Origin of the sequence: Rhizobium sophorae (genome assembly GCF_013087515.1) — a bacterium.
GTDB classification, from domain to species: Bacteria; Pseudomonadota; Alphaproteobacteria; order Rhizobiales; family Rhizobiaceae; genus Rhizobium; species Rhizobium sophorae.
Map to the genome: position 1 here is coordinate 1 of NZ_JABFCN010000030.1, position 115,343 is coordinate 115,343.

Consider the following 115,343-nt stretch of genomic DNA (forward strand, 5'->3'; position numbering starts at 1 on the left):
CACTTCGGCTGGACAAGCTTCCACTTCGACTGGATCAAGAACAAGGACTTCGTCATCTATACCGTGGTCATCGCCGGCGTCTGGCAGGCATCGGGCTTCGTCATGGCGATGTTCCTGGCGGGTCTGCGCGGCATCGACGGCGAGATCATGAAGGCCGCCCAGATCGACGGCGCCTCGCCATTCCAGCTCTATCGCCGCATCGTCATTCCGCTGCTGCGGCCGATCTTTCTCTCGGCCTTCATCGTGCTCGCCCATATGGCGATCAAGTCCTACGACCTGGTGGTGGCGCTGACCTCGGGCGGCCCCGGCGGCTCGGCCTGGCTGCCGTCCAACTTCATGTATGAATATACCTTCAAGCGCAACGAGATGGCCGTCGGCTCGGCCAGCGCCATCATCATGCTGATGACCATCTCGGCGATCATCGTTCCCTATCTCTATTCCGAACTGAAGGAGAAGGCGCGATGAGCAGCGTGACCTCTTCAACAGTAACCTCGCCAACGCTGCCGCAGGCCCGCGACAACAGGAATGACAGCAAGAACAGCACCAACACCCGCTGGATCGGCCGCACCATCATCTACGGCCTGCTGCTGATCTTTGCCGTCCTCTACCTGATGCCGCTCTTCGTCATGCTGACGACCTCGTTCAAGACCATGGACGAGATCCAGAACGGCAACATGCTGGCGCTGCCGCAATCGCCGACCTTCGATCCCTGGATCAAGGCCTGGGGCGAGACCTGCGTGGGTCTTACCTGCGCCGGCATCAAGGGCTACTTCTGGAACTCGATCAAGATGGTGGTGCCGGCAGTGGCGATCTCCACCATCATGGGGGCGCTGAACGGTTATGTGCTGACCAAATGGCGCTTTCCCGGCCACACGCTGGTGTTCGGGCTGATGCTGTTTGCCTGCTTCATCCCGTTCCAGTCGGTACTGTTGCCGATGGCAACGATCCTCGGCAGCCTCGGCCGCTTCGGCATGACGCTGCAGAATGCCACGGGCTGGAACTTCGGCTTCGGCAATCCGACCGTCAATCTGGTCTTCGTGCATGTCGTCTATGGCTTGGGCTTCACGACGCTGTTCTTCCGCAATTTCTACGAGGCCTTTCCGACCGAACTGGTGCGCGCCGCCCAGGTCGATGGCGCCAGCTTCTTCCAGATCTTCCGGCGCATCATGCTGCCGAACTCGCTGCCGATCATCGTCGTCACGGTGATCTACCAGTTCACCAATATCTGGAACGACTTCCTGTTTGCCTCGGCTTACGCCGGCACCGGTGAATCCATGCCGATGACGGTGGCGCTGAACAATGTCGTCAACACCTCGACCGGCGTCGTCGAATACAATGTCAACATGGCGGCTGCGATGATCGCGGCCGTGCCGACGCTCATCGTCTATATCCTCGCCGGCCGCTACTTCGTGCGCGGTCTGATGGCGGGCGCTGTCAAAGGGTAACCCATGGCCTTCCTCGAAATCTCCGGTCTCAAAAAGCGCTTCGGCGCCGTCGACATTCTCAAGGGGATCGACCTCGAACTCGACAAGGGCGGCTTTCTCGTGCTGGTCGGCCCGTCCGGCTGCGGCAAGTCCACGCTGCTCAACACCATTGCCGGGCTGGAGACGATCACCTCTGGCGATATCAGGATCGACGGGCGCGACATCAGCGGTCTGCACCCCTCCAAGCGCGACATCGCCATGGTGTTCCAGTCCTATGCGCTCTATCCGAACATGACGGTGGCCGGCAACATCGCCTTCGGCATGGAAATCCGCGGCGTTCCGAAGGACGAACGGGAAAAGGCGATCAAACAGGTCTCCGACATGCTGCAGATCGGCCATCTGCTCGACCGCAAGCCGAGCCAGCTGTCGGGCGGCCAGCGCCAGCGTGTCGCCATGGGGAGAGCCTTGGTGCGCAATCCGCAGGTCTTCCTGTTCGACGAGCCGCTCTCCAATCTCGACGCCAAGCTGCGCGTCGACATGCGCACCGAGATCAAGCGGCTGCATCAGCGCATGGGCACCACCTTCGTCTATGTCACCCATGACCAGATCGAGGCGATGACGCTGGCGACCAAGATCGCCGTGCTGAAGGATGGCGTGCTGCAGCAGTTCGGCACGCCGGCCGAGATCTATAACAGCCCCTCCAACATCTTCGTCGCCGACTTCATGGGATCGCCGGCGATGAACCTCTTGAACGCCACCGTCGAGAACGGCGCCGGCGGGCTGGAAGTCTCGCTGGAGCGGCCGAATGCCGCCCCGCTGAGGCTCCCTGTCATATCAGGCAATGACGGTCTGACTGCCTATACCGGCAGGCAGGTGATCTTCGGCATCCGCCCGGAGGCGCTGACCGATCCCGACGGCGCCGACCGCAAGGCGCGCTCGCTGACCGAGGGCGATTGCCTGATCGAGGTGGTCGAACCGGCCGGCTCCGACACCTTCGCCGTCACCAAGCTCGGCGGCAAATCCGTCGTCGCCCGCCTGCGCGCCGATACCGGCATCGCTCCAGGACAAAACACCCGCCTTGCCTTCAATCTCGATAAGGCCGTCTTCTTCGATCCCAATAGCCAGGCCAGGATCTGGTGACAGCCTTTAGAGCGCCGCGTCTATAAGACGCGCTAAGGACGCTCTAACACTTCGAGTTTGCGCATAACCCCGAAAATGGATTTCGATTTTCGGGGTCATGCATTAGACAGCCGTCACAACGAGCGTCACCGGCGCGAAACGCGTGGAAACCGCTTCGACGGTGATCTCGCCAGTGAACCCCGTCGCCTCCAGCCAGAAGCCGGCGGTGCCGCCCTGCAGAGGCACGATGGTCGGGCCGACGATCCTTGCGGGGCCGTGCACCTTCAGCGAAATGCTGTCGTTCATGAAAGGCAGGCGCTGGCCGCGCTGGTCGAGGGCGCGGATGATGACGCGCGTGCTGTCGCGTTCGCGGGCTTTCAACGTGGGGCTATCGGCAACCACTTCCAGGGTCGTCGGCAATGGATCGGCCGCCAGCGTCAGGCTGGCCACCGGCTCGCCGCCGATATAACCGGTGAAGGTGCCGTCGATCCATTCGAGACCCCAGGTGCCGAGCTCATCGGCAGTGAAATGACGATGGTCGAGCACGACGGGCGGATGCGGCAGATGCGGGTAGTTCTCGCGGTCCGGACCGATACGCTTGGAAAGCGAGCCATACTGCAGCTCCACCTCGTCGCAGTTGGTCAGGATGATCAGCGGCAGTACGCCGCCGATATTGCGTTCGCCGCGCGCCCAGAAGGTCACCGGCTTCATGACGATCTCCTCGGAAGGGTCGCACTGGCTGATATAGGCATAGGCCGCGAATTTCGGTTCGCGGAACATGTCCATGACGCCGTGATAGCAGATGCGGTCGCCGGAACCGAAATCCTTGTGGGTGTTGTAATCAAACATGCACCAGCCGATAGCGCCGGAGATATCAGGATCGCCATAGGCGGCATTCAGCACTTCCAGGTGACGGCGCACATGCTCGGCCTGACGCTGCTCCTGATCATAAATCTTCGTCGGGTGCATGTGGCCGTTGAACTCGGTGATGAGGTACGGCACCTTGTGCGATAGTCCGGTATTTTCCTGCTGGGCGCGAAGGGCGGTGCGCGGGCGGTTGGCGCCCGGCAGCTCTTCATTGCCGAGGATGAAGTCGTTCATCGTGTAGACGTCTTCGAGCAGCTCGCTCTCTGTGAGATAACGCACGCCGCCGGTCTGGCGGGTGCTGTCGAGTTCACGGGCGAGGCGATTGGTCTCGGCGTAGAAATCGTGATTATCCTGCGATTCGTTGATGCGCACGCCCCAGATAATGATCGAGGGGTGGTTCCAGTCGCGCTCGATCATGCGGCGAACGTTCTCGATCGATTCCTGCTGCCAGTCGGCATCGCCGATATGCTGCCAGCCGGGGATCTCCTCGAAAACCAGCAGGCCGATCGCGTCGCATCGATCGAGGAACCATTTCGACTGCGGATAATGCGAAGTGCGGACGATATTGCACTTCAGCACCGTCTTCATGATGTCGGCGTCGCGCTCCTGGACGGAGCGGCCGGCGGCATAGCCGACATAGGGAAAGGCCTGGTGACGGTTGAGGCCGCGCAGCTTCAGCGGCTTGCCGTTCAAAAGGAAACCTTCCGGTGTGAATTCGGCGGTGCGGAAGCCGAACCGGGTGGAGAGACGGTCGGAGCCGTGTTCGGTCCGGAGCTCGACGGTGACGTCGTAGAGCGTGGGATCGGTGATGTCCCAGAGGGCGATGCCGGTGAGGCCGCCAAAGGAGAGCGTGGTGCGGCTGCCGATCGTTTCGGTCGCAGCAGTGGCGACCACCGTGCCGTCGGCCTGTTTCAGCGTGGCGGTGACGGTCGCCGAGAAGCTGCGGCCCTCGGGATTGGCGATGTCGACGCGTATGGTCGCCGATTTTTCCGGACGAAGAACGTCAGTGGTTTCGATCTTGAGATTGCGGATCGAGACCGGGTCGGTGACCTTCAGCCAGACGTCGCGGTAGATGCCGGCATAGGTCAGATAATCGATGCGGCCGCCGAAAGGCGGAATGTCGGGGTTCTCGCTGCCGTCGATCTTGACGGTGACGAGATTCTCGCCCTTGACGAGCTTACCGGTGAGGCGGGCCTCGAAGGGGGTGTAGCCGTCCTTATGGGCAATGATTTCTTGGCCGTTCAGATAGACGACGCTGTCGGCCATGGCGGCGTCGAAGACGAGCGAGACCTCGCGGCCCTCGAATTCCGGCAGCCAGCGCAGCACCTTCTGATAGGTAAAGGCGCGCTGATAGCTGGTCTCGTCGAAATAGCTGAAGGGCAGTTCGACGGCGGTATGCGGCAGGCTGACCGACTTGGTCGCATCGAAAGCTTCGAGCAAACGCTGGCCGAAGCCTTCATGGAAACTCCAGCCTTCGTTGAAGGAAACGACGGAACGCATTCAAACTCTCCCGGTTACAGCATCAGGGACGGTCCGGCGCCTTTCGGCGCGTGAAAATTGAGTCATACTATTCCTCCTTGATGCAACGGGTATGCGAGCTGTCAGGCGGTCGAGCCCCAGCGGGCGGTGCAGGTGAGCGTGATGCTGTGCGGGCCTTCGATCTCGGCGTCATGGCGTTCGATCAATTCGACGACGGCGTCGATGAAGGCGACGTGGTCGAGGCTCAGCGTGGTGAGGTCGTTACAATCCCAGGCGGCCATGGCGATGCCGTCCTGGCCGACGATGGCGATATCGTCGGGCGTGTTCTTGCGGAGCACCCGGCGGGCTGCATCGCGCGCACCGATCGCCATGACATCATTGCCACAGATAATGGCGTCGACCTTGTCACGGTGCAGCAGGAGCACGGCTTCCTTGAAGCCGGAATCATAGGAGTAGTCACCGAAGGCCTGTGCTTCGAAGGAAAGGCCGCGCTTGGCCAGCGCATCGGCGAACCATTTTCGCCTGAGCTTGTCGATCCAGCTTGAATTAGTGCCGGAGAGGTAGGCGAAACGCTTCTTACCGTCGCGGACGATCTTGTCGATGATCTCGTCGGCGGCCTCAGAGCCGTCGATGCGGATGCTGGAGACGTCTTCGTTTTCGAGCGGCTCGAAGGAGACGATGATCGGCTTGGTCGTGTGGAAGATATCGACGGCATCCTGCATCGACACCATGTCGGAGAAGACGACGACGTGATCGACCTGATAGGTGGAGGCAAGGCGCATCAGCTGCAGCCGGTCGGAATGATCGGCGCAGCAAAGGATGATCGGCAGCAATTGTCTCGCCTGCAGGCGGTGGACGAGAAGCTGCTGCTCCTCGGCCTCGCAAGGGTTGCCTATGGCATTGACGACGAGGGCGACGAGGCGCGAACGCTGGTTGTTCAGCGAGCGGGCGATCGCGTTCGGTTGGTAGCCATGTTCACGCGCGACGGCGAGGATGCGGTCGCGCGTGGCGCTGCCGATGCGCGAATCCGGCGAGAAGGCGCGGGAAATGGTGGCGGAGGAGACGCCGGCGAGTTTCGCCAGTTCCTTCGAGGTGATCCGCCGTCTGTTCATTCCGCTCATGTTCAGCGCCTGTTAGGCGACGATCCTGACGGAAGCGCCGTCGGCCGCTGCCGATTCCTTGATTGCATCCCATAGCCTAGCGAATCTGAGGCCCATTTCAACGGAGCCGGAGTTTTCCATCTTTCCCTCGCGAATGGCGAGGAAATTCTTCATCGGGTTGCCGAGAATCTCGGCTTCCTCGCGCGGCTCGGCGGTACGCCCGATATTTATCTCGCGCCAGCCGCCCCAGGCGTCGATGCGGACGATCGCCTTCGAATAGAAGAAGGTGATGTAGGAGGCGCAGCCCGGAGGGCCTTCGCCGGCGGCCGCCAGCGTTACCAGCGCGCCGTTCTGCAGCCGGGCGGAGACGGCGGTGGCGATATCGACCTGTCTGCCGTGATTGTTCATGTAGGCTGAGACGCTGTCGAAATCGGAATTGGCGAGCAGGCAGACCGTGTTCATCATATGGGCGCCGGTGTCGAACATGAAGCCGCCGCCGGAGATATCAGGCTGCTGCTTCCAATGGCCGTCATAATTGGACGACCAGCTTTCCCAGATCATGCCCGATATGGCGATCAGCTCGCCGAATTCGCCGGTGAGAGCCCGCCGGCGCGTGTCGAGCACCAGCGGCGACAGGCCGCCCTGGAAGGCGGTGACGATGGTGACGCCGCTCTTTTTCTGCGCGGCGATCAGCCTCTCGGCTTCAGTGACCGTCGTTACCATCGGCTTTTCCAGGAAGAGGTCGAGGCCGGCCTCGGCGACGGCGGTTGCCTGCTCGGCATGGAAGGCATGCGGGGTGGAGACGTAGACGATGTCGAGTTCGCCGCGGCATTCGGCGAGCATCTGGCGATAATCCTCGAAGCCCTTCGGTTCGGGGGCGCCGGCGGCGAGGCAGACGTCGATGAGGCGCTGGCGCGAAGCCGCCGTGGTGTCGGCGAGTGCAGCAAATTCGATCTCCGGCATCTTGACCCAGCTCTCGGCATATTCCGCCGCCTTCAAGCCGGCGCCGATGACGCCGAGGCGTAATTTCCTAGTCATGAAAATTCCTCCCTGAATGCATTGTGCACACGATTACACAAACGGTATAGTGATGGCAATATCTAAATAGATAAGTAATATCAGCATATTAAAACTCTCATTCGAATCTTTTCAAAAACCATCTTGTCAGTATTTGGAATGCGTGTACATTTTCGCAACCGGTGCTGGAGGGCGCCGTGTCTCTAAAAAAGGGAGGACTTCCGTTGAAGAAGATGGTTCTTGGCGGCCTGTGCGCCGTTCTGCTGAGCGCGGTTTCGACGCTGGCGCAGGCTGAAACAATCCGCATTGCAAATCACGGTCAGGCCGGCATCGACGCGATGAAGTCGACGGTCGAGCGGATCGAAAAGAAATATGGCGTCACCGTCGAGGTCATCGAATATCCGGCGCCCGACAAGGACTACCTGACCAAACTCCTGACGGAGCTCGGCGCCGGCAACGCCCCCGACCTGTTCTCCATCCCGACCACGGCTGCCGTCGCCGACATGGTGGAAGCCGGCTACCTCGCGCCTGTTACCAAGGAATTCAAGGCTTGGGATGGCTACGCCAACCTCTATGACGTCGCCAAGGACCTTGCAGTCAGCCCGGATGGTGAAACCTATGTGATGCCGTTCATGCTCGGCATCCAGGAAATCTATTACCGCAAGGACGTTCTCGAAAAGGCCGGCATCTCGATCGAGCAGCCGAAGACCTGGCAGGAGCTTCTCGACCGCGCGGCCGAAATCAAGCAGAAGACCGGCGCCTACGGCCTGCTCTTCCCGGCCGGCGTCTCCTGGGGAAGCGGTGCCTTCGACGAGGGCTTCCAGCACCTGCTCGTCGGTTCCAAGACGCCGCAGCTCGTCGATGCCGACGGCAAGCTCGATCTCAATGGCGAAGGCATCAAGGATGTCTTCGGCGTCTACAAGGAACTGATCGACAAGGAACTGATGCCGACGCAGCCGCTGCTCGGACCCGAGCCCTGGGTCGTGCCGAAATACCAGATGTTCCCAGCCGGCAAGCTCGCCGCGACCACCTGCGGCTCCTGGTGCTATATTTTCGACTGGGGGCGCGAAAGCAAGAACCCGATCCCTGACGTGACGAAGGTGGTCGGCACCTGGACGGTTCCCGGCCAGAGCAGCGGCCAGTATGTGCTTGCCAATCTCGCTGCGCCGTGGGCCGTCAATTCCAAGTCGGCCAATACGGAACTGGCAATCAAGGCGCTGATGGAGATCGGCTCGATCGAGACGCAGGTTTCCTACGCCGCCCGTATCGGCAATATCCCGGCCAGCAAGGGTGCGGCTGACAATGCCGAGTTCCAGAAGCTGACGGAACTGGTTCCGATCCACGCGGCGGCCGGAAACGGCGTGTTCCTGAAACAGGCCTCCGGTTTCGGTACGGTCTCGGAAGGTGTGGCGCGCGCCACCGAAGCGCTGCTGCGCAAGGAAACCGATGCCGCCGGCGCCCAGAAGATCCTTGTCGACTACGTCAAGGAAACGCTCGGCGACGACATGGTCAAGTAAGCTCCGGCACCCTCTCTTCCGCCACGACGGGGACGCGGCGCCAACGCCCGCGTCTTCCCGCTTTCATTCGATAAGCCGGTTCCATCGATAAGGTTTGTGAGCTTCCATGGCCCGAAACTCTCATGAAAAGCGCGCCGAGCGGCAATGGCTGCTGATCCTGTTGCCCTCGCTGGTGCTGCTTCTGGCCTTCGTTATCTATCCGGCCCTCTACTCGATCTATCTGAGCTTTACCAATGAAGCGCTGACCGGGGCCGCGGCCCTTCGGCCCCGCTTCGTCGGTCTCAGGAATTACACACGGCTTTTCAACGACGCGAAGTTCTGGAATTCGCTGTTCGTCACCTTCGTCTTCGTCATCGGTTCGGCGGTGATCGGCCAGTTCGTGCTCGGCCTGATCTCGGCAATTGCGTTGCGCCGGCCGATCCGCTTTGGGCGGGTGTTCTCGTCGATCATCCTGTTGCCGAATGCAGCCCCTGAAGTCGTCGCCGGTTTCATGTGGATCTCGATGCTGGCGGGTGGTGACAATGCCACACTCAGCCGCATCGTCAGCTTCTTCGGCATCACGCCGGCCGACTGGCTGCAGGTCTTCCCGCTGTCGATGATCATCGTCGTCAACACCTGGCGCGGCATTGCCACGGCGATGATCCTGTTAACGGCCGGCCTCAGCACCATTCCAGCGGAGATCTACGAGGCGGCGCGCATGGACGGCGCCACTCCGTCGCAGATGTTCCGCCGCATCACCCTGCCGCTGATGATGCCGACGATCTTGCTCTATATGCTGATCTCGGCCGTCTCCACCATCGCCGTCTTTGGCCTGGTCTATGCGCTGACGCGCGGCGGACCGGGCGGGGCGACCGAGGTGGTCAGCATCTATATCTACAACCAGTCCTTTACGTCGTTCCAGCTGGGTTATGGTGCCGCGGTCGCCGTCGTCGCGCTCGCCATCTCGCTGATATTAGGTATCGCTTATGTCCGGGCCATGAAGGTGGAGGTCTGACATGGCCGTCGTTTCCCCAAGCGAAACTGCAAACAAGGGTCGCTCCGACCTCATCGCCTATGCGACGCTGTCGCTGATCTCGATCTTCTGCGCGGTGCCCTTCTTCTGGGTGCTGCTTGCCTCGCTCGACGGCAATGCCCAGCTCTTCCTGCACTGGCCGGAGCAGTGGACCTTCGCCAACTACATCCGCGTCTTCACTAAGGAGGACGGGGCGAAGTGGCTGTTCAACTCGCTTTTCGTGGTCGCTAGCGCGACGCTGCTCGTCATGGTGCTTTCGGGGCTCGGCGGTTATGCGCTGTCGCGCACCCGGGCCTGGTGGAAGCTGCCCTTCCTCTACGCGATCCTGCTCATCCGGGTGCTGCCGCCGACGGCGCTCGTCGTGCCGCTCTACAAATTCCTGCTGACGCTGAACAATGCAGAAGCGGCGGTGCTCAGGCCGATCTTCGGCAGCTATGCCCGCGATATCATGCGCTGGACCGGCTTCATCGACGGTTATCTCGGGCTGATCCTGGTGCTTGCGACGATGCAATTGCCGCTGGCGCTCTGGATCATGAAGACCTACTTCGACGGGCTGCCGAGGGATTACGAGGAGGCGGCCCTGATGGATGGAGCAACACTCATACAGCGCATTCGCCGGGTGCTGATTCCGCTGGCGCTGCCCGGGCTTGCCGCCGCCGGGCTCTTCGCCTTCATGTCGGCCTGGGGCGATTTCCTGCTGCCGCTGATCTTCCTGTCGTCACCGGAGTTGCAGACGCTGCCGCTCGGTCTCTTCCGCGCCTTCCTGCGCATCAACGAGATCGATTACGGCCTGCTGACCGCACTTGCATTCATCTATCTGCTGCCTGCCGTCGTCGCCTTCGGTTTTGCGCGGCGCTTCCTCGTCCAGACATTTTCGGGCGGCGTGAAGGGCTGAGATCAAGAAAGAGAAACAGATGATCAATCTCAGAAACGTTCGCAAATTCTACGGCGCGCTCGAGGTCATCAAGGGCGTCGACATTACCGTGGAAGACGGCGAATTCGCGGTTTTCGTTGGTCCGTCCGGCTGCGGCAAGTCTACGCTGCTGCGGATGATCGCCGGCCTCGAAGGCATCGACGAGGGTGACCTCATCCTTAACGGCAAACGTATCAACGACGTGCCGCCCGACAAGCGCGGCATCGCCATGGTGTTCCAGTCCTATGCGCTCTATCCGCATATGAGTGTTGCCGAGAATATTGGCTTCTCGCTCAGCCTGAAGAAAGTGCCGGAAGCAGAGGTCCGCCGGCAGGTGGAGGGCGTCGCCGAGATTCTGCAGCTCACCGATTACCTCGACCGGCGACCTGCGGCACTTTCCGGCGGCCAGCGCCAGCGCGTGGCGATCGGCCGCGCCATCATCAAGAAACCGGCGCTGATCCTGTTTGACGAGCCGTTGTCGAACCTCGATTCGGCGCTGCGGGTGCAGATGCGCGCCGAGTTGCAGCGCCTGCACCGCGAGCTGAAGGCGACCGTCGTCTACGTCACCCATGACCAGGTGGAGGCGATGACGATGGCCGACCGCATCGTTGTGCTGAACAAAGGGGTGGTGGCGCAGGAGGGTGCTCCGATGGCGCTCTACCATGAGCCGGATAATGAATTCGTAGCCACCTTTATCGGCTCACCCAAGATGAACATCATTCCCGTCACCGCAACGCGGCCTGCGGGCGGGAAGGTGCATCTCGACAGCCCGATCGGACTTTCACTCGATCTGGCTGATGCGAACGGAGCTGTGCCGCAGGGTGAGGCCAAGCTCGGCATCCGGCCGGAGCATCTGAAGATCGCAGCCGAGGGCCAGGGCAATTTCAGCGCCGAGGTCGTCATCGTCGAGCGGCTCGGCGTCGAGACCTACATGACCGTCGGCTCGCAGCAGCAGCCGATCGTGGTGCGCGCCGAAGGCGATATCGCCGTGCGGTCGGGCGACCGCGTGGCGCTGACGGCCGATCCCGCCGCCTGCCATCTGTTCGACTCCGCTGGCAAAGTTATACGTCCGGTAACAGCCTGACAATTTCGCCCGACACATCAAGACCTAAACATCAAAGCCTAGACATCGAGGAATGCCATGACAATCAAGGTCACCATCTGGAACGAGGGACGCCACGAACAACTCCACAGGCAAGTTCAGGAGATCTACCCTGATCGTATCGACGGAGCGATCGCGTCAGGCATTGCCCATCCGGATTTTGAAATCCGCCGCGGCACGCTCGATGATCCTGATGAAGGCCTGCCGGACAGCGTGCTCGACGACACCGACGTGCTGCTCTGGTGGGGCCATATGGCGCATGAGGAGGTCAGTGATGGGCTGATCGACCGCGTGCAGCAGCGCGTGCTGAAGGGCATGGGCCTGCTGGTCCTGCATTCCGGCCATCATTCCAAGCTCTTCCGCCGGCTGATGGGAACCAATGCCAACCTTTCCTGGCGCGAGACGCCGGAAGGCGATTTGGAGCGCGTCTGGGTGGTCAATCCCTCGCATCCGATCGCCGAGGGGCTGCCGCCCTATTTCGAGGTCAATGCTTCGGAAATGTACGGCGAGCCCTTCGACATTCCGCAGCCGGACGAGCTGGTGTTCATTTCCTGGTATTCCGGAGGCGAAGTGTTCCGCAGCGGCTGCACCTTCCAGCGCGGGCGCGGGCGCATCTTCTTCTTCAGCCCCGGCCACGAGACCTACCCGATCTATCACGACAAGACCGTGCATAAGGTGATCGCGAACGGCATCCGCTGGGCGCGGCAGAAACACACCGATGGCCGCATCCTGGAAAACTGGCATCGGGCCGAGCCGCTACACGGCCGCCCGGATACGGCGAAGGCCTGATCTATGGGTATTGTGCGCCGGTCGTCTTGATATAGATCGAATAGACCGAACGCGTTGCAGTGATGAAGAGCCGGTTTTTCTTGGGGCCGCCGAAGGTGAGGTTGGACACCGTCTGCGGCACCCTGATCTTGCCGAGCAGCGTTCCCTCGGGCGAAAAGCAGTGCACGCCGTCGGCGGCACTCGTCCAGAGGTTGCCGGCGACATCGAAACGGAAACCGTCGGGATGTCCGACATCGAGGCTGCAGAAATAGCGGCTGTTGGCAAGCGCCTTGCCGTTGATGACGTCGAAAACGCGGATATGGCGCGGCACGTCATGTTTTGCGGAGCCGGAATCGGCAATATAAAGCTTCGTCTCATCGGGCGAGAAGGCAAGACCGTTCGGCTGGATGAAATCTTCGACGACGGCGTCGATCGCGCCGCTTACCGGATCGATCCGGTAGACGTTGCGCGTGGGCTGCTCGGGCTCGGCCTTGTGGCCCTCGTAATCCGACAGGATGCCGTAAGTCGGATCGGTGAACCAGACCCCGCCGTCGGAGTGCACGACGACGTCGTTCGGCGAGTTCAGCCGCTTGCCCTTATAGCTGTCGGCGAGAACGGTGATGGTGCCGTCCGTCTCGGTGCGGGTGACGCGGCGGCCGCCATGTTCGCAGGAGACCAGCCGGCCTTGCCGGTCGCGGGTGTTGCCGTTGACGTAGTTGGACGGTGAACGGAAGACGGAGACCGTCCCATCCGGTGTCCAGCGCATCATGCGTTCATTCGGGATATCGCTCCAGAGAAGGCAGTTCAGATCGGAAAACCAGACCGGGCCTTCCGTCCAGCGGCAGCCGGAATAAAGCTCCTCGAGGCCGGCGCTGCCGATGACCATTGCACCGAAGCGTTCGTCGCGAATCTCATAAATCGGATTGTCGCCCATGCCAGTTACCTCCCTGAATACTGCCGCCTCTTCCTAGCGATAATTCCCGAGAGGTGCCAGAGCCCGGCGATGGAAATGCCGGGCTCCCGTTTCGTCAGAGGGCGGCGTCCGGATGCGGCGAGCCGTCGTAAGCGCCCCAGATCGACTGGTCGAAGCAGATGACCGAGCCGGTCATCAGGCCGGATTCGGAAGACGACAGGTAGGCGCAGGCGCGCGCCACCTCGTGCGGATCGACGAGGCGGCCGAAGGGCTGGCTTGCCGCCGCCTTCTCCAGCCAGTCGGCGGGGGCATCGTGATATTCGCGCTGGATCCGGTCCTCGCCCTCGGAGGCCATCCAGCCGATGTTCAGACCATTGACGCGAATGCGGTTGCGAAGGAGCGCGTAGGCGGTGTTCTTCGTCAGCGTTTCCAGCGCGCCTTTGGAGGCGCAATAGGCGGCGATGAAGGGCTGGCCGGCTTTGGCCGACATTGAGCCGATATTGACGACCGTACCCTCGATCTTTTCGCGGCGCATGACCTTCACCGCCTCCTGCATCAGGAAAAACGGCGCGCGAACATTGACGGCGAACATGGCGTCGAAGAGCTCCGGACTGGTGTCGAGAATGGTGCCGCGATCGGTGATGGCGGCGGCATTGACCAGCGCGTCGACGCGGCCGAAGGTCTCGTCACAGACGCGCACGACATTCTGTGCGTCCTCGACCTTGCCGAGGTCGGCCTTGATGTAGACGATCCTGGCGCCGGTCGCAGCCGAAATCTCCGCCGCCTTCGCCTTGCCCTTGGCTTCGTTGCGGCCGCAGATGACGATGCCTTCGGCGCCGCGTTCGGCGAAAAGGCGGGCGATGGTCGCGCCCAATCCTTGCGTGCCGCCGGTGACGATGGCGATCTTGCCGTCGAGGCGGCCGTGGTCTGTGCTCATGTAGTTCCTCCATTGTGATGATGTGCGAATAGCCTCCCGCGGGGGCGAGAGGCTTTTATCTCAGTGTGGATGCAAGAGGCTCGAGCTCCAAATCAGCTCAACTTCTTCTGCGCCTGCTCGGCAAGTGCTGCCCTAAAGACGACATCGCTCCAGCCTTCCTTCAGCGCCTCATGCATCAGCTGCGCCTGTGTCTTCGGCGCCAGTCCGCCGAGTGGCGGGTCGCGGTCGAGGTTGGTCGGGAAGGAGTAGCCCTCGGCGCAGGCGGCGACGGCGTTGGCGATTTCGTCAGGGGAGAGTCTGCCCAGCAAGGCCTTCAAAGCAGGGAACAGCCTGGCGCTCATCTTCTCGCGGTTGACGGTTTCCATTGCCCGGCCGAAGGCGGAAGAGACCTGCAGCAGGTTGGCGACGCGCTTGATGTCGGTCGAGCGGTTGGTTCCGGCGGCATGGAAGAGTGCGGGATTGAAGAAGACGACGTCGCCTTTTGCGAGCGGCAACTGGACATGGTTGGTCTCGAAAAAATCCCGGAACTCCTGCCGCTTTAGCGCGAGATAGCCCGGCACATAGGTCTGGCTGTGCGGCAGGAAGAGCGTCGGGCCGCTTTCGAGCGGCATATCGCAATGGGCGACCGCACCCTGCAATGTCAGCACCGGCGAGAGCCGATGCACATGTGCCGGGAACTGCTCGATGACCTTTTCGGACTGAAAGCCGAGATGGTAGTCGCGATGCGCCGACTGCGCCGAACCGCCCGGATTGACGCGGTTGACCTGCGCCGTCATCTGGTAGCTCGGGCCGAGCCAGGCTTCGCTTGCCAGGGCGATGATGGCGTTGCCGTAATATTCGGCGAAATTTACCGGATCGGCGAGGCAATGTTTTTCCAGCGAATTCCAGATACGGTCGTTGGCACCGGGTTTGGCGAAGTGGTCGCCACCGCCGGTCGAGGTGCGGTGCTGTTCCTCGATGATCGCATCGAAGATCACACTGGCGCGGTCGACGATGCCGGTGTCTTCGTAAGCGCGTTTGAACACGACGACACCAGGACCTTCGCCGAACGCCTCGCAGATTTCCGCCAGCACGGCGCGTCGGCCTTCTGGCGTTGCGGCCGCTGCCATCACCTTGCGGCTGTCGTAGATCAGGACGTTTTTTTCGACCGCGGACGCCGAGGGGTAATCGGCAAGCACGGTGGTCTTTTCCGCAAGGCCGCGAAACTCATCGAGATCGCAGGCGTCTTCGCTCAGCCAGACGCGGTCGGCGCGTAGTTTCTGCTGGTTGTCGGTTTTCATGGCGGGCTCCTCCCTCTTTCCAATGGGGGCACTATACGCCGCGATGCCGGGTGATATAGATCAGAAATCCATCAAAAAACCATCAGGCCGATCGCATGGCACACCTCTTTCTCGTCAAGGACATCGCCTTCCAGGCTGGGCTTAGCACCGCCACCGTCGACCGGGTGCTAAACGGCAGACCCGGCGTGCGCCGGCAGACCGAGATGCGGGTGAAGGCGGCGATCGCGGAGCTGGAGAAGCAGCAGGCCGGCACGATGGGCAATGGCCGCATGCTGGCGATCGATATCGTCATGGAGACGCCGCAGCGTTTCAGCGATGCGGTGCGGGCCGCCTTCGAGGCGGAGGTGGCGACCTTCCTGCCGGGCGGTTTCCGCTGCCGCTTCCATTTTGCCGAGGTGATGAAGCCGGCTGAGCTGGTGCAGCTTCTCGATCGCATCCGGCTGCGTGGCACGCACGGCATCGTGCTCAAGGCGCCTGACGTCCCCGAGGTGGCTGCCGCTGTCGCGCGGGCGGATGCGGCCGGCATCCCCGTCGTGACGCTGGTGACCGACCTGCCGAATTCGGCCCGCATCGCCTATGCCGGCGCCGACAACCGGGCGGCGGGAGAGACCGCCGCCTACCTGATCGGCGAACTCCTCGGGAGTGATGGTGGCAAGGTGCTGGTAACGCTGTCGAGCGGACGGTTCCGCGGCGAGGAGGAGCGCGAAATCGGCTTTCGCCGCAGCATTCGCGCTGATTATCCCAACATCGGCATTACCGAAATCAGCGAGGGGCACGGCACCGATGCCGAGACGGGAACGCTTACGGCGGCAGCGCTTAGGGCCGATCCGGCCATCAACGCCGTCTATTCGATCGGCGGCGGCAACCGGGCGGTGCTTGCGGCCTTCGACGCGGCCAAACGCCCCATCCGCGTTTTCGTCGCCCATGATCTCGACGCGGATAATCGCGCCCTGCTTGCGGCGCGCCGGATCGGCTTCGTGCTGCATCATGATCTTAGAACCGATGCGCGTTCGACCTTCAGGGCGATCATGAGCTCGGCACAAGCATCGGGGCGGGCGGTTCCGGCCTCGCTTTCTTCAGTCGAAATCGTCACGCCCTACAATATGCCCGCGGGCGATTGAGCCAATGGACTTTCCTTCCGTGCCGTATTCGGGCTACTGCTCAGACTAAGCACGAGTGAAGGTGAGCGCCATGGATTACAGCGACGTCAGCACGATTGCAGCCTGGGTGACCGAGCAGGGACTGAAGGGTGTTTCCGAAGCCGAGCTGATGACCGGTTTCTGTGCGGCCTGCCGTAATGCCGGCCTGCCGCTCGACCGCGGTCTGGCGCTGATGGATACGTTGCATCCGGTGCATGAGGGCCGCGCCTTCCGCTGGGACAGCGTCGAGGAGGTTCAGACCGAATTCGAATATGGTCCGACGATCTCGGGGGAGGCGGCGTCCAACTGGCAGCGTTCGGCCTTTTATCATCTTTGGTCTCGCAACGAACGGGAGATACGCCGGCGTCTCGGCTTCGGCGATCCGATCGATTTCTCCTTGCTCGATACGATCGCTGAAGCCGGTCACACGGATTTCGTGGCGATGATGCATCGTTTTTCCGCGGCCGGCACGATCGGCGAGATGGATTGCTTCTTCTCGCATTTCGCGACGAAACATCCCGAGGGCTTTTCCGATCACGACCTCGCCATCCTGCGCAAGCTGGTGCCGGTGTTGGGGCTGGCGATCAAATGTATCGCGCTCGGGCGTATCGCCCGCACCATCGCCGAAGTCTACCTCGGCGAGGACGCCGCGCGCCAGGTGATGGAAGGCAAGATCAGCCGCGGTAAATCGGAACGGATTTCCGCCGCACTCTGGTTTTCCGACCTGCTGAACTACACCAAGATCTCCGACAGCGTGCCGCCGGAGGAGATCATCCCACTGCTCAACGACTATAGCGAGGCGGTTATCACGGCGATCCACGAGTCCGGCGGCAACGTGCTGAAGCTGATCGGCGACGGGGTGCTCGCCATCTTTAAGGGCGAGGTTCCGGCGGAGACGTGTCGTGCGGCGCTGAGTGCCGAATCGCTGCTGCGGGAAAAGCTGACAACGCTGAATGCCGCGCGTGCGGCCGACGGCCGGGCCACGACCGACGTCTATATCGGCCTGCATATCGGCGACGTCTTCTACGGCAATATCGGCAGCCAGGACCGGTTGGACTTCACCGTCATCGGACCTGCCGTCAATGAGGTCAGCCGGATCGCCTCGATGTGTCGTTCCGTCGATCTCAACCTGCTGATTTCCTCCGATTTCGCCGCGGCGATACCGGAGCAGCAGCGCAGCGCACTTGCCTGCGTTGGACGCTATGCGTTGCGCGGCGTCCAGCGCGCGCAGGAACTGTATACCCTCGACACCGCCCGGCTGAACGGCTGAGTTCCTGACTGCAAGGCTATCGCAACAGGCCCTGACCGCCGTCGATCCAGATTGGCGTACCGGTGATGTGTCGGGCGCGCTCGGATGCGAGGAAAAGGATTGTTTCGGCGACATCCTCGCTCTTGCCTGCCTTGCCGCCGGCAATCGGGATATCCCCCTGCGGCCAGATGACGGGAACCTCCGTTTCCTCGCGATGGCGGCTGTCGGTGTTGGCGCCGATATTGGTCTCGATCTCGCCGGGGCAGACGGCATTCACGCGGATGCCATACCGGCCGAGTTCGAGGGCGAGCTGCTGGACCATGGCGACCTGGGCCGCCTTGGTTGCGGTGTAGGCGGTGGCGCCCGGCGTGGTGAAGGTACGGGTGCCGTTGATCGAAGAGACGACGATGATCGAACCGCCGTGGCGCTTCAGATGTGGAACCGTTAGATGCAGGGTCAGATAGGTGCCGCGCAGATTGACGGCGATGGTCTTGTCCCATTCATCCGGTTTCAGATCGTCGATCGGCGCCCACACACCGTTGATACCGGCATTGGCGACAACGATGTCGAGGCCGTCGAAGGTGTCGGTCAGTTGCGCGACCGCGCTCCGCATTTGAGCTTCGTCGCTGGTATCTGCGGTCAACGCGATCGACTCGCCGCCGGCGGCCTTGATTTCGGCGCAGGTCTTTTCGACCTCGTCGGCGGTGCGGCTCAATGCTGCGACCTTTGCACCTTCGGCAGCGAGCCGCAACGCGGCCGCTTTGCCGATGCCGGAACCGGCGCCTGTTACCAGTGCGATCTTTCCCTTCAGCTCCATGGGTGGGCTCTCCTTGCCGTTTTGCCGACATGCCAACTGTTCGGCGCGGCAGTTGGTTCCGAAAGGAGAGCGGATCGTTAGATCCTCCTGAGCCGGCTGTGTTGCAGTGTCCATTTCTCCGGTCCGTGGACGGCGGCAAAGAGCAGACCGGCGAGGAACGTGAAGTGATCGATGAAGAAGCCGAACTCGGCCTGGTTCTGCTGCCAATGGGATGGGCCGTGGAAAGCGAAAGCGAGGAAGATCACATAAATGGCTGCGAGCAGGCTGGCCTCGGTGAAGAAGGCCCCTGATAGGAAAGCGAGCGCCAGCGCGATCTCGAAGAAGCGGCGATCCAGGTAAGAAATGTCGCCATCGGAAAGCCGGCAGCGGTGATATAGCCCGCTGTTGCGCCGATATCTGCGAACTTGAAGCCGGCGGCCATGAAGAAGACGAAGCTGAAGATGATGCGGGCGACGATGATTGCGATTGCTCTGGCCATCCTGAAATCTCTTCTTTGAGTTTCCACTATGACGGACGAGACCCCCGATATCCTACACGGTGAATGAAAAAGGGCCGCTTGCGCGACCCTCTACTTTCACCACTCGGCGAAGCTGCCGTCGGCATGCCGCCAGATCGGGTTGCGCCAGCGGTGACCTTCCTTGGCGCGCTCGATGACATAGGCTTCGTCGACCTCGATGCCGAGACCCGGACCCTGCGGGATCGACACGAAACCATCGGCATACTGGAACACCTCCTTGTTGGAGATATAGTCGAGAATGTCGTTGCCCTTGTTGTAGTGGATGCCAAGGCTCTGTTCCTGGATGAAGGCATTGTAGCAGACGGCATCGACCTGCAGGCAGGCGGCAAGCGCGATCGGACCCAGCGGGCAATGCGGCGCCAGCGCCACGTCGTAGGCTTCGGCCATCGCCGCGATCTTGCGGCATTCGGTGATGCCGCCGGCATGGGAGAGATCCGGCTGGATGATGTCGACATAGCCGTCCGAAAGGACCTGCTTGAAGTCCCAGCGCGAAAAGAGGCGTTCACCGAGCGCGATCGGCGTCGAGGTGTGGTTGACGATATCGCGTAACGCTTCCTTGTTTTCGGAAAGCACTGGCTCTTCGATGAACATCAGCTTGTAGGGGTCGAGCTCCTTGGCGAGAACCTTCGCCATCGGTTTGTGCACACGCCCGTGGAAATCGACGCCGATGCCGATATGCGGGCCGATCGCCTCGCGGATGATGGCGATGGTCTCGACCGCCTTTTCCACCTTCTCATTGGTGTCGACGATCTGCATTTCCTCGCAGCCATTGAGCTTGATCGCCTTGAAACCGCGGGCAACCACCTCCTTGGCATTGTTGGCGACATCCGAGGGACGGTCGCCGCCGATCCAGGAATAGACCTTGATGCGATCACGGAGCTGGCCGCCGAGCAGGGAATGGATCGGTACCCCAAGCGCCTTGCCTTTGATGTCCCACAGCGCCTGGTCGATGCCCGAGATCGCGCTCATGTGGACGGCGCCGCCGCGATAGAAGCCGCCGCGATACATCACGGTCCAGTGGTCCTCGATCAGGAAAGGATCCTTGCCGATCAGGTAATCTTCCAGCTCATGGACGGCGGCCTGAACGGTGAGTGCGCGACCTTCGACGACCGGTTCGCCCCAGCCGATGATGCCCTCGTCGGTCTCGACCTTCAAAAACAGCCAGCGCGGGGGAACGATATAGGTGGTGAGTTTGGTGATCTTCATCGCTGTTCTTTCAGTCTCTTCCCGGGTTTGCGATCGGCGGCGCGTCCGCAGATTTGTCGTGATCGATTATTTCGTTCTGCCGATCGCTTTTTCGGCGGCGGCAAGATCGCGCACCGCAAGATCGAGCATGCGGTTGGCGCATTCGCGGGCGCCTGTTTTGTCGCGCATGCGCAGCGCCTCGACCAGCTGGCCGTGAACGAGCACCGCATCCTCGCGATTCTCGACACCGATATTGGAGGCATGCAGCGCATATTTCAGCGCCGCGTGAATGGCGCTCGACAGGCGGCGGAAGACCTGATTGTGGCTGGCGGTGAGCAGCACCGTGTGGAACATGACGTCGGCATCGGTGAAGCTTTCCGGGTCGCGGGCGCTGTCGCGCATCTGCCGCCAGGCATTGTCGAGATCGGCGATCTCCTGAGCGCTGGCGCGCTCGGCGGCATATTCGGCGGCTGCCGGCTCGATGGTGCGGCGGGCCTCGAGAATGCAGCCGAGCAGGTCGAAATCCTTGATATAGGGACCCATCCATTCAAGCACGTCGGCGTCCAGGATATTCCAGTCGTCCTTGTCGCAAACGGTGGTTCCGATGCGTGGCTTACCGCGGACGAGACCCTTGGATTCCAGCACTTTCAGCGATTCGCGAATGACGGTGCGGCTGACGCCGTAGAGCTCGCAGAGATCGTTTTCGCGGGGCAGCGGTGAGCCCGCGGGATAGCGGTCCGCGCAGATATCCTGAGCGATCGCCGCCGTAACGTTGCGGCGTACGCGCGGGCGGCGCTCGATGCGGCGGCTTTCGGCCCCGCTCTGTCGCTCGATTGTTTCCAACTCACCTCTCCGCTCTGTCTCGCGTGCGAAGCAATCGAACCTGATTATCCGAATTCGATCCGCTTTGCGACGCTTCCTCCCGGCATCTCGTCAATAATCCTATTATTCCAATCATCATACATTGGCAATTGACTGGTATGATGATTTATCATAATTCATTGGACGTTGCCTGGGAGGCAGCTGCTCGGTTTTTGAGAGTTTAGGGAGAGAGACATGCGCTTGTTCAAAGCAGCCATTCTGGCTGGCACTTTCGCCATTCTGGCAGCCGGCTCGGCATTTTCCGCGGACGTCAAGATAGGGTTCATCGTCAAGCAGCCTGAGGAACCGTGGTTCCAGGACGAATGGAAGTTCGCCGACCAGGCCGCCAAGGAAAAAGGCTTCACCGTCGTCAAAATCGGCGCCGAAGACGGCGAAAAGGTCCAGTCGGCGATCGACAATCTCGGCGCCCAGGGTGCGCAGGGCTTCATCATCTGCACGCCGGACGTCAAGCTCGGCCCGGGCATCGTTGCCAAGGCCGAAGCCAACCAGCTGAAGCTGATGACAGTCGACGACCGCCTCGTCAGCGCCGACGGCAAGCCGTTGGAAAACGTGCCGCATATGGGCATTTCGGCCACCAAGATCGGCGAGACCGTCGGCCAGGCGATCGTCGACGAAATCAAAAAGCGCGGTTGGGACATGAAGAATGTCGGCGCCGTGCGGGTCTCCTATGACCAGCTGCCGACGGCCGTCGACCGCGTCGAAGGGGCGATCTCGGTGCTGAAGTCCGCCGGATTCCCGGCCGAAAACATCTATGATGCGCCACAGGCGAAGACGGATACGGAAGCGGCGCTCAACGCGGCAACCACCGTTCTCAACAAGCATGCCGACGTGAAATACTGGGTCGCCTTCGGCCTCAACGACGAAGCCGTCCTCGGCGCCGTCCGTGCTTCCGAATCGGTCGGCATTCCGGCGGCCAACGTCATCGGTGTCGGCATCGGCGGTGCGGAATCGGCGATCAACGAGTTCAAGAAGCCGGCGGCGACTGGCTTCTTCGGCACCGTTATCATCTCGCCGAAGCGTCACGGCTACGAGACGGCGCTCAACATGTATGACTGGATCGCCAACGACAAGGAGCCGGAAAAACTGACGCTGACTTCCGGTTCGCTGGCACTGCGCGACGATTATGAAAAGGTCCGCAAGGATCTTGGCATCGAGTGATCGTCCTTCCAAGATGATATCGTCCGGCGGCCGCCAGCGTGCCGCCGGGTCCTTCTCGGCGGAGCGATGATGGCTTTCCTCGAATTCAACAATATCTCCAAGGGTTATCCCGGCGTGCAGGCGCTGGCGAATGTTTCCTTCACTGTCGAGAAGGGCGCCGTCCACGGCCTGATGGGCGAGAACGGTGCCGGTAAATCGACGTTGATCCGGGTACTGTCAGGCGATCAGGCCGCCGATGGCGGCAACATCCTCATCGACGGCGAGGTGCAGAGATACGGGTCCGTCCGCGACGCCTTACATGCCGGTGTCATCGTCATCCATCAGGAGTTGCAACTCGTTCCTGAGTTGACGGTCGCTGAAAATCTCTGGCTCGGACGCTTTCCGGCCAAGGGCGGCGTCATCCATTCGAAGGCGCTGATCGAGACGGTGCGCTCGAAGCTCCAGGAGATCGGCATCGATATCGATCCGTCGGCCAAGGTCGCCTCGCTTTCGATTGGAGCGCGGCAGATGGTCGAGATCGCCAAGGCCGTCATGCTTGATGCACGGGTGATTGCGCTCGACGAGCCGACCTCCTCGCTTTCCTCGCGCGAAAGCGAAATCCTGTTTTCACTCATCGACAGGCTGAAGGCGAAGGGAACGGTCATTCTCTACGTCTCGCATCGTCTCGATGAGATCTTCCGTCTTTGTGACAGCCTGACGGTGCTGCGCGACGGCAAACTTGCCGCCCACCATCCTGACATCGCCGAAACCACGCGCGAGCAGATCATCTCGGAAATGGTCGGGCGCGAGATCAGCAATGTCTGGGGATGGCGCGAACGTCCGCTCGGCGGCATTCGGCTGGAGGTCAAGGCCCTTTCGGGACCGAGGCTGCGCCATCCGATCAACTTTTCCGTCCGTGCGGGCGAAATTCTCGGCTTCTTCGGCTTGATCGGCGCCGGCCGCAGCGAGATGGCGCGGCTGCTTTACGGCGCCGATGCCAGGCATCAGGGCCAGGTCACGATCGACGGCGTTGCCGTTTCGCCGAACAATCCAAAAGCGGCGATCAATGCCGGCATGGTGCTTTGCCCGGAGGATCGCAAGTTCGACGGTATCGTCCAAGGGCGATCGATCGAAGAAAATATCGCGATCTCATCGCGCCGGCATTTTTCGCCCTTCGGCATTCTGAGCCCGAGACAAGAGGCGGCGCTGGCAGACCGGTTCATCGCCAAGCTTCGGGTGCGGACGCCGTCGCGCAAACAAGACATCATCAACCTCTCCGGCGGCAACCAGCAGAAGGTCATTCTCGGCCGCTGGCTGTCCGAGCAGGGGATCAAGGTCCTCGTCATCGACGAGCCGACGCGCGGCATCGATGTCGGGGCGAAATCGGAAATCTATGAAATCCTCTACGAGCTTGCGGCCGGCGGCATGGCGATCGTGGTGATCTCCAGCGAGTTGCCCGAAGTCATGGGCATCTCCGATCGCATCATGGTGATGTGCCAGGGCAGGGTTGCGGCCAATGTCGCCCGCCAGGATTTCGACGAGCGCAACATCCTGACGGCAGCACTTCCCGACAAGAACGCCGCAGGCACCATTTAGAGCGGTTCAGCTTTCCATGGAAACGCAGAACCGCTCTAACTTTTTGTTTTTACGCAATTCCGGACGGAAAACCGCTTCGCACTTTTCCTGGAATTGCTCTAGGACCAGGAATATACGGACGATGAATTCGTTGAAAAAAATTCTTCTTGGCGAGCAGGGGCTGGTGGTGATCTTCGCTGCCGCCTTCGTGATCGTTTCGCTCTTCGTTCCGAACTTCCTGACCGAGCGAAACATGCTGGGGCTGCTGCAGTCGGTCGTCACGATCGGCATCGTCGCGTGCACGATGATGTTCTGCCTGGCGTCGCGCGATTTCGACCTTTCGGTCGGATCGATCGTCGCCTTCTCCGGCATGATCGCGGTGATGGTGTCGAACGCGACAGGCTCCATTCCCGTCGGGCTGCTCGCCGCCCTGCTTTGCGGCGCCGTCGTCGGTTTCGTCAATGGTATCGTCATTGCGCGGTTTCGCATCAATGCGCTGATCACCACGCTTGCGACCATGCAGATCGTGCGCGGGCTGGCGCTGATCGCGTCCGATGGTCGCGCCGTCGGCATCAACGATCCCGCCTTCTACCAGCTTGCCCTGTCGCGATTTCTCACCGTGCCGACGCCGATCTGGATCATGCTGATCCTTTTCATCCTCTTCGGTTTCGTGCTCAATCGCACCGTCTTCGGCAAGAACACCCTGGCGATCGGCGGCAATCCAGAGGCCTCGCGGCTTGCCGGCGTCAATGTCGTCAACATGCGGGTCTGGATCTTTGCGCTGCAGGGGCTTGTCTGCGGCATTGCCGGCATTCTGCTTGCCTCTCGCATCACCTCCGGCCAGCCGAATGCGGCGACAGGGCTTGAGCTTTCGGTGATTTCGGCCTGCGTTCTCGGCGGCGTTTCGCTGGCCGGCGGCCGGGCGGCGATGAGCGGCGTCATCGTCGGCGTGCTGATCATGGGCATTGCCGAAAACGTCATGAACCTCTTGAATATCCAGGCGTTCTATCAGTATGTGGTCCGCGGGCTGATCCTGCTGATCGCAGTGTTGCTCGACAATTTGAGGTCTTCGGCTGCGGGACGGCGCGGATGAACCAGGGACAAGCCGGCGATGACATCGAACTGAGGCACGGTGATCTCGCTGTCCGGGTCAGCCGTCGGGGTGCGGCCGTCACCGCCGCGACGTATCGAGGCATGCCCTTTCTCGTGGCGGCCGGCGGCCCTGAAGGAATGATGGCGAATTTCGCGATGGTGCCGTTCGGCAATCGCGTTGAAGGCAACGCCATGTCCTTTGCCGGACAAGACTATGCCTTCCAAGCGAATGCTTCCGATCCGCTCTATCTCCACGGCGACGGCTGGCTCAGCCTCTGGCAGCTTGAAGATGCTAGTGCGGAGCATGCGCAGTTCTCCTTTTCCCGTAGCTCCGACAAGGTTTCACCCTATGCCTACCTTACCCGGCAGGAGATCCGTCTCGCCGGCGACGCGCTGGTGCTGACACTTTCCGTGGAAAACCGCGGCGAAACCGCTCTTCCCTTCGGGCTCGGTCAACATCCCTTCTTTGCGCGGACGCCAAAGACGAGGCTGACGATCGCGGCCGATCGTTACTGGAACGAGCGGCCCGACCATCTTCCCGAGATGCCTGGCCCTGTGCCGGACTATTTCGATTTCAGATCCGAAAAGCTTTTGCCGCAGAGATGGATGAACAATGCCTTCGAGGGGTGGAATGGGCGGGCGGCAATCGCCTGGCCGGAACTTGCGATTCAGGCGGCGCTGGAAGCCGACGGTGCGCTCAATCGCTTCATGCTGTATATGCCGGTCAACCGGAGCGATTTCTTCTGCCTCGAGCCGATGAGCCATCTGCCGAACGGCCATCACCTTCCTGATTTCGGTGGGCTCACCCCGCTTGCGCCGGGGGAGGCTCTTGCCGGCACGGTGACGATCCTGATGTCGGCGCTGCCGGCTCAACCGAAGGAGGGATAGATGGGCAGCCGTCTGCAGGGCAAGAACATCCTGATAACAGGTGCTGCGCAGGGTATCGGCCTTGCGATCGCAAAGGCTTTCATGCGGGAGGATGCCGCCGTCTTCCTCGTCGATCGCGATGCGGCGCTGCTGGCGCAGGCGGCGAAAGAGCTCCAGCGCAGCGGCGGCCGGCTTGGTTATCTGCCGGCCGATATTACCGATGCCGGAACGATCACGACGTTGGTCGCTCAGGCGAATGAAGAGATCGGACAGCTGAACGCGCTCGTCAACAATGCCGGGGTGAATGTCTTCGCCGAACCGCTCCAGACGACGGACGAGGAATGGAACCGCTGCTTTGACATCAATCTCAAGGGCGCATGGAACTGCTGCAAGGCGGTGCTGCCGGGCCTGATCGAACAGGGCGGCGGCGTTATCCTCAACATCGCCTCGACGCACGCTTTCACCATCATCCCGCATACATTTCCCTATCCGCTGGCAAAACACGCCCTGCTCGGAATGACGAAATCCTTAGGGCTGGAATATGCCGCCCGCAATATCCGCGTGAACGCGCTGGCGCCGGGCTATGTCTCGACGCAGAAGGTGATCGATTACTGGAACGGCTTCCCTGATCCGGAGGCGGCAAAGGCCGAAACGATGAGACTGCATCCCGGCGGGCGCATCGCGACGCCGGAAGAGATTGCCATGGCGGCCGTGTTCATGATTTCCGACGAGTGCCCGTTCATCAATGCCACCTGCCTGACAATTGACGGCGGCCTCAGCGTCCTGCAGCATCCCGCCTGAAGGCTTCGATCCCGCTATTTTTACAAGCCTGTCGTCTTCTCGGGATAGAGCATTATATTGCCCATCGGGAAGGCTATCTGATCTCCCGCAGGCATGGAGCGGCCCTGCCGCTTTCTGAAAACACAATTGAAAACAGGAGGACGGCATGCAGATCAATCGCACGGCTTCGGCTCATTGGACCGGTGGTCTCAAGGACGGCAAAGGCCTGATCTCAACGCAGAGCGGCGCTCTGAAGGACTATCCCTACGGCTTCGCAAGCCGCTTCGAAGGCATCCCCGGCACCAACCCGGAAGAGCTGATAGGTGCCGCCCATGCCGGCTGCTTCACCATGGCGCTGTCGTTGATCCTCGGTGAAGCCGGCTTTACCGCCGAGCATATGGAAACCTCCGCCAAGGTGACGCTCGAAAGCGTCGAGGGCGGCTTTGCCATCACCGCCATCCATCTCTCGCTCTCCGGCCGTATTCCCGGTGCCGATGAAGCGACCTTCACCGAACTTGCCAACAAGGCGAAAGCCGGCTGCCCGGTTTCCAAGGCGCTTGCGTCGGTTCCGATCACACTCGACGTCAAGGTCGTCTGACCCGTCACTCCATGGACGAAGTGCCGCGCGCTTGTCGCCGCGGCGCTTTCCATTTGTGCGCCCGCATTCCAGGGTCCCACCTATTCCGATGCCGTCGGTCGCCGGGAGGACGTATCGCCTCCGCCGGATACATTCGTCCCGCGACACCTTGTGCTGCGCTATCGCATGTTGACAAGTGACGCCTGATATTTTACGACTGACGAAATTCGAAAATCGTCAGTCGTAATTCAGGTCCGAAACTTATGAACGACATCGCGGAAAATACGCTCGACATCGCGCGGCAGGAGAATGTCACGCGCATTCTCGATGCAGCCGAGCGGCTGTTTCGGCACTATGGCTACAGCAAGACGACGGTGGCCGACATTGCCCGCGATCTCGGCATGTCGCCGGCCAATATCTATCGTTTCTTCGCCTCCAAGGTGGAAATCCACCAAGCACTCTGCGGGCGCATGCTCGCGACTGCCTATCAAATCGCCTACGACATCCGCCACCAGCCGATCAGCGCCAGCGAGCGGCTGCGCCGCTATGTCGAGACCCAGCATCAATTGACGCTGGATCTGATGCTGGACGAGATGAAGGTGCACGAGATGATCGTGGTCGCCATCGAGCGCGACTGGCATGTCATCGAAAAACACATCGATCGTGTTCATGACCTGATCGCCGAAATCATCGCCGAAGGCATTGCAGCCGGGGAATTTGCCGAGCAGGACCCGGTCGTTGCCTCACGCTGCTTTGGTGCTGCGACGAACACACTCTGCCATCCGCAGATGGTGGCGCAATGTCTTGCCAAAACCAACCGCGCAAGCGTCGACGAGCTGATCAATTACGTGATCAGGGCGCTGAAGAAATAATGGGCGGCAGCCGCCGTCGAATCCCGAAACAATCCAGGAGTGCGGAAGATGTTTTCGCTCAAGACCCTCAGCCATCGCATGCCGTCCGTCGCCAGTCTCATACTCGTCGGCGCCATCGGCATCGGCGTTTCCGCCTGCTCAGAAGAGAAGGCTGAGGTCAAGCAAGTCATCCGGCCGGTGAAGGTCGTCGAGATCGCCAAGGCCGGCGACACCCGCAAGCTCGACTATTCAGGCTCGGTCAAGGCACGCACGGAGATGAACCTCGGCTTTCGCGTCGCCGGCAAGATCACCGAACGCCTCGTCGATATTGGCGACAAGGTGAAGCCGGGCGACGTGCTTGCTCGGATGGACTCAACCGATTACCAGCTGGCGGTCAAAACGGCGGAAGCCAATCTTGCAGCCGCTGAAAAAGGCGTCGAAACCGCCGATCTCGTGAACAAGCGCAATCAGCAGCTCTTCGACAAGAATGTTTCTCCGAAATCCCAGCTCGAGCAAGCGTCGCTCAGTTACGATCAGGCCGTTTCAAGCCGCGATGCCGCCGTCTCGGCGCTCGATCAGGCGAAGAACCAGGTGAGTTATGCGGAGCTAAAGGCCGACCACAACGGGATTGTCACGACGATCAATGCCGATGTCGGCCAGGTCGTCGCGTCTGGCACTCCCGTCGTCGCCGTTGCCGTCGACGGCGAAAAGGAAGTGCAGATTGCGGTCCCGGAAAACGACATTGCCGAATTCAAGCCGGGCAAGGCAGTCAAGGCCAGCTTCTGGGCTGACGACAGGCTGGTGCTCGACGGCAAGGTGCGCGAGGTTTCCGGCAGCGCCGACCAGCAGTCGCGCACCTTTGCGGTTCGGGTGAGCCTGCCGAACGATCCGCGCGTCCTGCTCGGCATGACGGCGACGATCGAGGCCGACGTCAGCAACGGCAACAGCTATGTCTCGATCCCGCTCAGCGCCCTGGCTGAAAAGGACGGCAAGCAGATGGTCTGGACCGTCGACCGCGACACGGCGACCGTGCATGGCCGCAACATCAAGGTCGCCGATTTCACCGGCGACGGCGTGCATGTGACCGAGGGCCTCGATGCCGGCGATCTCGTCGTTTCGGCTGGCACGCAGTTCATGAGCGAAGACCTGAAGGTGAAGGTGCCGGACCAGCAGTCGGCCCTGGCCGCCACGGACCAGGCCGTCCGCTGATCGCGCCATAGGATAGGGAACAAGACCATGGACGCCACCACTGAAAAGCGGCCCTTCAATCTGTCGCGCTGGGCGATCGGCCATCCGAGCATCGCCCGCTTCCTCTTCGGGCTGATCATCATTACCGGCGTGCTCGGCCTGATGCGCATGGGCCAGCGCGAGGACCCCGAATTCACCTTCCGCGTCATGGTCGTTCAGGCGATCTGGCCAGGTGCCTCCATCCAGGAAATGGAAGATCAGGTCGTCAACAAGATCGAGCGCAAGCTGCAGGAAACGCCGCATATCGACTGGGTCAAGTCCTATACGCGGGCAGGCAGCGCGATCATCACCCTGCAGGTCAAGGGCGACACGAATTCGCAAGAAGTGGCGGATGCCTTCTACCAGGTGCGCAAGAAGGTCGGCGACATCTCCAGCGAGCTACCGCAGGGCCTGCTCGGCCCCTATTTCAACGACGAGTTCGGCGATACATTCATCACGCTGCATTCGATCAGCGGCGACGGCTATTCCTATCCGGAACTGAAGAAATTCGCGATCCAGGCGCGCGACATGCTGCTGACGACGCCGGGCGTCGAGAAGGCGGTCATCATCGGCGACCAGCCTGAGAAGATCTATGTCGACGTCTCGTCCAAGGCGCTCGCCGAGCGCGGCCTGACGATCCTCGATCTGCAGAACGCCATCAAGGGCCAGAACAACGTCGATCCGGCCGGTTCCGTCGATACCGGCCTGCGCTCGGTGCGCATCTCTGTCGAAGGCGACGTAAAGAAGGCGGCCGATATCCGCGAACTGCGCCTTCGCGCCGGCGGCCAGGTGACGCGCCTCGGCGATATCGCCACCGTCAGTTCCGGGCTCGAAGATCCCTACCAACGCAAGTACCGCTTCAACGGTCACGACAGCGTTCAGGTCGGCGTCGTCATGGCCAAAGGCTTCAACGTCACAGATGTCGGCAAGGGCGTGGAGGCGACCTATCAGCGCTTCGAGGAGGCGCTGCCTTACGGCGTCGCCGTCGATCAGATCGCCAACCAGCCCGACGTGGTGACGGATGCGGTCAGCGAATTCATGCATGCGCTCGGCGAAGCTCTCATCATCGTGCTAGTCGTTTCGTTCGTGTCGATCGGCTGGCGATCGGGCCTCGTCATCGCCATCGCCATTCCGCTGGTGCTCGCCGCCACCTTTGCGCTGATGTACGAACTCGGCATCGACCTGCAGCGCATCTCGCTCGGCGCGCTGATCATCGCGCTCGGCCTGCTCGTCGACGATGCGATGATCGTCGTCGAGATGATGGAGCGAAAACTGGAGGAGGGGCTCGTCAAGATCGAGGCGGCAAGTTTCGCCTATTCCTCGACCGCCTTCCCGATGCTGACGGGTACGCTGATCACCACGGCCGGCTTCATTCCCGTCGGCTTCGCCGCCTCGACGGCCGGCGAATATGTGCGGTCGCTGTTCTACGTCGTCGGCATCGCGCTTGTCACCTCGTGGTTCGTCGCGGTCTACTTCACGCCGTGGCTCGGCTATATGATCCTCAAGCAGCGCCATCACGCCGGCGAGCATCACGACGCCTTCGACACAGGCTTCTACCGTCGGCTGCGCGGCACGGTCGGCTGGGCGGTGCGCCACCGCGTCATCGTGCTGCTGCTGACGCTCGGCACCTTCGTCACCAGCCTCTGGGCCTTCCAGTTCATTCCGCAGAATTTCTTCCCGCAATCTTCGCGGCCGGAAATTCTCGTCGATCTCTGGCTGCCCGAGGGCACCAGCATCAAGGAAGTCGAAGTGCAGGCAAAGGCGCTCGAAGCCAAGATGATGGATGATCCCGACAAGCGGTTCATCGCCACCTATATCGGCGAAGGCGCGCCGCGTTTCTTCCTGCCGCTCGACCAGCAGCTGCGCAATCCGAACTTCGCCCAGCTGCTCGTCATGGCCAATGACGAACCGGCACGCGAGCGGCTGATCGGCAAGCTGCGGACGATCCTTGCGGAAGACTTCCCCGACATTCGCGGCAAGGTCGACCGCCTCTTCCTCGGTCCGCCGACCGGCTGGCCGGTGCAAATGCGCGTCATGGGGCCTGACCGCCAGGAAGTCAGGGAGATCGCCGATCAGGTAAAGGCGCGCTTCCAGGCCAATCCGATGCTCGGCGCCATCCATGACGACTGGCTGGAAGAGGTGCCGGGGATGAAGCTGGTGATCGACCAGGACCGCGCCCGGGCACTCGGCGTCACCTCGCAGCGCGTCCGCCAGATGCTGCAGACCGCCATGTCGGGGGCTGCGCTCGACGATTTCCGCGACGGCGAGGAGACGGTCTCGATCGTCGCCCGCGAGCCGGATGCCAGCCGCTCGCTGCTGTCGGCGGTCAACTCGGTCTATGTGCCGACGGATTTCGGCGGCTTCGTGCCGGTCTCGCAGGTTGCCAAGGTCGTGCCTGTCATGGAGCAGGGCATCGAATGGCGGCGCAACCGCCTGCCGACGATCACCGTGCGCGCCACGCTGCCTGACGATGTGCAGGCGAATGACGTGGTGATGAAGATGTATGCCGACATGAAGGACCTGCGCGACAGCCTTCCGGCCGGCTACAATGTCGAGATCCAGGGCGGCGCCGAGGATGCGGCGGAAAGCCAGATGTCGATCGCCGCCAAGGCGCCGATCATGCTCGCCGTCATCATCGTGCTGCTGATGGTGCAGCTGCAGCATTTCGGCAAGGCGATGCTGGTGCTCGCCACCGGACCGCTCGGGATCATCGGTGCGGCCGCCGCATTGCTGATCAGCGGCGCCCCCTTCGGCTTCGTGGCGATCCTCGGCGTCATTGCGCTGCTCGGCATCATCATGCGCAACTCGATCATCCTGGTCGACCAGATCGACCAGGATATCAAGGCGGGCATGCACCGGCAGGAGGCGATCGTCGGCGCGGCCGTGCGGCGTTTCCGACCGATCATGCTGACGGCGCTGACCGCCGTGCTGGCGCTGATCCCGATCTCCCGCGGTGTCTTCTGGGGTCCGCTCGCCTACGCGATGATGGGCGGCATCTTGGTTGCGACCGTGCTTACCATTCTGGTTCTGCCCGCCGGTTACGCCCTTTTCTTCGGCCGGGAGCCGAAGACAAAGGGCGAGCCAGGCCAGCATGCCGACGCCATCCAGGAAGAGGCGGATGACAGACATCCGCCGGCGTTGGCAGCAGAGTGAGGACGGCGCGGCGAAAGCCGCGCCGTTTTCCTTGCAGGTCACAGCTTCCTCATCAAAGCGCGTCGCTGCCCACAGCGCCGCGCAGTCTTTACTGCCTGCTCCGTCTTGGAGCTGCGCGCCGATTCCATTGCCGCCTCGAAAAAGCTAAGCTGCAAAAGCATGCCGGCAGACCAACCGCGATCCCGGCCACCCATTGACGAGGCAGGGCACGACCGTGACCGATTACCATCTGGAAGCAAGCTGGAGCCCGATCGAGGGCAGTTTCGGGTGCCTCACCTTCACGCTTTTCAATCTTTCGACCGAGCCGCTGTCCGGCTTCTCGCTCGCCTGTACGTCAGAGACGCGGGTTGCCGACAAACATGTCTGCGACGGCGGCAGCCTCAAGCGGCAGGTCGCGCATTTCCACGAATTCCTGCCGCCCGAAGACCTGAGCGTGCCGCCCGGCGGGCGCTGGCGGTTCACCGTCGAGGGGCTGACCAGGGCGCCGAAACATAGGACGGCCGGCGTCAAATCGGCCTATCTGACACTTGGCGATGGACGCTACGTTCCTGTTGGTTTCGGCGATCTCATGCTCGAAGGACGGGATGGTGCCGTGGCGCCGCCGCTTCTGCCGCCAGGCCGGGCCGAGGAACCGTATTCGCTGCTGCCATGGCCGCTGGCGCTCGGGCTGAAGGCGGGAGAGCTGCCGGTCGTCCTTTATCCGGCCGAGCGGACGCGGGCCGATGCGGTCAAGGCGCTCTCGCTGGTTCTCGCGCTCTACCAGCGGCTCTATCCGGCCGACAATATGCCGTTTTCCCTCAGCGCCGTCGAAGGCGGGCGGGCCATTCGTTTCGTCACCGAATCGTCGATCGCCGCCTTCGCCTACGAATTGCGTCTTACCGCACATGAGATCGTGCTTTCGAGTGCGGATAGCGCCGGGCGGCATTACGGGCTGATCAGCCTAGCGCAACTGCTGCACGGCGCCCGCGCCGATCCCGAGCGCTTCAAATTCCCCAGTTTCGGCACGATCGCTGACCAGCCGCGTTATGACTGGCGCGGCTGCCATCTCGATGTGTCCAGGCAATTCTATCCGGTGGCGGACGTCGTGCGGCTGATCGATATTCTCGCCTGGAACAAGCTCAACATCTTCCACTGGCATCTGACCGATGACGAAGCGTGGCGGCTGGAGATAAAAGCCTATCCCGCGCTTACGGAGATCGGCGCCCGGCGTGGGCCGGATGAAGTGCTCGTGCCGCAGCTTGGCGACGGGGCGGAACCGCGCTCCGGCCATTACACCCAGGACGACGTCAGGCGGATCGTTGCACATGCAGCCTCGCTGCATATCGAGGTACTGCCGGAAATCGATATTCCGGGCCACAGCATGGCAACGCTATTCTCACTGCCCGACCTCGTTGACGGGCAGGAGGCGCCGGACAGTTACCGCTCGGTGCAGGGTTATCCGAACAACGCTCTCAATCCGGCGGTGGAATTCACCTATGAATTTCTCGGCAAGGTGTTCGACGAGATGGTGACGTTGTTTCCAGGCGAGTACCTTCATATCGGAGGCGACGAAGTGGCGCACGGCTCCTGGCTCTCTTCGCCGCTCTGCAAGGCACTGATGGAGCGGGAGAAACTTGCCGGCACCGCCGAGCTGCAATCCTATTTCATGAAATGTATCAAAGCCATGCTATCTGAGCGCGGCAGGAAGCTCGCTGGCTGGAACGAGGTCTCGCATGGCGGCGGGGTCGATCGCGACGGCACGCTGCTGATGGCCTGGGAAACGCCCGCCGTCGGCATCGAGCTGGCACAGGAAGGCTACGACGTGGTGATGACACCGGGGCAAGCCTATTATCTCGACATGGCGCAGGCTGAAGCCTGGGCCGAGCCTGGCGCGGCCTGGGCGGGGTTCAGCCCGCCGGAACACACCTATGCTTACGAGGCCGAGGGCGAGCTGCCGGAGGCGCTAAAGGAGAAGATGCGCGGCATCCAGGCCTGCATCTGGACCGAGAACTTCCTCTCCCGCGCCTATTTCAACCGGCTGGTTTTTCCGCGCCTTTCGGCCGTTGCCGAGGCTGCCTGGACGCCTTCGGCGCGCAAGGACTGGGATCGCTTCGCAGCGATCGTGCGGATGTGGCCGGTGCTTTAAGGAATCGCAATTCCGGACGGAAAATCGCTTCGCACTTTTCGTGGAACTGCTTCAGGCCGCCTCGGCCTTCAGCCCCAAAAGCGCGGCGCCGATCAGGCCGGGTTCGATGCGGCATTCGCTGCGCACCACCAGCGGGCGGTCGAACTTGCGCAGGATACGGGCGCGCACGGCGTGGTCGAGCTCGGCAAGCAGCGGCTCGACATTGGAAAGCCCGCCGCCGACCGGCACGATGGTCGCGCCGGTGATGTTGATCGTCAGCGCCAAGGGCGAGGCGACGAGATCGACATAGACGTCGATCGTCCGTGTCGCCTTCTCCTCTCCCTGCCGCCACTGAGCGATGATCTCCTCGCTGGCAATGTCTAGATCGTGCAGCGTCTTGTGCAGTCGCTCCAGCCCCCGGGCGCCGCCGACGGTGTCGACGCAGCCCTTCTGGCCGCAGCCGCAGGCATAGGCAGGAATGGCGACGGGCGGATTGCCGGCCGCAGATGCGATGATTGGGCCGTGGCCCCATTCGCCGGCAAAGCCGCCGGCCTCGTTGACGAGGCGTCCGTCGGCAACCAGGCCGCCGCCGACGCCGGTACCGAGGATGGCGCCGAAGATGATGCGGTGACCGCGGCCGGCGCCGAGGCCGGCTTCGGCCATGGCGAAACAGTCGGCGTCGTTGGCAATCAGCACCGGCAGGCCGAGTTCCGCTTCGAGGTCGGCTGCGAGCGTGCGGCCGTGAATGCAGGGAATGTTGGCGCAGATCAGGCGCTGGGTATCGGGATCGACGACGCCGGCGATGGAGAGGGCGATACGGCTCGGTTGTTCGCCGGTTTCGGCGATGATGCCGCGCAGGGTCTCGACGAAAGCGGCGAAATCATCCCTGGGCGTCGGGCGGCGGCCGAGGGGAAGGATGTCTGTCTCGGAGCGGGCGATGCCGCCCTTGATGGCGGAGCCGCCGATGTCGAATGAAATGATCATTGCCACTCTGCCGCTTTTCTGGTCTCCCGCGTCTGCTTGCATTGTTGGCGGGGAATTTCAAGCGCTCATTCGGCGGAGGTGTCACCGGCTTTATGGTCGTGCCGTGTGCCACCCCTCTGTTCTGCCGGACATCTCTCCCACAGGTGGGGAGATCGGATAGGCGGGACAGGTTTCCATCTTCCCTTCCGTCATGGCAAGACGTTGGAGAAATCTGGTGAGCCCAGGCCCATCGGCTCCGATCGCAGCCGCAATTTCTAACCCCGCAAGTCATTCAATTGGCATATTGCATCGCCAAAATCCGGCCCTACACTTTCATCAACTGCCGGACCCACGACCATCGATACGAGAGAAAACAGTACCATCCGAAGAGCACGTCCCAAAGGCCGCCGCCTCTCATCCATTTTGCGGCAGATGGCCGCCGATCACAGCCGCGAAAGGATCTCGATCGGCGATCTATTCGACACGATGGGTGACAGGGCGATCAGCGCGTTGATGCTGATCTTCGCGCTTCCGAACGCCTTTCCCACTCCGCCGGGCACCTCGGCCGTGCTCGGCGCGCCATTGGTCTTCCTGGCAGCGCAGCTGACCTTCGGGCTGAAACCCTGGCTTCCGAAGGTGATTGCCAACCGTTCGATGCGGCGGGAGGATTTCGAGACCATCGTCGGCCGCATCCACCGCTGGCTCGCCTGGGCCGAGCGCATGCTGAAGCCGCGGCTTGCGATCTTCGCCGAGCCGCCGGCGGAATATCTCGCCGGGGCGGCATGCCTGCTGCTGTCGATCGTGCTGCTGCTGCCGGTCCCGCTCGGCAACATCCTGCCGGCGATCACGATCTCGGTCTTTGCGTTCGGCATATTGGGCCGTGACGGGCTCTTCGCGCTCATTGGCTTCGTGATGACGGCCGTGTCGCTCGTCATCGCCGGCGGGGTGATTTACGGTCTCGTGAAGGCGGCGATCTATATCGTCGTGCAATGGTTTGCCTGAGCGGGTTTGCCCCAATGATGACGGTTATTTGGCGAGGCTCCTTGCAACAGGCTCGACATTTGCCGGAATTTTGTTTTGATCTGGCGCGATAGAAACTCGAAATCATGTTCGGCGGCGGCACGCCGGCTCATTTTGCGCGGTAGGCATTGATGGTAAAAAGATCCGAGACCCCCGCACGGCTCGACGATGCAGCGCGTGCCGGCTGGCTTTATTACGTCGCCGGGCGCACGCAGGATGAAATCGCCGCGGCGATGGGCATCTCGCGGCAATCGGCGCAGCGGCTGGTGTCGCTGGCGGTCGCCGAGCGCCTGATCAAGGTGCGGCTCGATCATCCGATCGCCGCCTGCCTGGAGCTCGGCAGTCAGCTGCGGCGGAAGTTCGGGCTGAAACATGTGGAGGTGGTGCCGAGTGATCCCGCGTCGTCGTCGACGACGGTCGGTATCGCCGAGGCGGCCGCGGCGGAGATCGAGCGGTGGCTGAAACGGCCGGAGCCGATCGTCCTCGCCATCGGGACCGGCCGCACGCTGAAGGCGGCCGTCGACCAGCTTCCGGCGATCGAATGTCCCAATCACCGCATCGTTTCGCTGACCGGCAATATCGCCCCGGACGGATCTGCGGCCTATTACAACGTCATCTTCAGCATGGCCGATGCTGTGAAGGCGCGACACTATCCGATGCCGCTGCCGGTGCTCGTCACCTCGGCTGAGGAGCGGGAGCTGCTGCACGGCCAACAGCTGGTGCGCTCGACGCTTAACATGAGTGCGCAAGCCGATGTCACCTTCGTCGGCATCGGCGAGCTCGGCATCGATGGGCCGCTCTGCGTCGACGGTTTTCTGGAGAAGGACGAGATGATGGAGCTGATGCGCGGGGGTGCTGTCGGCGAAATCTGCGGCTGGATCTTCGATGTCGACGGCAGGTTGATCGACAACCCGATCAACGAGCGCGTCGCGTCGGCGCCGATCCCGTCTCGCGACGCATCGATGGTCATTGGGCTGGCCAAGGGCAAACGCAAATTCAAGGCGATCAAGGCTGCCGTTGTCGGTCATCAAATCAATGCTTTGATCACCGATGAAGAGACTGCTGAGTTTTTGCTCAGGAGTTGAGCAAAAAATATCATAGTCAAATCAATTGGATGAGTGATCTCTTCGGCATCGCAGCAACGATTGCCGATTGACATTCTTTATCATTTGTTGAGTAATTGCCCATGAGCGAAGCGAATGCTCACACCCCATCTTCTGGGAGGAAGATTATGACATTGAAAACTTTTCTGCTGGGCGCCTGCTCAGCACTGGCGTTTGCCGGCATGGCTTCGGCCGAGACGCTGACAATCGCAACCGTGAACAACGGCGACATGATCCGGATGCAGAAGCTGACGGATGATTTCAAGGCGAAGAATCCCGGCATCGACCTTGAATGGGTAACCCTCGAAGAGAACGTGCTGCGCCAGAAGGTCACGACCGACATCGCGACCAAGGGCGGCCAGTACGACGTCTTGACGATCGGCACCTATGAAGTTCCGATCTGGGCAAAGCAGGGTTGGCTGGTACCGCTCGACAATCTCGGCGCCAATTACGACGTCGACGACCTGCTGCCGGCGATCCGCAGCGGCCTGACCATGGACGGCAAGCTCTATGCGGCGCCGTTTTACGGCGAAAGCTCGATGGTCATGTACCGCAAGGACCTGTTCGACGCTGCCGGCCTGAAGATGCCGGACGCCCCGACCTGGGACTTCATTGCCGACGCTGCCCGCAAGATCACCGACAAGGACAAGGAAGTCTACGGCATCTGCCTGCGCGGCAAGGCCGGTTGGGGCGAGAACATGGCCTTCCTGACGGCCATGTCCAACTCCTTCGGCGCCCGCTGGTTCGATGAAAACTGGAAGCCGCAGTTCGATCAGCCCGAATGGAAGGACACGCTCGACTTATACGTCAAGCTGATGAAGGATGCCGGCCCTCCGGGCGCATCCTCCAACGGCTTCAACGAGAACCTGGCGCTCTTCCAGACCGGCAAGTGCGGCATGTGGATCGATGCCACCGTTGCCGCATCCTTCGTCAGCAACCCGAAGGAATCGACCGTCGCCGACAAGGTCGGCTTTGCGCTGGCTCCCGACAAGGGTCTCGGCAAGCGCGGCAACTGGCTGTGGGCCTGGAGCCTTGCCATCCCGGCAGGTTCGCAAAAGGCCGAAGCCGCCGAGAAGTTCGTCGCCTGGGCCACGAGCAAGGACTACACCAATCTCGTTGCCGAGAAGGAAGGCTGGCTGAATGCACCTCCGGGCACCCGCAGCTCGCTCTATGCGAATGCCGAGTACCAGAAGGCGGCTCCCTTCGCCAAGACGACGATCGACTCGATCAACGCGGCCGATCCGAGCAAGCCGACCGTCAAGCCGGTCCCCTATGTCGGCGTCCAGTTCGTGGCGATCCCGGAATTCCAGGGCATCGGCACGGCGATCGGTCAGCAGTTCTCGGCAGCCCTTGCCGGCCAGCTTTCGGTCGACCAGGCCCTGAAGAGCGCACAGCAGCTGGCCACCCGCGAAATGACCAAGGCCGGCTACATCAAATAAAGCCTCCCGAGCAAGAGGCGGATCCTTGACAATCCGCCTCTCTGGGCCGCCGATTGCCCGAACTGCATCGGCGGCCGCTTTTTTTCCAGACAAAGCTGCCTTGCGGCCGCTCCCCGCTTCAGTCCAGATCGGTGATTGCCATGGCAACGTTACATACCCGCTCCTCCGCGCGCCTGATGATTGCGCCTTCCGTGCTGCTCCTCTTTGCATGGATGATCGTCCCGCTGGCGATGACGATCTACTTCTCGCTGCTGAACTACAATCTGCTCAGCCCCGGCATGGAAAGCTTCGTCGGTTTTCTGAACTATCAGTACTTCCTGACGGATCCTGCCTTCTTCGCCGCGCTGATCAACACGCTGCTGCTTGTTGCCGGCGTGTTGTTGATCACCGTCATCGGCGGCATCGCCTTTGCGCTGTTGCTCGACCAGCCGATGTACGGCCAGGGCATCGTGCGCATTCTGGTGATTGCGCCGTTCTTCGTCATGCCGACGGTGGCGGCGCTGGTCTGGAAGAACATGTTCATGAACCCGGTCAACGGGTTGTTTGCCCATCTTGCCAAGGCGCTCGGCCTGCAGCCGATCGACTGGCTGGCCAATGCGCCGCTGTTTTCCGTCATTCTGATCGTCGCCTGGCAATGGCTGCCCTTTGCCACCCTCATCATGCTGACCGCGCTGCAGTCGCTCGACGAGGAGCAGAAGGAAGCCTCCGAGATGGACGGCGCCGGGCCGATCTCGAAATTCATCTACATCATCCTGCCGCATATGGCGCGCGCCATCACCGTGGTGATCCTGATCCAGACGATCTTCCTGCTTTCGGTCTTCGCCGAGATCCTCGTCACCACCAATGGCGGACCTGGCACCGACAGCACCAACCTCACCTATCTCGTCTATGCCCAGGCGCTGCTGCAGTTCGATATCGGCGGCGCATCGGCCGGCGGCATCGTGGCTGTTATCCTCGCCAATATCGTCGCGATCTTCCTCGTGCGCCTCGTCGGCAAGAATCTGGAGGCTTGAGATGGCCAGAAAAGTCACAACCAAGCGTAAGCTCATCGTTACCGCGATCGCCTGGACGCTCGGCATCCTGATCTTCTTCCCGATTCTGTGGACGTTTCTGACCAGCTTCAAGTCGGAAGCCGACGCCATCGCCTCGCCGCCGCAGTTCCTGTTCTTCCACTGGACGACGGAGAACTATGCCGAGGTGCAGAGCCGCTCGAACTATCTCGGCCACTTCATGAACTCGGTGATCATCTCCTTCGGCTCGACGCTGATCGGCCTGATCATCGCCATTCCGGCCGCCTGGGCGATGGCGTTTTCGCCGACCAAGCGGACCAAGGACGTGCTGATGTGGATGCTGTCGACCAAGATGATGCCGCCGGTCGGCGCGCTGATCCCGATCTACCTGATGTTCCGCAATTTTGGCCTGCTCGACACGCGTACCGGCCTGGTGATCGTGCTGACGCTGATCAACCTGCCGATCATCGTCTGGATGCTCTACACCTACTTCAAGGAAATCCCCGGCGAGATTCTCGAAGCGGCTCGCATGGACGGGGCGTCGCTGATGAAGGAGATCGTCTACGTGCTGACGCCGATGGCGGTGCCGGGCATAGCCTCGACGCTGCTCTTGAACATCATCCTTGCCTGGAACGAGGCGTTCTGGACGCTCAACCTCACCGCCTCGAAGGCAGCGCCGCTGACGGCCTTCATCGCCTCCTATTCCAGCCCCGAGGGCCTGTTTTACGCCAAGCTCTCGGCGGCATCGACGATGGCGATCGCGCCGATCCTGATCCTTGGCTGGTTCAGCCAGAAACAACTCGTCCGCGGCCTGACCTTCGGCGCTGTGAAATAACATAAAAGGGAGAGAAACATGGGCAGCATTACCCTTCAGAAGGTTTCCAAGGTCTTCGGCGAAGCCAAGGTCATCCCTTCGATCGATCTCGATATCAAGGACGGCGAGTTCGTCGTCTTCGTCGGCCCGTCGGGCTGCGGCAAGTCCACGCTGCTCCGGTTGATCGCCGGGCTCGAGGACGTCTCCGCCGGCAAGATCGTCATCGACGGCAGGGACGCCACCGAAAAGGCGCCGTCTGAGCGCGGGCTTGCCATGGTGTTCCAGTCCTATGCGCTTTATCCGCATATGAGCGTGCGCAACAACATCGCTTTCCCGCTGAAGATGGCCGGCATCGACAAGGCGGAGATCGATCGCAAGGTGAGCGATGCCGCCCGGGTGCTGAACCTCACCGACTATCTCGAACGCAAGCCGCGCCAGCTGTCGGGCGGCCAGCGCCAGCGTGTTGCGATCGGCCGCGCTATCGTCCGTCAGCCTTCGGCCTTCCTGTTCGACGAACCGCTGTCGAACCTCGATGCGGCGCTGCGCGTCAACATGCGCCTCGAAATCAGCGAGTTGCATCAGCAGTTGAAGACGACGATGGTCTACGTCACCCACGACCAGGTGGAAGCCATGACCATGGCCGACAAGATCGTCGTCCTGAACAGGGGCAATATCGAGCAGGTCGGATCGCCGCTCGAGCTCTACAGCCACCCGCGCAACCTCTTCGTCGCCGGCTTCATCGGATCGCCGAAGATGAACTTCATCACCGGCCAAAACGCCGCCGCGCTGAACGCCCATACCATCGGCGTCCGGCCCGAGCATGTGCTGCTGTCGATGGAAAGTGGCGACTGGAAGGGCAGGGTCGTGGTCGCCGAACATCTCGGTTCCGACACCTTCCTGCACATCGATGCCGAGGGCATCGGCATGCTGACGGCGCGCGGCAGCGGCGATTTCGCCGCCAAAGCGGGCGATACCGTCTTCCTGACGCCGGACCGTTCGCGTATTCACAAATTCAACGAGGGCGGCCTTGCCATCTGAGGCAGGCGGCCGGGCTGGGGGCAGGCATGCGAGCCGGGCGATGGCGCCCCGGCCGTCTCGGCAAGACCTTCAAGAGGACTGAAATATGACGTGCAAACTATCGCTGGCAACGCTTTCGGATGTGGCGCGCACTGCTGCCATTCCTGGATATGACAGGGCATCGCTGAAAGCCGGCATCGTGCACTTCGGCGTCGGCAACTTCCACCGTGCCCATCAGGCGATCTATCTCGACGATCTCTTAAACGCGGGAACGGATCACGACTGGGCGATCGTCGGCGCCGGCGTGTTGCCGTCGGATGCCGCAATGCGCGAAAAGCTTGCGGCGCAGGATTTCCTGACGACGGTCGTCGAACAGGACAACAACAAGACTGCGGCGCGCGTCACCGCGCCGATGATCGACATCCTGCCGGTCGGCGATGCCGCTGCGATCATCGGCAGGCTTGCCGACCCCGAAATCCGCATCGTTTCGATGACGATCACCGAGGGCGGTTACTTCATCGATGCATCAGGCACGTTCAATCCAGCCCATCCGGCAATCGCCGCTGACGGAGAGAACCCCAACGCGCCGAAGACGGTGTTCGGCCTGATCGTCGCCGGCCTGAAGGCGCGCAAGGACAAGGGCATTAGGCCCTTCACCGTCATGTCCTGCGACAACATTCCCCATAATGGCATCGTCACCGCCAATGCCGTGGTCGGTACGGCGGCCCTTTCGGACTCTGCCTTTGCCGACTGGATCCGGGCGAATGTCGCCTTCCCGAACGCCATGGTCGACCGTATCACGCCGGCGACCAGCCAGCGCGAGATCGATTTCCTCAGGGACAATTTCCAGATCGAGGACAGTTGGCCGGTCTACTGCGAGGAATTCAAGCAATGGGTGCTCGAGGATAAGTTCACCGCCGGCCGGCCGGCGCTGGAAAAGGTCGGCGTCACCTTCGTTGCCGATGTCACGCCTTACGAGCATATGAAGATCCGCATCCTTAACGGCGGGCATGCCGCGATCGCCTATCCGGCGGCGCTGATGGACATTCATTTTGTGCATGATTCCATGGAAGACCCGTTGATCCGCGCCTTCCTAGCCAAACTCGAGAAAGACGAGATCATTCCGATCGTACCGCCGGTGCCGAACACGTCGCTGACGGATTATTTTGCGCTGATCGAACATCGCCTGCTCAATCCGAAGATTGCCGACACCATTCCGCGGCTGGCGCAGGACGGCTCGAACCGCCAACCGAAATTCATCCTGCCGTCGACGCTCGACAATCTGAGTCGGGGCAGGGACGTCGTCGGCCTGGCGCTGGTTTCGGCACTCTGGTGCCGTTATTTCGCCGGCAAGACCGACAGCGGCAAGGATATCGTCTTCAACGATGCGAGCGCAGCGCGCCTGCATGCCGCAGCGCTGAAAGCCAAGGACGATCCTTCGGCCTTCCTCGTCTTCGACGATATTTTCGGCGAAGTGGCGAAATCCGAACTTTTCCGCAAGCGTTTCGCCCATGCTCTCAAAACCCTGTGGGAAAAGGGCACGCGGGAGACGCTACAGCTCTATCTCGATGGCAAGCTCGCAGTGTAAGGAATCCGGATGGCGGTACCTATTGCTGCCATTCATCCGGCCTTGCGAGTGAAGCGGGACGGCAACGAGTCCGAATTGAACTCAGGTTGGGTCTTCCATGGCTGATGCTGAAACACGGCTGGTCATCTTCGATTGCGATGGCGTACTCGTCGACAGCGAGCCGATCTCGATCAGCGTGCTCGTCGGGGCGATGAACGATCTCGGCGTCTCGATCACCGAGGACCAGGCCTATGGGCGCTTTCTCGGCCGCAGCCTGTCGACCCTCATCGATACGCTGGAAACCGAATTCAACGTCCATGCCGACGAGGAATTCCTCGAGCGTATCCGCATCGAACTCTACGCCCGTTTTCGCACGGAACTGAAGCCGATCGACGGTATCGCCGCGGCGATCGATGGGCTTGGCATTCGCTGTTGCGTTGCCTCCTCCAGCCAGATGGAACGGATCCGGTTGTCGCTGTCGGTGACCGGGCTTCTCGATAAGCTGCCCGACATCTTCAGCGCAACGATGGTCAAGCGCGGCAAACCGGCGCCCGATCTCTTCTTGCATGCGGCGCGTGAAATGCAGGTCGAGCCGGCTCATTGCCTTGTCGTCGAAGACAGCCCGGCCGGCATTGCTGCCGCCAAGGCGGCAGGCATGACGGTCTTTGCCTTCACCGGCGGATCACACGCCAATTTCGCCGGATACCGTGCCGAACTCGACCGCCTTTCGCCGGAAGTCGTGTTTGACGCCATGCCGGATTTGATACACCTTGTCCGCAACCATAAGCTGGACGGGACCAAGACTTGATGCGTGATCATGTGGTTGCGGTGGATATCGGCACGGGCAGCGCGCGCGCCGGCGTCTTCGATGCACGCGGCCGTCTCCTCGCCAAAGCCGAGCATCCCATCGTGATGAACCGGCCGCGCGAAAACCATGCCGAGCACGATTCCGAAGATATCTGGTCGGCCGCCTGCACGGTAGTGCGCAGGGCGATGGAGCAATCCGGCATCGCCGCCGCCTCGGTCGGAGCGATCGGCTTCGACGCCACCTGTTCGCTCGTCGTCCGTGACATCGAGGGCCGGCAGCTCAGCGTTTCCACAGGCGGCGAGAGGCATTTCGACACGATCGTCTGGCTCGATCACCGGGCGCTGAAGGAAGCCGATTTCTGCACGGCGACGCAGCACGGGGTGCTCGAACATTCCGGCCACGTGATGTCGCCGGAAATGGAAATGCCGAAGCTGATGTGGCTGAAGAAAAAGCTGCCCGCCACATGGGAAAAGGCCGGCTACTTCTTCGATCTCGCCGATTTCATGACGTGGAAATCGACCGGATCGCCCGCCCGTTCGCGCTGCACGCTGACGGCGAAGTGGAACTATCTCGCCCATCTCGAAAGGGGCTGGCAGCAGGACTTCCTGGAGAAGATCGGCCTCGAGGATCTTCAGGCGCGTGGCCACCTGCCGGAGGAGACTACGCCTGTCGGAGACAGCGTCGGCCGGCTGACTGAGGAAGCGGCAGAAGCGCTGGGGCTGACTGTGGACTGCCGAGTCGCTGCCGGGATGATCGACGCCTATGCCGGCGCACTCGGCGCGCTCGGCGGCTATGCCGCAGATCCTGTCAAACGCGAGCATCAGCTGGCGCTGATTGCCGGCACGTCGAGCTGCATCGTTACCTTCTCGCGGGAGCGCAAGCCGAGCCATGGCATGTGGGGTCCCTATTACGAGGCAGTCTTCCCGCAATCCTGGCTGGTGGAGGCCGGGCAATCGGCGACCGGCGCGCTGCTCGACCACATCGTGCGCATGCATGCGGCCGGCGGTGAGCCGACGGCGGCGCTGCATCAGAGGATCGTCGCGCGCATCGCCGAATTGCGGGCCGAGGAGGGCGATGCCTTCGGTGCGCGGATCTTCGTGCTGCCGGACTTCCATGGCAACCGCTCGCCGCTCGCCGATCCGCATGCGGTCGGCGTCGTCAGCGGGCTGACGCTCGATACGTCCTTCGACGGGCTCTGCGCGCTCTATTGGCGCTCGGCGGTGGGGATTGCGCTCGGCATCCGCCATATTCTGGAAATGATGAAGGAATACGGCTACATGCCCGATACGCTGCATATCGCTGGCGGGCACGTGAAGAACCCAGTGTTGATGGAGCTTTATAGCGATGCGACCGGCTGCAAGGTCGTGGTGCCGAAGATGAACGAGGCAGTGCTGCTCGGCACGGCGATCGCAGCCTCTGTCGCCTGCGGCTTGTACAAGGATCTGGCGGCGGCCGGCGAGGCGATGTATCCGGGCACCGACGAACGGTTTCCCGACAAGGCGAAGCAGGCGCTCTACGACCGCGACTACCGTCGTCTTCTCGCCATGCACCGGCACCGCGCCGAATTGGAAACGATGCAATAGAGGGCCGCGTCTCAGACTCGCTAAGAGCGCTCTATCATTTGAATCTGCGCCTAATCTTTATAGATCAGTGGTTCGCCGTCTCGCCGAGAACGGTCGCGAATTCCATCATGCGGCGGCGGCGAAGTGCCGCCTCTTCTCCGACTTGGAGGATGACGGATTCCGACAGGCAATCGAGCAGTGCGATCAGCGGTGGAAGATTGTCGAGATCGGGGGCGCGAGCGGGCGGCAAGGGCAGCATGACGTTCGACTGGTCCGCCATCCAGTCCGCTTGCTGCGGCGAAATGAGCACGACCTTATAGCCGTAGCGCCGCGCCGTTCTGGCAAGCAGCCGCGCCTTGGCGAAGCGGCGGCAGTCGATGATGACGAGCAGCGCGTCGTCGACCGCCAGCCGGGCGAAGAGTTCGGCAAAACGGTTATCGGCGGCGTCGAGCGTGCGCACGCCGTCCCGGGCTTGCGTCAGCCGCTGGCAGAAATGATTGGCCAGGCTTGCGAGCCGCGCATGCGTGGCGATCGACACTTCGCGGGCAGTGCTGATCATGCCGACGGCTTCCGACCAGTTCGGCTGCGCCGTCAGATGATAGATATGATGGAGGGCCTGGATCTGTTCGGCAACCAGCACGGCGAGCGGTTTGCCCTCCGCGGCGTCGGCATGCAGCTCGCTCATGGCGCTCTGCAACTGCGCCGGCGATGTCGTCACGGTCTCGCGAATCTCCACCTTGACGCTGTCCAATCCCTGATAACCGAGCGCGCGCAGGAAGCGCCCGACGGTCATCGGCGAGAGATCCAGCCTGTCAGCAACGGACGCAGCCGTCTCGAACGGCAGGTCGTTCAGATGTTCGGTGAAATATTTCGCGATACGGCGTTCGGCCGGTGTGCCGGTTTTTGCGTATTGCCTGAGTTTTTGCACAAAGTCTTCCACGTCAGCCTCCCCGTCTTCCTCAGAGGCGTTCCGTGGATGCGCTGTTGCGACCCCTTGTCTTTGCAACTATTTCGGAAGCTGCTTCTCAGGCCCGTGCGTATTTCATATATGCCACAATATTATATTAGTATTTAGTTTTCGACAAGTTTTCTATTACTGAATGCAATTTTATTCTCTCTTGTCGATGGCCTGCATCTTTCCTACATCTTCGGCGCAACCGGAGACGCCTGAGACATGATTCTTGACGCCGCTCGACTTTCGCTCGCCAATCTGTTCGCATCGGAAACGCGCACTGTCTTCTGGAAGGTGCTGGGCCTGACGATCCTCGTGCTCGTCGGCCTCTGGTTCGCGCTACGCGGGGCCTTCATGGCCTTTCTCTTTCCCTGGCTCACGAGCTTCTTTCCCGATATGCCGGATTGGGCGGGGTGGTTCGCTCTCATCTTCGCAATCCTTGCCGGTATCGGCCTTGCCCTCATGCTGGCGTTGCTGCTGTCGCCGGTGACGGCGCTGATCGCCGGCCTGTTTCTCGACGACGTGGCCGATGTCATCGAAAAGCGCGACTATCCCAAGGACGCGCCGGGCACCGCCATGCCGCTCGGTCCGGCGTTGGCAAGCTCGATCAAGTTCCTCGGCGTGGTGATTCTCGGCAATATCGTGGCATTGCTGCTGCTGTTCATCCCCGGCGTCAATCTGGTCGCGTTCTTTCTGGTGAACGGCTATCTGCTCGGACGGGAATTCTTCGAATTCGCCGCCATGCGCTTCCGTTCGCCGGATGAGGCGCGGCTCTTCCGCGCCAAGCATGCCTCCACCGTCTTTCTCGGCGGGCTGATGATCGCCCTTTTCCTGGCGATCCCGATCGTCAATCTTCTGACGCCGCTTTTTGCCGCCGGCATGATGGTGCATCTGCACAAGTTGGTTTCCGCTAAGGATCCCGGTTTGCGCGCCTAAACTAAGGCTCAGCCGGGCAGGGCGGAGGCGTCGTACATCGCCGCAAATTCGGCGCTCGGCGGGATCGGCTTGATGATGTCGATCAGCACGCCGTTCGGATCGGCGGTGATGAAATGCCGCTGGCCGAAATCCTCGTCGCGGATTTCTCTCAGAATCGGCAGGCCGGCGTTCCGGCAGGCCGCATAGATCGCATCGACATCGGTGACCTCGAAATTCAAGAGCAGGCCGGACACCCTGCCGCGGGCTATGGCCGGGATGGTCTCGTGGCTGCCGTCAAGGATGGCAAGCGCAATATGCTCCTCCTCTGCCGATTGCAGGTGAACATACCAGTCGCTTTCGAACAGAGCTTTGAAGCCGAAATGCGCGCAATAGAAGCTGGCGGTGCCGGCAATGTCGTCGGTCATGATGACAGGATAATAGCTCGTCGATTTCATCTCTTTTTCCTCCTTTTTTGTTTACATACAATCTGTATGTTTTTCACCATTAACATACATTCTGTTTGTATGTAAAGAGATGTGCATGAGCCGCAGCAATCGCGAGAGAACGGAGCAGACGAGACAGGCACTGATCGAGGCCGGTCGGCGTCTCTTCGTGGAAAAAGGCTATGCCGAAACCGCGACGCCGGAGATCGTCGCGGCGGCGGGAGTGACGCGTGGCGCGCTCTACCATCATTTTGAAGACAAGAAGGCGCTTTTTCGGGCGGTTATCGAATGCGAGGCGCGCGCGGTGGCCGCGGCGATCGAGGCGCGCTCGGCGTCCTACGACGCGCCGCGTGCCATGCTGATCGCCGGTGCATCGGCCTATTTCGATGCGATGGCGGCGCCAGGGCGCACGCGGCTGCTGCTGATCGAGGCACCTGCCGTTCTCGGCCCGCTGGCGAGTGCGACGATCGATGCAGAGACTGCGGAAGCGACGCTGCGGGCAGGGCTGGCAGCGATGCTTCCGGAGGCCGGCGCTATGCTCGAACCGCTGTCGTCGCTGCTATCGGCGGCCTTCGATCGCGCGGCGATCGCGATCGAGACAGGCGCTGAAAGGCGGCATTACGAGCAGGCGATCGCTGTCCTACTCGACGGCCTCGCCGATCACTTGCGGCGGTAGCTCGACCAGCGGCGCCTGCACATCCCAACTCTTCTCCGGCGATTTGCAGAGATCGGCGATGATACAGCGCTCGCATTCGGGCCGGCGCGCCTTGCAGGTGTAGCGACCGTGCAGGATCAGCCAGTGATGGGCGTGATAGAGGTAGTGGTTCGGGATCACCTTCATCAACCGCGCCTCGACCTCGTCTGGCGTCTTGCCGGGGGCAAGCCTGATGCGATTGGCGATGCGGAAGATGTGCGTGTCGACGGCCATCGTCGCCTGGCCGAAGGCCATGGAAAGCACGACATTGGCGGTCTTGCGGCCGACGCCCGGCAACCTCACCAGTTCGTCGCGCGTCTCCGGCACCTTGCCGCCGAATTGGTCGACCAGCATCTGCGAGAGTGCGATGACGTTTTTCGCCTTGTTGCGGTAGAGGCCGATCGTCCTGATGTAGTCGCGCAGCCGCTCTTCGCCGAGATCGAGCATCTTTTCCGGCGTATCGGCAACCTTGAAGAGCGCGCGCGTAGCCTTGTTGACGCCAACATCGGTCGCTTGCGCCGAAAGCGCCACGGCGACGACAAGCGTGAAGGGGTTGGTGTGCTCGAGTTCGCCTCTCGGTTCCGGCCGCTGCACCGAGAAGCGGCGGAAAATTTCCTCGCGCTCGGCCAGCGAATAGGCCGTGCGCACCGCTGCCGCCGGTTTGCGGCGGGCGATGACATTCGCATCCTGCGGCGTCTTGGCAACGGATTTGAGTTTCGAATTCGCCATGGAAACTCTATAATCGGCAGCCATGATGGAAAGCAACGCCGACAGCTTCAATGAGCAGCCTGTTTTCGCTGCCGAGCTCTTTCCCCACCGGTCGCTCGGCCGCCGGGGCTTCAAGGTGCTGCTTGTCCTATCCGGTGCCGTCTGCCTGCTTTACGGCACCTTCTTCATCGCGACGGGGGCCTGGCCGATCGGCTTGTTCTTCGGACTGGATTTCGCGCTTCTCTACGGCGCCTTCTGGCTGAATTACCGCTCCGGGAAAGCGCGCGAACAGGTGACGGTATCGCGTACGGACGTGTCGGTGCGCAAGTTTGCGCCCTCGGGACGGATGGTGGAGCATCATTTCAATCCGTTCTGGACGCGCTTCCTCGTTCGCCGGCACCAGGAGATCGGCATCCTTTCCATGCATATCTTCGGCGAAGGCCGGCGCACGGATATCGGCTCCTTCCTCAATCCCGATGATCGCGAAAGCTTCGCCAAGGCCTTCAAGGGAGCGCTGGCGACGGTCAAGCAGCGGATCTGAGCTAGAGCGGTTCAGCTTTCACGAAAGCGCAGAACCGCTCTAGCTTTTGTCTTTACGCAATTCCCGGCAAAAGCGCTTCGCGCTTTGCCTGGCATTGCTCTATCCGGCGGCTACGCAAGAATCGGGTGGTTTGCTCACCGCCTATTGACTATCTCCTGGTTACAAGGAGAAAGACGATGAATATGATTGCCAACCTGCAGACAGACATCACGCCTGACGGCCCTGATTATGACATTGTCCGGCGGGTGATCGAACTCATCACCGAGGATTACCGCGACCAGCCTTCGCTGGAGGCGATCGCGGCGCGGCTCAACCAGTCGCCGACCCAGCTGCAGAAGACCTTCACCCGCTGGGCCGGGCTATCGCCCAAAGGCTTCCTGCAGGCGGTGACGCTCGACCACGCCAAGCGGCTGCTGCGCAAGGAAGACATGCCGCTGCTCGAGACTTCGATCGAGGTCGGCCTCTCCGGGCCGAGCCGCCTGCACGATCTTTTCGTCACCCATGAGGCGATGTCGCCCGGCGAATGGAAGGCCAAGGGCGGTGGTCTCATCATCCGCTACGGCTTCCACATCTGCCCCTTCGGCGTGGCGCTGATCATGGTGACCGACCGCGGCCTTGCCGGCCTTGCCTTCAGCGATTCCGGCGACGAGAGGGCTTGCCTCGAGGATATGACCTGCCGCTGGCCGAACGCCGAATATGTCGAAGACCTGCAGGCGACGGTTCCCTACGCCGCCCGCATCTTCGAGCCCGGCAAATGGTCCTCCGACCAGCCGCTGCGTGTCGTGCTGATCGGCACGGACTTTCAGGTGCGCGTCTGGCAGAGCCTGCTGAAAATTCCGTTCGGCAAGGCCGCCACCTATTCCGATATCGCCAACGATATCGGCCGGCCGACGGCGCAGCGCGCCGTGGGCGCGGCGGTCGGGGCAAACCCGATCTCCTTCGTGGTGCCCTGCCATCGGGCGCTCGGCAAGAACGGGGCGCTGACGGGCTACCACTGGGGCCTCACCCGCAAGCGGGCGATGCTCGGCTGGGAATCGGCGAACGCCTGAGGGGTTTCCCCGGGTAGAGCGGTGAGTCGGTCGTGGCTTATCGCCCCGACCGGTTGGTCCTTTCGTCGCTCAACCCCAACTGCTTGTCAGTGCCGACCGGGGTCGAGCCAGGGGTCTCGACCCGTCCTTCGGACCCCCGCTGGGGAGAAGAGACGGGTGCCGAGGTTTCTGCCAATTCCAGCAACGCCCGTGCCGCACTTTCATCGGTGATCAGCGTGTTGCAGCCGATGCGCTTGATCGTCGCACGGATCGCCACGGCCCGATGGGCGCCGCCGGAGGAGAGCACGATGTGTTTTGCCTCCTTCAGCGTATCGAGATCGACGGACATCACGCGCCGATTGATCGAGTGGTCGACCGAATTGCCGTCCTTGTCGAGGAAGTTGAACATCGTGTCGCAGACGCAGCCGGCATCGATCAATTCCTGCAGCTCGGCCTTCGAGATCCAACCCTCCGACAGCGAGGTCGAATGCGGGCCGATATCGCCGCAGCTGACGATCGCCAGATCGAGATTCTCGGCGAGGCGGTAGATCGTGTCCAGCCCGCATTTCTCGATCAGATTGCGCTTGGTCTCGATGGAATCGACGAGAAGCGGCGCCAGGAACATGTAGCACTCGGCGCCGAGCTGATTTGCCAGCCGCCATGTGTAATCGATCGGGTTCGTCTGATGCACGGCGACGATGCCGCCCAGCAGCGAGACGACCTTGCAATTGGCGCGGCGCGGCGGCCGGAAGCTCGACAGCGAGGCGGTCATGGTGCGGCCCCAGCCGACGCCGATGGTGTAGTCGTCGGGGATGGCCTCGGAGAGAAACTGGCCAAGCGCCAGGCCGACATTTTTAGCCAGCGAATTAACGTCACCATTGACCGGCGCAGGGACGACGATCGCCTCGTCGAGGCAGTAGGCGCGTTCCAGCTTCACCGAAAGTTCAACGCAGTCGCCGATCGAATCGTTGATCCAGATCTGGACTTCGCTGCGCTTCATCGCCTCGTCGAGCAGACGGATCACCGTGGTGCGGCTTATGCCGAGCTGTTCGGCGACGTCCTTCTGGGTCAGGCCCTCGTTGTAATAGAGCCATGCCGCCCTTAGCCGTAGCGAGGATGCCTCCGAATAGGCCGTGTGCGTGCCGCGTTTGAGCTTGACCACATCTCCTCCGCACGATTGCCTGCCTCCTGCATAATTCCTTAAATCGGGATCGAGTTAAGGATAAAATTATGCAGTAATTCAAAGTGTTACAGCGTCCTTTGCGTCCGAAAAGACGCGCGGCGCTGTAATCCCTGATAGGATGAAAGGCCTTAACGACGCTTTTGTTGCCGGGGATAATGACGGGTGTGACACTTATGTCAATTGAAATGCACAAATGTCCTTGACTTTTCGTAAGGCAAATGGCGATAGTCCGGGTGACATACGTCGTTCTTGTCCGTCCGAGGAGGACATAGTGCGGGCATGCCGAAAGTCACGACCGGCCTTCCAGCCGCAAGCAGTATTGCTTGCGTGCGAGCAGCTGTTCGTTCGCGGCCGGAACACGGCCACTGTCCTTCACGTTTATGAATCATCCGTGACGGATGCGCGCATTTTCGCCTGCAGCATACAAACAACCTGTCGGTAGATCACCTTTGCCCGGCGGAACTCGCGCCGGTCGCAGCCCAAGTTCAACAAGGATTATTGACCATGACATCCAAGCTTGACCAACTCCGCGAGATTACCACCGTGGTCGCCGATACCGGCGACATCGAGGCCGTCGCCCGCCTGAAGCCGGTCGATTGCACGACGAACCCGAGCATCGTGCTCAAGGCTCTCGGCACGCCGATGTTCGCCGACGCCATCAAGGAAGCCGTCGCCTGGGGCAAGAAGCAGGGCGGCAATTCCGAAGCCGTTTCTTCCGCCGTCGCCGATCGTCTCGCCATTTCCGTCGGCGCAGCCCTGGTGAAGCTCGTCCCGGGCCGCGTCTCGACCGAAGTCGACGCCGATCTTTCCTTCGATACCGAGGCTTCGCTTGCCAAGGCGCGCGCAATCATCGCCGCCTACAAGGATCGTGGCATCGGTCAGGACCGCATCCTCATCAAGCTCGCTTCCACCTGGGAAGGCATCCGCGCTGCGGAAGTGCTGCAGAAGGAAGGCATCGACTGCAACCTGACGCTTCTCTTCAGCAAGGCGCAGGCGATCGCCTGCGCCGACGCCAAAGTGTTCCTGATCTCGCCCTTCGTCGGCCGCATCCTCGACTGGTACAAGAAGTCGACCGGCAAGGACTACACTGCCGAAGAAGATCCGGGCGTCATCTCCGTCCGTGAAATCTACAACTACTACAAGGCGAACGACATCAAGACGATCGTTATGGGCGCCTCCTTCCGCAGCGCCGGCGAAATCGAAGCCCTTGCCGGCTGCGACCGCCTGACCATCAGCCCGAACCTGCTCGACGAACTCGCCAAGGATGACGGCAAGCTGGAGCGCAAGCTCTCGCCGGAGAGCCGCAAGCCGGATCCGAAGGTCTCCGTCGACGAGAAGACCTTCCGCTGGATGATGAACGAAGACGCGATGGCTACGGAAAAACTTGCCGAAGGCATCCGCGCCTTCGCCAAGGATCTCGGAACGTTGCGCACCATGGTGCAGAAAGAACTGCAGCTCGCCGCCGCCTGATAGGGCGCGGCATGCAATCGGAGGCGCGGCTGCCGGCTGGCAGGCGCGCCTTTTTCATGCTGTTATCAAGGGCATATGCTGTCGGAGACCGATATGGCGGGTGAGGAACGGGCAAATTCGCTTGCGGCATTTGCCTACAAGCATGCGAGCTTCATCATCGCCGTTGTTGCCGGACTGGTGGTCTTCTTGGCTCTGACCTCGCGCGAAGTCAGCGCCGGTAATATCTTGTTCGGCTGGAATGTCAGCGCCGGCGTTTTTGTCGCGCTTAGCTGGCGCAAGATGCTGCGGGCGACGGTTGAAAGCATCCGGAAACGCTCGGCGGATCTCGATTTCTCCGACACCGTCCTGTTGGCTCTGTCAATCGGTGCCGCACTTGCCAGCATTGCCGGGATCGGCCTCGAGCTTCATTCGATCAAGGAGGCCGCACCTGACGTCGCGCTGGCGCGGGCAGGTGTTGCGGTTCTGACGATCCTGATCTCCTGGATCTTCCTGCATACGCTCTTCACCATCCACTATGCCCATTATTTCTATGGCGGGGCGGACGAGGAGGGCGGGCTGAAGTTTCCCGACGGGATCGCAGAGCCCGGCTACTGGGATTTCCTCTATTTCTCCTTCACCATCGGTGTTGCCGCACAGACGGCGGATGTCGCGGTCAGTTCGACCAGCATGCGCAAGCTCACGCTGTTGCATGCCGTGCTGTCGTTCCTGTTCAATACGACGATCCTGGCGCTTGCGATCAACGTCGGGGCGAGCCTGCTATAATGTGCGGTGCTCGCGGGGCTGCGAGGATCTGAGGAACTGATTGCATGAGCGGGCCGAACCGCCTGCTCTTCAAACCGGAGGGTATGATGGTAAACGCCTCTAGCCGGCCCCAACTGGCCGATCTCGTTCTTCTCCTCGGCAGGCTTCTGCTGTCGCTGATCTTCCTGCACGAAGCTTGGACGCTCGCGGTAGATATCCCGGCGACCATCGACATTTTCGCAAAACTGGGGCTGTCGGCGCCGTTGGCACTTGCCACCATCGCCCTTCAGATCGGCGCCGGTCTTTCCGTCGCGGCAGGTTTCTTCACCCGGCTTGGCGCATTGGCACTGGCACTCTTCTGCCTGGCGACCGCCTTGCTCTTTCACACGAATTTTGCGAGCCAGAACGAACTGCTGCATTTCGAGAAGGACCTGGCGATTGCCGGCGGCATGTTCGTGCTCTCAGCTTCGGGTGCGGGATCGATATCGATCGACAAGCTGCTGAGAAAGCGAACGAACAGAATGCGTCCTTGGCTCAGAGCAGTATTGTCGTAAGCATGCGCCGAAGCGATATCATCTTGAAAGACCACGTAAAGGGACGCCGCCCCAGACGCCCACCGCGCCCCCGTCATTAGGAACCAGGTGACGGAGGGGCTGCGTTTCTGCTCACAAGATCGCTTGGCCGGCCATCAGCGCGAGGACCAGGAAGATCAGGAAGATCACCAGTGCAATCCCGAAGAGAACGCGGGCAATCGTCGCGGTGGCCGCGGAGACTCCGGAAAAACCGAAGAAGCCAGCGATGATGGAAATCACGAAAAATATCAGAGCCCATTTCAGCATGACATCATCCTTTGCTTTTGCCTGGGAATGACGCAGCAACCTGGAAATTGTTCCAGTTCGTTGGAATGGGATGGCATTCTCCTTGGAGAAAGCGGCCTTTCAAAGCCTGTATGATCTATTTCCAGGGGCGATCGATTTGCCCCATCGGTGAAGCCCGATCATCACGCCAACTTTGCCGGGCATGCAATTTCGCTTACTTCGAGATCCTCATGATCAATCTCCTGCTGCCGGGAGAGAAATGTCGCCGTCATCGGCATGGCCGCGGCCGGCCGCGTCAGCGAGCTGCACGGCAAGGCAATCGGCGTCGGTATCGCGGCCGCCGCCGTCATCCGTATCTATTGTTTTGCAGCAACAAAGGGCGTCTGGCTGCTATAGACGCGCCTCCCGGATCCTTGCTCATTTTACCAATCAGCCGTGATTGATCATCACGTGGCGTACGGCGGTGTAGTCCTCCAGCGCGTAGACCGACATGTCCTTGCCGTAGCCCGACTGTTTGAGGCCGCCATGCGGCATTTCGTTGACCAGCATGAAATGTGTGTTGATCCAGGTGCAGCCATATTGCAGGCGGGCAGCCGTCTTCATGCCGCGGCCGATATCTTTGGTCCAGACGGAGGAGGCCAGGCCGTAGTCGCTGTCGTTTGCCCAGGTAACGGCTTCGTCGGCATCGGAAAAGCGGGTGACCGAGACGACCGGGCCGAAGACCTCGCGGCGGACGATCTCGTCGTCCTGCAGGGCGCCCGCAACGACAGTCGGCGTGAAGTAGAAGCCCCTGTCGCCGGAAACCTTGCCGCCGGCGGTGATCTCCATGTGTTTGTGCTCGGAAGCGCGGGCGACGAAGCTTTCGACGCGGTCGCGCTGGCGCTTGGAGATCAGCGGGCCGATCTCGTTTTCGGTATCGTCGGGTTGGTTGAAGCGGATGCTCGAGACGGCTGAGGAGAGATCGGCGACGAAATTGTCGTAGACCCTGGCATCGGCATAGATGCGGCAGGCGGCGGTGCAATCCTGACCGGCATTGTAATAGCCGAAGGTACGGATGCCTGCGACGACCGCATCAATATCGGCATCGTCGAAGACGATGACCGGGGCCTTGCCGCCGAGTTCCAAGTGGGTGCGCTTGACCGTCTTGGCAGCGGCCTGCAGCACCTTCTTGCCGGTGGCGATATCGCCGGTGATCGAGACCATCCCGATCTTGGCGTGATTGATCAGGGCGTTGCCGACGCTTTCACCGCGGCCGAGGATGACGTTGACGACGCCTTCGGGAAGGATTTCGGAGAGCAGCTTCGCCATCTTCAGCGACGTCAGCGGCGTCTGCTCCGAAGGCTTGAAGACGACGGTATTGCCGCCGGCAATGGCCGGCGCCAGCTTCCAGGCCATCATCATCAGCGGATAGTTCCACGGCGCGATCGAGCCGACGACGCCGATCGGATCGCGGCGGATCATCGAGGTGTGGCCGGGCAGATATTCGCCCGCCGCCGGTGCGTGCAGGTTGCGCACGGCGCCGGCGAAGAAGCGATAGCAATCGACGATCGCCGGGATCTCGTCGTTCAGCACGGCATTGATAGGCTTGCCGCAGTTCAAAGCCTCCAATGTGGCGAAGCCGGCGGCGTCCTTCTCGATCGCATCGGCGATCTTCAATAAGTAGCTGGAACGTTCGCCCGGCGTCGTCTGCGACCAGCTTGTGAAGGCTTTTTCGGCGGCATCGACGGCGGCGTCGACCTGAGTGAGCGACGCTTCGGCAAGGTCGATCACCGTCTCGCCCGTCTTCGGGTTCAAGATGTGCTCTTCCGTCTCCGTGCCTTTTTCGAAGCGGGAACCGATCAGCATTTGGATATCCATGATGTTCTCCCTTTATTTGCCGGCGCCGGCGATCTGGTCGCCATCGCGGGTGAGGTAATAGGCTGCCAGGATCGGCAGGAAGGTGACGAGCACCACGACCATGGCGACCACATTGGTGACGGGGCGCTGGCGCGGGCGGATGAGTTCTTCGAGCATCCAGATCGGCAAGGTCGATTGCTGGCCGCCGGTGAAGGTGGTGACGATGACCTCATCGAAAGACAGGGCGAAGGCGAGCATGCCGCCGGCAAGAAGGGCGGTGCCGATATTCGGCAGGATGACATGGCGGAAGGTCTGGAAGCCGTCGGCGCCGAGATCCATCGAGGCCTCGATCAGCGAGCCGGAGGTGCGGCGGAAGCGGGCGACTGCATTGTTGTAGACAACGACTACGCAGAAAGTGGCGTGGCCGAGCACGATGGTCCAGACCGAAAACGGGATGTCGAACAGGCTGAAGGCGGAGCGGAGTGCAATGCCGGTGATGATGCCTGGAAGGGCGATCGGCAGGATGACCAGCAGCGAGATCGCCTCGCGGCCAAAGAACTTCGTCTGGCTGACAGCTGCCGCACAGAGCGTGCCGAGGACCAGCGCGATCGCCGTGGCGATGACGGCGACCTGCACGGAAAGGCTGAGCGCCGACCAGACGTCCGCCCGGTTCCAAGCGACGGTAAACCACTGCAGGGTCAGCCCGGGCGGCGGCCATTGATAGCTCTTCTCCTCCGTGGTGAAGGCGTAGACGAAGATCAGCAGGATTGGCAGATGCAGGAAAAGCAGTCCGGCGGCGGCGGTGATCTTCAGGGCAAACGGAGATGTCTTCTGGTCAGAGCGCATCGAAGGCCCCCTGTTTCTTGGCGAGCCAGAGATAGAGCGCCATGATGACGATCGGCACGACCGAGAAGGCGGCGGCGAGCGGCACATTGCCGGCCGTTCCCTGCTGGGCATAGACCGCCTGGCCGATGAAGAGCCTGGACGAGCCGATGATCTGCGGGATGATGTAATCACCCAATGTGAGCGAGAAAGTGAAGATCGAGCCAGCGACGATGCCGGGGAGCGCCAAAGGCAGCAGCACGGTGCGGAAGGTCTGGCGCGGCGTGGCGCCGAGATCCGCCGAGGCCTCGATCAGGTTGCCGGGCACACGCTCGAGGGCTGCCTGAGTCGGCAGGATCATGTAGGGGAGCCAGATATAGACGAAGACGATGAAGGTGCCGAGGTAGCTCACCGAAAGCGAGTTGCCGCCGATGACGGGCAGGTTCAGGATGGCGTCAAGCAGCCAGGAGAGATGGAGTTTTTCGAAGATCCAGGTGAGAATGCCTTCCTTGGCGAGGATCAGCTTCCAGGCATAGATCTTGACGAGATAGCTCGACCAGAGCGGCAGCATGACACCGAGATAGAAGAGCGCCTTCCATTTGCCGTGCGCATAACGCGCTGCGTAGTAAGCGATCGGAAAGGCGATGAAAGCTGCAGCGATAGTGACCAGCGCCGACATGACGACGGTGCGGATGATGATGTCGAAATTCGTCGGGCTGAGAAGCTGGGCGTAGGTAGAGAGGGTGAATTCGTAATTCACCAGCCCGGAAAAATCGTCGATCGAGAAGAAGCTCTGCAGAAGCAGGGCGATCAGCGAGCCGATATAGATGATGCCGAGCCAGAGCAGCGGCGGCGTCAGCATCAGGAAAAGCAGCAGCTTCGGGTGCCGCCAGAAGGCATCCGATAGCTGGCCGAAGAAACCGCCGCGTCCCGGAAGGATCGATGTCTTGCCGCCTGACATGGTGAGCGTCGTCATGCCGCATCATCCATGTAGTGGATATCGGCCGGCTGCCAGGCGAGACGGATACCGGCGCCGACATCCGGTACAGGCGCGCCCGCCGGCAGCATGACATGCAGCCGGCTGCCCTTGAGGTCGACGCTGAGACGGGTGGCGGCGCCGAGGAAGCTTGCATTTTCAACTTTCGCCTCGACGCCATCGCTTGCCAGCCGGATCGCTTCGGGGCGCAGGCTCGCCCAGCGTTTCTCGCCGCCGAGCAAGGCCATGAGATCAGGCGCGATGACGTTCGAGGAGCCGACGAAATCGGCGACGAAGCGGGTCTTCGGGCAGCGGTAGATATCCTGCGGCGTGCCTTGCTGGACGATGTTGCCATCGTTGAAGACGGCGACGCGGTCGGCCATGGACAGCGCCTCGCCCTGATCATGGGTGACGAAGACGAAGGTGATGCCGAGCGCGCGCTGCAGGCTCTTCAATTCCTCCTGCATCTGCTCGCGCAGCTTCAGGTCGAGTGCGCCGAGCGGCTCGTCGAGCAGCAGCACTTTCGGCTTGTTGACGAGCGCGCGGGCGAGCGCCACGCGCTGCCGCTGGCCACCGGACAGCTGACCGGGGCGGCGGGCGCCGTAGCCCGGCAGCTTGACGAGTTCGAGGGCATCGCCTGCCGCCTTCATCCGCTCCGCCTTGCCGACGCCCTTGACCATCAGCCCATAGGCGACATTGTCGAGGATGTTCAGATGCGGAAAGAGCGCGTAGTCCTGGAACACGGTGTTGACGTTGCGGCGATAGGGCGGAACGCCGTCGGCCGTCTCGCCGAAGATCTGGATATGGCCCGCGGTCGGCTGTTCGAAGCCAGCGATCAATCGCAGGCACGTCGTCTTGCCAGAACCAGACGGCCCGAGCATGGCGAAGAATTCGCCGGGCGCGATCTCGAGATCGACGCCGTCGACGGCGCGAACCTGGCCGAAATGGCGCGATACCTGCTGGAAACGGACGGCGGATGTCATTGGGGGCTCCGGGTCGTGTGTGTTCAGAGGGGGCACGGTCTTGGCCAACAAAGACCCCGCCCAAACCCCTCCCCACAAAGGGGGAGGGGCTTAACCTGCCGTACCCTTTCGCAAATACCTTGGTGTTTCGGCAGGATTCGGCGGTGCCACTCAGCGCCCCTCCCCCTTGTGGGGAGGGGTTGGCGAGGGGACTTTACCCCACCGGACCAGCCCGGTTCATCGTCCGCCGATCACGCCGATATAATCCGACACCCAGCGATGATAGGGCACGCATTCGCTCTGCGTCGTGCATTTGGCGACCGGGGTCTTCCAGAACTTGATCTTGTCGAAGTGATCGAAGCCGTTGTTGGCGCAGCCGCTATCGCCCATCAGTTCGTTGCCCTTGCAGGCGGCGGGAACGGAGGGCACGGCGCCGAACCAGGCGGCGGCGTCGCCCTGAACCTTGGCCTTCAGCGAATGCTCCATCCACATATAGGCGCAGTTCGGATGTTCGCTGTCAGCGTGCAGCATGGTGGTGTCGGCCCAGCCGGTGACGCCTTCATCCGGGAAAGTGGAGGCGATGTTCTGCTTGTCGGCCTGCAGCAGGTTCACCTGGAAAGGCCAGGAGCCGGAGGCGACGACGCCTTCGTTCTTGAAGTCGTCGATCTGGATCATCGCATCGTGCCAGTAGCGGGAGACGAGCTTGCGCTGGCCGCGCAAAAGGTCGAGGGCGGCCTTGTACTGGTCCTCGGTCAATTCGTAGGGATCCTTGATGCCGAGATCCGGCTTGTGGGCCATCAGATACATGGCGGCATCGGCGATGTAGATCGCGCCGTCATAGGCCTGGACGCGGCCCTTGTTCGACTTGCCGTCGGGCAGTGTCTGCTCCTCGAAGACGACGTTCCAACTGGTCGGCGCCTTGTCCTTGAAGGCATCGGTATTGTACATCAGCACGTTCGGCCCCCAGAGATAGGGCACGCCGTAATGCACGCCGCCGACCGTATACCACGGGCCGTTCTGCAGACGCTCGTCGACGGTCTTGAAGCTCGGGATCAGATCGGTGTTGATCGGCTGGACACGCTTGCCGGCGATGAGGCGGAGCGAGGCGTCGCCCGATGCCGTGACGAGATCGAAGCCGCCCTCGTTCATCAGCGACACCATTTCATCCGAGGTGGCGGCGGTCTTGACGGAAACCTTGCAGCCGCTCTCCTTTTCGAAATCGGTGACCCAGTCGTAGTTCTTGTCGGTTTCGCCGCGTTCGATATAGCCAGCCCAGGCGACGATGCTGACCGCACCTTCGCCTTTCCCCAAGGCCTTCAGCGGTTCGGCGGCGATTCCCTGCGTCGCGAAGCTCAGGCAGGCGAGCGCTGCCGTGCAGGATTTCAACAGAGTCGTCATCATCCGTCTCCCGGTTTGCCACTTGTGTGGCGGTTTGTTCCCGGACGAAAAGGTGACGCGAAAAAGCCGCTTTCGCAAATTCATTTATCAGAAAGACGATATCGGAAATTCCGATATCAGCGGATGCGGCCGGATCTTAAGCTCTCGGCGATACCGACGAAATCGCGCGCCGCCTGCGGCAGGCTGGAGCCCTTGCGCCAGACCATGCCGACCTGGACGACCGGCAGCGAACCCGAGACGTCACGGCTCTCGATGCGGTCGCCTTCGAGCGACCATGGTCGGTAGACGAGATCGGGAAGCAGGGCTACGCCGGCGCCTGTTGCAACCAGACTGCGCACCGCCTCCACCGAACGGGTGCGGAAGGCGACATGCGGGCGGGCGCCGAGCGCTGAGAGCAGCTTGCCGGTATTCTCCTCGATTTCGTCGACCGTCAGCATGATCAGCGGTTCGCGGGCGATGTCGGCGACCGAGATGATGTCGGCCGATACCAGCGGATGGCCCATCGGCAGCCATAGTCGATAGGGCGAGGTTTCCAAGATCTCCGCCTGCAGCGCCATCCGGTCGCGCAGGTTCGATATCACCATCACGGCGACATCCAATTCGCCGCCAACCAGGAGATGTTCGAGGTAACCGCCATTGTCCTCGATGGCGCTGACCTCGATGCCCGGACAGGCGCGCCGGTATCGCGCCAGGAGATCAGAGAGCACGTAGCCGGCGACAAGCGAGGTGACGCCGATGTTCAGCGTGCCGGAGAGGGCGCTTTGCTGGCCGGAAAAGCTGGTCCGCGCATCGGAGACGGAGGCCAGGATCTTCGTCGCATGACGCAGGAACTGGTGGCCGTTGTGGGTGATCGTCAGGCCGCGCGGATGGCGCTCGAAGAGCTCGACGCCGAGGTCGGTTTCGAGCTCCTTCAGCGCTTCCGTCACCGAGGATTGCGAGATCGAAAGGTTCTGTGCGGCTCGCGTCACCGAACCCTGTTCGGCGACGGCGACAAAATATTGAACCTGGCGAAGCGTGAAGGCCATGGCGTTTTAGAGCATGGCGGAACGGGCCGTGGCAAGCGGTCGGAAAAAGCGGACCTTTTTTGGTATTTTCCTAAAATGGAGCGGGCTTAGCATGCCCACTTAAACTTTCGGAAACGTCATTTCCTTAGCTTTCTCAGCACTTGTCCTGCGTTGGAGTTTCAGATGGCGGAGCAGTTGGCGTGAAGGCCTTACTGCGCATATTCCGGCCTTCCCGGAAATTGGCAATCATCATTGGCGGAGTCGCTCTTCTGGCGGGCGTGTCCGGCGGTGCGGCGGTCTATGTCGGCAAGGACAGGCTGATCGGTGCAACTGGTGGTGGCTACGGGCTCGAATGCAGTGACGTCAACCTGGTGACGATCCGCAAGCAGGACCACGTCTGGGTGCGCAAATACATCAAGACCGCACCGACCGACGGGATGACGCGGGTCAAGACCGCGCTTCGTGTCGCTCAGGCGGTTTATGCCGCGCAGAAGCCGGATCTGGTGCAGGTGGTGGTGCTCGACGAAAACGGACCGACGATGCGTGCCGATATTCGCGGTCGGGCGATCGGCGCCGATGTCGTCTATATCCCGCATCCCGACAAGACCGTTCCGGGCCTCGACGACAAGTCCTATACAGCGCGCTACTACGACGGAAAGGCCAGCGAAAACGGGCTGTTCTTCGGCGAGCGGATAGAGATGCCGTCCGACGAAATCGCCATGATCAGCGCCGCTTTCAAGGACCCCGAGGATTGCGTCGACCCGGTCGCCGTTGCCTCGACCAAAAGCGAGGAAAAAGGCAAAAAGGCCGCAGGCGGCGGGCATGGCGCAGCGACGGCAGCCGAAAGCGAAGCCGCGCCGGCTGCAGGCGGCCACGGCGCAGATGCACCGGCCGAAGAGCCGCCGGCTGAAGCCGCCAAAACCCACTGAACAGCGGGCATGAAAAAAGCGGAGTGCCCGCCGGCCCCCCGCTTTGTTTTTGTGAGCTTCTTCCTGTCAGTCGGCCTTGCTGCGGCGGGCCGGGAAGAGGATGACGTCGCGGATCGACGGCGCATTGGTCAGCAGCATGATGAGACGGTCGACGCCGATGCCGAGGCCACCTGCCGGGGGCATGCCCTGGTCGATCGCGTCGAGGAATTCCTCGTCGAGCTGCTTTTCCTTTTCGCCGCGGGCATGCGCCTGTTCGAGCTGCTCGACCATACGACGGCGCTGCTCTTCGGGATCGTTGAGTTCCGAGAAGGCGTTGCCGAGTTCCCAGGCGTTGCAATAGGTCTCGAAGCGCTCGACGAGGCGCGGCTCGCCCGGCACTTCCTTGGCGAAGGGCGAAATGTCCTTCGGGAAATGCGTGACATGCGACGGCTGGATCAGCGTCTGCTCGACCTTCTCTTCGAAGATGAAGGCGAGGCATTCACCCCAGGTCCAATCCTTCTCGACCGCGAAGCCGGCAGCCTTGGCGGCGGCGCGGGCCTCTTCATCGGTCTTGATGGCGCGGAAATCGATACCGGTCGCTTCCTTGACGGCGTCGGGCATCGGCACGCGCTTGAACGGACCCTTGAAGGACATGGTCTTGTCGCCGAAGGGGAATTCCGTCGAACCGTGAATGGAGAGCGCCAAGGTTTCGAACAGCCGCTCGACGAGGTCCATGATGTCCTCGTAGTCGGCATAGGCCCAGTAACACTCCATCATGGTGAATTCGGGATTGTGCCGAGTGGAAACGCCTTCGTTACGGAAGTTCCGATTGATCTCGAAGACCTTGTCGGTCAGCCCCGAGACCAGCGTGCGCTTGAGGAATAGTTCCGGCGCGATGCGCAGGTACATGTCGAGCTTCAACGTGTTGTGATGCGTCTTGAACGGCTCGGCGGTGGCGCCGCCATAGACCGAATGCAGCATCGGCGTCTCGACTTCCATGAAGCCGTCATTTTCCATGAAGCGGCGGATGCCGGAGAGGATCTTCGAGCGCTGCTGGAAGCGCAGCTTCGAATCCTCGTTGGTCATGATGTCGAGATGGCGCTTGCGGTAGCGCAGTTCGATATCGGAGAGACCGTGCCACTTCTCCGGCATCGGCAGCAGCGACTTCGTCAGCATGGTGATGGTCTGTGCGTTGATCGTCAGCTCGCCACGCTTGGTGCGGCGCACGATGCCGGTGACGCCGATGATGTCGCCGATGTCGATCATCGGCAGCAGCACGCGGGCTTCTTCCGGGGTCGTGTCCTTGTGACTGAAAATCTGGATCTTGCCGCCGGCATCGTGGATGTCCATGAACATGCCGGAGTTGCGCGACGAGTAGACGCGGCCGGCGACGGTGACGACATCCTGCGTCTCGACGTCAGGTTCCAGGTTCTCATATTTCGCGATGAGTTCGGCATTGGTCATCGTGCGGTGGAAATGCGCCGGATAGACCTCGCCGATCTGCTCACGCAGCAGCTTCAGCTTCTGGGCGCGCACTTCCGTCGCGTCGGAGGAAAGGGTGTTTTCGGTCTTGTTGTCAGCCACTGTCGAAATCCTCTGACTTTTCTTACTTCGAGCCGACGAGGGCGGCGACCGCCTGCGAGGCGAGCTTCAGGCGCTGACGCACAACGGACCGGCCGAGGATCGCCATGGAATCGAAGAGTGGCAGCGAGCGCGACGAGCCGGACACGGCAACGAAAAGCGGCGAGACCACGACCTTCAGCTTCTTGCCCATGCGGTCGGCGATCGCGCGCAGCTCCGCCTCGATCGTCTCGACATTCCATTCCAGGATCTTTTCGAGATCCGGCTGAACGGTGTTGAGGATCTCCAGGATCTCTTCCGGCGGCGACTTGATCTTGGCGAAGTCGGAAGGCTGCAGGCCAAGATCGGACTTCAGCAGGAAGCCTGCGAGATCGGGCAGCTCGCCGAGCTTGGAAATGCGCGTCTGCGACAGCCGCAGACCTTCCTTCAGGCGGTCGTTTTCCATCGCCCAGGTCAGCACACGTTCCTGGAATTCCTCTTCGGAGAGCTTCTCACGGATCCAGCGGCCGTTCAGCCAGTCGAGCTTCTGAATGTCGAAGATCGCGCCGGCCTTGGAGAGGTTCTCCGGATCGAACTTCGCGGAAAGCTCGTCCATATCCAGCAGTTCTTCGCCTTCGGCAATCTGGATGAAGAACAGGCCGAGGAAGTTCATCAGCGCCTCGGGGATGTAGCCGAGTGCGGAGTAATAGGAGATCGAGGTCGGGTTCTTGCGCTTCGACAGCTTCGACTTGTCGGCATTGCGCATCAACGACAGATGCATGAAGACCGGCTGGTCCCAGCCGAAATAGCGATAAAGCAGGATATGCTTCGGCACCGAAGCCAGCCACTCTTCACCACGGGCGACATGGGTGATCTTCATCAGATGGTCGTCGATGACGTTGGCCATATGATAGGTCGGCATGCCGTCGGCCTTGACGAGCACCTGCATGTCGACCGAATCCCACGGGATCGACACGTCGCCATAGACGCCGTCGGTAAAGTCGCAGGAGCCTTCGGCCGGGATCTTCATGCGGATGACGGTCGTTTCGCCGGCGGCCATGCGCGAGGTGACCTCCTCGGCCGTGAGGTTGAGGCAGAGACCATCGTACTTCGGCGGCTTGCCGGCGGCGCGCTGGGTTTCCCGCATTTGCTCCAGCCGTGCGGGCGTGCAGAAACAGCGGAAGGCATGGCCCTTGTCCAGCAATTCCTGCCCGTAAGGCTGGTACATGTCCTTGCGGTCGGACTGGCGATAGGGGCCGTAGGGGCCGCCGATATCAGGGCCTTCCTTCCATTCCAGCCCGCACCATTTCAGTGCGTCCAACACCTTCGTCTCGAATTCCGGGGTCGAGCGCGTCGCATCGGTATCCTCGATGCGCAGGATGAACTCGCCGCCGTGCTTCTTGGCGAAAAGGTAGTTGAAGAGAGCGATGTAAGCGGTGCCGACATGCGGCTCGCCGGTCGGCGAGGGAGCGATGCGGACGCGGACGCCGGTGGCTGTCCCGGAAACTGTCATTGTGTGTGCCCGTCAATGAATGCCGGACGGCTTTCATGGGAAAGCGACGTTCGGCCGGAAGGATGCAGATAGCTTCATCGGCCAACCGGCCGGAAAAAGGGCATGCGCCCGCACTATCCGCCGATCGTCCGTTCGGCTGGCCTTAGGCCATATTCAACCGGGCGCGTCAAGAAAAACCACGCCTGCAAAGGCCTGATAGCGGTGCGGAGGGCGCGCCGGTTCCGCCGCGTCCTCCTGCCCAAGCCTCAATGCGCGGCGTCGCGTTTGCGCTTGCGGGCGTTGCGCGCGAACATGTTCAGCACTTCGACCAGTGCCGAGAAGGCCATGGCGGCGTAGACGTAGCCCTTCGGCACATGGAAGCCCATGCCTTCGGCGATCAACGTCGTACCGATCATCAGCAGGAAGGCGAGCGCCAGCATGACGATCGTCGGGTTCCTCTCGATGAAGTTGGCAAGCGGGGTCGCGGCAACAAGCATGACGGTGACGGCGGCGACGACGGCGACCACCATGATCGGCAGATGTGGCGTCATGCCGACGGCAGTGATGATGCTGTCGACGGAAAAGACGAGGTCGAGCAGCAGGATCTGGCCGATGGCCGATGCAAAGCCTGTCGTGGCCGACTTGGCGATGAAATCTTCCTGATGGTCTTCCGGATCGACGGTGTGATGGATTTCCTTGGTGGCCTTCCAGACGAGGAACAGACCGCCGGCAATCAGGATCAGATCCTTCCAGGAGAAACCGTGGCCGAAGGCTTCAAACAGCGGTTCGGTCAGTTGCACGATCCAGGCGATGGTGCCGAGCAGGACCAGACGCATGACGAGCGCAAGGCCGATGCCGATCCTGCGGGCCTTCTCCCGGTGCTCGGGCGGCAGTTTGTTGGTGAGAATGGAAATGAAGATCAGGTTGTCGATCCCGAGAACGACTTCCATCACCACCAGCGTGATGAGCGCCACCCAGGCGGCCGGATCCTGAATGAGCGTCATGATTTCCTGCATCAGCATATATCCCCTTCGCGTCACATGCGTGAATGACGCCCGCAATGTAATGTTGCCGGCCTGTCAGGCAAGCGCAGTAAGGGGGTATACGAAACCGATGTGACTTTTATTCCCTGGAACAGGATGATTTAAGGCGGGGTCGGCCTTAAATCATCCTGTTCTAAATTAAAGAGTTAGAGCATGATGTCGTCCGAAAACCGCTCACACTTTTCGGCATCACGCTCTGATCGGCAACCAGATTTCGGTGACGCCCATGCCGGTATAGGGGTCGAAGCGCTCGTCGTAGCGTTCGAACATGTCGGGTGTCTCGCCGTGCTCCAGGCCGGAGGTCGGCCACCATGCGCCAAATATCCGGTTCATCGTCGCCGGAATGCCGGAGACATGGCCGCGATGAGCAAAGACGACGTAACGCTGGCCCGGAAGCTTGAGCGTTGCAAAATCGGCCGGCAGATCGCCGGCATCGGAAATTTCGACCGCGGCCATATAGCGGAAGTTCTCTGCTTCACCATCGATATGGGTGCAGATGCCGTAGGCGACGTTGCCTTTCTGGCCGGAGATATGACCGAAATGGGCATTGAATTCCTGCCAGAGGGAGGGGATGGCGGCATTGCCGCCATAGGGGTAGGTCTCCTGCAGGCCGGCAAACAGCATCGGCTGAAGGGTTTCGAAGCGGGGCGGTTCGAGGTCGTTGAGGTGGGCGGGGTCCATTCTGATCGGCTCCAGCAAGACAAGGTTACGGGCGTGCCCCTGTCTGCGCACCACATCCGGCGTCATGCCGAACTGGTCGCGGAAGGCACGGGTGAAGGCTTCGTGCGAGCCGTAGCCGGCGCAAAGCGCAACCTCGAGAATGGTGGATGAACCGCCGACCAAGGCCGGCACGGCGCGGCTGAGGCGGCGCCCTCTTATATAGCCGCTGATCGAGTGACCGGTGACGAGCCCGAAGACGCGCGACAGATGGTAGCGCGACAATCCGGCTGCTTCCGATATCTCTTCCAGCGATATATCGCTTTCGAAATGGCTCTCGATGAACCAGATCGCCCGTCCGACGGCGCTCATCCTCATTCTCCTGGTTGCAGCTTCTTCCTTAGAGGAAGGCCGGCAGCCGGATTTGATCGCTATTGCGGGATTTTGGCCGATGGAGCGCGGCGGTCAAGGGTGTGTCTCGTGCCGGCGCGCGCCATAGGCGGCCATGAAAACCCGGATCGCGCCACGGATGACGCGCTCGATTTCGTCACGCGGCGGCGGCTCTTCCATGCTTCCGAACAGGCGGAGCTTGAAGAAACTACCGCTCGCGAGATCGAGAAATTGGCCGGCGGCCAGATCGATGTCGTCGATTTCCAGCCTGCCTTCGGCGATGTGCCGCTCCAGGAAATCGCGCATGATGGTGCGCAAGTTTACCGGACCCTTGAAGAAGCGTTGACAGAGCACCGGCATGCGGTCGCGAACGCCGAGAACGGTGCGCATCGCGCTGATTACCTTTTCATCGGTCATATGGGTGACGAAGCTTATCCCGAATTCGTACAGGCCGGCTTCGGGGTCGTCATGTTCGGCAAGCGCCGTGCGTACGGCCGCCACGAAGGCGGCGCGCTCGGCCTCGATCATCGCCGAAAACAGTTCTTCCTTGTTGGTAAAATAGACGTAGAGCGTTCCCTTGGAGACTCCGGCCTCGCGCGTCACGTCGTTCATGCTGGCGGCGTCGAAACCCATCTTCATGAAGACGCGCTTGGCACCGGCGAGGATCTGCTGGCGCTTGGCCGGATCTTCGCCTGCGGCAAATCGGCCTCCGGCAGCGGGAGGACTGAATACGGCGGCGTGGTCGGGTGTCAGCGTCATGTCCTCTTAACTGTGTTGACGGTTTCGCATGTTCTTTAAAAGAAATCGAACCGCTTGGTTCTATACGTCTTGATATGACGATAAAACAGGTTTAAGTCAACTGAACCGAACCGTTCAGTTCGATTATTTACTCCAGATCGGTAAAGTGGCCATGTCGAGCAATCAGAAGAGCAACGTCGCGCGGATTGTCAGCGAAAACGCCGAGACCGAAGAGGTCAACGCCGAGGTCGCGGCTGTTGCAGAAGCTCCGACGGCGGAAGCCCGCGAAGTCCCTTCCGCGCCCGCGCAGTCGGCGCCGGCTGCTGTCGCCGCACCCGCGGCTGCGAAGAAGCGCCGCAGCCCGGTGCTGCCGATCGTCGTGCTCGCCCTTCTCGCGGGCGGCGGCTGGTATGGTTACGAATGGTGGACGAACGGCCGCTTCATGGTGTCGACCGACGACGCCTATATCGAAGGCGATATCGCAACGATTTCGCCGAAGGTCACGGGCTACATCGCGAAGGTGAACGTTGTCGCCAACCAGGAAGTCAAAGCGGGCGACGTGCTTGCCACGCTTGATAATGGCGACTATCAGAACGCCCTCGACTTGGCCCAGGCCCAGATCGTCACCGAACAGCTTTCGCTGCAGCGTATCGACGCGCAGATCGAAGGCGCGAATGCGAGCCTCGTGCAGGCGCAGGCGCAGAAGGTGGCACTCGAAGCGGCCGTTCGCGGTGCCGAGATCACCCAGAAGCGCCAGAGCGACCTTCAGGCGAAGTCGGTCGGCACCGCCGCCGATCTCGACAACGCCAATATCGCCCTCGACCAGGCCAAGGCCAATCTTGCTGGCGGCGACGCCAACATCACCGCCGCACAGGCCAATATCACCATCCTCCAGGCCCAGCGCAAGGAAGCCGAAGGCTCGGTCCGTTCGCTGGAAATTTCACGCGACAAGGCCGCCCGCGACCTTTCCTTCACCGTGCTCAAGGCGCCTTATGACGGCATTGTCGGCAACCGCTCCGTCCAGGAAGGCGACCTCGTCTCTCCCGGTCAGCGCCTGATGGCGCTCGTTCCGGTGCGCCAGCTCTATATCGACGCCAATTTCAAGGAAACGCAGATCCAGCATCTGGTGCCGGGCTCGAAGGTCAACGTCCAGGTCGATGCCTATAGCGATCATCCGATCGTCGGCACCGTCGAATCGATCTCGCCGGCTTCCGGCTCGGTCTTTTCGCTGCTGCCGCCGGAAAACGCCACCGGCAACTTCACCAAGGTGATCCAGCGCGTGCCGGTGCGCATCGCGCTGCCGCAGGATGCGCTGGACAGCGGCCGTCTGCGCGCGGGCCTGAGCGTCGTCGTCGACGTCGACACCCGTACGGCGCCGAGCAAGTAGGCCTTCGGGAAAGGCAGAGGTGATCTGATGGCCGGGAGCGCGACAGCAACGGCGGGAACGATGCCGGCGGCACCCGCGCATGCCAACGAGCGCATGGATCCGAAGAAGCTCATCGCCTTCTTCGCGATGGTGCTCGGCATGTTCATGTCGATCCTCGACATCCAGATCGTCTCGGCCTCGCTTGCGGAGATCCAGGCCGGCCTTTCGGCCGGCAGCGACGAGATCGGCTGGGTGCAGACGTCCTATCTGATCGCCGAAGTGATCATGATCCCGCTCTCGGGCACGCTGGCGCGCATCATCTCGACGCGTTATCTTTTCGCGATCTCGGCCGCCGGCTTCACCATGGCGAGCGCGCTTGCCGCCACCGCGACGAATATCGACCAGATGATCGTCTACCGGGTCATCCAGGGCTTCATCGGCGGCGGCATGATCCCGTCGGTGTTCGCGGCAGCCTTCACCATCTTCCCGCCGTCGAAGCGCAGCATCGTCTCGCCGATCATCGGCTTGATCGCCACGCTGGCGCCGACCATCGGCCCGACCGTCGGCGGCTATCTCAGCCACGCCTTCTCCTGGCACTGGCTGTTCCTCGTCAATATCATTCCGGGCATCATCGTCACGATCGTCAGCTGGAACTTCATCGATTTCGACAAGCCGGAACTGTCGCTCTTCAAGAAGTTCGACTGGTGGGGGCTGATCTCGATGGGCGTCTTCCTCGGCGGCCTTGAATATGTGCTCGAAGAGGGCAATTCCAACGACTGGTTCAACGACAGCTACATCACCATAGCGGCCGTCGCTTCCGGCGCTGCAGCCATCGTCTTCTTCTATCGCGCCTTCACGGTGGATTTCCCGGTCGTCGACCTCAAGGCCTTTGCGAACCGAAATTTCTCCTTCGGTTCGATGTTTTCCTTCGTCATGGGCATCGGCCTCTATGGCCTCACCTATATCTACCCGGTCTATCTCGGGCGCATCCGCGGCTATGACTCATTGATGATCGGCGAGACGATGTTCGTGTCCGGGCTGGCGATGTTCTTCACCGCGCCTATCGCCGGGCGGCTCTCGACCAAGATGGATCTGCGCCTGATGATGGTGATCGGCTTCGTCAGCTTCGCCGCCGGCACCTTCATCATGATGCATCTGACGGCGGATTGGGATTTCTACGAGCTCTTCATCCCGCAGATCCTGCGCGGCTTCGGGCTGATGATGTGCATGGTGCCGATCAACAATATCGCGCTCGGCACGATGCCGCCCTCGCGCATCCGCGGCGCATCCGGCCTGTTCAATCTCACCAGAAACCTCGGCGGCGCCGTCGGTCTTGCCGTCATCAATACCGTGCTGACCAACCGGCAGGACGTGCACTACGAGCGGCTGCGGGAGAATATGGACTGGGGCAATCCGGCGGCGATCGACCAGATGAACAACATGGCCGCCAACTTCAACACCTATGGCATGGACGGCGCCTCGGTTGCGATCAAGCAGATGGTCGGCCTTGCCACCAAGCAGGCGATCATCCTCTCTTTCAGCGACATATTCCTGATCCTGACCGCGCTTTTCCTGGCGATGATCCTCGGTGTCGCCATGATCAAGAAACCCGCGCCGCAAGGCGGGGGAGGCGGTGGCGGCCACTGACCTCCGGCCTGCCGCCCCTTGAAAAGGCCCTCTTCGGAGGGCCTTTTTGTTGCTGTTTCCAGGTCGCTATGTCATCAGCTCGATCATGGCCGGCCGGCGTGTTCCGAAGCGAACGGGCAAGGCCGGGAAAACGACGCGGAAACCGGCCCCTTCGATTTTTTGATTTACGTACATCAAAATTGGCGGTAATGGTCTCGGCAGGAGGAATGATGAGGCCAACCGTTCACGATATTGCTGCCGCCGCCGGTGTCAGTCTGGCGACTGTCGACCGGGTTCTCAACCAGCGTCCCGGTGTGCGCCACGTCACGCGGGAAAAGGTTGAGACCGCGATCCGAGAGCTCGGTTATGTCAGAGACGTCGCCGCCGCCAATCTTGCCAAGGGGCGCACCTATCCGCTGGTCTTCATCCTTCCGGCCAGCGACAATTCCTTCATGCACGGGCTCAATGCCGAGATCCGCCAGGCAGTTCTCCGCTCGTCGGCCGAGCGCACCGATATCCGCACCATCGAGGTGCCGGCCTTCGATCCAGCCGCCCTCGTCTCGGTGCTCGAGGAGCTTTCCCGGGACAAGCCTTGCGGCATCGCCCTGGTGGCGACCGATGCGCCTGACGTGCGCGCCGCCGTCGACAGGCTGGTGCGCGAGCGCTTTCCCATCGTCACCCTGGTTTCCGACCTCACGGGGTCGCTGCGCCATCACTATGCCGGCGTCGACAATATCGCAGCCGGCCGAACAGCCGCCCGCCTGCTCGGACGATTCCTGGGGCCGCGAAAGGGTGAAATCGCCGTGCTCGCCGGCTCCATGCTGGTGCGCGACCATCGCGAGCGCCTGGAGGGTTTTAGCGCAGTCATGGCCGAGGAGTTTCCTGGTCTGGCGATCCTGCCGGTTCTTGAAGGTCGCGACGACCCCGAGATCGCCCATATGCTCGTTGCCGATGCGCTCGCCAGGAATGCCGGCATCATCGGCGTCTACAGCCTCGGCGCCGGCAATCGCGGCCTCATCCGCGCGTTGAAGGAGAAGGCCGTCGACCGCATGCTGACTGTGATTGCTCACGAATTGACCGCTCATACGCGCGCAGCACTCATCGACAATACGGTCGATGCGATCCTCAACCAGGACGCCGGCCATGAGGTGCGCAGCGCGATCCGCGTGCTGAAAGCCAAGGCGGACGGGCTTGCCGTCATCGAGGCGCAGGAGCGCATCCGCCTCGACATATTTCTGAAAGACAATCTGCCGTAACGGCAAAGGGAGAAATACCACATGTATCTGGGTCTCGATCTCGGAACCTCCGGCGTCAAGGCGATGTTGATCGACGGTGATCAGAAGATCGTCGGCTCGGCCAACGGTTCGCTCGACGTCTCGCGTCCACATTCCGGCTGGTCGGAGCAGGAGCCGGCCCACTGGGTGCGCGCCACGGAGGAGGCCGTTGCCGGCCTCAAGGCAAAACATCCGAAGGAGCTTGCCGCGGTCAAGGGCATCGGCCTTTCCGGCCAGATGCATGGCGCAACGCTTATCGACGCGACCGACAAGGTGCTGCGCCCGTGCATCCTCTGGAACGACACACGCAGCTACGTCGAGGCCGCTGCACTCGGTGCCGATCGGCGCTTTCGCGCACTCACCGGCAACATCGTCTTTCCCGGTTTCACGGCGCCGAAGCTCGCCTGGGTCGAGAAGCATGAGCCTGATGTCTTCGCCAAGATCGCCAAGGTGCTCTTGCCGAAGGACTATCTGCGTCTCTGGCTGACCGGCGAATATATCTCGGAAATGTCGGATTCGGCCGGCACCTCCTGGCTCAATACCGGCAAGCGCGTCTGGTCCTCGGAACTGCTCGCCGCCACCAACCTGTCCGAGGAGCAGATGCCGGCGCTCGTCGAAGGCACCGAACAGGCCGGTAAGCTGCGGTCCGAACTGGCGGCGCAATGGGGTATATCAGGTGATGTCGTCGTTGCCGGCGGTGCCGGCGACAATGCGGCCTCGGCCTGCGGCATGGGCACGGTCAGCGATGGCGCCGCATTCGTCTCGCTCGGCACCTCGGGCGTGCTTTTTGCCGCCAACGCTTCCTATTTGCCGAAGCCGGAAAGCGCCGTGCATGCCTTCTGCCACGCGTTGCCGAACACCTGGCACCAGATGGGCGTCATCCTGTCGGCGACCGATGCGCTCAACTGGCATTCCGGTGTCACCGGCAAATCGGCCGCCGATCTCACCGGCGAACTCGGCGAGACGCTGAAGGCGCCCACCGGCGTCACCTTCCTGCCCTATCTCTCCGGTGAGCGCACGCCGCACAATGATGCCGTCATCCGCGGCGCCTTCATCGGCCTTGAACATGAAAGCAGCCGTGTCGTTCTTACCCAGGCGGTGCTCGAAGGCGTCGCCTTCGCCATCCGCGACAATCTCGAAGCGCTGCGTTCGGCCGGCACCGGCATATCCCGCGTCACGGCAATCGGCGGCGGTTCGCGCTCGCGTTACTGGCTGGCGTCGATCGCGACCGCCCTCGGCGTTCCGGTCGATCTGCCGGCCGACGGCGATTTCGGTGCGGCCTTCGGCGCCGCCCGCCTCGGCCTGATCGCGGCAACGGGCGCGGATCCGATTGCGGTTTGCACGCCGCCGGTGACGGCGGGAACGATCGAGCCGGTGTCGGCACTGAGCGGCGCTTATGAGGACGCCTACAAGCGCTACCGGGCGCTCTATCCGGCGATCAAGTCGCTGGCGTAGGCCAACAATTCAGAACTTCGAAAAAATACGAACCCAAGGAGAACCAACATGAGCACCGGATTTTTCGGCGATATCCAGAAAGTAAAATACGAAGGCCCCGACAGCACCAATCCGCTGGCCTTCCGCTATTACCAGCCCGACGAGATCGTCATGGGCAAACGCATGGAAGACCATCTGCGCTTTGCGGTGGCCTATTGGCATACCTTCACCTGGCCGGGCGGCGATCCCTTCGGCGGCCAGACCTTCCTGCGTCCCTGGTTCGAAGACACGATGAAGGCCGCCAAGCTCAAGGCTGACGTGGCCTTCGAATTCTTCTCGCTGCTCGGCTCGCCCTATTACTGCTTCCATGACGCCGACGTGCGCCCGGAAGGCAGGAATTTCGCCGAGAACACCAAAAACCTCAACGAGATCGTCGATTATTTCGCCGAGAAGCAGGCTGCAACCGGCACCAAACTGCTCTGGGGCACGGCGAACCTGTTTTCGCACCGCCGCTATATGTCGGGTGCAGCCACCAATCCGGATCCGGATGTCTTTGCTTTCGCAGCTGCGACGGTCAAGACCTGCATCGACGCCACGCAGAAGCTCGGCGGCGAGAACTATGTACTTTGGGGCGGCCGCGAAGGTTACGAGACGCTGCTCAACACCGATATCGGCCGTGAGCTCGACCAGCTCGGCCGTTTCCTCAACCTCGTCGTCGAATACAAGCATAAGATCGGCTACAAGGGCACGATCCTGATCGAGCCGAAGCCGCAGGAGCCGACCAAGCACCAGTATGATTACGACGTCGCGACCGTCTATGGTTTCCTCAAGAAGCACGGCCTTGAAAACGAGGTGAAGCTCAATATCGAGCAGGGCCACGCGATCCTTGCCGGCCACTCCTTCGAGCACGAGCTGGCGCTTGCCAATGCGCTTGGCATCTTCGGCTCGATCGACATGAACCGCAACGACTACCAGTCCGGCTGGGACACCGACCAGTTCCCGAACAATGTTCCCGAAATGGCGCTCGCCTACTACCATGTTCTGGCAGGCGGCGGCTTCAAGACCGGCGGCACCAACTTCGACTCGAAGCTTCGCCGCCAGTCGCTCGACCCGGCGGACCTGCTGATCGGCCATATCGGCGGCATGGATTGCTGCGCCCGCGGCCTGAAGGCCGCAGCCAAGATGATCGAGGACAAGGCTCTGTCGCAGCCGCTCGCCGATCGTTATGCCGGCTGGGAATCTGCCGAGGCGCAGAAGCTCTTCCGCGGCGAGTATTCGCTGGACGAGATCGCCCATTGGGTCGAGAGCAAGGACGTCAACCCGCAGCCAAGATCGGGCAAGCAGGAACTGCTCGAGAACGTCGTCAACCGTTACGTCTGACGATCAGCGCCGGCGGCCATTGGTCGCCGGCGCAACCCTCTCCGGCCGGCGACGGCGCAAAACCTTCGGCCTCTATTGGTTTACCGTTTCGACCAGTTGCGCGAGGGCGCCGAGACGGAGTTTCGAACCACCAGATCCGGCCGCAGCAGGATTTCCGTTTCGGTTGGCCGGCCATCGGACAGGAGTTCGAGCAGCAGCGCCATCGCCTGCTTGCCGATCGCCGTTCTCGGCTGACGAATCGTGGTCAGCGGCGGGGATATGAAGACGGCCTGCGGCACGTCGTCGAAACCGGTCACCGAGAAATCCCGCGGAATGTCGTAGCCTCGCGCGCCGAGCCCGACCATGACGCCGATCGCCGTCTGGTCGTTGACGCACATGAAGGCGGTTGGAAGCGTGTCGCGCATGAAAAGCTGTTCGACCGCATGCCGTCCGCTTTCGATCGTGCCGTCGCCTTCAAGCACGATTCTGTTGTCGGGCGAGATGCCGGCGGCATCGAGACCGGCATCGTAACCCATACGGCGCCTGGTATAGGCAAGCCGGGTGCGCGAATCGCCGATGAAGGCGATCTTGCGATGCCCTTCGGCCAGCAGCAGGTCCACCGCTTTGCGAGCGCCCTCGGTATCGTCGACGCCGACATAGGGAATGCCGCCGTTGAAGACGGGCTCGAAAACGCCGACGCTCGGCGGCAGCCGCGCGGTCATCGTCTGATGCCCGAAGGGCAGGATGCCGGTGAAGAGGATCAGCCCGGCAGCCTGGTTGGAATTTAAGAATTTCAGATATTCGAGACCGCGCTGGGCGTCGTTTTGCGTGTGGCCTATCAGGATGCCGTAGCCGTGCGCGCGCGCTTCGTTTTCCAGCCCGACGAGAATGTTGGAGAAATTGGGATCGCCGATATCGGGCGCCACGACGAGGATCATGTTGGAGCGGCCGAGCCTCAGGCTGCGCGCCATGGCATTGGTCGTATAGCCGGTGATGGCGATCGCCTGGTTGACCTTGAGGCGCGTGGAGTTGGCGACCTTTTCCGGCATGTGGATTGCCCGGGAAACCGTCGCGATGGAGACCTCGGCGATCCGGGCGACGTCTTCGATGGTTGCGGGCGTGGAATTCGACACTGAGCTCTGCCTTGGGCTGTCTTCGCCGCGACACTACACAGACTTGTCGAGAGGTCAAAGGCAGGCTTCAACTGATCTGTGTAAATCAACGATGTAAACCTTTACATGATGTATGTAAAGGTTTACATAAGGCCCCAGAGCGGACCGGGAGCCGCTTTGGGGAGGACCAGATGACCGTGGAGACCGCCGACACCGCACCCGTGGTGCTGTCCGCCAGGCGCATATGCAAATCCTTCAGTGGAGTGCAGGTCCTCTTCAGCGTGAACTTCGATCTCCGCGCCGGCGAAATCCATGCGCTGATGGGCGAAAATGGCGCCGGCAAATCCACGCTTGTCAAGGTTTTGTCCGGTTTCGAACAGCCGAGTTCCGGCGAAATCCTGCTTGATGGGAAGCCCGTCGTCCTGCCGCCCAACGGCGCCGCCGAGGCGCTCGGCATCGTGATCATTCACCAGGAATTCAACCTCGCCGACCATCTGACCGTGACGGAGAGCCTGTTCCTCGGGCGCGAAGTCACGCGCTTCGGGATGCTCGACCGCAAATTTATGCGGTCCGAAACACGCAAGGTTCTCGATGTCCTCGGTTCGCATGTCGATGAGAATGCGCTGATCAGCACGCTTTCCATCGCCGACAAGCAGATGGTCGAAATCGCCAAGGCAATCAGCCGCGACGCGCGGGTGGTGTTCATGGACGAGCCGACCGCCGTGCTGTCGCGGGAAGAGACCAGCATGCTGTTCAAGCAGGTCCGCAAGCTGCGCGACCAGGGTACGAGCTTCGTCTTCGTGTCCCACAAGCTCGACGAGGTGATGGAGTTGACCGACCGCGTCACCGTGCTGCGTGATGGCCAGTGGATCAAGACATCGCCGACATCCGTTCTGGACGGGGAATCGATCGCGCAGTTGATGGTCGGTCGCGAACTTTCCAGCCTCTATCCCGCCAAGGTCGAGCCTGATGTCGACGAGGAGATCGTCCTCAGCGTCGCCTCGGTGTCGACGGGCTATGTGAAGGATGCAAGCTTCGAGGTGCGCAAGGGTGAGATCATCGGTTTTTCAGGCATGATCGGCTCTGGTCGCACCGAGCTGATGGAAGCGATCGCCGGGTTGCGGACCCGTCTCGAGGGCGAGGTGATCATCAAGGGGGAAACGGTTCCCTCCGGCGACGTGCATGCCGCCAATCGCTGCGGGCTCGCCTATATGACAAAGGACCGCAAGTCGAAAGGCCTGCTGCTGCGCTCCGGCATGGTGACCAATCTGACACTGCAATCGCTCGGAAGGCATGCGCGTCACGGCTATCTCAGCCCGGGCAGCGAGGCGGCCGCAATGGCAAAGGCCAAGCGCCGCTTCGACATCAGGGTTCGTGACGGCAATATCGTCGCCGGCCGCATGTCGGGCGGGAACCAGCAGAAGCTGCTGCTTGCCAAGGTCATGGAGACCGAGCCTGACATCATCATCATCGACGAGCCGACGCGCGGCATCGATGTCGGCACCAAGCAGCAGATCTATCATTTCATCTCGGCACTCGCCCGAGACGGCCGGTCAATTATCGTCGTGTCGTCGGAGATGCCGGAGGTCATCGGCCTCTGCACGAGAGTGGCGGTGATGCGCGAAGGGCGCATCGTCGGCGTGCTCGAGGGCGACGAGATTTCCGAGCAGGAAATCATGCGTTACGCCGCCGGGCTCAAGAAGAAGGCGGCCGCCTGAGGGCTGAAGCAGGCTTCGCCGATCAGGCGACACATAAGATGCCCAGAAAATATGGGGCGGGAGGTTGATTTTGGAAATGAGTGTCAACGAGGAGACCAGGGAAATCCGGCGCCGATCCTGGCGGGATGTCGACCTGCGTGCGGTCGCGCCTTTTGTCGCCCTGGCACTGCTGCTGATCGTCGGAGCCCTGGTCAATCCTAATTTCATCGGCATCACCAACCTTGCCAATGTCGCGACACGCAGCGCCTTCATCGCCATCATCGCGGTCGGTGCGACCTTCGTGATATCTGCAGGCGATCTCGACCTGTCGGTGGGCTCGATGGTGGCCTTCGTTGCCAGCCTGATGATCCTGCTGATGAATTCGGGCGCAATCGAAAACCCGGCCCTGATGCTGACGGTCGCGGTCGTCTTCACCATGGTCGCCGGCGCACTCTGCGGCCTGGCGAACGGCCTGATCACGACGGTGGGCAGGATCGAGCCCTTCATCGCGACGCTCGGCACGATGGGCATCTATCGCGGCCTGACGACATGGCTGTCGCAGGGAGGCGCGATCACACTTCGCTCCGCCGATATCCAGACGCTCTATCGCCCTGCTTATTTCGGCAATATCGCCGGCGTGCCTGTGCCGATCGTGGTGATCCTGGCGGTGACGGCGGTTGCTGCCTTCATCCTCTACCGCACCCGCTACGGGCGCCACGTCGTCGCTGTGGGATCAAACAGCGATGTCGCCCGCTATTCGGGCATCGCGGTCAACCGTGTGCGGACGATTGCCTTCGTCATCCAGGGACTGTGCGTCGCCATCGCCGTGCTGCTCTACGTTCCGCGTCTCGGCTCGACATCGGCGACGACGGGTATCCTGTGGGAGTTGCAGGCGATCACGGCCGTCGTCGTCGGCGGCACGGCGCTCAAGGGCGGCGCGGGCAGGGTCTGGGGCACGATCTGCGGCGCCTTCATTCTTGAACTGGTCGGCAACATCATGCTGCTTTCGAATTTCATCAGCGAGTATCTGATCGGCGCCATCCAGGGTGCGATCATCATCATCGCCATGTTCGTCCAGCGCTCGCTGGTACGCAAATCATGAATTGGCAAATCACGAATTGACCGGGCTTGTAATTGGCCGGGGTTACAATTGATCGGGCTTACAGGGCGTCCGGTCCCGTATGGAAAAGTCCCTGAAGTTATTGGGAGGAAATAGAATGCGTAAATTGATGTTTGGCCTGGCGGTTGCGGCGGTGACGTTCGCTGGCGTCGCTCACGCCCAGGACAAGAAATTCACAATCGGCGTATCCATTCCGGCTGCCGACCACGGTTGGACGTCGGGCGTAGTGTTCCATGCCGAACGTGTCGCCAAGCTGCTGATGGCCGAACATCCCGGTCTCAACGTCATCGTCAAGACGTCGCCGGACGCTGCAAGCCAGGCCAACGCGGTGCAGGATCTCGATACGCAGGGCATCGACGCCCTCGTCATCCTGCCGTCGGACCCGGATCCGCTCGTCAACGCCATCAAGGAAGTCAAGGGCAAGGGCAAGTTCGTCGCTCTCGTCGACCGCGCGCCGAGCAACAACGACAATTCCGTGCGCGACCTCTATGTCGCCGGCAACAACCCGGCTCTCGGCGAAGTCGCCGGCAAGTACATCAAGGACACGACGCCAGACGCAGAAGTGGTCATCATCCGCGGTCTGCCGATCCCCATCGACCAGCAGCGCCAGGACGGCTTCGACAAGGGCATTGCCGGCTCGAACGTCAAGGTTCTCGACCGCCAGTACGGCAACTGGAACCGCGACGATGCCTTCAAGGTCATGCAGGACTACCTGACCAAGTACCAGAAGATCGACGTCGTATGGTGCCAGGATGACGACATGGCCGTCGGCGTTCTGCAGGCGATCGAGCAGGCCAAGCGCACCGACATCAAGTATGTCGTCGCCGGCGCCGGCTCGAAGGACATGGTCAAGAAGGTCATGGACGGCGACAAGCTGATCCCGGTCGACGTTCTCTATCCGCCGGCAATGGTCGGCACGGCAATGGAGCTGACTGCTGCGGCCCTCTACGATCAGGTTCCGGTTCATGGCAGCTACATTCTCGATGCGACGCTTGTCACCAAGGAGAATGCCAAGGACTTCTATTTCCCGGATTCGCCGTTCTGATCCATCGACTTGAGACATGCGCCCATTCGAAAGGATGGGCGCATTTTTTATGCTTCCACTACAGCGGCTAGCCGAAAATGCTGCACGTACCTCTTGCCCGCCAAAGCCCATCATGATTAGCTCGCAGCCATATCGCATTTGGCCTCGCGCCAAATTCGACGCAAGGGCGAGGAGGCGCCTTGCTCCCGCCAAATAGCGTGCTACAACACTTCAGAAACGTTTACGGTCGATATTCAGGGAGGAATCTGACATGAAGACGATCAAGGGCCCCGGCCTTTTCCTTGGCCAGTTCGCGGGCGATACCGCTCCTTTCAACTCATGGGACGCGATTACCAAATGGGCGGCCGACATCGGTTACAAGGGCGTCCAGGTGCCGACCTGGGCCGGCCAGCTGATCGATCTGAAGAAAGCTGCCACGTCCAAGGATTATTGCGACGAATTCGCCGGCAAGGCTTGCGAAAACGGCATCGAGATCACCGAACTCTCCACTCACCTGCAGGGCCAGCTCGTCGCCGTGCATCCGGCCTATGATGAAGCCTTCGACGGGTTTGCGGCACCGGACGTGCGCGGTAACCCGAAGGCGCGTCAGGAATGGGCGGTCGAGCAGGTCAAGATGGCGCTGACGGCATCCAAAAACCTAGGGCTCAAGGCGCATGCGACCTTCTCCGGCGCGCTTGCCTGGCCCTTCATCTATCCCTGGCCGCAGCGTCCTGCCGGCCTGGTCGAGACTGCCTTCGACGAACTCGCCCGTCGCTGGACGCCGATCCTCAACCATGCGGACGAGAACGGCATCGACGTCTGCTACGAGATCCACCCGGGCGAGGACCTGCATGACGGCATCACCTTCGAGATGTTCCTGGAGCGGGTGAAGAACCATCCGCGCGCCAACATGCTCTACGATCCCTCGCACTACGTCCTGCAGTGCCTCGATTATCTCGACAACATCGACATCTACAAGGACCGCATCAAGATGTTCCACGTCAAGGATGCGGAGTTCAATCCGACCGGGCGCCAGGGCGTCTACGGTGGCTATCAAGGTTGGGTCGAACGCGCCGGCCGGTTCCGTTCGCTCGGCGACGGCCAGGTCGATTTCGGCGCGGTGTTCTCCAAGATGACGGCAAATAATTTCGACGGCTGGGCCGTGGTCGAATGGGAATGTGCGCTGAAGCATCCGGAAGACGGCGCCCGCGAAGGCGCGGAATTCGTTGCCGCCCATATCATCCGCGTCACCGAGAAAGCCTTCGACGATTTCGCCGGCAGCGGTACGGACCAGGCGGCGAACCGGCGGATGCTGGGGCTCTAGGTTTCTATTCCCTTCTCCCCGCCGGGGAGAAGATGCCCGTAAGAGCAGATGAGGGGGATGAGGAGCGATAGCGACGAAATGCCTCGAGCGACAAGCGAAAGGCAAATCTGCCGTGAAGCCCCTCATCCGACCCTTCGGGCCACCGACCGGGGTTAAGCCACGGTGCTTAACCCGTCCTTCGAACCCCCGAGGGGAGAAGGGAAAAAAAGATTCAGGAGGACAGAATGGCAATTGAAGCATCATCCGAACAGACCCGCGAGCCGCGCATTCGGCTCGGCATGGTGGGCGGCGGCGCGGGCGCATTTATCGGCGCGGTACACCGTATCGCGGCGCGCATCGACGATCAGTACGATCTCATCGCCGGCGCGCTGTCGGCTTCGCCCGAAAAGGCGATCGCATCCGGCCGCGACCTCGGCCTCGATCCGTCGCGGACCTATTCCAGCTATCGCGAGATGGCAATCCGCGAGGCGAAGCTGAAGAACGGCATCGAAGCGGTGGCGATCGTCACGCCGAACCATGTTCACTACGATGCAGCCAAGGAATTCCTGAAGCGCGGCATTCATGTCATCTGCGACAAGCCGCTGACATCCAACCTTACCGATGCGAAGAAGCTGAAGAAGATCGCCGACGAGAGCGGCGCGCTCTTCGTGCTGACGCATAATTACACCGGCTATCCGATGGTCCGCCAGGCGCGGGAGATGATCGCGAACGGCGAACTCGGCGACATTCGCGTCGTCCAGGCCGAATATCCGCAGGACTGGCTGACGGAAGCGGTCGAACAAACCGGGCAGAAACAGGCCGCCTGGCGCACCGATCCGGCGCAATCCGGCGTCGGCGGCTCGACCGGCGATATCGGCACGCATGCCTATAATCTTGCCGCCTTCATCACCGGTCTCGAGCTCGACAGTCTCGCCGCCGACCTCGACAGTTTCGTTCCGGGCCGCCGGCTGGACGATAACGCGCATGTCATGCTGCGCTTCAAGGCGAAGGGCTCGGAGAAGCCGGCCAAGGGCATGCTCTGGTGCAGCCAGGTGGCACCCGGCCATGAAAACGGCCTGATGGTCCGCGTCTACGGCACCAAGGGCGGGCTGGAATGGACCCAGAAGGACCCGAACTACTTGTGGTACACGCCTTTCGGTGAGCCGAAGCGGCTGATTACCCGGGGCGGCGCCGGTTCAGGGGCTGCTGCCGGCCGTGTCACGCGCGTGCCATCAGGACATCCGGAAGGTTATCTCGAAGCCTTCGCAACGATCTATACGGAAGCTGCGCATGCGATCAATGCGCGCAAGAAGGGCAAGGCCGTCGACAAGGCAGTGGTCTACCCCACCGTCGATGACGGCGTGAAGGGTGTGGCTTTCGTCGAAGCCTGCGTCGCGTCTTCGAAGAAGAATGGCGCCTGGGTCAAGCTCTGAATTTAATGATCCGCGTCATTGCAGTCGCTCAATGAAAAACGCCGAGGCGGCCTCGTCTGAAGTCGCCTCGGCTTTGGTTATATTTCTGATCAGGCCGCTGCAGTGCGGCCACGCTTTAGCAGGTTGTCGACGCTCAACGGTCCTGCGCCTGCCGCTACCAGATAAAGAAACACGAAGCAGAACAGGATTGCCGCCACGCCGCCGTTCTGGGCGGGATAGATGCCCTTCGACGCATGCCCGATGAAATAGGCGAAGGCCATCAGGCCCGAGAGCACGAAGGCTGCGATACGGGTCTGGAATCCCACCAGAACCAGGAAACCGAAGGTGAGTTCGAGCAGCCCGGCAATCCAGGAGAGCGAGCCCGCAGGCGGCACGCTTGCCGCAGCCGGAAAATGCAGGATTTTCTGTGTTCCGTAGCTGAAAAGTACAAGTGACGAGACGATGCGCAACAGGCTCAGCAGATGAGGCTGCAGCGAATGGATCGAAGAGAGCATTGGATTCCTTTCACATTTGTGATGCCATTTCCCGTGTAAGGATCTCCGTCGCAACGGCCAAGTCACGACTCCTGACATTGCCGTTATGAGGATGGCTGCAGGTAAGGGAGCGGCGTTGCAGCTGTTCTGTCTTTCCTCCTGCAACGTTGCAGTTTTTCTCGCCGCCGACCTGTACTTTACCCTCAGGCTTGGCTAAATCCGGCGCAAACGGCTCAACCTGAGAGATTGGATTTACAGATGATCGATCCGAAGAAACTGGCAGAGCGCTTTCCCGGCGACTTCACCTTCGGCGTCGCCACCGCCGCCTTCCAGATCGAAGGCGCCAGCAAGGCCGATGGCCGCAAGCCATCCATCTGGGATGCTTTCTGCAATATGCCCGGCCGTGTCCATAATCGCGATAACGGCGATATTGCCTGCGATCACTATAATCGCCTGGAGCAGGACCTCGATCTGATCAAGGAGATGGGTGTCGAAGCCTACCGGTTCTCGATCGCCTGGCCGCGCATTATCCCCGACGGTACCGGTCCGGTGAACGAGGCCGGCCTCGATTTCTACGACCGGCTGGTCGACGGCTGCAAGGCGCGCGGCATCAAGACCTTCGCAACGCTCTACCATTGGGATCTGCCTCTGTTGCTCGCCGGCGAGGGCGGCTGGACTGCGCGCTCGACTGCCTATGCCTTTCAGCGCTATGCCAAGACGGTGATGAGCCGGCTTGGCGATCGCCTCGACCGGGTCGCGACCTTCAACGAACCCTGGTGCATCGTCTGGCTCAGCCACCTCTACGGCATCCATGCTCCCGGCGAGCGCAACATGCAGGCCGCCCTTTACGCCATGCATTACATGAACCTTGCCCACGGTCTCGGCGTCGAGGCGATCCGCTCGGAAGCACCCAACGTGCCGGTCGGGCTCGTGCTCAACGCCGCCTCGATCATTCCCGGCTCAGACAGTCCGGCGGATCTTGCCGCCGGCGAGCGTGCGCATCAGTTCCACAACGGCGCTTTCTTCGATCCCGTCTTCAAGGGGGAATATCCGAAGGAATTTGTCGAGGCGCTCGGCGACCGCATGCCCGTCATCGAGGATGGCGACCTGAAGCTCATCAGCCAGAAACTCGATTGGTGGGGCCTGAACTATTACAAGCCCGAGCGGGTCACCGACGACCCCGAACGCAAGGGGGATTTTCCCTGGACGGTGGAAGCGCCCCCGGCAAGCGACGTCAAGACCGATATCGGCTGGGAAATCTATGCGCCGGGCCTGAAGCTCTCGGTCGAGGATCTCTACCGTCGTTACGAGCTGCCGGAATGCTACATCACCGAGAATGGCGCCTGCGACAACACCGATGTCGTCGACGGCGCGGTCGACGATACGATGCGCCTCGATTATGTCGGCGATCATCTCGACATCGTTGCCGGCCTCATCAAGGACGGCTATCCCATGCGCGGCTATTTCGCCTGGAGCCTGATGGACAATTTCGAATGGGCCGAAGGCTACCGCATGCGCTTCGGTCTCGTCCATGTCGATTATGAAACCCAGCTGCGCACCGTGAAGAAGAGCGGCCAGTGGTATCGCCAACTCGCGGCGCAATTCCCGAAGGGCAATCACAAGGCGGTTTAGCGCAGCTGCCCGGCGGACACTTGAGAGAGGCACCTGTCTGACGCTTATTGCGCGCCATCTGGGCGCGGACTTCCGGTCGGCATGGCAAGCTGACGCTGCTTGCCATAATTTTCGCAACGACCGGCGGCAGGCACAAAAATAGATCGTCAGGAACCTGCAACAGGCGGTTGCTTAAACGTTTTTGAACCCTTGACTGGCAAAGTCCAATGGTCAGGGAGCCGGAATGCAGACAGTCGGGAAGTCGCAGAGCAAGGGATTGGGAATAGGCCGTCACATCACCGTTACCGGCGTGCTTTTCTCCTTCGCGGTCATCGTCGCGGTCGCCACCATCATGGTGCTGACGGCGCTTGAACGCGTGGCCGAAAATTCCAATGTTCTCGATGACGAGCGCTCGCGCGAAACGACGATCGGCGCGTTAAAGACCTTCGAGGATCAGCTCAGCGCGACGCTTGACGATTACGCCGCCTGGGATGACGCCGCCGTCAACATCTACGCAGCCGACGGTATGGCCTGGACGGTGAGCAACTATGGCGAGATGTCGGTCAACAGTTCGCTTTTCGACATGGCGATCGTCATCGATGCCGAGAAGAAGGCGATCATGGCGTATCGCGATGGCAAGCCGATGGGGGAGCCGCTCACGGATTTCTTCGCGCCTTCGCTCTGGACGCTCTTCGACACGGTGAAGGCGGCCGGCCCGGCCGATCGTCCTCAGGCAATCGGTTTCGTCACCACCAAACGGGGCATAGCCGCCGTCGGTGTGGCATTGGTGCGGAAAAAGTCCGGTGCGCTGGATGTGCCCGCCGGCCAGCACCGCTATCTCGTTTTCGCGCGCCATCTCGACGACGACAGGGTGACCGATCTCGGCCAGACCTATGTCATCGGCGGGCTGAGGCTGGCGCCGCCGAGCTTTGCGGCCGACTATCTCGTGCCGATCGTCGATCCGACAGGGGCAACGCTTGGCAAGCTCGTGTGGATCTCGCGTTCACCCGGCGATATTGGCTATGCACAGGTGCGGCCGATGGTCATCCAGGCGCTCGGCCTCGTCGGATTGTTCTTCGTGGTGCTGCTGGTCATCGGCTGGCTTGCCGGACGCCGCCTGAAGGCGGAGGAGAACAGCGCTCGCGAGGAGGCGCTACGCGACAGGCTGAGCGGTCTTTCGAATCGCGACGGTCTCGGGCTCGCCGTCGATCGTTTTGTCGCCGAGGCACGCCAGACCAAGCGCAACGTGCTGCTCCTTTATCTCGACCTCGATGGCTTCAAGGAAGTCAATGACAGCTATGGCCACGGCACCGGCGACCAGCTGATCCGTGCCGTCGCGGCTGGGCTCGACGTGCTCATTCCGCAGGGTGCCGTTCTCGCCCGCATCGGCGGCGATGAATTTGCAATTGCCTTTCTCTCCGACAGTGAGAATGCCGCCGCCCTGCAGCTTGCCGAGCAGATCCTCGATTTTCTTGTCGAGCCGCTGGAGATCGGTCGCCGTGTCGTCGTCGTCGGGGCTAGCATCGGCATTGCCATGTCGCCTTCCGGGACGGTCGGGCGCGAGGAGCTGGTGCGCCGTTCCGACCTTGCCATGTACAAGGCGAAGGAGGCCGGCCGCGCGCGCATGACGCTCTACGATCCGTCGATGGACGCCGATCGAGAGCAGCGCAATGCACTGGAGCTCGATCTTAGGATCGCCATCGAAAGCGGCGACCTGACGCTCGCCTACCAGCCGCTGATCGATGCGGCGACGCATGCGATGACGGGTGTCGAGGCGCTGGTGCGCTGGAACCGTCCAGGCCATGGTCCTGTTTCGCCCGAGCTGTTCATCCCAATCGCCGAGACCAGCGGCCTCATCGAATCGCTCGGCCTGTTCGTGCTGCGCAAGGCCTGTGAGACGGCCAAGCAATGGCCGGAACTGAACGTCTCGGTCAACGTCTCGCCCGGCCAGTTCCGCAATCCCGCCTTTACCGACTATGTGCGTTACGTGCTGAAGCAGACGGAGATCGAGGCCGGCCGCATCACGCTTGAGATCACCGAAGGCTACATGATCCAGAATCCGCAGCGCACCCGCCAGTCGATCGAACGGTTGAAGGCGCTGGGGGTCAAGGTGGCGCTCGACGATTTCGGTTCCGGCTTCTCCTCGATCGGTTATCTCAGGCAGTTCGGCTTCGACCGCATCAAGATCGACCGCTCGCTGGTCATGGGTGTCAACGACAAACGCCAGCGCGAGATGCTGCAGGCGACGGTGGCGCTCGCCCGCTCGCTCGACATTCCGGTGACGGCCGAAGGCATCGAGACCGAGGAGCAGGCGATAGCCATGCGCCTTTTCGGCTGCGACTGCCTGCAGGGCTATTTGTTCGGAAAGCCTGTGACATCAGAGCTTATCACCGAGATGCTGCACGAACGACGTGCAGCGGAGCCGGTGGCCCGACGTCGTATCGACGCAGCCTGATCTTCAGAAAGCAAAGTTGATCCACACAGAAATCCGGCTCAGCTGCCGATATGCCGCTGGCCGCGTTTTTTTGCGAGCGCGATTTGGTGCTGACGCTGACGGTACCGCAGCCGGTCTTCTTCCGTGCGCGTGTTGTAGCAGTGGCTGCAGGAAACGCCTTCTTCATAGAGCGGCGACGTAATTTCCTCGGCAGTGATCGGGTTGCGGCAGGCGTGACAGAGCCGGTGTTCGCCTTCCTTCAAACCGTGCTCGACGGACACGCGCTCGTCGAAGACGAAGCAGGCGCCATCCCAGAGGCTCTCCTCCTGCGGCACTTCCTCCAGATATTTCAGGATGCCGCCCTTCAGATGATAGACCTCGTCGAAGCCCTCAGCCTTCATGAAGGCGGTGGCCTTCTCGCAGCGTATGCCGCCGGTGCAGTACATGGCAATCTTCGGCTTGTTGTGCAGACCCGGATTCTGACGCACCCATTCCGGAAACTCACGAAAGCTCTTGGTCTTCGGGTCGAGCGCGCCACGGAAGGTCCCGATCGCCGTCTCGTAGTCGTTGCGGGTGTCGATGACGATGGTGTCGGGATCGGAAATCAGAGTGTTCCAGTCCTTGGCCGCCACATAGGTGCCGACCACCTTGTTGGGGTCGATATCTTCGACGCCCATGGTGACGATTTCCTTCTTCAGCTTCACCTTCATGCGCAGGAAGGGCATTTTCGAGGCACGGCTTTCCTTGTGCTCCAGGCCCGAAAATTCCGGCTGGGCGCGCAGGAAGGAAAGCACGGCGTGAATGCCGGCATCCGGGCCTGCGATCGTGCCGTTGATGCCTTCATGCGCCAGAAGCAGCGTTCCTTTGACGCCGTTCTCCTCGCAAAGCACCTGCAGCGGTGCCTGCAGACTGGCAAAGCGCGGCACGGAAACGAAATGGTAGAGTGCCGCCACGAGGAACGGGCTGGTGTGTGTCGGGCTGTCGGTCATGGGCCGGAAATACAGAAAATCGGCGAGCCGCGCAATTACCTTCGCCAGCGGCGGCCTTCTCTCAGTTTCCAGCCATCAGCCAGAGAAGCTCGATGCGCTGGGCTTCCTCGTCGGCATCATCGGTGAAGACGGCTTCGGCTTTGACCAGCGCTTGCCGCCGGTCTTCCTGCTGGCGGAAGATGATGATGTCGAGCAGATGCGCCAGGTCGTCATTGCGGGTGAAGAGCTGCGGTTCGGCTTCGACCAGTTCGGAGAGCACGGTGAGATCGTGGATGTGGCCGAGATCCTCGACGAGTTCCTTGGCGGCATCGCGCTTGGCCTTCATCGCGCCCGGCCAGACGTCGCGCAAAAGGGCATGGTAGAGCCGATAGTCGTAGGTGCGTTTGCGCAGATCGTGGAAATCGTCGGCCGATGCCTCGCCATGGCAAGCCGCAAGCGCGGTCTTGGCCTTCCGCGCGGTGCGTCGCCAGCTCTTCGCCAGCATACGGGCATTCTTGCGGTGGCCGCCATCAAAGGAAACGGCATCCAGGGCGGTGATCGCCTCCTTCAGAAGGTCCGAAGTTTCTGCGAGCCGCTGTTCCAGGCCGCTTTCGGCTTCCACCATCCAGTCGCGGCGCCCTTCGAGAATGGTGACGATGCGGCCGAGCGCCTCGCTCTCCTCGATCCCGCGGGCTGCATGCTGCAGATATTGGGCGATGCCGATGAGGGCGGCAGCGTCGCGGATCGCCGAAAGCGAGCGTGCGGCATCGCGCAGCCTCGCATTTTCCTGGGCCTGAAAATCCGGCACCTCGCGGGCCACGAGGCGGTAGAGCGAGCGTAGTCGCTTCAGGTTCTTGCGGAAAGAATGGATCGCCTCATGCGCGCCGTGCGGGCGTTCCCCGAGGACAGTGATAGCGTGTTCCAGCTGCTTGGTCGCAGCGTTACGGAACGCTTCCGTGAAGTCGGCGTCAGGCCGAATGCGATAGGCCATGCCTGTCGTGCCCGTATTCTGTGGCAAGGGCCTGGTTGGAATAGCGGAAATCGCCGGTCACTTCGCGGCCGAGCCAGGTAGGCAAGGCCGGATCATCGGTTTCCGCCGTCATTTCCACCTCGGCAATCACCAGTCCGCGATGTTCGCCGGTAAAGACGTCGACTTCCCAGACAAAGTCCTCATGCGGAACGCGATAGCGCGTCTTCTCGATGACGACGCCGATCGCGTTCTGCAACAGCTCTTCGGCATCGGCGATCGGGATGTCGTATTCGAATTCGTCACGGGTGATGGTGCTGCGGCCGATCTTGATCGTCAGTTTCGCCTTCCTGCCGTCGAGGATGCGCACGCGCACGGAACGATCGTCCATCGAGGCAATATAACCCTGCCTGAGGACGGATTTCGTCTCGACGGCGGTACGCCATCCATCGCTGCGTACAAGAAACTTCCGCTCGATCTCTTTCGCCATATCGGTGAACCTTTTGTGACGATTGCGGCACGGTAGCCCAATTTCCACGCATTTCATACCCTTCTTGTCATGCGGTCCGGTTTTATCTCGACAAGGTTCCGCGGGGGCGTTATTCGGGGACCGAATTCAATCGTTTCAAGGAGGTCGCGCGACCATGGGCGAGAAAACAGAGAAGCTCCTTTCCATCCTGAAACTCCAGCCTGTCGTGCCGGTCTTGATCGTCGACGATGCGAAGTCGGCGGTACCACTAGCCCGCGCACTCGTTGCGGGCGGCCTGAAGGCGATCGAGATCACCATGCGCACGCCGGCGGCACTCGAGGCCGTGCGCGCCGTCGCGGCCGAGGTCGAGGGCGCAGAAGTCGGCGCCGGCACGATCTTGAATGTCGCCCATTGGGAAGCTGCCGTCGAGGCCGGTTCGAAGTTCATCGTCAGCCCGGGCACGACGCAGGAACTGCTCGATGCCGCCGCCGATTCCGACGTGCCGTTGCTTCCGGGGGCTGCGACCGCCAGCGAAGTCATGGCGTTGCGCGAAGAAGGCTACCAGGTGCTAAAATTCTTCCCCGCGGAGCAGGCCGGCGGCGCCGCCTATCTCAAAGCGCTGTCCTCGCCGCTTGCCGGCACGCTGTTCTGCCCGACCGGCGGCATTTCGCTGAAGAACGCGAATGATTATCTCTCGCTGCCGAATGTCATCTGCGTCGGCGGCTCGTGGGTGGCGCCGAAAGAACTGGTCGCAGCCGGCGACTGGGCTGGCATCACCAAGCTCGCGGCAGAGGCGGCGGCGCTGAAGGCCTGAGTTCGGCAGGGGTGGGTCGGCCTTCGGCCACAATCCCCACCCCTCAATTTGTATTTCAGCCGTCGCAAACCTATGTACTCCTCCAGCTTCAAACAGGGAGATGACGAGGAATGTTCGACGCAAAGAAGCTTCTCGACCAGTTCTTGGGTTCGCAGGTGCCGGGTCTCGGCGGTTCGGTCCGCGACAGGGCGGGTGATGCCGTCCAGACGGCGAAGAACAATCCGATGAAGACCGGTGCGATCGCAGCCGCGCTTCTCGGCACCAAGACGGGCCGCAGTATTGCCGGCAATGCGCTGGCGATCGGCGGTCTTGCCGCCATCGCGGGTCTCGGCTACCAGGCCTACAAGAATTACCAGGCCGGGCAGGCGCCAGCGGCTCCCTCGGACGCGCCCTCGGCCAATAATCCAGTTCTCCTGCCGCCGCCTGTCGAATCCGGTTTCGGGCCGACCTCACCTGCCGGCAGCAATGAATTCGTGCTGGTGCTGATCCGCGCGATGATCGCCGCCGCCAAGGCCGACGGCCATATCGACGATGCCGAACGCGCCCTCATCATGGAAAAGGTCAAGGCCGCCGATGTCAGCGGCGAGGCTGCGGCCTTCATCGAGCGTGAACTCGCCTCGCCGACGGATATCGATGCGCTCGTCAAAGCGGCGGTCACGGAAGAACAGCGCGTCGAGCTCTACACCGCCTCGCGGCTCACCATCGAGCCGGATTCGCGCGCCGAACGCGGCTATCTCGATCTGCTCGCCGGCCGCCTCGGCCTTGCCGACCAGCTGGTCGACCATATCGAGGCGACGGTCTCCTCCGCCAAGGTGACCTTGTCACAGTGACATCTAAAGCATGTCGCGTGATAACGACATGCGTTGGAAATAAAGACCTAAAGCGCGAGGAGCGAATCTGAAAGATTGCGACGCGCTTTAGGCCGGTTGCCTTTGTCGGGCGGCTGGCCTATCCACTCCTAGACAAGGGGAGTGATCATGCGCGATCTTGCAAATTTCAAGGGCTGCCCGGCGCCGAAGCCGGTCACGCTGAAGGGCCGTTTCGTCACCGTCGAGCCCTATCGGCGCGCGGAACATCTCGATGCGCTGTGGGACGGGCTCGGCGGCATGGGCATCAACCCGCTGCTTCTCTATTTCGCGCAGGACGATTTCTCCGGTATCGACGATTTCGCCAACTGGCTGGAAACCGTCAATACCAAGTCCGGCTGGCTCACCCATATCTTCCGCGACAACGCCACCGGCAAGATTGTCGGCATGGCGAATTACATGCGCGCCGACCCGGCAAACGGCGTCGTCGAGATCGGCGGGGTGGCGCACGGGGCCGAGATGAAGCGGTCGCCGCTTTCGACCGAGGCGCATTATCTGATGGCCAAGCACGTCTTCGAGGATCTCGGCTACCGCCGCTACGAATGGAAATGCGACAATAAGAACGAGGCGAGCAAGACGACGGCGGCGCGTTACGGTTTCAGCTTCGAAGGGGTCTTCCGCCAGCACATGATCTCCAAGCATCGCAACCGCGACACCGCCTGGTTCTCGATGATCGATGCCGAATGGCCGGTGATCAACGATGCCTTCGAAGCCTGGCTTTCGCCCGGGAATTTCGATTCCGAGGGCAACCAGGTTCGCCGCCTGCAGGATATCCGCGCCGATCTCGAAAAGGAAAGGCTCGTATGAGCCCGGAGAGCCGTTCGCAGGCAATCGCCGCCGGCATCATCCTGCTTAGCGCTGCCCTCGTCATCTATTTCCTGCCGACCATCGTTCTGTGGATCGGCAACTTCTCGCCGACGTTGGCGATCGTCGTCGGCGTCTGCCTGATCATGGCGTTTTTCGCGGTCTTCTGGCTGCGGGCACGTTACCAGCGCGGCCGGGGGAAATAGGTTTACCCCTGCAGCGAGGCCCCGAGCAGCAGGGCGCCCATCAGCATGACAAGCACGGCGCCGAGGATTTCGATGGCATTCCCGACCCAGATCGAGGCGGTCGAGCCGCGTCCGGAGAGGCGGACGGCCGCGCTCTTGGCAGTGACGGCAAGTGTGGCAAGTAGGGAAACGGTAATCGCCGTGCCGAGCGACATGGCGACGACCGACAGCACGCCGCCGAGATAGAGCCCGTTCAGCAGTGAGAAGGTCATGACCAGAAGCGCGCCGGAACAGGGGCGCAGGCCGACGGCAACGATTGCCGACCAGGCCTCGCGGACGCTGAACCTGTCGCCGCCGAGCAGGGCCGGGTCGGGCACATGGGCATTGCCGCAGGTCTCGCAGACCATGCCGGGAACAAAGGTGTGGCCGGCTTCGACAGCCTGCGCCTTGCCGTTGAAGGCATAGGCCTGGCGTTCGGCTGCATTATCCTTCCAGTCGAGCATCATGCTGACCGGGCCGGCAGGCGTCGCCATCAGCCGGCGCCGTGGCATATTGCCGGCTATCGAGCGCAGTTTTCGAAACAGCAGCCAGCCGCCGAAGAGGATGACCATGATGAAGCTGGCAATCTCCATCGCGTGGGTCGCTGCCGTCAGCGTGATGCCGGTGCCACGCAGCACCAGCCAGGCGCCGCCGACCAGCGCCACCGCCATCACGCCCTGGACGAAGGCCGAAATGAAGGAAATCACCACGCCGCGCTTCAGCTCGACCTCGTTAGCGATCATGTAGGAGGAGATGACCGCCTTGCCGTGGCCGGGGCCGGCGGCATGGAAGACGCCGTAGGCGAAGGAAAGGCCGATCAGCGATGCCAGCTGCCACGGGTCCTGGCGCATCGCCTTCAAGGCACCGGTCAGCGCCCGGTAGAAGGCCTGCTGCTCATAATTCACATAGAGCAAAAGCGGTGCCAACGGCCCGCCGGTCGGCTGGAAGCTCGGCTCCGCCGTGCCGATGCCGAGCGGAGATTGCGCATGAGCGAGGCTTGCAGCCGTCACCAGCGCAAGGGTCGCAGCGGAAAGGAAGAGAGGCAGGCGTTTCGTCAGCATGTGACCTCCAGCCGGGTGGCGAAGAGTTTGGACATGTTGGTGCCGGTGGGATCGTTGAAGAAGGCGTCCGTCAGCGACTGCTTGTTTTCCGAGATCACCTGGTCGGCATCAGGCCTTACCACCTGATGTTTACAGGCCGCGAAGCCGTCGCCGACCGTTGCCAGTTCACCGTCTGTGGGGAAATCGATCGAGGTATAGAGCGTCGGGTCGTAGACGCCGAAGGTGAGCCTGCCCTTGAGCGGCATCTTCTCCACCGGCTTCACCGCAAAGAACATCAGCAGCTGGCCGTCCTTATAGTCGACATGGATGAGGTCGGGCTTCTGGACGGTGATGTTCTTCCCGTTGATCGTGAGGTTCATGTAGTAGTCGTAATCGGCGAGCGATTGCTTTACCGTTTTTCCGACCTCGGCGAGCTCATTCGGCTCCAGCTTCAGATCGGTGTTCTTGTCGAAATCCATGACGACGGAGGAGGAGAAGACCTCGTCGAAGCGCCAGACATTGCGCAGCTCCTCGACGCTGCCGTCCTTGCCGGCGACGACTTCGAGGCGCGCCTCCACAAAGATGTGCGGATGGGCAAAGGCGGCGGCCGGCGCCAGCCAAAGAAGCGCGGCCATCAGTATCGTCGAATGTTTCATCTATTCCGCTGCCCTGTTCGGTGATCCTGACTTTTTGCCAGAAATTGGGACGGAATTGGGACCGGACCTAGTGGTGGTTGGCGTGGGACGGGATGTCGCATCTGTGCGCAGGGGTACTATTAAAGCGCGTCGCGTCAAACCGGATTCATGCGACGCGCTTTAAGTCTTTGATTTATGCAGGTCGTTGCCCCAAAACCGCTGCGCACTTTTGGGCGACATGCATTACGGATGCTTCTTGAACCAGTTGTGCAGGTAATCGACGAAGATCCTTACCTTGGCCGGCAGGTAGCGCCGGTGCGGGTAGACGGCATAGATGCCGCGGTCGGTCGGGATGTAATCGTTGAACAGCGTCACCAGTTCGCCGCTCTCGATCGGCTTGCGGGCGATGAAATCCGGGATGAAGGCTATGCCGATGCCGGCGAGTGCTGCGCGTAATGTCGCATGCGGGCTGTTGACCTCTATCGGTCCGGATACGGCGACGGCGAACGAGGTGTTGTCGGGATTGTGGAAACGGATGCTCGCCTGGGTGCGCGCATTGGTATCGACGATGAAAGGGACGTTGGAAAGGTCCGTCGGATGCTCGAGGTTGGGATGACGCTCGAGAAACTCGGGGGTGGCGCAGATATGGATGCGGAAATCCGAGATCTTGCGGGCGATCATGCCGGAATCCTCGAGCTTGGTGATGCGGATCGCCACGTCGAAGCCTTCCTCGATCAGATCGACGAACCGGTCATCGGCGGCGATCTCCAGCGAAAGGTCCGGATTCTCCTTGGCGAAATCGATCAGCGACTGGCCGACATCGGCATCGACGAAGGTGCGCGGCACCGAGATGCGCAGCCGTCCCTTGAGCTGTGCATTGTTTTCGCGCACGAGATCGGCGAGGTTGTCGATCTCCTTTAAGATATCGGAGGCGGTGCGGTAATAGGTGTGGCCGGCTTCGGTCATTGAGAACTGCCGGGTGGTGCGGTTGAGCAGCAGAGCGCCGAGCTCGTCTTCCAATTCGCGCACATATTTGGAGAGCAGCGCCTTGGAGCGACCGGTGCGCCGTGCCGCGGCGGAGAAGCCTTCGGCCTCGACGACATCGATGAAGGCGCGTATGCGGGTCAAGGTATCCATGGCACCCCTCAGGCTGTTTCGGAATGTTGAACAAATTGGCTCGTCTTGTTCAATAATTTTTTTAGCCCTGAGATCAAAAAATCGCTTGATTATGAAGGCGAATATTCTTATTTCCCACTCAGCCCAAAGTCGCACGTGCCCATGGGTGTCCGCCGAACCCTCGAATTGGTGAGGAAATCGGTAAGGTACCTGGAATTAACCCCTCCAGTCGCTATTCCGGCCAACCGGAAAATGCGAGGACGCCTGAAGCAACGACGGTGCGGGCCTTTTTGTTCTCTCCCTGCTTTCCATCAGCGGGGGTTACTGAAGAGGCACACCATCATTGCCGGAAGTGCGGTTGGGATTCTCCCTCCAATCCATGGCAGACAAAGCCGAACTTACACCGCATCGCGGCGTTGGTTCACTATCTGCGCATCGAGCGCTTGCTATGGTTCCGGGGTCTCCACCGGCTGGTTCCAATGCGAGCTATCGTATGCCCTTTGTCCTCCGGTTCATGCCGGAGCTCTGGAATTGGAAGAGGGAATCGATATGACCACCCAGCGCATCCGCGACTTTCTCGCAACCCGACGTCCCGATGGTCCCTGCCTCGTGGTTGACCTCGACGTCGTTCGCGACAATTTCCACGCCTTCCGTCACGCCATGCCGGACAGCGCCATCTACTATGCCGTCAAGGCCAACCCGGCTCCCGAAGTGCTGAAGCTGCTCGCAGGCCTCGGCTCCAATTTCGATTGCGCATCCGTTGCCGAAATCGAAATGGCGCTCGACGCCGGTGCGACCGCCGCCCGCATCTCCTATGGCAACACGATCAAGAAGGAACGTGACGTTGCCCGCGCCCATGCGCTGGGCGTCAGCCTCTTTGCCGTCGACAGCCACGAGGAAGTCGAGAAGATTTCCCGCGCCGCTCCCGGCGCCCGTGTCTTCTGCCGCGTGCTCACGGATGGCGAAGGCGCCGAATGGCCGCTGTCGCGCAAGTTCGGCTGCGTTCCGCAGATGGCTGTCGACGTTCTCGTCTACGCCCATCAGCTTGGCCTGCAGTCCTATGGCGTCTCGTTCCATGTCGGTTCGCAGATGACCAAGGTCGATGCCTGGGATTCGGCGCTCGCCGATGCCAAGCGCGTCTTCGTATCGCTTGCCAAGCAGGGCATCCACCTGCAGATGGTCAACATGGGCGGCGGCTTCCCGACCAAGTACCTGCGTGACGTTCCGTCCGCAGAAGCTTACGGCAAGTCGATCTACCAGGCGCTGCGCACGCATTTCGGCAACCAGATCCCGCAGACGATCATCGAGCCGGGCCGCGGCATGGTCGGCAATGCCGGTGTCATCAAGGCGGAAGTCGTTCTGATTTCGAAGAAGTCGGACAATGACGATGCCCGTTGGGTCTTCCTCGACATCGGCAAGTTCGGCGGTCTCGCCGAGACGATGGACGAAGCCATCCGCTATCCGATCCGCACGGAACACGATGGTGATGAGATGGAGCCCTGCGTCATCGCCGGTCCGACCTGCGATTCGGCCGACGTGCTCTACGAGAAGAACCTCTATCCGCTGCCGATCTCCCTTTCGATCGGCGACGAGGTCCTGATCGAAGGCACCGGCGCCTATACGACGACCTATTCGGCGGTCGCTTTCAACGGTTTCGACCCGTTGAAAGCCTACGTCATCTAAGGTCGTTTCCGCCGGCCCCGTAACCAGCCGGGGCGGCAACTTCACAATTTTCCTTCATCGCCGCTGATAACGGTATTGGGTACGGGAGGCCAAGATGGCCGCTGTTCTTGATTCTGTCCGCGCATTCTTTGCGCCTACCACTTTCGCCATCGACGCCGAAAATCCCTCGGATGTCGTTGCGCGTGAAAACCTGCTCGACCGCGTCATGGGCGCGGGTCGCCGCAAGAAGTCGTCGGAGAAGATCCGCCGCAACCGCGTTCCGGCCGAGGGTCTTGCGCTCGTCGCGCGCGATCGCGACGGCCGTCTCATCGGTACGGTGCGGCTCTGGAACATCGAGGCCGGTGTCAATGACGAAGGCACGCCGATCAATGCACTGCTGCTCGGGCCGCTTGCTGTTGCCTCGCAGCATGGCGGCAAAGGCATCGGTGCGGCGCTGATGCGCGCGGCAATCCTCGAAGCGAAGAATCGCGGGCACGGCGCCGTCCTGCTCGTCGGCGATGCGGCCTATTACGAGCGCTTCGGCTTCTTTGCCGAAAAGGCCCGTCATCTCGTCATGCCGGGTCCATTCGAACGTTCGCGCTTTCTTGCGCTTGAGCTCACGGAAGGCTGGCTTGACGGCGCGGCCGGCATGATCGTCCCCTCGGGACGCATGCTGGCCAGCGCGCCGGTTCGCCGCGCAGCCTAGCGCATCGACCCGAAAAAACGCGCGGAGCCGTAAGGCTGCGCCGACCGGCCGGCCAGGTTGGGAATTTTTCCCCCGGCTGGTAATATCCGCGCCGTTTGACCACGCAGGCAGGCGGGCCTGGTGTGGTTGCGGCGCGGATTGTCTTTCTGGCATCAAGTTTCGAAAGGGCGCCGGCAGCACGCGGAAACACAATCGCGTGAAAAGGGTCGCCGGCACGCGAACATATCGCGACGATATCCTATCTTGCATCGCATGATCCGCCTTCTTTCCCTTCTGCTTCTCTTCTGCCTGCCGCTTGCCGCAACGGGGCCGGCGACTGCTCAGAGCACGGCTTCCGGCGTCGGCGGGCTTGGCCCGCGTCTCGATCGCGCGGCGCGCGACCCGGCGATGAGGCCTCTCAAGACGGTGATTGTCGCTCGCGACGGACGCGTGCTCAGCGAACGTGGGTTTCATGGTCATTCGCCCTCGGAATCGACCAATATCAAATCCGCTTCGAAGTCGATCATCTCGGCGTTGGTCGGTATCGCCATCGACAAAGGCATGCTGACGGGGCCGGATCAGAAGATCGCGCCGATCCTGAAGGCCGATCTCCCTGTAACGCCCGACCCGCGCATCAACGACATCACCATCGGCAATCTTCTCTCGATGCAGGCTGGGCTCGATCGTATGTCGGGGGCGAACTACGGCCGCTGGGTCTCCTCGCGCAACTGGGTGCGCTTTGCGCTGTCGCAGCCTTTCGTCGATCAGCCCGGTGGCGAGATGCTCTATTCCACCGCATCCACGCATCTGCTGTCGGCCATTCTCACCAAGGTCGGCCGGCGGCCGACGCTGGTGTTGGCGCGCGAATGGCTGGGTCCTGTCGAAGGTTTCCGCATTGGCGCATGGGAGCGCGATCCGCAGGGCATCTATCTCGGCGGCAATCAGATGGCGATGAGCGCCCGGTCCCTGCTTGCCTTTGGCGAACTCTACCGCAACAGCGGCAAGACCGCCGACGGCCGCCAGATCGTCCCTGCCGACTGGATCGCTCAGTCGTGGCAGCAGCGCACCAACTCGCGCTTCTCCGGCGATGAATATGGCTATGGCTGGTTCACACGGCAGATCGGCGGCGAGCAGGTGCATTTCGCCTGGGGATATGGCGGGCAGATGCTCTACATCGTGCCGTCGCTCGATCTCACCGTCGTCATGACCTCGGAAGAGAGCGGTCCGTCTGCCCGAAACGGCTACAGGGACTTGCTGCACGGTCTGTTGGCGGACATCATCGGCTCGGTGCGGGCCGCCTGACGACAGCGCCGCGCGTCTTTCAGACGCGCCAAGGGTGCTGTAGGATTTTGAATGATGCAGCAGGGAAAAACCCGCGATTGTTAAATTTTTAGCGAAGGCTCCAATCAAACCGCAAAACGCTTCCTGTAAGTTCCGCGAGAATTTCGGGAAAGCGCCATGCTGCTGGATCTCAGGACAATCTATTTCATTGTTGCCGTGAGCTGTTTCGTGCTGGGCATTCTCCAGCTTGCAGCCTATGCGACGGGTCGCTTCGAGAGGTGGCCGTTGTGGTGGGGCTTGAGCAACCTTCTTGTCGGCGTCGGGTCCTTCCTCGTCGCGCTGCGCAATCTCGTTCCCTACTCGGTCTCGGTCGACGGCGGCAATATCGTCACCATCGCCGGCTACATGCTGATGTTCTTTGCCGTGCGTGTGTTTTCGGGACGAGCGCTCGACCAGCGCACTTTCTGGCTTGCCACCTTCCTCGTCAGCATTCCTGTCGTCCTCATCGTCAGCGATCCATCGGCGGTCTCGGCGAGGCTCCTCTACGTCTCCGTCATCTGCTGCCTCTGCGATCTTGCCGTCGCAAGGGAGGCGATCAGCATTGTCCGGCGCGAGAGGCTTTATTCAGCAGCCTTGCTTGTCGGCCTCTACGCCTGCACTGCCGCGATCTTTGCGGTTCGCAGCATTCTCGCGGCGATCGGTGAGATCGGTGGGCCGGATCCTTTCGGCGGCAGTGCAATTCACAGCTGGATGGCGGTATCGGCGGTCGCGTTCATCATGCTGCGCAGCATGGCCATGGTGCTGATGGCCGCCGAGCGCAGCCGAAATCAGCTGACCGAACTCGCTCACCACGATCCGCTGACCGGCGCGCTCAATCGCGGCGGCCTTGCCCAGCATCTGCCGGCTCTCGGTTCCCAGCCGGTATCGTTGCTGATTATCGATATCGACCATTTCAAGCAACTGAACGACAGGCATGGCCATGCCGCCGGTGACGACATCCTGCGGCTTTTCGCCAGTGTTTCGAGGGGCATCATGCGCTCGGACGATCTGCTTGCCCGTCAAGGTGGAGATGAGTTCCTGGCGGTGCTGAAAAACGTTTCCCGGGAGGATGCGGTGGCGATTGCCGAGCGCATCCGTCTCGCCTTCGCCGCAGCCGTCATGCAGCGGCCGGATCTGGCCGTCTTTCCGACGCTGAGCGTCGGTGTTGCCGCGCGTGCGGAAAGCGGCGGAGATTTTGAACGGCTGATGCAGAAGGCGGACGAGGCGCTCTATCGTTCGAAGCGCGAAGGCCGTAACCGGGTCGAAGTCTTCTGGGAAAATCAGCAGGCCGCTTAGCGAAAAGGGCCGAACTCTTTATCTCGGAGCGATCCTAGATGTTCTGGTCCATCGTCTCGGCGGGTATTTCATCGGCGCGGTGGATGCGTACGACGGCGGCTGGCACGCCGGCGACCGTGCAATGCTCGGGCACCGATTTGAGCACAACGCTACCGGCGGCAACTTTGCTGAAGGCGCCGATTTCGATATTGCCGAGGATCTTGGCGCCGGCGCCGATCATCACGCCGTGGCGTATCTTCGGGTGGCGGTCGCCGGTCTCCTTGCCGGTGCCCCCAAGTGTGACGTTCTGCAGGATCGACACTTCATCCTCGATGACAGCCGTTTCGCCGATGACAATGCCCGAACCGTGGTCGAGCATGATGGATGCGCCGATCCATGCCGCCGGATGGATATCCGGGCCGAAGACCAACGAAACGAGATTGGCGAGCCAACTGGCGATCTCCGGACGGCCGGCGATCCAGAGCGCATGGGCGATGCGATGCGTCTCAAGCGCATGAAAGCCCTTCAGATTGAGAAGCGCGTGCAGAAATGTCGTGCAGGCCGGATCGCGCTCGCGCACGGCGATGAGATCGGCCTCGACCTTCCGCATGATATCGTCATCAAGTGTTGACAGGATAAGATCGAACAGATCACCCGTTTCCACCTGCGCTACGGAGAGCCGCGCGGCCAGCACGCGGGCGATGATCTCATCGTTGTTGGCAGTGTCCGTTACCTGAGCGGCAAGCAGCCGCTGCAATATCGGCTCGCGCGCGGCGAGCTCGGCCGCCTCGGCGCGGATCACGGCCCAGACGGATGCGTCGGCCAAAGGCTGCGGCTGTGGCCCGGCTAAACCGAGGCGGGTCGATTTCGACATTTCCGTTTCCTCTGTCAGCCACGGCAGCGCAAAGCGCTTCCTGCTCGTGGTTCATGTTTCGCCCGGGCACGGCGTTTGGCAATCCCCGATATACTACGGCCTTGGGTCCGATAGCATATTCTAACCCCCGGATGGCTGCAGGCGAGGTGTCAGCTCCGGAAGCCGGCGCCAATGATAGAGCACATCAGGCTCCCGTTCTTCGTTGTCGGCGCCATCGGTCTCCTCCTCGGCGGTAAAACCGTGCTGTTCGTAGAAGCTGCGAGCGCTTGCATTACGCTGAAACGTCCAGAGCCTGATCTCGTTCATCTCCTCCTTGGCGCAGCCGAGGAGTGCAGAGCCGATGCCCATGCCCTGGAAACCGGGGAGAACGTAAAGCTGCTCTATCCAGTTGTCGCCATAGGCGATGACACCGACGAGCCGGTTGCCCATGGCGGCGCCGAAAATCGAGCAATTCGGCAGCAGATGCATGCGCCAGTACTGCTCCTCTTCCTCGGGCGTATGCACATCCGGCAGCCAAGGCAGCCTTTGCCACAGGGCGACACGTCTGATTCCGGCCGCGGCTTGCATGTGACCGGCCGTGAGCGCCATGATTTCGGGTTCCGTCAAGGCGTCGTCCATCGCCGGCAACGGGCCTCAAGCCGAAATATCGATGACGCCGCAGTCGCCGACTTCGGAGCCGAAGGCGAGCAGCTTGCCGTTTTTGCTCCAACTCATCGCCGTGATCGCGCCCTTGCCGGGTCGGCGCAGCAGCGCTTCCTTGCTGTCGGCGATGCGCACGGCCAGGATCATGCCGTCGATGAAGCCGATGGCGAGGATGTCTTCGAGCGGATGGAATTTCACCGCGGTCGCCATGATATTGGCGCGGGTGCCGAGTTCCAGCGGCGCCTTGCCCATCGGCCCGTCCTTGCCCTGGAAGGGCCAGACGATTGCCGCGGGCGCGCCTGAAGACGCGAGCCACTTGCCCTTGACCGACCAGGAGAGCGATTTCACCTTGGAGGGGTAGCCGGTCATGCGCATGTGGCGGGCTTCGGTGCCGGGCTTGATGTCGAGCTTCCAGCCGTGCAGTGCGTTTTCCTGCATCGTGGTGACGAGGAAATTACCATCAGGCGAGAAGGTGACGCCGGTATGCGCACCCTTCCATTCCAGATCGATCGGCTTGGCATTCATGCCGATCCAGTGCAGCGACACGCCGTTGTAGCGTGCGGCCGCGATGCGCAGGCCCTTGGGTGCGAAGGCAAGGCCTTCGACCGTGCGCTCTTCGGGGAATTCCTTGGTCGTGCCGTCGGCAAGGCGGACGAGCGAGCTCTTGCCGTAGGAATAGGCAACGGCGCCCTGCGGGCCGGCTGCCACCTGCGAAATCCATTTGCGCGGCGCGGTTGCGATCTCGCTGACGCTGCCGTCGGCGGCAATGCGTAGCACCTTGCCGTCTTCGCCGCCCGAAATCAGGCTCTCGCTGTAGGGATCGCGGATGGCGGTGAGCATGCCTTGATGGGCTTCAGAAACCCTGTCGCCGCCGTCCAGCCGGTGAAACGTGCCGTTTGCGCTTGCGAAGAAGGGAACATCACCTAAAAATTCGACGGCCAGAACGTGGCCGTCGAGATCAAGCGGTGCAACTGTCGGCATCAGGCGGCTGCCTCGCAGGCCTTGAAGGATGTTTCGAGCTTCTCACGGTCGAGTTCGCGGCCGATGAAGACGAGACGGCTCTCGTGTTTTTCGCCTTCCTTCCACGGCCGCTGATGGTCGCCCTCGATGATCATGTGCACACCCTGAACGACGTAACGCTCGGGATCGTCCTTGAAGGCGATGATGCCCTTGAGACGCAGAATATTCGGCCCCTGCGTCTGGGTGATCTTCTGAATCCAGGGGAAGAAGCGCTCCGGGTTCATCTCGCCGCCGCGCAGCGACACCGACTGCACCGTCACATCGTGGATCGCCGACATCGCGCCATGTTGATGGGCGCCATGGTGATGATGGTCGTGGCCGTGGTCACCATGCTGATGACCGTGATGATCATGGTCATGATGGTGGTGGTCATGATCGCAGTCGGGGCCGCAGACATGGTCGTCATGCCCGTGCTCAAGGAAATGCGGGTCGTTTTCGAGCGCGCGTTCCAGGTTGAAGGCGCCTTGATCGAGCACGCGGGCGAGGTCGACGCCGGAGCGGCTGGTTTTGTAGACGCGGGCGGCCGGGTTGATGGCGCGGACGATATCCTCGATCACATCAAGTTCTTCCGGGGTCACGAGGTCGCTCTTGTTGATGATGACGACGTCGGCGAAGGCGATCTGGTCCTCGGCCTCGCGACTGTCCTTCAGGCGCAGCGGCAGGTGCTTGGCATCGACGAGGGCGACGACGGCGTCGAGCTCGGTCTTGGCGCGCACATCGTCATCCATGAAGAAGGTCTGGGCGACCGGCACCGGGTCGGCAAGGCCGGTCGTTTCGACGATGATGCCGTCAAAGCGGCCGGGGCGGCGCATCAGGCCCTCGACGACGCGGATCAGGTCGCCGCGCACCGTGCAACAGACGCAGCCATTGTTCATCTCGTAGATTTCTTCGTCCGACTCGACGATCAGGTCGTTATCGATGCCGATTTCGCCGAATTCATTGACGATGACCGCATATTTCTTGCCGTGATTTTCGGAGAGGATGCGGTTGAGCAATGTCGTCTTGCCGGCACCGAGATAACCGGTGAGCACGGTAACGGGAATAGGCTTCTGGGTGGAGATCGCGTCGGTCATGAGAACCTCTAGGATTAGGCGTGCGGCCGAGCGGCTTGGGATCGGCTGCTTGAACGGTTGGTCTCATATAATGGCTTGAGCGTGGCAGTTCAAAGGGTTTTATAATGTTATAAGATCACATCGTTTGCGCGGCGCAGGCCCGCCTTCACCGGAGCTGTTCGACGTCGAAGGCATCGACATCTTCGAGCAGTTCCACCAGTCCCTTCACCGCATGGGCAATCAGTGCCTCACCCTTCTCTGCCGTCGCGGCCGCGGCGTTGCCCGCGGCGCCTTGCGTGTTGAGATCCGACATCTTCCAGCCGAAGGCGTGCGGCCCGTAGGCGCGCAGATGCTTGAAGCGCTCGGCGAATTCCGTCTGTCGCGAGGAAAAGTCCGTCGCCTTCGCCATATTCACCTTATCGGGATGAAGCGCCAGCATCACCGAGGTCTCGATATCGCCGCCATGGATGCCGATCGCCTTTTCCTCCGGCGTGACCACGCCATCCGGCACGCCGAAACGGGTCCAGCTCGTCGCCACCGCCAGCATGGCAAAGCGGACACGTGCCTCGGTCGCAATGACTGATATGACGGGCGAATTGCCGCCATGGGCGTTCAGCATCACGAATTTGCGGATGCCCTGCTTTGCCAGCCCCTCGGCGATGCCGAGCCAGCGGTTTACCGCTTCGTCGAAGGCAAGCGTCTTCGTTCCTTGAACATCCACATGCTCTATGGAATAGCCGACAGGTTCGGCGGGCAGAAAAGTGACCGGCAGGCCGGCGGGCAAGGCCATCTTCAATCGCCCGGCGATACCTTCGGCAATCAGAGTGTCGGTTTCGAAGGGCAGGTGAGGGCCGTGCTGTTCATGGGCGCCGAGCGGCAGCACGACGATCAGATGGCGTCCGTCAGGTGCAAAGGCCGGGTTGCGGTCCTCGAAGCGCGGCGAAGGTGTCATCATCCGGTCGTTGCCTCTTGTTTATGACGAGATCCTGGGCAATGTCATATCGCAGCGGCGTCGGGGCTTAAAGATCAAAGGGATGGCTATGGGAAAGAAGCATAAGGACGGCAAAAAGAACAAGTCCAAGAAGAAGGACCAGACCGAGTATACGCTCGTCGATCTCTCCCCGGCGCTCACCCAGGCGGCGCGTTCCATGCGGACGGTGCTTTCGCGCAACCTGCTCGAAAGTGGCCTCTATGCCGGCCAGGACGGCGTCATTCTCTCGCTTGCCGAGAGCGACGGCATGACGGCTGGTGGTCTTGCCCAGAAGCTTGGGGTCAAGGCGCCGACAATGACGCGCACGATCGGCCGCATGGAGGCGCAGGGCTTTCTCGAGCGCAAGCCCGATGCGGAGGATGCGCGCCTCACCAAGGTCTATCTCACCGAACTCGGCCGCGGCAGCGTGCAGGGGATCGAGATGGCGGCCTCGGCCTGCGACAGGCTGGCGACGCAGGAGTTCTCCGAGAAGGAAATTCGCAATCTCGTCCGCCTGCTGAAGGCGATCGATGCCAATCTGCAGGCCGAAGCCATTCATATCGAAGAACCGGACGAAGACTGAAATTTCCCTGAAAGACGAATTGCTTCCATCGATTAAATCTTTTAATTAAACATTTTAAGGGCCGCGCCGGTTTGACGGCGGGGTCTTGACTGTCTTGCGTGCTGCCTGGAGGAGGACACGTGGTCCAGAAGATCAAGCTTTCGACAATCGCCGAAACGCTCGGCATTTCAACGGCGACCGTATCGCTTGCCTTACGCGACAGTCCACTTGTCGCCGGCAATACCCGGGAGAAGATCAAGGAACAGGCGCGCGCTCTCGGCTATATCTACAATCGCCGCGCCGCCAGCCTTCGCACCTCGCGCTCCGGCATCATCGGCGTCGTCGTGCACGACATCATGAACCCCTTCTACGGCGAGATCCTGAAAGCGATCGAAAGCGAGCTCGACCGCAGCCGCCACACCTTCATCCTTTCCAACCATTACGACAATGTCGAAAAGCAGCGCACTTTCATCGAGACGCTGCTGCAGCTCGGCGGCGACGGCGTCATCATGTCGCCGGCGATCGGTACGCCGCCGGAAGATGTGCAACTGGCAGAAGACAACGGCATGCCGGCGATCCTGGTCGCGCGCTCGATGGATGGGCAGGACCTGCCGACCTATCGCGGCGACGACAGCTACGGCATCTCGCTTGCCACCAACCACCTGATCGGTCTCGGTCATCGCTCGATCGCCATGATCGGCGGCACCGACCAGACATCCACCGGCCGCGATCGCTACCAGGGTTATGTCAATTCGCTGCGCAAGGCCGGCATCGAGGTCGATCCGAACCTGCGGATTCCCGGTCCGCGCTCGAAGCAGGGCGGTTTCGAGGCTGCAGTGCATTTCCTTTCGCTGCCGCAGAAGCCGACCGCCGCCGTTTGCTGGAACGATCTCGTGGCGATCGGCCTGATGAACGGCATTGCGCGCGCCGGCCTGGTGCCGGGACGCGATATTTCCGTCACCGGCTACGACGATCTCGAGGAGGCGTCGATCGCTACGCCTGCGCTGACGACCGTCTGGAATGGTCAGGCCGAGGTCGGGCGCTTGGCCGCCCGGGCGCTGCTCGATCGCCTTGCCGGCAGCCATGAGCCTGACGGCATGCATCTGATCAAACCGGAAATGCGCATTCGCCAGTCCACCAGTCCCCATCGGCCGCGCGCCTGAACCACGACCGCCATCCAAGAGGAAAAGCCATGTCCCGCATCGCCATTCTCGTTCCTGGGAAGATACACGAGCGTGTTCTCGAAAGGTTGAAGGATCGTTTTGAGATTATCGCTGTTCCGCGCGAGGAGAAGCTTGCGCTCGACGGCGAGATTGCCGGCCGCATCCGCGGCGTCGCCGTGTCTGGTTCCTTCCCGGGCGCCTGGATGGACCAGCTGCCGAATGTCGAGGTGGTCGCCAATTTCGGTGTCGGTTATGACGGCGTCGATGTGAAACATGCCGCCGAAAAAGGCATTGTCGTCACCAATACGCCGGAGGTGCTGAACGATGAGGTCGCCGACACGGCGATCGGCTTGCTGCTGAACACGGTCCGCGAGTTGCCGCGGGCCGAAGCCTGGCTGCGATCCGGCAACTGGAAGCCGGGCACGGCCTATCCGCTGTCGCGCTTCTCGCTCAGGGGCCGCCATGTCGGGCTTTACGGACTTGGCCGCATCGGGCTCGAAATCGCCAAGCGGCTGGAGCCGTTCAAGGTGAAAATCAGTTATCACACGCGTTCGCGCCATGCCGATGTGTCCTACGATTATCACCCGACGCTGAAGGGGCTGGCGAATGCTGTGGATACGCTGATCGCCATCGTTCCGAAGACGCCGCAGACGCACAAGACGATCGATGCCGATATTCTGGCAGCGCTCGGCCCTGACGGCATTCTCGTCAATGTCGGCCGCGGCTGGACGGTGGACGAGGAGGCGTTGAGTGCCGCGCTTGCTTCCGGCGCGCTCGGGGCTGCCGGTCTCGACGTCTTCTATGAAGAGCCGACCGTGCCGGCCGACCTGCTGAAACCGACCAATGCCGTGCTGCTGCCGCATGTCGCCTCCGCGTCCGTGCCGACACGCAATGCAATGGCCGATCTCGTCTCCGACAATCTCATTGCCTGGTTCGAGAAGGGTGCGGCTTTGACGCCGGTGCCGGAGACGCCGCAGAAGGCTTAGGCGCGGATTGGCTCGGCGGACAATGCTTTCTGCCAAGCACAGACATAGCGCTTCGCGGGCGCCTGGAGTCAGGCGATCGCCTGCGCGGGGATGACCGGCAGCTTGGCCGCGGCATAGCTGCGGACGGCGTCGCCGAAAGCGGCGAACAGCTGGTTCGAAGACTTGTCGGTTTCAGCCCAATATTCCGGATGCCATTGCACGCCGACTGCAAAGGCCTTGGCGTCGATGACGGAAACGGCCTCCACCGTGCCGTCCTCGGCGATCGCTTCCACCTGCAGGCGTGGGGCGGTCCTGGCGATTGCCTGGCGATGCAGGGAATTCACGCGGATCTCGCCCGGACCGAGAATGCCGGCGATGCAGGAGCCTTCCCTGACGTGGACGGTCTGGCGAATGGCGTACATGCCGTCCCGATCGACGCCTTCCGGCCGGCGGTGGTCCCAGATGCCGGGTTGCTCGTGGATCTCACTTGCCAGCGAGCCGCCGAGGGCGACGTTCAGCTCCTGGATGCCGCGGCAAATAGCAAGCAGCGGGATGGCGCGGTCGATGGCGCGGCGGATGAGCGGTAGGCTGGTGGCGTCGCGGGCGGGGTCGAAGGGCCCGTCCTTGTCATTCACCTCTGTGCCGTAGAGCGAGGGGTGCACATTGCTGGCCGAGCCGGACACCAGCAGGCCGTCGACGCGGTCGAGGATCGCATCCGTGTCGTAGCCTTCCTCGAAGGCGGGGATGATGAAGGCCATGACGCCGGCAGCATTCAATGTGGCACGCAGATATTGATGCTGCACGGCATGCCAGGTTGCGCCGTCGAAGCTGCGGATATCGGCAGGAATGGCAACGATCGGTTTCGTCATATCAGCCCCGGTGAATTCTTTGTGTTTACCGTTTCTGCCGCCAGAACGGTCGTCAAGTCAACGCTTGGCTTCGTGAGGTGGCCAAATTGCGGCGGAAGCGGTGCCGAAGCTCTCCAATTTGCGGCTAAGCCGCTGATTTTGATAGGCGCATACGGGCTGCCTTATTGCCGTCTTGATGCCAAAGGCTAATAGACTAAAGCTTGAATCGCGGCCCCCGCCATGCTTAGGTTTGCCCTTGCTGCGGGTAGGGGTGAAGATCGCCGCGCAGTACCATCTATACGGGAGGTTTTTGATGGATCGTCGTTCGTTTTTCAAGAAGGCGGGAACCGCCGGCGCTGGTGCGGTTGCCGCAACGGCATTGGCAGCGCCTGCGATCGCGCAGGAGAATCCGAAGATCGCGTGGCGCATGACATCGTCGTTTCCGAAGAGCTTGGATACGATCTATGGCGGCGCCGAGGACATCGCCAAGCATGTTGCCGCCGCCACCGACGGCAATTTCACGATTCAGCCTTTTGCGGCCGGTGAAATCGTACCCGGCCTGCAGGCCGTCGATGCGGTGGCCGCCGGCACGGTCGAGGCAGCGCACACCACCTCCTACTATTTTGTGGGCAAGGATCCAGCCTATGCCTTCGGAACGGCTACTCCGTTCGGACTGAACAGCCGCCTGACCAATGCCTGGTTCTACGAGGGCAATGGCAACAAACTGATGAACGAGTTCTACGCCACGCAGGGCATGTATGCCCTGCCGGCCGGCAATACAGGCGCCCAGATGGGTGGCTGGTTCCGCAAGGAAATCAATACGCTCGATGACCTCAAGGGCGTCAAGATGCGCATTGCCGGCCTTGCCGGCCGCGTCATGGAAAAGGTCGGCGTCATCCCGCAGCAGATCGCCGGCGGCGACATCTATCCGGCGTTGGAAAAAGGCACGATCGATGCGGCCGAATTCGTCGGCCCTTATGACGACCTGAAGCTCGGCTTCCACAAGGTGGCGAAATACTATTATTATCCTGGTTGGTGGGAAGGCGGCCCGACGGTTCATGCCTTCTTCAATCTCGAAAAGTGGAGCACTCTGCCGAAGCAGTACCAGGCAGCGCTGACCGACGCCTGTGCCTTCGCCAACACCAACATGCTGGCGAAATACGATACGAAGAACCCGACCGCGCTGAAGCAATTGGTCGCGGAGGGCGCGACGTTGCGGCCGTTCAGCCAGGAGATCATGGAAGCCTGCTTCCAGGCGGCGACGGGCATCTACAGCGAAATCTCGGGCACGAACCAGTACTTCAAGAAGATCTACGACGATCAAACCGCCTTCAAGCGGGATGCCTATCTCTGGATGCAGCTGTCGGAATACACCTTCGATACGTTCATGATGATCCAGCAGCGGGCCGGAAAGCTTTAAGCTCTCCGCCGTCGACGCTTCAGACGAGCGCAATAACAAATCCCGGATCTCGATCCGGGGTTTTGTTATTGCTGGACTAGAGCCTTTCCGGGTTAGATTGAAGCATTCTGTTAGCTCAAACGGAGTTGGATGGTCGACCGGCCGGCGCGTGTCGTAGCCCGGCTCTACGGCCAAGCCGGCCGGTCGATCAGCCGGCCCGTTTCAGCCAACCCGAAGGGCCGGGCATCTTTCCGCCAGGATCAAAGGCGATCGGCTCGGACGTACCAAGAGGTATGCCCTTCGCCAATCGCCTTCGCCCTGACGAAAACCTGCTCCGGCAGAATGCTTCAATCTAACCCGGAAAGGCTCTATTTGGCCGGTGGCGGCGGTGCTCCCGGCAGGCCGTTCAACGGCGGCAGGGTCAGGCCTGGGATCTGCGGTGAGCCATTGTCGCCGCCGCCCATTGGCGGCAGGCCGAGCTGGCCGCCGAAGCCCGGGATTTCGATCTTGATCGAGTTGGGGTCGACCTTCGGGCCGTGATCCAGCCAATAGGTGACGGATTGCGGCCAGAAGATCACGATCGCCACCAGGATCAGCTGCATGCCGACCCAGGGGAGGGCGCCCATGTAGATATCCGAGGTCTTGACGTCCTTGCTGGCGATCGAGCGCAGGTAGAAGAGTGCGAAGCCGAAAGGCGGATGCATGAAGCTGGTCTGCATGTTGACGCAGATCAGGACGCCGAACCAGATCAGGTCGATGCCGAGACTGGAGGCGACGGGAGCGAGCATGGGAATGACGATGAAGGCGATCTCGAAGAAATCGAGGAAGAAGGCGAGCACGAAGATGAAGATGTTGACGAAGATCAGGAAACCGACCGGCCCGCCGGGAATACCCGACAGCATGTGCTCGATCCAGCGCGAGCCGTCCATGCCCTGGAAGACCAGGCTGAAACAGGTGGAGCCGATCAGGATCATCACCACCATGGATGTGATGTGCGTGGTCGACGACATGGCTTCGCGGATCAGCGGCCAGGTGAGGCGGCGATTCATGGCGGCAAGCACAATGGCGCCGACGACGCCGAGCGCGCCTGCTTCGGTCGGCGTTGCAAGACCCATGAAGATCGTGCCGAGTACGAGGAAGATCAGCACGATCGAGGGGACCATGCCCATCAGCACCTTCACCAGCAGAGCCCAGCTGAAATCGCCGCGTACCTCTTTCGGCAGCGGCGGCATCGACTTCGGCCGGACGATCGACGTCACCAGGATGAAGAGCACGAAGATCGTCACCTGCAGAATCGAGGGGCCGATCGCGCCGAGATACATGTCGCCGACCGACCTGCCGAGCTGATCGGCGAGGACGACGAGCACGAGCGAGGGCGGGATCACCTGGGTGATCGTGCCCGAGGCGGCGATGACGCCGGTGGCAAGGCGCGGGTTGTAGCCGTAGCGCAGCATGATCGGCAGCGAGATCACCCCCATGGTGATCACGGAGGCGGCCACCGTGCCGGTGATCGCGCCGAGCACGGCGCCGACGAGGATGACGGCATAGGCGAGGCCGCCTGGTATGCCACCGAAGAGCTTGCCGGTGCCTTCGAGCAGGTCCTCGGCCAGCCCGCAGCGCTCCAGCACCGCGCCCATGAAGGTGAAGAAGGGGATGGCGAGCAGGAGGTCGTTGGAAAGGATGCCGAAGAAGCGCAGCGGCAGAGCCTGCAGGAAGACCTCGCCGAAATGGCCGGTGACGATGCCGATGATGGCGAAAAACAAGCCGACGGCGGCGAGCGAAAAGGCGACCGGAAAGCCGTAGAGCATGAAGATGACCATGCCCAGGAACATGGCCGGCGGGATGATGCCGAAATCAAACAAATCCGTGTCTCCCAGCCCGCTTTACTGCAGCGGTTTTTCGTATTTCGTATCGATGCTGATATAGCCGGTGAGCGCTGCGATCCGCTTGACCAGTTCCGAGAGGCCCTGAAGGGAGAGCAACGCGAAGCCGGCGACGAGGATCAGCTTGACGGGCCAGCGGATCAGCCCACCGGCATTGCCCGAAATTTCGCCCTGATGGTAAGAGAGCGCGAAGAAAGGCCAGCACAGCCAGGTGAGATAGACGCATGCGGGAAGGAGGAAGACGATGAGGCCGACGATGTCGATCCAGATCTTCGCCCTGTCGGAAACCGAACCATAGATCAGATCGACACGGACATGTTCATTGTTGCGCAGCGCATGCGAGGCGCCGAGCATGACGACGAAGGCGAAGAGATACCACTGGATCTCCAGCCAGCCGTTCGAACTGTAGTTGAAGGCATAACGGACGATGGCGTTACCGGCGCTGATCAGGCAGCAGAACAGCACCATATATTCGGAAAGTTTGCCCATGAACTGACTGATCGAATCGATCAGCCGGCTTGCGGCCAGAAGTACCGACATTCGCCTCCCCTTGTTCTTGTCCCGCCGGTTTTCCGGCAGCTTTTCCCTCTTGCAATCGATGTAGACCACGGCCTTTGAAATTGGAAGGATAAATGCCTCGCGTTGGAGTATAGTCTTAGATGCGCAGGTCGGACCATATGGCCGTCGAATATTTCAACAACCCAAGCGTGGATAAATTATTTCAGTAATCTCGCCGGTAGGCTGCATTAACTCGCGTAGGCTGTGCAGTTCATCCTGTGGTTTTAGAAAATTTGACCAAATGTTTGATTCCATTGAAATCAATTTTTAAAGGGTTGGGCTTAGAATTCCCGCGCACAGGGAAAGTGTGGATGAAGCCAGATAACCCGAACAGGGTCCCTATAGATGTTTATCTGTCGTTTGTGAGTTCCCTTTCCGGGAACCGCATGACGCTTCTTGTTGGCGTGATCGTGCATGTTGCGACGTGCCTTGCAGTGGCTGCCAAGACGCAGTACTCCATCTACATCCTGCTGTCGGTCGCCTTCCTTCTGGTCTTCAGCGGTCGCATGGCCATCTTCCGGCAGTTCGATCGTGTCGACAAGCAGAGCCTGTCGCGTGCCGGAATCGAGCGTTGGGAGCGGATTCTCGTTGCCACTGGAGCCTGCACTACCGCGCTCCTCGGCATCGCCAGCGGCTACGCCATCTTCGTCGTGCGTGATTCCTTTGCGGAGCTTGCCTGCATTTCCGTCACCATGGCGACTATGGTTTCCGTCGTCGGCCGCAACTACGGCTCGCGTTTCGCAGTCGACCTCCAGACGTTCTTCTGCTGCCTGCCGATGATCGTCTGCAGCCTGCTGGTGCTGGATTTCTATCGCGGCGTGCTGTCGATCCTCCTCATTCCTTTCTGGCTGACGACGCGGGCCATGGCGAACGGCGTGCGCGAGTTTCTCTATGAGAATGTCATTGCGCGCCGGGAGATCACCATCATCGCCGACCGTTTCGATACGGCGCTCAACAACATGCCGCACGGCCTCGTCATGGTCGATGCCGAAAACCGCATCCAGGTGGTCAATCGCAAGGCCTGCGAGCTTCTGAAGATCGGTGCGCCGGAGCGGCTGAAGGACCGCGATCTCGGCGCCGTGCTCCGCTACGGCGCGCGGTACAGCTTCATGGATGCCTCGCAGCCGGAGCTCATCCTGCGCCAGCTCACCCAGGTCGCCGAGGGCAGCCTGTCGCGCACGCTCATTCATTTTCCCGAGAGCCTGTCGCTCGAATTCTCCGCCAGCCGCAGGGCCGACGGCGGCGCCGTGCTGATCTTCGAGGACGTGTCGAGCCGGGTGAAGGCGGAGCAGAAGATCCTGCACATGGTGCGCTTCGATGCGCTGACCGGCCTGCCCAACCGGGAATATTTCGGCCAGCTGGTGCAGGAGTATTTTGCCAAGTATCCGAAGAAGAACGGGCCGCTCGGCTTCATGGTGCTCGATATCGACGAGTTCAAACATGTCAATGACATGCGCGGCCATGTGACCGGCGACCATCTGCTCTGCGCTATCGCCGCCCGCATCAAGCAGGCCTCCGGCAATGCCATCCTCGGCCGGCTGATGGGCGATCAGTTCATCCTGTTCTTCCCGCGTGCGAAGGAGCAGGCCTCGCTCGACCGCGAAATCCGCCGCGTTCACGCTGCGATCCAAGGCCACTACGAGGTCGACGAAGTGACTTTTCTCGTTTCGCTCAGCGCCGGTTATGCGATTCTCGAAAGCGACGCGTTCGCGATGGACGAATGGAGCGTCAAGGCGGATCTTGCCCTGTTCGAAAGCAAGTCTCGCTTCAAGGGCGGCATTTCCGGCTTCGAGCGGGAGATGGACGGCCGCTATATCGAGCAGCAGAAGCTGAAGGCGGATCTGCGCGACGCGGTCTCGGCGCAGGCGCTGCATCTCGTCTTCCAGCCGATGTTCCGGGCCGACGGCTCGCAGATCGAATGTGCCGAGGCCTTGGCGCGTTGGGTGCATCCGGAGAGGGGCTCGATCCCGCCCGACGTCTTCATCCGGCTCGCCGAGGATATGGGCATCATCTCCGACATCACCCGCTTCGTGCTGTTCAAGGCCTGCAGCGAATGCATGACCTGGCCGGAACATATCGCCGTCTCGGTCAACCTCTCGGCGCGGGATCTGCGC

Annotated in this window: 103 protein-coding genes and 2 pseudogenes (1 of these 105 running past the window's edge); 62 read left to right on the forward strand and 43 right to left on the reverse strand. The window is 61.5% G+C overall.

Annotated features, from left to right (window positions below; all coding sequences use genetic code 11):
- The 3 genes from G9X64_RS17365 to G9X64_RS17375 form a co-directional block, all read left to right on the forward strand.
- Positions 1-465 (forward strand): carbohydrate ABC transporter permease (locus G9X64_RS17365; RefSeq protein ID WP_164071024.1); only part of this gene is annotated, 465 nt, incomplete at its 5' end.
- Positions 462-1,445, forward strand: coding sequence for a carbohydrate ABC transporter permease (locus tag G9X64_RS17370; protein ID WP_168317918.1), 984 nt, complete (start codon positions 462-464; stop codon positions 1,443-1,445). The genes G9X64_RS17365 and G9X64_RS17370, both read left to right, overlap by 4 nt.
- Before the next feature lie 3 nt (positions 1,446-1,448).
- Complete coding sequence (locus G9X64_RS17375; protein ID WP_171377043.1) at positions 1,449-2,564, forward strand: ABC transporter ATP-binding protein; 1,116 nt, start codon at positions 1,449-1,451, stop codon at positions 2,562-2,564.
- A 102-nt stretch (positions 2,565-2,666) separates the two neighbouring features.
- Here the strand turns inward: G9X64_RS17375 and G9X64_RS17380 are convergent, their stop codons facing one another.
- From G9X64_RS17380 to G9X64_RS17390, 3 genes are all read right to left on the reverse strand, one after another.
- Positions 2,667-4,910 carry a glycoside hydrolase family 2 protein gene (locus G9X64_RS17380; protein ID WP_171377044.1) on the reverse strand — a complete coding sequence of 748 codons (2,244 nt, stop codon included), beginning with the start codon at positions 4,908-4,910 and terminating at the stop codon, positions 2,667-2,669.
- 101 nt (positions 4,911-5,011) lie between these two features.
- Entirely contained in the window at positions 5,012-6,010 is a 999-nt protein-coding gene (locus G9X64_RS17385; RefSeq protein WP_171377045.1) for a LacI family DNA-binding transcriptional regulator, read from the reverse strand.
- 12 nt (positions 6,011-6,022) lie between these two features.
- A complete protein-coding gene (locus tag G9X64_RS17390; RefSeq protein ID WP_171377046.1) occupies positions 6,023-7,027 on the reverse strand; it encodes a Gfo/Idh/MocA family protein in 1,005 nt (334 codons plus the stop codon).
- A 203-nt stretch (positions 7,028-7,230) separates the two neighbouring features.
- Between G9X64_RS17390 and G9X64_RS17395 the strand changes: the two genes are divergently transcribed.
- The 5 genes from G9X64_RS17395 (at position 7,231) to G9X64_RS17415 (ending at position 12,339) form a co-directional block, all read left to right on the forward strand.
- A complete protein-coding gene (locus tag G9X64_RS17395) occupies positions 7,231-8,523 on the forward strand; it encodes an ABC transporter substrate-binding protein (protein ID WP_171377047.1) in 1,293 nt (430 codons plus the stop codon).
- Between the two features lie 106 nt (positions 8,524-8,629).
- On the forward strand, positions 8,630-9,517 hold the full coding sequence (locus G9X64_RS17400; protein WP_171377048.1) for a carbohydrate ABC transporter permease: 888 nt from the start codon (positions 8,630-8,632) through the stop codon (positions 9,515-9,517).
- 1 nt (position 9,518) lies between these two features.
- Positions 9,519-10,430, forward strand: coding sequence for a carbohydrate ABC transporter permease (locus G9X64_RS17405; protein ID WP_171377049.1), 912 nt, complete (start codon positions 9,519-9,521; stop codon positions 10,428-10,430).
- 19 nt (positions 10,431-10,449) lie between these two features.
- Positions 10,450-11,532: an ABC transporter ATP-binding protein gene (locus G9X64_RS17410; RefSeq protein WP_171377050.1), complete on the forward strand. Its 1,083-nt coding sequence runs from the start codon at positions 10,450-10,452 to the stop codon at positions 11,530-11,532.
- 57 nt (positions 11,533-11,589) lie between these two features.
- Complete coding sequence (locus tag G9X64_RS17415) at positions 11,590-12,339, forward strand: ThuA domain-containing protein (protein WP_171377051.1); 750 nt, start codon at positions 11,590-11,592, stop codon at positions 12,337-12,339.
- Position 12,340: 1 nt separating this feature from the next.
- On the opposite strand, the gene G9X64_RS17420 is transcribed toward G9X64_RS17415, so the two are convergent.
- The 3 genes from G9X64_RS17420 to G9X64_RS17430 form a co-directional block, all read right to left on the reverse strand.
- Positions 12,341-13,252, reverse strand: coding sequence for an SMP-30/gluconolactonase/LRE family protein (locus G9X64_RS17420; RefSeq protein ID WP_168315471.1), 912 nt, complete (start codon positions 13,250-13,252; stop codon positions 12,341-12,343).
- A gap of 94 nt (positions 13,253-13,346) precedes the next feature.
- Positions 13,347-14,168: an SDR family oxidoreductase gene (locus tag G9X64_RS17425; protein ID WP_168315470.1), complete on the reverse strand. Its 822-nt coding sequence runs from the start codon at positions 14,166-14,168 to the stop codon at positions 13,347-13,349.
- Between the two features lie 92 nt (positions 14,169-14,260).
- Positions 14,261-15,448 (reverse strand): phytanoyl-CoA dioxygenase family protein, encoded by a 1,188-nt coding sequence (locus G9X64_RS17430; protein ID WP_171377052.1) that lies wholly within the window; start codon positions 15,446-15,448, stop codon positions 14,261-14,263.
- A 95-nt stretch (positions 15,449-15,543) separates the two neighbouring features.
- Between G9X64_RS17430 and G9X64_RS17435 the strand changes: the two genes are divergently transcribed.
- Positions 15,544-16,569, forward strand: a complete 1,026-nt coding sequence (locus tag G9X64_RS17435; protein ID WP_171377053.1) for a LacI family DNA-binding transcriptional regulator — start codon at positions 15,544-15,546, stop codon at positions 16,567-16,569.
- Between the two features lie 70 nt (positions 16,570-16,639).
- Complete coding sequence (locus tag G9X64_RS17440) at positions 16,640-17,857, forward strand: adenylate/guanylate cyclase domain-containing protein (RefSeq protein WP_168315467.1); 1,218 nt, start codon at positions 16,640-16,642, stop codon at positions 17,855-17,857.
- A gap of 16 nt (positions 17,858-17,873) precedes the next feature.
- On the opposite strand, the gene G9X64_RS17445 is transcribed toward G9X64_RS17440, so the two are convergent.
- The 4 genes and pseudogenes from G9X64_RS17445 to G9X64_RS17460 form a co-directional block, all read right to left on the reverse strand.
- Positions 17,874-18,653, reverse strand: a complete 780-nt coding sequence (locus G9X64_RS17445) for an SDR family oxidoreductase (protein ID WP_171377054.1) — start codon at positions 18,651-18,653, stop codon at positions 17,874-17,876.
- Between the two features lie 77 nt (positions 18,654-18,730).
- Positions 18,731-19,131, reverse strand: a pseudogene (locus tag G9X64_RS17450) (DoxX family protein).
- Between the two features lie 96 nt (positions 19,132-19,227).
- Positions 19,228-20,376 (reverse strand): galactonate dehydratase, encoded by a 1,149-nt coding sequence (gene dgoD, locus G9X64_RS17455; protein ID WP_171377055.1) that lies wholly within the window; start codon positions 20,374-20,376, stop codon positions 19,228-19,230.
- A 66-nt stretch (positions 20,377-20,442) separates the two neighbouring features.
- Positions 20,443-21,198: a FadR/GntR family transcriptional regulator gene (locus G9X64_RS17460; protein WP_017989502.1), complete on the reverse strand. Its 756-nt coding sequence runs from the start codon at positions 21,196-21,198 to the stop codon at positions 20,443-20,445.
- Between the two features lie 213 nt (positions 21,199-21,411).
- Between G9X64_RS17460 and G9X64_RS17465 the strand changes: the two genes are divergently transcribed.
- From G9X64_RS17465 to G9X64_RS17510, 10 genes are all read left to right on the forward strand, one after another.
- Complete coding sequence (locus G9X64_RS17465) at positions 21,412-22,395, forward strand: arabinose ABC transporter substrate-binding protein (protein ID WP_171377056.1); 984 nt, start codon at positions 21,412-21,414, stop codon at positions 22,393-22,395.
- 69 nt (positions 22,396-22,464) lie between these two features.
- A complete protein-coding gene (gene araG / locus G9X64_RS17470) occupies positions 22,465-23,970 on the forward strand; it encodes an L-arabinose ABC transporter ATP-binding protein AraG (protein ID WP_171377057.1) in 1,506 nt (501 codons plus the stop codon).
- A 121-nt stretch (positions 23,971-24,091) separates the two neighbouring features.
- A complete protein-coding gene (araH, locus tag G9X64_RS17475; protein WP_011653625.1) occupies positions 24,092-25,042 on the forward strand; it encodes an L-arabinose ABC transporter permease AraH in 951 nt (316 codons plus the stop codon).
- The gene (locus tag G9X64_RS17480) at positions 25,039-25,929 is read left to right on the forward strand and encodes an aldose 1-epimerase (RefSeq protein WP_171377058.1); all 891 of its coding nucleotides are present in this window, start codon (positions 25,039-25,041) and stop codon (positions 25,927-25,929) included. Before araH ends, G9X64_RS17480 begins: the two co-directional genes overlap by 4 nt.
- Complete coding sequence (locus G9X64_RS17485; protein WP_171377059.1) at positions 25,930-26,709, forward strand: SDR family oxidoreductase; 780 nt, start codon at positions 25,930-25,932, stop codon at positions 26,707-26,709.
- Between the two features lie 145 nt (positions 26,710-26,854).
- On the forward strand, positions 26,855-27,286 hold the full coding sequence (locus G9X64_RS17490) for an OsmC family protein (RefSeq protein WP_017962203.1): 432 nt from the start codon (positions 26,855-26,857) through the stop codon (positions 27,284-27,286).
- A 242-nt stretch (positions 27,287-27,528) separates the two neighbouring features.
- Positions 27,529-28,137 carry a TetR/AcrR family transcriptional regulator gene (locus tag G9X64_RS17495; protein WP_171377060.1) on the forward strand — a complete coding sequence of 203 codons (609 nt, stop codon included), beginning with the start codon at positions 27,529-27,531 and terminating at the stop codon, positions 28,135-28,137.
- A 48-nt stretch (positions 28,138-28,185) separates the two neighbouring features.
- The gene (locus tag G9X64_RS17500; protein WP_171377061.1) at positions 28,186-29,325 is read left to right on the forward strand and encodes an efflux RND transporter periplasmic adaptor subunit; all 1,140 of its coding nucleotides are present in this window, start codon (positions 28,186-28,188) and stop codon (positions 29,323-29,325) included.
- Positions 29,326-29,352: 27 nt separating this feature from the next.
- Complete coding sequence (locus G9X64_RS17505) at positions 29,353-32,496, forward strand: efflux RND transporter permease subunit (protein WP_171377062.1); 3,144 nt, start codon at positions 29,353-29,355, stop codon at positions 32,494-32,496.
- A 214-nt stretch (positions 32,497-32,710) separates the two neighbouring features.
- The gene (locus tag G9X64_RS17510) at positions 32,711-34,621 is read left to right on the forward strand and encodes a beta-N-acetylhexosaminidase (protein ID WP_168315458.1); all 1,911 of its coding nucleotides are present in this window, start codon (positions 32,711-32,713) and stop codon (positions 34,619-34,621) included.
- Between the two features lie 51 nt (positions 34,622-34,672).
- Here G9X64_RS17510 and G9X64_RS17515 read toward each other — a convergent pair whose 3' ends face one another.
- The gene (locus G9X64_RS17515; RefSeq protein WP_168315457.1) at positions 34,673-35,584 is read right to left on the reverse strand and encodes an ROK family protein; all 912 of its coding nucleotides are present in this window, start codon (positions 35,582-35,584) and stop codon (positions 34,673-34,675) included.
- 402 nt (positions 35,585-35,986) lie between these two features.
- Here G9X64_RS17515 and G9X64_RS17520 point away from each other — a divergent pair, with 402 nt between their 5' ends.
- The 9 genes from G9X64_RS17520 (at position 35,987) to G9X64_RS17560 (ending at position 45,924) form a co-directional block, all read left to right on the forward strand.
- Positions 35,987-36,565 (forward strand): exopolysaccharide biosynthesis protein, encoded by a 579-nt coding sequence (locus tag G9X64_RS17520; protein ID WP_171377063.1) that lies wholly within the window; start codon positions 35,987-35,989, stop codon positions 36,563-36,565.
- Between the two features lie 149 nt (positions 36,566-36,714).
- Entirely contained in the window at positions 36,715-37,668 is a 954-nt protein-coding gene (locus tag G9X64_RS17525) for a sugar-binding transcriptional regulator (RefSeq protein ID WP_168310096.1), read from the forward strand.
- A 146-nt stretch (positions 37,669-37,814) separates the two neighbouring features.
- A complete protein-coding gene (locus tag G9X64_RS17530; RefSeq protein WP_171377064.1) occupies positions 37,815-39,125 on the forward strand; it encodes an ABC transporter substrate-binding protein in 1,311 nt (436 codons plus the stop codon).
- Positions 39,126-39,265: 140 nt separating this feature from the next.
- The gene (locus G9X64_RS17535) at positions 39,266-40,138 is read left to right on the forward strand and encodes a carbohydrate ABC transporter permease (protein WP_017989489.1); all 873 of its coding nucleotides are present in this window, start codon (positions 39,266-39,268) and stop codon (positions 40,136-40,138) included.
- Between the two features lies 1 nt (position 40,139).
- A complete protein-coding gene (locus G9X64_RS17540) occupies positions 40,140-40,970 on the forward strand; it encodes a carbohydrate ABC transporter permease (protein ID WP_017989488.1) in 831 nt (276 codons plus the stop codon).
- An 18-nt stretch (positions 40,971-40,988) separates the two neighbouring features.
- Complete coding sequence (locus G9X64_RS17545; RefSeq protein WP_168310098.1) at positions 40,989-41,987, forward strand: ABC transporter ATP-binding protein; 999 nt, start codon at positions 40,989-40,991, stop codon at positions 41,985-41,987.
- An 85-nt stretch (positions 41,988-42,072) separates the two neighbouring features.
- Positions 42,073-43,554, forward strand: a complete 1,482-nt coding sequence (locus G9X64_RS17550; RefSeq protein WP_171377065.1) for a mannitol dehydrogenase family protein — start codon at positions 42,073-42,075, stop codon at positions 43,552-43,554.
- A 97-nt stretch (positions 43,555-43,651) separates the two neighbouring features.
- A complete protein-coding gene (locus G9X64_RS17555) occupies positions 43,652-44,341 on the forward strand; it encodes an HAD family hydrolase (RefSeq protein WP_171377066.1) in 690 nt (229 codons plus the stop codon).
- A complete protein-coding gene (locus G9X64_RS17560) occupies positions 44,341-45,924 on the forward strand; it encodes an FGGY-family carbohydrate kinase (RefSeq protein WP_171377067.1) in 1,584 nt (527 codons plus the stop codon). Before G9X64_RS17555 ends, G9X64_RS17560 begins: the two co-directional genes overlap by 1 nt.
- Before the next feature lie 64 nt (positions 45,925-45,988).
- On the opposite strand, the gene G9X64_RS17565 is transcribed toward G9X64_RS17560, so the two are convergent.
- Positions 45,989-46,843, reverse strand: a complete 855-nt coding sequence (locus G9X64_RS17565) for a MurR/RpiR family transcriptional regulator (protein WP_168310102.1) — start codon at positions 46,841-46,843, stop codon at positions 45,989-45,991.
- Between the two features lie 234 nt (positions 46,844-47,077).
- Here G9X64_RS17565 and G9X64_RS17570 point away from each other — a divergent pair, with 234 nt between their 5' ends.
- A complete protein-coding gene (locus G9X64_RS17570; protein ID WP_171377068.1) occupies positions 47,078-47,791 on the forward strand; it encodes a sulfate transporter family protein in 714 nt (237 codons plus the stop codon).
- An 8-nt stretch (positions 47,792-47,799) separates the two neighbouring features.
- Here G9X64_RS17570 and G9X64_RS17575 read toward each other — a convergent pair whose 3' ends face one another.
- Positions 47,800-48,225 (reverse strand): VOC family protein, encoded by a 426-nt coding sequence (locus G9X64_RS17575; protein WP_168310104.1) that lies wholly within the window; start codon positions 48,223-48,225, stop codon positions 47,800-47,802.
- 85 nt (positions 48,226-48,310) lie between these two features.
- Here G9X64_RS17575 and G9X64_RS17580 point away from each other — a divergent pair, with 85 nt between their 5' ends.
- Complete coding sequence (locus G9X64_RS17580) at positions 48,311-48,889, forward strand: TetR/AcrR family transcriptional regulator (protein WP_168310105.1); 579 nt, start codon at positions 48,311-48,313, stop codon at positions 48,887-48,889.
- Here G9X64_RS17580 and nth read toward each other — a convergent pair.
- Complete coding sequence (gene nth / locus G9X64_RS17585) at positions 48,854-49,660, reverse strand: endonuclease III (protein ID WP_171377069.1); 807 nt, start codon at positions 49,658-49,660, stop codon at positions 48,854-48,856. The two genes, G9X64_RS17580 and nth, sit on opposite strands and share 36 nt — an antisense overlap.
- Between nth and G9X64_RS17590 the strand changes: the two genes are divergently transcribed.
- Positions 49,659-50,156: a DUF2244 domain-containing protein gene (locus G9X64_RS17590; RefSeq protein ID WP_168310107.1), complete on the forward strand. Its 498-nt coding sequence runs from the start codon at positions 49,659-49,661 to the stop codon at positions 50,154-50,156. The genes nth and G9X64_RS17590 overlap by 2 nt on opposite strands.
- 176 nt (positions 50,157-50,332) lie before the next feature.
- Positions 50,333-51,205: a methylated-DNA--[protein]-cysteine S-methyltransferase gene (locus G9X64_RS17595; protein WP_171377070.1), complete on the forward strand. Its 873-nt coding sequence runs from the start codon at positions 50,333-50,335 to the stop codon at positions 51,203-51,205.
- Positions 51,206-51,338: 133 nt separating this feature from the next.
- On the opposite strand, the pseudogene G9X64_RS17600 reads toward G9X64_RS17595, so the two are convergent.
- Positions 51,339-52,346, reverse strand: a pseudogene (locus G9X64_RS17600) (sugar-binding transcriptional regulator); the annotation flags it as partial.
- Between the two features lie 525 nt (positions 52,347-52,871).
- Between G9X64_RS17600 and tal the strand changes: the two are divergent.
- The 3 genes from tal (at position 52,872) to G9X64_RS17615 (ending at position 55,132) form a co-directional block, all read left to right on the forward strand.
- A complete protein-coding gene (gene tal / locus G9X64_RS17605) occupies positions 52,872-53,837 on the forward strand; it encodes a transaldolase (RefSeq protein ID WP_171377071.1) in 966 nt (321 codons plus the stop codon).
- Positions 53,838-53,930: 93 nt separating this feature from the next.
- Positions 53,931-54,599, forward strand: coding sequence for a DUF1345 domain-containing protein (locus G9X64_RS17610; protein ID WP_171377072.1), 669 nt, complete (start codon positions 53,931-53,933; stop codon positions 54,597-54,599).
- An 83-nt stretch (positions 54,600-54,682) separates the two neighbouring features.
- Positions 54,683-55,132 (forward strand): DoxX family protein, encoded by a 450-nt coding sequence (locus G9X64_RS17615; RefSeq protein WP_171377178.1) that lies wholly within the window; start codon positions 54,683-54,685, stop codon positions 55,130-55,132.
- A 111-nt stretch (positions 55,133-55,243) separates the two neighbouring features.
- Here the strand turns inward: G9X64_RS17615 and G9X64_RS17620 are convergent, their stop codons facing one another.
- The 7 genes from G9X64_RS17620 to G9X64_RS17655 all read right to left on the reverse strand — a co-directional run bounded on the left by G9X64_RS17620 (position 55,244) and on the right by G9X64_RS17655 (position 62,415).
- Positions 55,244-55,417: a DUF1328 domain-containing protein gene (locus tag G9X64_RS17620; RefSeq protein WP_003552965.1), complete on the reverse strand. Its 174-nt coding sequence runs from the start codon at positions 55,415-55,417 to the stop codon at positions 55,244-55,246.
- A 408-nt stretch (positions 55,418-55,825) separates the two neighbouring features.
- Positions 55,826-57,253, reverse strand: a complete 1,428-nt coding sequence (locus G9X64_RS17630) for a gamma-aminobutyraldehyde dehydrogenase (RefSeq protein ID WP_171377073.1) — start codon at positions 57,251-57,253, stop codon at positions 55,826-55,828.
- Positions 57,254-57,265: 12 nt separating this feature from the next.
- Positions 57,266-58,078 carry an ABC transporter permease gene (locus G9X64_RS17635; protein WP_168310112.1) on the reverse strand — a complete coding sequence of 271 codons (813 nt, stop codon included), beginning with the start codon at positions 58,076-58,078 and terminating at the stop codon, positions 57,266-57,268.
- Complete coding sequence (locus G9X64_RS17640) at positions 58,068-59,030, reverse strand: ABC transporter permease (RefSeq protein WP_168310113.1); 963 nt, start codon at positions 59,028-59,030, stop codon at positions 58,068-58,070. The genes G9X64_RS17635 and G9X64_RS17640 overlap by 11 nt, the downstream gene beginning before the upstream one ends.
- On the reverse strand, positions 59,027-60,013 hold the full coding sequence (locus tag G9X64_RS17645; protein WP_168310114.1) for an ABC transporter ATP-binding protein: 987 nt from the start codon (positions 60,011-60,013) through the stop codon (positions 59,027-59,029). Before G9X64_RS17645 ends, G9X64_RS17640 begins: the two co-directional genes overlap by 4 nt.
- 216 nt (positions 60,014-60,229) lie before the next feature.
- Positions 60,230-61,390 (reverse strand): ABC transporter substrate-binding protein, encoded by a 1,161-nt coding sequence (locus G9X64_RS17650; protein ID WP_171377074.1) that lies wholly within the window; start codon positions 61,388-61,390, stop codon positions 60,230-60,232.
- A 116-nt stretch (positions 61,391-61,506) separates the two neighbouring features.
- Positions 61,507-62,415: a LysR family transcriptional regulator gene (locus tag G9X64_RS17655; RefSeq protein WP_003566676.1), complete on the reverse strand. Its 909-nt coding sequence runs from the start codon at positions 62,413-62,415 to the stop codon at positions 61,507-61,509.
- Positions 62,416-62,594: 179 nt separating this feature from the next.
- On the opposite strand from G9X64_RS17655, the gene G9X64_RS17660 reads away from it, so the two are divergent.
- Positions 62,595-63,323 carry a hypothetical protein gene (locus G9X64_RS17660; protein ID WP_168308648.1) on the forward strand — a complete coding sequence of 243 codons (729 nt, stop codon included), beginning with the start codon at positions 62,595-62,597 and terminating at the stop codon, positions 63,321-63,323.
- A 66-nt stretch (positions 63,324-63,389) separates the two neighbouring features.
- Here G9X64_RS17660 and lysS read toward each other — a convergent pair whose 3' ends face one another.
- From lysS to G9X64_RS17685, 5 genes are all read right to left on the reverse strand, one after another.
- Positions 63,390-64,886: a lysine--tRNA ligase gene (gene lysS, locus G9X64_RS17665; RefSeq protein ID WP_168308647.1), complete on the reverse strand. Its 1,497-nt coding sequence runs from the start codon at positions 64,884-64,886 to the stop codon at positions 63,390-63,392.
- 22 nt (positions 64,887-64,908) lie between these two features.
- On the reverse strand, positions 64,909-66,375 hold the full coding sequence (gene gltX / locus G9X64_RS17670; protein ID WP_171377075.1) for a glutamate--tRNA ligase: 1,467 nt from the start codon (positions 66,373-66,375) through the stop codon (positions 64,909-64,911).
- 245 nt (positions 66,376-66,620) lie between these two features.
- Positions 66,621-67,370, reverse strand: a complete 750-nt coding sequence (locus tag G9X64_RS17675; RefSeq protein WP_168308645.1) for a TerC family protein — start codon at positions 67,368-67,370, stop codon at positions 66,621-66,623.
- 216 nt (positions 67,371-67,586) lie between these two features.
- On the reverse strand, positions 67,587-68,426 hold the full coding sequence (locus G9X64_RS17680; RefSeq protein ID WP_171377076.1) for an AraC family transcriptional regulator: 840 nt from the start codon (positions 68,424-68,426) through the stop codon (positions 67,587-67,589).
- Positions 68,427-68,519: 93 nt separating this feature from the next.
- A complete protein-coding gene (locus G9X64_RS17685) occupies positions 68,520-69,203 on the reverse strand; it encodes a TetR/AcrR family transcriptional regulator (protein WP_168308643.1) in 684 nt (227 codons plus the stop codon).
- A 151-nt stretch (positions 69,204-69,354) separates the two neighbouring features.
- On the opposite strand from G9X64_RS17685, the gene G9X64_RS17690 reads away from it, so the two are divergent.
- The 5 genes from G9X64_RS17690 to xylA all read left to right on the forward strand — a co-directional run bounded on the left by G9X64_RS17690 (position 69,355) and on the right by xylA (position 76,262).
- Positions 69,355-70,569, forward strand: coding sequence for an HlyD family secretion protein (locus G9X64_RS17690; protein WP_171377077.1), 1,215 nt, complete (start codon positions 69,355-69,357; stop codon positions 70,567-70,569).
- A 27-nt stretch (positions 70,570-70,596) separates the two neighbouring features.
- Positions 70,597-72,195 (forward strand): DHA2 family efflux MFS transporter permease subunit, encoded by a 1,599-nt coding sequence (locus tag G9X64_RS17695; protein ID WP_171377078.1) that lies wholly within the window; start codon positions 70,597-70,599, stop codon positions 72,193-72,195.
- 209 nt (positions 72,196-72,404) lie between these two features.
- Positions 72,405-73,430: a LacI family DNA-binding transcriptional regulator gene (locus G9X64_RS17700; protein WP_171377079.1), complete on the forward strand. Its 1,026-nt coding sequence runs from the start codon at positions 72,405-72,407 to the stop codon at positions 73,428-73,430.
- 21 nt (positions 73,431-73,451) lie between these two features.
- On the forward strand, positions 73,452-74,903 hold the full coding sequence (gene xylB, locus G9X64_RS17705; protein ID WP_171377080.1) for a xylulokinase: 1,452 nt from the start codon (positions 73,452-73,454) through the stop codon (positions 74,901-74,903).
- A 48-nt stretch (positions 74,904-74,951) separates the two neighbouring features.
- Positions 74,952-76,262 (forward strand): xylose isomerase, encoded by a 1,311-nt coding sequence (gene xylA / locus G9X64_RS17710; protein WP_171377081.1) that lies wholly within the window; start codon positions 74,952-74,954, stop codon positions 76,260-76,262.
- Between the two features lie 80 nt (positions 76,263-76,342).
- On the opposite strand, the gene G9X64_RS17715 is transcribed toward xylA, so the two are convergent.
- Positions 76,343-77,374 carry a LacI family DNA-binding transcriptional regulator gene (locus tag G9X64_RS17715; RefSeq protein WP_168308637.1) on the reverse strand — a complete coding sequence of 344 codons (1,032 nt, stop codon included), beginning with the start codon at positions 77,372-77,374 and terminating at the stop codon, positions 76,343-76,345.
- 170 nt (positions 77,375-77,544) lie between these two features.
- On the opposite strand from G9X64_RS17715, the gene G9X64_RS17720 reads away from it, so the two are divergent.
- From G9X64_RS17720 to G9X64_RS17740, 5 genes are all read left to right on the forward strand, one after another.
- A complete protein-coding gene (locus tag G9X64_RS17720) occupies positions 77,545-79,071 on the forward strand; it encodes a sugar ABC transporter ATP-binding protein (protein ID WP_168308636.1) in 1,527 nt (508 codons plus the stop codon).
- Positions 79,072-79,147: 76 nt separating this feature from the next.
- Entirely contained in the window at positions 79,148-80,152 is a 1,005-nt protein-coding gene (locus tag G9X64_RS17725) for an ABC transporter permease (RefSeq protein ID WP_171377082.1), read from the forward strand.
- Between the two features lie 115 nt (positions 80,153-80,267).
- Positions 80,268-81,215, forward strand: coding sequence for a substrate-binding domain-containing protein (locus G9X64_RS17730; protein ID WP_168308634.1), 948 nt, complete (start codon positions 80,268-80,270; stop codon positions 81,213-81,215).
- Positions 81,216-81,465: 250 nt separating this feature from the next.
- On the forward strand, positions 81,466-82,518 hold the full coding sequence (locus G9X64_RS17735) for a sugar phosphate isomerase/epimerase family protein (RefSeq protein WP_171377083.1): 1,053 nt from the start codon (positions 81,466-81,468) through the stop codon (positions 82,516-82,518).
- Between the two features lie 224 nt (positions 82,519-82,742).
- Positions 82,743-83,930, forward strand: a complete 1,188-nt coding sequence (locus G9X64_RS17740) for a Gfo/Idh/MocA family protein (protein ID WP_168308632.1) — start codon at positions 82,743-82,745, stop codon at positions 83,928-83,930.
- Positions 83,931-84,019: 89 nt separating this feature from the next.
- On the opposite strand, the gene G9X64_RS17745 is transcribed toward G9X64_RS17740, so the two are convergent.
- Entirely contained in the window at positions 84,020-84,424 is a 405-nt protein-coding gene (locus G9X64_RS17745) for a DoxX family protein (protein ID WP_018486229.1), read from the reverse strand.
- 237 nt (positions 84,425-84,661) lie between these two features.
- Here G9X64_RS17745 and G9X64_RS17750 point away from each other — a divergent pair, with 237 nt between their 5' ends.
- Both G9X64_RS17750 and G9X64_RS17755 read left to right on the forward strand, forming a co-directional pair.
- Positions 84,662-86,035 (forward strand): GH1 family beta-glucosidase, encoded by a 1,374-nt coding sequence (locus G9X64_RS17750; protein WP_171377084.1) that lies wholly within the window; start codon positions 84,662-84,664, stop codon positions 86,033-86,035.
- A 223-nt stretch (positions 86,036-86,258) separates the two neighbouring features.
- Positions 86,259-88,469, forward strand: a complete 2,211-nt coding sequence (locus G9X64_RS17755) for a putative bifunctional diguanylate cyclase/phosphodiesterase (RefSeq protein WP_168315433.1) — start codon at positions 86,259-86,261, stop codon at positions 88,467-88,469.
- Positions 88,470-88,507: 38 nt separating this feature from the next.
- On the opposite strand, the gene trhO is transcribed toward G9X64_RS17755, so the two are convergent.
- From trhO to G9X64_RS17770, 3 genes are all read right to left on the reverse strand, one after another.
- Positions 88,508-89,437, reverse strand: a complete 930-nt coding sequence (gene trhO, locus G9X64_RS17760) for an oxygen-dependent tRNA uridine(34) hydroxylase TrhO (RefSeq protein ID WP_168308629.1) — start codon at positions 89,435-89,437, stop codon at positions 88,508-88,510.
- Between the two features lie 61 nt (positions 89,438-89,498).
- Entirely contained in the window at positions 89,499-90,407 is a 909-nt protein-coding gene (locus G9X64_RS17765) for a CHAD domain-containing protein (protein ID WP_171377085.1), read from the reverse strand.
- The gene (locus G9X64_RS17770; protein ID WP_171377086.1) at positions 90,385-90,873 is read right to left on the reverse strand and encodes a CYTH domain-containing protein; all 489 of its coding nucleotides are present in this window, start codon (positions 90,871-90,873) and stop codon (positions 90,385-90,387) included. Before G9X64_RS17770 ends, G9X64_RS17765 begins: the two co-directional genes overlap by 23 nt.
- 154 nt (positions 90,874-91,027) lie before the next feature.
- Here G9X64_RS17770 and G9X64_RS17775 point away from each other — a divergent pair, with 154 nt between their 5' ends.
- The 4 genes from G9X64_RS17775 (at position 91,028) to G9X64_RS17790 (ending at position 93,542) form a co-directional block, all read left to right on the forward strand.
- A complete protein-coding gene (locus tag G9X64_RS17775) occupies positions 91,028-91,666 on the forward strand; it encodes a 2-dehydro-3-deoxy-phosphogluconate aldolase (protein WP_131718815.1) in 639 nt (212 codons plus the stop codon).
- Between the two features lie 110 nt (positions 91,667-91,776).
- The gene (locus G9X64_RS17780) at positions 91,777-92,496 is read left to right on the forward strand and encodes a tellurite resistance TerB family protein (protein ID WP_171377087.1); all 720 of its coding nucleotides are present in this window, start codon (positions 91,777-91,779) and stop codon (positions 92,494-92,496) included.
- Positions 92,497-92,643: 147 nt separating this feature from the next.
- Positions 92,644-93,339, forward strand: a complete 696-nt coding sequence (locus tag G9X64_RS17785) for a GNAT family N-acetyltransferase (RefSeq protein WP_168308625.1) — start codon at positions 92,644-92,646, stop codon at positions 93,337-93,339.
- Positions 93,336-93,542 (forward strand): hypothetical protein, encoded by a 207-nt coding sequence (locus G9X64_RS17790; RefSeq protein ID WP_168308624.1) that lies wholly within the window; start codon positions 93,336-93,338, stop codon positions 93,540-93,542. Before G9X64_RS17785 ends, G9X64_RS17790 begins: the two co-directional genes overlap by 4 nt.
- 2 nt (positions 93,543-93,544) lie before the next feature.
- On the opposite strand, the gene G9X64_RS17795 is transcribed toward G9X64_RS17790, so the two are convergent.
- The 3 genes from G9X64_RS17795 to G9X64_RS17805 form a co-directional block, all read right to left on the reverse strand.
- Positions 93,545-94,621 (reverse strand): nickel/cobalt transporter, encoded by a 1,077-nt coding sequence (locus G9X64_RS17795; RefSeq protein WP_171377088.1) that lies wholly within the window; start codon positions 94,619-94,621, stop codon positions 93,545-93,547.
- The gene (locus G9X64_RS17800; RefSeq protein WP_171377089.1) at positions 94,615-95,256 is read right to left on the reverse strand and encodes a DUF1007 family protein; all 642 of its coding nucleotides are present in this window, start codon (positions 95,254-95,256) and stop codon (positions 94,615-94,617) included. Before G9X64_RS17800 ends, G9X64_RS17795 begins: the two co-directional genes overlap by 7 nt.
- A gap of 222 nt (positions 95,257-95,478) precedes the next feature.
- A complete protein-coding gene (locus G9X64_RS17805) occupies positions 95,479-96,372 on the reverse strand; it encodes a LysR family transcriptional regulator (protein WP_171377090.1) in 894 nt (297 codons plus the stop codon).
- A 528-nt stretch (positions 96,373-96,900) separates the two neighbouring features.
- On the opposite strand from G9X64_RS17805, the gene odc2 reads away from it, so the two are divergent.
- From odc2 to G9X64_RS17825, 4 genes are all read left to right on the forward strand, one after another.
- Positions 96,901-98,034: an ornithine/lysine decarboxylase gene (odc2, locus tag G9X64_RS17810; RefSeq protein ID WP_017967927.1), complete on the forward strand. Its 1,134-nt coding sequence runs from the start codon at positions 96,901-96,903 to the stop codon at positions 98,032-98,034.
- 94 nt (positions 98,035-98,128) lie between these two features.
- Complete coding sequence (locus G9X64_RS17815) at positions 98,129-98,719, forward strand: GNAT family N-acetyltransferase (RefSeq protein WP_171377091.1); 591 nt, start codon at positions 98,129-98,131, stop codon at positions 98,717-98,719.
- 252 nt (positions 98,720-98,971) lie between these two features.
- Positions 98,972-100,000, forward strand: coding sequence for a serine hydrolase domain-containing protein (locus tag G9X64_RS17820; protein ID WP_171377179.1), 1,029 nt, complete (start codon positions 98,972-98,974; stop codon positions 99,998-100,000).
- Positions 100,001-100,156: 156 nt separating this feature from the next.
- On the forward strand, positions 100,157-101,314 hold the full coding sequence (locus G9X64_RS17825; RefSeq protein ID WP_171377092.1) for a GGDEF domain-containing protein: 1,158 nt from the start codon (positions 100,157-100,159) through the stop codon (positions 101,312-101,314).
- A 34-nt stretch (positions 101,315-101,348) separates the two neighbouring features.
- Here G9X64_RS17825 and cysE read toward each other — a convergent pair whose 3' ends face one another.
- The 5 genes from cysE to G9X64_RS17850 all read right to left on the reverse strand — a co-directional run bounded on the left by cysE (position 101,349) and on the right by G9X64_RS17850 (position 105,836).
- On the reverse strand, positions 101,349-102,167 hold the full coding sequence (gene cysE / locus G9X64_RS17830; RefSeq protein ID WP_171377093.1) for a serine O-acetyltransferase: 819 nt from the start codon (positions 102,165-102,167) through the stop codon (positions 101,349-101,351).
- 120 nt (positions 102,168-102,287) lie between these two features.
- Complete coding sequence (locus G9X64_RS17835; RefSeq protein WP_171377094.1) at positions 102,288-102,785, reverse strand: GNAT family N-acetyltransferase; 498 nt, start codon at positions 102,783-102,785, stop codon at positions 102,288-102,290.
- 15 nt (positions 102,786-102,800) lie between these two features.
- A complete protein-coding gene (locus G9X64_RS17840; protein WP_171377095.1) occupies positions 102,801-103,790 on the reverse strand; it encodes a WD40 repeat domain-containing protein in 990 nt (329 codons plus the stop codon).
- Positions 103,790-104,902, reverse strand: coding sequence for a CobW family GTP-binding protein (locus tag G9X64_RS17845; protein ID WP_171377096.1), 1,113 nt, complete (start codon positions 104,900-104,902; stop codon positions 103,790-103,792). The genes G9X64_RS17840 and G9X64_RS17845 overlap by 1 nt, the downstream gene beginning before the upstream one ends.
- Before the next feature lie 145 nt (positions 104,903-105,047).
- Positions 105,048-105,836, reverse strand: a complete 789-nt coding sequence (locus G9X64_RS17850) for a creatininase family protein (RefSeq protein WP_171377097.1) — start codon at positions 105,834-105,836, stop codon at positions 105,048-105,050.
- An 85-nt stretch (positions 105,837-105,921) separates the two neighbouring features.
- Here G9X64_RS17850 and G9X64_RS17855 point away from each other — a divergent pair, with 85 nt between their 5' ends.
- From G9X64_RS17855 to G9X64_RS17865, 3 genes are all read left to right on the forward strand, one after another.
- Positions 105,922-106,434: a MarR family winged helix-turn-helix transcriptional regulator gene (locus tag G9X64_RS17855; RefSeq protein ID WP_025396056.1), complete on the forward strand. Its 513-nt coding sequence runs from the start codon at positions 105,922-105,924 to the stop codon at positions 106,432-106,434.
- 119 nt (positions 106,435-106,553) lie between these two features.
- A complete protein-coding gene (locus G9X64_RS17860) occupies positions 106,554-107,576 on the forward strand; it encodes a LacI family DNA-binding transcriptional regulator (RefSeq protein ID WP_129418993.1) in 1,023 nt (340 codons plus the stop codon).
- A gap of 29 nt (positions 107,577-107,605) precedes the next feature.
- Positions 107,606-108,562, forward strand: a complete 957-nt coding sequence (locus G9X64_RS17865; protein WP_171377098.1) for a 2-hydroxyacid dehydrogenase — start codon at positions 107,606-107,608, stop codon at positions 108,560-108,562.
- 68 nt (positions 108,563-108,630) lie between these two features.
- On the opposite strand, the gene G9X64_RS17870 is transcribed toward G9X64_RS17865, so the two are convergent.
- On the reverse strand, positions 108,631-109,410 hold the full coding sequence (locus tag G9X64_RS17870) for a gamma-glutamyl-gamma-aminobutyrate hydrolase family protein (RefSeq protein WP_171377099.1): 780 nt from the start codon (positions 109,408-109,410) through the stop codon (positions 108,631-108,633).
- A 292-nt stretch (positions 109,411-109,702) separates the two neighbouring features.
- On the opposite strand from G9X64_RS17870, the gene G9X64_RS17875 reads away from it, so the two are divergent.
- On the forward strand, positions 109,703-110,809 hold the full coding sequence (locus G9X64_RS17875) for a TRAP transporter substrate-binding protein (protein ID WP_168308612.1): 1,107 nt from the start codon (positions 109,703-109,705) through the stop codon (positions 110,807-110,809).
- Between the two features lie 347 nt (positions 110,810-111,156).
- Here the strand turns inward: G9X64_RS17875 and G9X64_RS17880 are convergent, their stop codons facing one another.
- Complete coding sequence (locus G9X64_RS17880; protein ID WP_171377100.1) at positions 111,157-112,650, reverse strand: TRAP transporter large permease; 1,494 nt, start codon at positions 112,648-112,650, stop codon at positions 111,157-111,159.
- Between the two features lie 21 nt (positions 112,651-112,671).
- Positions 112,672-113,211, reverse strand: a complete 540-nt coding sequence (locus tag G9X64_RS17885) for a TRAP transporter small permease subunit (RefSeq protein ID WP_029871859.1) — start codon at positions 113,209-113,211, stop codon at positions 112,672-112,674.
- A 329-nt stretch (positions 113,212-113,540) separates the two neighbouring features.
- Between G9X64_RS17885 and G9X64_RS17890 the strand changes: the two genes are divergently transcribed.
- Positions 113,541-115,343: the 5' portion of a putative bifunctional diguanylate cyclase/phosphodiesterase gene (locus G9X64_RS17890; RefSeq protein WP_171377101.1), read on the forward strand. It continues 501 nt past the right edge of the window; the window shows 1,803 of its 2,304 coding nt (coding positions 1-1,803); it begins with the start codon at positions 113,541-113,543; the stop codon falls past the right edge of the window.

Bases quoted from the DNA above. Each gene is read 5' to 3' on its own strand.
- G9X64_RS17370 (WP_168317918.1), top strand. From the start codon at position 462: ATGAGCAGCGTGACCTCTTCAACAGTAACCTCGCCAACGCTGCCGCAG.
- G9X64_RS17375 (WP_171377043.1), top strand. From the start codon at position 1,449: ATGGCCTTCCTCGAAATCTCCGGTCTCAAAAAGCGCTTCGGCGCCGTC.
- G9X64_RS17380 (WP_171377044.1), bottom strand. From the start codon at position 4,910: ATGCGTTCCGTCGTTTCCTTCAACGAAGGCTGGAGTTTCCATGAAGGC.
- G9X64_RS17385 (WP_171377045.1), bottom strand. From the start codon at position 6,010: ATGAGCGGAATGAACAGACGGCGGATCACCTCGAAGGAACTGGCGAAA.
- G9X64_RS17390 (WP_171377046.1), bottom strand. From the start codon at position 7,027: ATGACTAGGAAATTACGCCTCGGCGTCATCGGCGCCGGCTTGAAGGCG.
- G9X64_RS17400 (WP_171377048.1), top strand. From the start codon at position 8,630: ATGGCCCGAAACTCTCATGAAAAGCGCGCCGAGCGGCAATGGCTGCTG.
- G9X64_RS17405 (WP_171377049.1), top strand. From the start codon at position 9,519: ATGGCCGTCGTTTCCCCAAGCGAAACTGCAAACAAGGGTCGCTCCGAC.
- G9X64_RS17410 (WP_171377050.1), top strand. From the start codon at position 10,450: ATGATCAATCTCAGAAACGTTCGCAAATTCTACGGCGCGCTCGAGGTC.
- G9X64_RS17415 (WP_171377051.1), top strand. From the start codon at position 11,590: ATGACAATCAAGGTCACCATCTGGAACGAGGGACGCCACGAACAACTC.
- G9X64_RS17420 (WP_168315471.1), bottom strand. From the start codon at position 13,252: ATGGGCGACAATCCGATTTATGAGATTCGCGACGAACGCTTCGGTGCA.
- G9X64_RS17425 (WP_168315470.1), bottom strand. From the start codon at position 14,168: ATGAGCACAGACCACGGCCGCCTCGACGGCAAGATCGCCATCGTCACC.
- G9X64_RS17430 (WP_171377052.1), bottom strand. From the start codon at position 15,448: ATGAAAACCGACAACCAGCAGAAACTACGCGCCGACCGCGTCTGGCTG.
- G9X64_RS17435 (WP_171377053.1), top strand. From the start codon at position 15,544: ATGGCACACCTCTTTCTCGTCAAGGACATCGCCTTCCAGGCTGGGCTT.
- G9X64_RS17440 (WP_168315467.1), top strand. From the start codon at position 16,640: ATGGATTACAGCGACGTCAGCACGATTGCAGCCTGGGTGACCGAGCAG.
- G9X64_RS17445 (WP_171377054.1), bottom strand. From the start codon at position 18,653: ATGGAGCTGAAGGGAAAGATCGCACTGGTAACAGGCGCCGGTTCCGGC.
- dgoD (WP_171377055.1), bottom strand. From the start codon at position 20,376: ATGAAGATCACCAAACTCACCACCTATATCGTTCCCCCGCGCTGGCTG.
- G9X64_RS17465 (WP_171377056.1), top strand. From the start codon at position 21,412: ATGCGCTTGTTCAAAGCAGCCATTCTGGCTGGCACTTTCGCCATTCTG.
- araG (WP_171377057.1), top strand. From the start codon at position 22,465: ATGGCTTTCCTCGAATTCAACAATATCTCCAAGGGTTATCCCGGCGTG.
- araH (WP_011653625.1), top strand. From the start codon at position 24,092: ATGAATTCGTTGAAAAAAATTCTTCTTGGCGAGCAGGGGCTGGTGGTG.
- G9X64_RS17480 (WP_171377058.1), top strand. From the start codon at position 25,039: ATGAACCAGGGACAAGCCGGCGATGACATCGAACTGAGGCACGGTGAT.
- G9X64_RS17485 (WP_171377059.1), top strand. From the start codon at position 25,930: ATGGGCAGCCGTCTGCAGGGCAAGAACATCCTGATAACAGGTGCTGCG.
- G9X64_RS17490 (WP_017962203.1), top strand. From the start codon at position 26,855: ATGCAGATCAATCGCACGGCTTCGGCTCATTGGACCGGTGGTCTCAAG.
- G9X64_RS17495 (WP_171377060.1), top strand. From the start codon at position 27,529: ATGAACGACATCGCGGAAAATACGCTCGACATCGCGCGGCAGGAGAAT.
- G9X64_RS17500 (WP_171377061.1), top strand. From the start codon at position 28,186: ATGTTTTCGCTCAAGACCCTCAGCCATCGCATGCCGTCCGTCGCCAGT.
- G9X64_RS17505 (WP_171377062.1), top strand. From the start codon at position 29,353: ATGGACGCCACCACTGAAAAGCGGCCCTTCAATCTGTCGCGCTGGGCG.
- G9X64_RS17515 (WP_168315457.1), bottom strand. From the start codon at position 35,584: ATGATCATTTCATTCGACATCGGCGGCTCCGCCATCAAGGGCGGCATC.
- G9X64_RS17525 (WP_168310096.1), top strand. From the start codon at position 36,715: ATGGTAAAAAGATCCGAGACCCCCGCACGGCTCGACGATGCAGCGCGT.
- G9X64_RS17530 (WP_171377064.1), top strand. From the start codon at position 37,815: ATGACATTGAAAACTTTTCTGCTGGGCGCCTGCTCAGCACTGGCGTTT.
- G9X64_RS17535 (WP_017989489.1), top strand. From the start codon at position 39,266: ATGGCAACGTTACATACCCGCTCCTCCGCGCGCCTGATGATTGCGCCT.
- G9X64_RS17540 (WP_017989488.1), top strand. From the start codon at position 40,140: ATGGCCAGAAAAGTCACAACCAAGCGTAAGCTCATCGTTACCGCGATC.
- G9X64_RS17545 (WP_168310098.1), top strand. From the start codon at position 40,989: ATGGGCAGCATTACCCTTCAGAAGGTTTCCAAGGTCTTCGGCGAAGCC.
- G9X64_RS17550 (WP_171377065.1), top strand. From the start codon at position 42,073: ATGACGTGCAAACTATCGCTGGCAACGCTTTCGGATGTGGCGCGCACT.
- G9X64_RS17555 (WP_171377066.1), top strand. From the start codon at position 43,652: ATGGCTGATGCTGAAACACGGCTGGTCATCTTCGATTGCGATGGCGTA.
- G9X64_RS17560 (WP_171377067.1), top strand. From the start codon at position 44,341: ATGCGTGATCATGTGGTTGCGGTGGATATCGGCACGGGCAGCGCGCGC.
- G9X64_RS17570 (WP_171377068.1), top strand. From the start codon at position 47,078: ATGATTCTTGACGCCGCTCGACTTTCGCTCGCCAATCTGTTCGCATCG.
- G9X64_RS17575 (WP_168310104.1), bottom strand. From the start codon at position 48,225: ATGAAATCGACGAGCTATTATCCTGTCATCATGACCGACGACATTGCC.
- G9X64_RS17580 (WP_168310105.1), top strand. From the start codon at position 48,311: ATGAGCCGCAGCAATCGCGAGAGAACGGAGCAGACGAGACAGGCACTG.
- G9X64_RS17590 (WP_168310107.1), top strand. From the start codon at position 49,659: ATGATGGAAAGCAACGCCGACAGCTTCAATGAGCAGCCTGTTTTCGCT.
- nth (WP_171377069.1), bottom strand. From the start codon at position 49,660: ATGGCTGCCGATTATAGAGTTTCCATGGCGAATTCGAAACTCAAATCC.
- G9X64_RS17595 (WP_171377070.1), top strand. From the start codon at position 50,333: ATGAATATGATTGCCAACCTGCAGACAGACATCACGCCTGACGGCCCT.
- tal (WP_171377071.1), top strand. From the start codon at position 52,872: ATGACATCCAAGCTTGACCAACTCCGCGAGATTACCACCGTGGTCGCC.
- G9X64_RS17610 (WP_171377072.1), top strand. From the start codon at position 53,931: ATGGCGGGTGAGGAACGGGCAAATTCGCTTGCGGCATTTGCCTACAAG.
- G9X64_RS17615 (WP_171377178.1), top strand. From the start codon at position 54,683: ATGATGGTAAACGCCTCTAGCCGGCCCCAACTGGCCGATCTCGTTCTT.
- G9X64_RS17620 (WP_003552965.1), bottom strand. From the start codon at position 55,417: ATGCTGAAATGGGCTCTGATATTTTTCGTGATTTCCATCATCGCTGGC.
- G9X64_RS17630 (WP_171377073.1), bottom strand. From the start codon at position 57,253: ATGGATATCCAAATGCTGATCGGTTCCCGCTTCGAAAAAGGCACGGAG.
- G9X64_RS17635 (WP_168310112.1), bottom strand. From the start codon at position 58,078: ATGCGCTCTGACCAGAAGACATCTCCGTTTGCCCTGAAGATCACCGCC.
- G9X64_RS17640 (WP_168310113.1), bottom strand. From the start codon at position 59,030: ATGACGACGCTCACCATGTCAGGCGGCAAGACATCGATCCTTCCGGGA.
- G9X64_RS17645 (WP_168310114.1), bottom strand. From the start codon at position 60,013: ATGACATCCGCCGTCCGTTTCCAGCAGGTATCGCGCCATTTCGGCCAG.
- G9X64_RS17650 (WP_171377074.1), bottom strand. From the start codon at position 61,390: ATGACGACTCTGTTGAAATCCTGCACGGCAGCGCTCGCCTGCCTGAGC.
- G9X64_RS17655 (WP_003566676.1), bottom strand. From the start codon at position 62,415: ATGGCCTTCACGCTTCGCCAGGTTCAATATTTTGTCGCCGTCGCCGAA.
- gltX (WP_171377075.1), bottom strand. From the start codon at position 66,375: ATGACAGTTTCCGGGACAGCCACCGGCGTCCGCGTCCGCATCGCTCCC.
- G9X64_RS17675 (WP_168308645.1), bottom strand. From the start codon at position 67,370: ATGCAGGAAATCATGACGCTCATTCAGGATCCGGCCGCCTGGGTGGCG.
- G9X64_RS17680 (WP_171377076.1), bottom strand. From the start codon at position 68,426: ATGAGCGCCGTCGGACGGGCGATCTGGTTCATCGAGAGCCATTTCGAA.
- G9X64_RS17685 (WP_168308643.1), bottom strand. From the start codon at position 69,203: ATGACGCTGACACCCGACCACGCCGCCGTATTCAGTCCTCCCGCTGCC.
- G9X64_RS17690 (WP_171377077.1), top strand. From the start codon at position 69,355: ATGTCGAGCAATCAGAAGAGCAACGTCGCGCGGATTGTCAGCGAAAAC.
- G9X64_RS17695 (WP_171377078.1), top strand. From the start codon at position 70,597: ATGGCCGGGAGCGCGACAGCAACGGCGGGAACGATGCCGGCGGCACCC.
- G9X64_RS17700 (WP_171377079.1), top strand. From the start codon at position 72,405: ATGAGGCCAACCGTTCACGATATTGCTGCCGCCGCCGGTGTCAGTCTG.
- xylB (WP_171377080.1), top strand. From the start codon at position 73,452: ATGTATCTGGGTCTCGATCTCGGAACCTCCGGCGTCAAGGCGATGTTG.
- xylA (WP_171377081.1), top strand. From the start codon at position 74,952: ATGAGCACCGGATTTTTCGGCGATATCCAGAAAGTAAAATACGAAGGC.
- G9X64_RS17720 (WP_168308636.1), top strand. From the start codon at position 77,545: ATGACCGTGGAGACCGCCGACACCGCACCCGTGGTGCTGTCCGCCAGG.
- G9X64_RS17725 (WP_171377082.1), top strand. From the start codon at position 79,148: ATGAGTGTCAACGAGGAGACCAGGGAAATCCGGCGCCGATCCTGGCGG.
- G9X64_RS17730 (WP_168308634.1), top strand. From the start codon at position 80,268: ATGCGTAAATTGATGTTTGGCCTGGCGGTTGCGGCGGTGACGTTCGCT.
- G9X64_RS17735 (WP_171377083.1), top strand. From the start codon at position 81,466: ATGAAGACGATCAAGGGCCCCGGCCTTTTCCTTGGCCAGTTCGCGGGC.
- G9X64_RS17740 (WP_168308632.1), top strand. From the start codon at position 82,743: ATGGCAATTGAAGCATCATCCGAACAGACCCGCGAGCCGCGCATTCGG.
- G9X64_RS17745 (WP_018486229.1), bottom strand. From the start codon at position 84,424: ATGCTCTCTTCGATCCATTCGCTGCAGCCTCATCTGCTGAGCCTGTTG.
- G9X64_RS17750 (WP_171377084.1), top strand. From the start codon at position 84,662: ATGATCGATCCGAAGAAACTGGCAGAGCGCTTTCCCGGCGACTTCACC.
- G9X64_RS17755 (WP_168315433.1), top strand. From the start codon at position 86,259: ATGCAGACAGTCGGGAAGTCGCAGAGCAAGGGATTGGGAATAGGCCGT.
- trhO (WP_168308629.1), bottom strand. From the start codon at position 89,437: ATGACCGACAGCCCGACACACACCAGCCCGTTCCTCGTGGCGGCACTC.
- G9X64_RS17765 (WP_171377085.1), bottom strand. From the start codon at position 90,407: ATGGCCTATCGCATTCGGCCTGACGCCGACTTCACGGAAGCGTTCCGT.
- G9X64_RS17770 (WP_171377086.1), bottom strand. From the start codon at position 90,873: ATGGCGAAAGAGATCGAGCGGAAGTTTCTTGTACGCAGCGATGGATGG.
- G9X64_RS17775 (WP_131718815.1), top strand. From the start codon at position 91,028: ATGGGCGAGAAAACAGAGAAGCTCCTTTCCATCCTGAAACTCCAGCCT.
- G9X64_RS17780 (WP_171377087.1), top strand. From the start codon at position 91,777: ATGTTCGACGCAAAGAAGCTTCTCGACCAGTTCTTGGGTTCGCAGGTG.
- G9X64_RS17785 (WP_168308625.1), top strand. From the start codon at position 92,644: ATGCGCGATCTTGCAAATTTCAAGGGCTGCCCGGCGCCGAAGCCGGTC.
- G9X64_RS17790 (WP_168308624.1), top strand. From the start codon at position 93,336: ATGAGCCCGGAGAGCCGTTCGCAGGCAATCGCCGCCGGCATCATCCTG.
- G9X64_RS17795 (WP_171377088.1), bottom strand. From the start codon at position 94,621: ATGCTGACGAAACGCCTGCCTCTCTTCCTTTCCGCTGCGACCCTTGCG.
- G9X64_RS17800 (WP_171377089.1), bottom strand. From the start codon at position 95,256: ATGAAACATTCGACGATACTGATGGCCGCGCTTCTTTGGCTGGCGCCG.
- G9X64_RS17805 (WP_171377090.1), bottom strand. From the start codon at position 96,372: ATGGATACCTTGACCCGCATACGCGCCTTCATCGATGTCGTCGAGGCC.
- odc2 (WP_017967927.1), top strand. From the start codon at position 96,901: ATGACCACCCAGCGCATCCGCGACTTTCTCGCAACCCGACGTCCCGAT.
- G9X64_RS17815 (WP_171377091.1), top strand. From the start codon at position 98,129: ATGGCCGCTGTTCTTGATTCTGTCCGCGCATTCTTTGCGCCTACCACT.
- G9X64_RS17820 (WP_171377179.1), top strand. From the start codon at position 98,972: ATGATCCGCCTTCTTTCCCTTCTGCTTCTCTTCTGCCTGCCGCTTGCC.
- G9X64_RS17825 (WP_171377092.1), top strand. From the start codon at position 100,157: ATGCTGCTGGATCTCAGGACAATCTATTTCATTGTTGCCGTGAGCTGT.
- cysE (WP_171377093.1), bottom strand. From the start codon at position 102,167: ATGTCGAAATCGACCCGCCTCGGTTTAGCCGGGCCACAGCCGCAGCCT.
- G9X64_RS17835 (WP_171377094.1), bottom strand. From the start codon at position 102,785: ATGGACGACGCCTTGACGGAACCCGAAATCATGGCGCTCACGGCCGGT.
- G9X64_RS17840 (WP_171377095.1), bottom strand. From the start codon at position 103,790: ATGCCGACAGTTGCACCGCTTGATCTCGACGGCCACGTTCTGGCCGTC.
- G9X64_RS17845 (WP_171377096.1), bottom strand. From the start codon at position 104,902: ATGACCGACGCGATCTCCACCCAGAAGCCTATTCCCGTTACCGTGCTC.
- G9X64_RS17850 (WP_171377097.1), bottom strand. From the start codon at position 105,836: ATGATGACACCTTCGCCGCGCTTCGAGGACCGCAACCCGGCCTTTGCA.
- G9X64_RS17855 (WP_025396056.1), top strand. From the start codon at position 105,922: ATGGGAAAGAAGCATAAGGACGGCAAAAAGAACAAGTCCAAGAAGAAG.
- G9X64_RS17865 (WP_171377098.1), top strand. From the start codon at position 107,606: ATGTCCCGCATCGCCATTCTCGTTCCTGGGAAGATACACGAGCGTGTT.
- G9X64_RS17870 (WP_171377099.1), bottom strand. From the start codon at position 109,410: ATGACGAAACCGATCGTTGCCATTCCTGCCGATATCCGCAGCTTCGAC.
- G9X64_RS17875 (WP_168308612.1), top strand. From the start codon at position 109,703: ATGGATCGTCGTTCGTTTTTCAAGAAGGCGGGAACCGCCGGCGCTGGT.
- G9X64_RS17885 (WP_029871859.1), bottom strand. From the start codon at position 113,211: ATGTCGGTACTTCTGGCCGCAAGCCGGCTGATCGATTCGATCAGTCAG.